At 60.0% G+C, this 115,343-nt stretch carries 89 protein-coding genes, 1 tRNA gene and 1 riboswitch (2 of these 91 cut by a window edge); of the genes, 49 read left to right on the top strand and 41 right to left on the bottom strand.

The genetic code is table 11. The features are described from left to right. Positions 1–853: the 5' portion of a M3 family metallopeptidase gene (locus tag ACOBR2_RS04620; protein ID WP_420238886.1), read on the bottom strand. Its footprint begins 1,136 nt before the window's first position; the window shows 853 of its 1,989 coding nt (coding positions 1–853); its start codon is at positions 851–853; the stop codon falls past the left edge of the window. Positions 854–927: 74 nt separating this feature from the next. On the opposite strand from ACOBR2_RS04620, the gene aroE reads away from it, so the two are divergent. Further along, positions 928–2,547 (top strand): shikimate dehydrogenase, encoded by a 1,620-nt coding sequence (gene aroE / locus ACOBR2_RS04625; RefSeq protein WP_420238887.1) that lies wholly within the window; start codon positions 928–930, stop codon positions 2,545–2,547. A 91-nt stretch (positions 2,548–2,638) separates the two neighbouring features. Here the strand turns inward: aroE and ACOBR2_RS04630 are convergent, their stop codons facing one another. Then, positions 2,639–3,403: a dolichyl-phosphate beta-glucosyltransferase gene (locus ACOBR2_RS04630; RefSeq protein ID WP_420238888.1), complete on the bottom strand. Its 765-nt coding sequence runs from the start codon at positions 3,401–3,403 to the stop codon at positions 2,639–2,641. Positions 3,404–3,637: 234 nt separating this feature from the next. On the opposite strand from ACOBR2_RS04630, the gene ACOBR2_RS04635 reads away from it, so the two are divergent. Next, positions 3,638–3,934, top strand: a complete 297-nt coding sequence (locus ACOBR2_RS04635) for an HU family DNA-binding protein (RefSeq protein WP_420238889.1) — start codon at positions 3,638–3,640, stop codon at positions 3,932–3,934. A 93-nt stretch (positions 3,935–4,027) separates the two neighbouring features. Here the strand turns inward: ACOBR2_RS04635 and pgeF are convergent, their stop codons facing one another. Further along, a complete protein-coding gene (gene pgeF / locus ACOBR2_RS04640; protein WP_420238890.1) occupies positions 4,028–4,948 on the bottom strand; it encodes a peptidoglycan editing factor PgeF in 921 nt (306 codons plus the stop codon). A 348-nt stretch (positions 4,949–5,296) separates the two neighbouring features. On the opposite strand from pgeF, the gene ACOBR2_RS04645 reads away from it, so the two are divergent. Beyond that, positions 5,297–5,914 (top strand): hypothetical protein, encoded by a 618-nt coding sequence (locus ACOBR2_RS04645; RefSeq protein WP_420238891.1) that lies wholly within the window; start codon positions 5,297–5,299, stop codon positions 5,912–5,914. A 45-nt stretch (positions 5,915–5,959) separates the two neighbouring features. Here the strand turns inward: ACOBR2_RS04645 and ACOBR2_RS04650 are convergent, their stop codons facing one another. The 5 genes from ACOBR2_RS04650 to ACOBR2_RS04670 all read right to left on the bottom strand — a co-directional run bounded on the left by ACOBR2_RS04650 (position 5,960) and on the right by ACOBR2_RS04670 (position 12,546). Next, a complete protein-coding gene (locus tag ACOBR2_RS04650; protein ID WP_420238892.1) occupies positions 5,960–6,745 on the bottom strand; it encodes an SDR family NAD(P)-dependent oxidoreductase in 786 nt (261 codons plus the stop codon). Positions 6,746–6,868: 123 nt separating this feature from the next. Continuing rightward, a complete protein-coding gene (gene hrpB / locus ACOBR2_RS04655) occupies positions 6,869–9,241 on the bottom strand; it encodes an ATP-dependent helicase HrpB (RefSeq protein WP_420238893.1) in 2,373 nt (790 codons plus the stop codon). Between the two features lie 292 nt (positions 9,242–9,533). Then, the gene (locus ACOBR2_RS04660) at positions 9,534–9,953 is read right to left on the bottom strand and encodes a transposase (protein ID WP_420239974.1); all 420 of its coding nucleotides are present in this window, start codon (positions 9,951–9,953) and stop codon (positions 9,534–9,536) included. A 221-nt stretch (positions 9,954–10,174) separates the two neighbouring features. After that, positions 10,175–11,818: an AMP-binding protein gene (locus ACOBR2_RS04665; protein WP_420238894.1), complete on the bottom strand. Its 1,644-nt coding sequence runs from the start codon at positions 11,816–11,818 to the stop codon at positions 10,175–10,177. Positions 11,819–11,949: 131 nt separating this feature from the next. Then, positions 11,950–12,546, bottom strand: a complete 597-nt coding sequence (locus ACOBR2_RS04670; RefSeq protein WP_420238895.1) for a helix-turn-helix domain-containing protein — start codon at positions 12,544–12,546, stop codon at positions 11,950–11,952. A 583-nt stretch (positions 12,547–13,129) separates the two neighbouring features. Here ACOBR2_RS04670 and ACOBR2_RS04675 point away from each other — a divergent pair. Both ACOBR2_RS04675 and ACOBR2_RS04680 read left to right on the top strand, forming a co-directional pair. Then, positions 13,130–14,800: a winged helix-turn-helix domain-containing protein gene (locus ACOBR2_RS04675; protein WP_420238896.1), complete on the top strand. Its 1,671-nt coding sequence runs from the start codon at positions 13,130–13,132 to the stop codon at positions 14,798–14,800. A 356-nt stretch (positions 14,801–15,156) separates the two neighbouring features. Beyond that, positions 15,157–16,347 (top strand): PLP-dependent aminotransferase family protein, encoded by a 1,191-nt coding sequence (locus tag ACOBR2_RS04680; RefSeq protein ID WP_420238897.1) that lies wholly within the window; start codon positions 15,157–15,159, stop codon positions 16,345–16,347. 216 nt (positions 16,348–16,563) lie between these two features. Here the strand turns inward: ACOBR2_RS04680 and trxB are convergent, their stop codons facing one another. Beyond that, the gene (gene trxB / locus ACOBR2_RS04685) at positions 16,564–17,511 is read right to left on the bottom strand and encodes a thioredoxin-disulfide reductase (protein WP_420238898.1); all 948 of its coding nucleotides are present in this window, start codon (positions 17,509–17,511) and stop codon (positions 16,564–16,566) included. 203 nt (positions 17,512–17,714) lie between these two features. Next, positions 17,715–19,244: a fumarate hydratase gene (locus tag ACOBR2_RS04690; RefSeq protein WP_420238899.1), complete on the bottom strand. Its 1,530-nt coding sequence runs from the start codon at positions 19,242–19,244 to the stop codon at positions 17,715–17,717. A gap of 222 nt (positions 19,245–19,466) precedes the next feature. On the opposite strand from ACOBR2_RS04690, the gene ric reads away from it, so the two are divergent. Further along, positions 19,467–20,189 carry an iron-sulfur cluster repair di-iron protein gene (ric, locus tag ACOBR2_RS04695; RefSeq protein ID WP_420238900.1) on the top strand — a complete coding sequence of 241 codons (723 nt, stop codon included), beginning with the start codon at positions 19,467–19,469 and terminating at the stop codon, positions 20,187–20,189. A gap of 169 nt (positions 20,190–20,358) precedes the next feature. After that, positions 20,359–20,958 carry an HD domain-containing protein gene (locus ACOBR2_RS04700; RefSeq protein ID WP_420238901.1) on the top strand — a complete coding sequence of 200 codons (600 nt, stop codon included), beginning with the start codon at positions 20,359–20,361 and terminating at the stop codon, positions 20,956–20,958. Positions 20,959–21,411: 453 nt separating this feature from the next. Here the strand turns inward: ACOBR2_RS04700 and ACOBR2_RS04705 are convergent, their stop codons facing one another. Next, positions 21,412–23,115: a M28 family peptidase gene (locus ACOBR2_RS04705; protein ID WP_420238902.1), complete on the bottom strand. Its 1,704-nt coding sequence runs from the start codon at positions 23,113–23,115 to the stop codon at positions 21,412–21,414. Between the two features lie 569 nt (positions 23,116–23,684). Here ACOBR2_RS04705 and ACOBR2_RS04710 point away from each other — a divergent pair. After that, complete coding sequence (locus ACOBR2_RS04710; RefSeq protein WP_420238903.1) at positions 23,685–24,353, top strand: RNA polymerase sigma factor; 669 nt, start codon at positions 23,685–23,687, stop codon at positions 24,351–24,353. Continuing rightward, positions 24,350–25,027 (top strand): zf-HC2 domain-containing protein, encoded by a 678-nt coding sequence (locus ACOBR2_RS04715; RefSeq protein ID WP_420238904.1) that lies wholly within the window; start codon positions 24,350–24,352, stop codon positions 25,025–25,027. The genes ACOBR2_RS04710 and ACOBR2_RS04715 overlap by 4 nt, the downstream gene beginning before the upstream one ends. Positions 25,028–25,111: 84 nt before the next feature. Here the strand turns inward: ACOBR2_RS04715 and ACOBR2_RS04720 are convergent, their stop codons facing one another. Both ACOBR2_RS04720 and ACOBR2_RS04725 read right to left on the bottom strand, forming a co-directional pair. Then, on the bottom strand, positions 25,112–26,083 hold the full coding sequence (locus ACOBR2_RS04720) for a redoxin family protein (RefSeq protein WP_420238905.1): 972 nt from the start codon (positions 26,081–26,083) through the stop codon (positions 25,112–25,114). 232 nt (positions 26,084–26,315) lie between these two features. Further along, on the bottom strand, positions 26,316–27,362 hold the full coding sequence (locus ACOBR2_RS04725) for a ketose-bisphosphate aldolase (protein ID WP_420238906.1): 1,047 nt from the start codon (positions 27,360–27,362) through the stop codon (positions 26,316–26,318). Between the two features lie 424 nt (positions 27,363–27,786). Between ACOBR2_RS04725 and ACOBR2_RS04730 the strand changes: the two genes are divergently transcribed. From ACOBR2_RS04730 to ACOBR2_RS04750, 5 genes are all read left to right on the top strand, one after another. Beyond that, complete coding sequence (locus tag ACOBR2_RS04730; RefSeq protein WP_420238907.1) at positions 27,787–28,191, top strand: BlaI/MecI/CopY family transcriptional regulator; 405 nt, start codon at positions 27,787–27,789, stop codon at positions 28,189–28,191. Next, entirely contained in the window at positions 28,188–29,711 is a 1,524-nt protein-coding gene (locus ACOBR2_RS04735; RefSeq protein ID WP_420238908.1) for a M56 family metallopeptidase, read from the top strand. Before ACOBR2_RS04730 ends, ACOBR2_RS04735 begins: the two co-directional genes overlap by 4 nt. Before the next feature lie 90 nt (positions 29,712–29,801). Next, positions 29,802–31,349 carry a Do family serine endopeptidase gene (locus tag ACOBR2_RS04740; RefSeq protein WP_420238909.1) on the top strand — a complete coding sequence of 516 codons (1,548 nt, stop codon included), beginning with the start codon at positions 29,802–29,804 and terminating at the stop codon, positions 31,347–31,349. A 217-nt stretch (positions 31,350–31,566) separates the two neighbouring features. Beyond that, a complete protein-coding gene (locus ACOBR2_RS04745; RefSeq protein WP_420238910.1) occupies positions 31,567–32,286 on the top strand; it encodes a YggS family pyridoxal phosphate-dependent enzyme in 720 nt (239 codons plus the stop codon). Then, positions 32,286–32,612: a DUF167 domain-containing protein gene (locus ACOBR2_RS04750; RefSeq protein WP_420238911.1), complete on the top strand. Its 327-nt coding sequence runs from the start codon at positions 32,286–32,288 to the stop codon at positions 32,610–32,612. The genes ACOBR2_RS04745 and ACOBR2_RS04750 overlap by 1 nt, the downstream gene beginning before the upstream one ends. A 118-nt stretch (positions 32,613–32,730) precedes the next feature. Here ACOBR2_RS04750 and tsaA read toward each other — a convergent pair whose 3' ends face one another. Further along, complete coding sequence (tsaA, locus tag ACOBR2_RS04755) at positions 32,731–33,213, bottom strand: tRNA (N6-threonylcarbamoyladenosine(37)-N6)-methyltransferase TrmO (protein ID WP_420238912.1); 483 nt, start codon at positions 33,211–33,213, stop codon at positions 32,731–32,733. A gap of 183 nt (positions 33,214–33,396) precedes the next feature. On the opposite strand from tsaA, the gene ACOBR2_RS04760 reads away from it, so the two are divergent. Further along, a complete protein-coding gene (locus tag ACOBR2_RS04760) occupies positions 33,397–33,975 on the top strand; it encodes a c-type cytochrome (RefSeq protein WP_420239975.1) in 579 nt (192 codons plus the stop codon). 194 nt (positions 33,976–34,169) lie between these two features. Beyond that, positions 34,170–36,134 (top strand): ABC transporter ATP-binding protein, encoded by a 1,965-nt coding sequence (locus ACOBR2_RS04765; protein ID WP_420238913.1) that lies wholly within the window; start codon positions 34,170–34,172, stop codon positions 36,132–36,134. Positions 36,135–36,349: 215 nt separating this feature from the next. On the opposite strand, the gene ACOBR2_RS04770 is transcribed toward ACOBR2_RS04765, so the two are convergent. Continuing rightward, the gene (locus tag ACOBR2_RS04770) at positions 36,350–36,820 is read right to left on the bottom strand and encodes a CBS domain-containing protein (RefSeq protein WP_420238914.1); all 471 of its coding nucleotides are present in this window, start codon (positions 36,818–36,820) and stop codon (positions 36,350–36,352) included. Between the two features lie 386 nt (positions 36,821–37,206). On the opposite strand from ACOBR2_RS04770, the gene metK reads away from it, so the two are divergent. From metK to ACOBR2_RS04785, 3 genes are all read left to right on the top strand, one after another. Continuing rightward, on the top strand, positions 37,207–38,352 hold the full coding sequence (metK, locus tag ACOBR2_RS04775; protein WP_420238915.1) for a methionine adenosyltransferase: 1,146 nt from the start codon (positions 37,207–37,209) through the stop codon (positions 38,350–38,352). A 357-nt stretch (positions 38,353–38,709) separates the two neighbouring features. Beyond that, a complete protein-coding gene (locus ACOBR2_RS04780) occupies positions 38,710–39,408 on the top strand; it encodes a hypothetical protein (protein ID WP_420238916.1) in 699 nt (232 codons plus the stop codon). A gap of 253 nt (positions 39,409–39,661) precedes the next feature. Further along, on the top strand, positions 39,662–40,411 hold the full coding sequence (locus ACOBR2_RS04785) for a carbonic anhydrase (RefSeq protein ID WP_420238917.1): 750 nt from the start codon (positions 39,662–39,664) through the stop codon (positions 40,409–40,411). A gap of 276 nt (positions 40,412–40,687) precedes the next feature. Here ACOBR2_RS04785 and ACOBR2_RS04790 read toward each other — a convergent pair whose 3' ends face one another. The 7 genes from ACOBR2_RS04790 to ACOBR2_RS04820 form a co-directional block, all read right to left on the bottom strand. Next, complete coding sequence (locus ACOBR2_RS04790) at positions 40,688–41,389, bottom strand: HAD-IA family hydrolase (RefSeq protein ID WP_420238918.1); 702 nt, start codon at positions 41,387–41,389, stop codon at positions 40,688–40,690. A 94-nt stretch (positions 41,390–41,483) separates the two neighbouring features. After that, positions 41,484–44,027 (bottom strand): AsmA family protein, encoded by a 2,544-nt coding sequence (locus ACOBR2_RS04795; protein WP_420238919.1) that lies wholly within the window; start codon positions 44,025–44,027, stop codon positions 41,484–41,486. A gap of 13 nt (positions 44,028–44,040) precedes the next feature. Continuing rightward, positions 44,041–44,868, bottom strand: coding sequence for a signal peptidase I (gene lepB, locus ACOBR2_RS04800; RefSeq protein WP_420238920.1), 828 nt, complete (start codon positions 44,866–44,868; stop codon positions 44,041–44,043). 63 nt (positions 44,869–44,931) lie between these two features. Next, entirely contained in the window at positions 44,932–45,702 is a 771-nt protein-coding gene (lepB, locus tag ACOBR2_RS04805; RefSeq protein ID WP_420238921.1) for a signal peptidase I, read from the bottom strand. Further along, entirely contained in the window at positions 45,699–46,526 is an 828-nt protein-coding gene (gene rnc / locus ACOBR2_RS04810; RefSeq protein ID WP_420238922.1) for a ribonuclease III, read from the bottom strand. The genes lepB (ACOBR2_RS04805) and rnc overlap by 4 nt, the downstream gene beginning before the upstream one ends. Before the next feature lie 109 nt (positions 46,527–46,635). Continuing rightward, positions 46,636–48,426 carry a hypothetical protein gene (locus ACOBR2_RS04815; protein ID WP_420238923.1) on the bottom strand — a complete coding sequence of 597 codons (1,791 nt, stop codon included), beginning with the start codon at positions 48,424–48,426 and terminating at the stop codon, positions 46,636–46,638. 178 nt (positions 48,427–48,604) lie between these two features. Beyond that, positions 48,605–49,108: a helix-turn-helix domain-containing protein gene (locus ACOBR2_RS04820; RefSeq protein WP_420238924.1), complete on the bottom strand. Its 504-nt coding sequence runs from the start codon at positions 49,106–49,108 to the stop codon at positions 48,605–48,607. A gap of 214 nt (positions 49,109–49,322) precedes the next feature. Between ACOBR2_RS04820 and ACOBR2_RS04825 the strand changes: the two genes are divergently transcribed. After that, a complete protein-coding gene (locus ACOBR2_RS04825; RefSeq protein ID WP_420238925.1) occupies positions 49,323–50,426 on the top strand; it encodes an ABC transporter permease in 1,104 nt (367 codons plus the stop codon). 248 nt (positions 50,427–50,674) lie between these two features. Further along, positions 50,675–53,686 (top strand): carboxypeptidase regulatory-like domain-containing protein, encoded by a 3,012-nt coding sequence (locus tag ACOBR2_RS04830; protein ID WP_420238926.1) that lies wholly within the window; start codon positions 50,675–50,677, stop codon positions 53,684–53,686. Between the two features lie 93 nt (positions 53,687–53,779). Here the strand turns inward: ACOBR2_RS04830 and ACOBR2_RS04835 are convergent, their stop codons facing one another. After that, positions 53,780–54,463 (bottom strand): response regulator transcription factor, encoded by a 684-nt coding sequence (locus ACOBR2_RS04835; RefSeq protein ID WP_420238927.1) that lies wholly within the window; start codon positions 54,461–54,463, stop codon positions 53,780–53,782. Between the two features lie 353 nt (positions 54,464–54,816). Between ACOBR2_RS04835 and ACOBR2_RS04840 the strand changes: the two genes are divergently transcribed. The 5 genes from ACOBR2_RS04840 to ACOBR2_RS04860 all read left to right on the top strand — a co-directional run bounded on the left by ACOBR2_RS04840 (position 54,817) and on the right by ACOBR2_RS04860 (position 60,264). Beyond that, positions 54,817–56,469: an FAD-dependent oxidoreductase gene (locus tag ACOBR2_RS04840; RefSeq protein ID WP_420238928.1), complete on the top strand. Its 1,653-nt coding sequence runs from the start codon at positions 54,817–54,819 to the stop codon at positions 56,467–56,469. An 85-nt stretch (positions 56,470–56,554) separates the two neighbouring features. Continuing rightward, positions 56,555–58,003 (top strand): sensor histidine kinase, encoded by a 1,449-nt coding sequence (locus tag ACOBR2_RS04845; protein WP_420238929.1) that lies wholly within the window; start codon positions 56,555–56,557, stop codon positions 58,001–58,003. 84 nt (positions 58,004–58,087) lie between these two features. Further along, positions 58,088–58,474 (top strand): DUF190 domain-containing protein, encoded by a 387-nt coding sequence (locus ACOBR2_RS04850; RefSeq protein ID WP_420238930.1) that lies wholly within the window; start codon positions 58,088–58,090, stop codon positions 58,472–58,474. 298 nt (positions 58,475–58,772) lie between these two features. Continuing rightward, positions 58,773–59,837 carry a hypothetical protein gene (locus ACOBR2_RS04855; RefSeq protein WP_420238931.1) on the top strand — a complete coding sequence of 355 codons (1,065 nt, stop codon included), beginning with the start codon at positions 58,773–58,775 and terminating at the stop codon, positions 59,835–59,837. Next, the gene (locus ACOBR2_RS04860) at positions 59,830–60,264 is read left to right on the top strand and encodes a DUF6526 family protein (RefSeq protein WP_420238932.1); all 435 of its coding nucleotides are present in this window, start codon (positions 59,830–59,832) and stop codon (positions 60,262–60,264) included. The genes ACOBR2_RS04855 and ACOBR2_RS04860 overlap by 8 nt, the downstream gene beginning before the upstream one ends. A 103-nt stretch (positions 60,265–60,367) precedes the next feature. Here ACOBR2_RS04860 and ACOBR2_RS04865 read toward each other — a convergent pair whose 3' ends face one another. Further along, on the bottom strand, positions 60,368–62,287 hold the full coding sequence (locus tag ACOBR2_RS04865; protein ID WP_420238933.1) for a glycosyltransferase family 4 protein: 1,920 nt from the start codon (positions 62,285–62,287) through the stop codon (positions 60,368–60,370). 145 nt (positions 62,288–62,432) lie between these two features. Then, a riboswitch (Fluoride riboswitch) is annotated at positions 62,433–62,613 on the top strand. A 76-nt stretch (positions 62,614–62,689) separates the two neighbouring features. On the opposite strand from ACOBR2_RS04865, the gene crcB reads away from it, so the two are divergent. The 7 genes from crcB (at position 62,690) to ACOBR2_RS04900 (ending at position 67,788) form a co-directional block, all read left to right on the top strand. Next, complete coding sequence (gene crcB, locus ACOBR2_RS04870) at positions 62,690–63,064, top strand: fluoride efflux transporter CrcB (protein ID WP_420238934.1); 375 nt, start codon at positions 62,690–62,692, stop codon at positions 63,062–63,064. Between the two features lie 167 nt (positions 63,065–63,231). Then, positions 63,232–64,494 (top strand): glycoside hydrolase family 28 protein, encoded by a 1,263-nt coding sequence (locus tag ACOBR2_RS04875; RefSeq protein WP_420238935.1) that lies wholly within the window; start codon positions 63,232–63,234, stop codon positions 64,492–64,494. Between the two features lie 165 nt (positions 64,495–64,659). Beyond that, positions 64,660–65,289 (top strand): hypothetical protein, encoded by a 630-nt coding sequence (locus tag ACOBR2_RS04880; protein WP_420238936.1) that lies wholly within the window; start codon positions 64,660–64,662, stop codon positions 65,287–65,289. A gap of 290 nt (positions 65,290–65,579) precedes the next feature. Beyond that, a tRNA-Pro gene (locus ACOBR2_RS04885) sits at positions 65,580–65,656 on the top strand. Positions 65,657–65,979: 323 nt separating this feature from the next. Continuing rightward, entirely contained in the window at positions 65,980–66,201 is a 222-nt protein-coding gene (locus tag ACOBR2_RS04890) for a hypothetical protein (protein WP_420238937.1), read from the top strand. 62 nt (positions 66,202–66,263) lie between these two features. Beyond that, positions 66,264–67,436: an IS4 family transposase gene (locus tag ACOBR2_RS04895; RefSeq protein ID WP_420236114.1), complete on the top strand. Its 1,173-nt coding sequence runs from the start codon at positions 66,264–66,266 to the stop codon at positions 67,434–67,436. Between the two features lie 184 nt (positions 67,437–67,620). Next, positions 67,621–67,788: a hypothetical protein gene (locus ACOBR2_RS04900; protein ID WP_420238938.1), complete on the top strand. Its 168-nt coding sequence runs from the start codon at positions 67,621–67,623 to the stop codon at positions 67,786–67,788. A gap of 84 nt (positions 67,789–67,872) precedes the next feature. Here the strand turns inward: ACOBR2_RS04900 and ACOBR2_RS04905 are convergent, their stop codons facing one another. From ACOBR2_RS04905 to uxaC, 5 genes are all read right to left on the bottom strand, one after another. Next, positions 67,873–68,649 (bottom strand): SDR family NAD(P)-dependent oxidoreductase, encoded by a 777-nt coding sequence (locus tag ACOBR2_RS04905; RefSeq protein ID WP_420238939.1) that lies wholly within the window; start codon positions 68,647–68,649, stop codon positions 67,873–67,875. A 322-nt stretch (positions 68,650–68,971) separates the two neighbouring features. Further along, complete coding sequence (locus tag ACOBR2_RS04910; RefSeq protein WP_420238940.1) at positions 68,972–70,237, bottom strand: tagaturonate epimerase family protein; 1,266 nt, start codon at positions 70,235–70,237, stop codon at positions 68,972–68,974. Between the two features lie 84 nt (positions 70,238–70,321). Next, a complete protein-coding gene (locus tag ACOBR2_RS04915; protein WP_420238941.1) occupies positions 70,322–71,590 on the bottom strand; it encodes a D-mannonate epimerase in 1,269 nt (422 codons plus the stop codon). Beyond that, entirely contained in the window at positions 71,587–72,897 is a 1,311-nt protein-coding gene (locus tag ACOBR2_RS04920) for an MFS transporter (RefSeq protein ID WP_420238942.1), read from the bottom strand. Before ACOBR2_RS04920 ends, ACOBR2_RS04915 begins: the two co-directional genes overlap by 4 nt. A gap of 25 nt (positions 72,898–72,922) precedes the next feature. Continuing rightward, entirely contained in the window at positions 72,923–74,314 is a 1,392-nt protein-coding gene (gene uxaC / locus ACOBR2_RS04925; protein ID WP_420238943.1) for a glucuronate isomerase, read from the bottom strand. 191 nt (positions 74,315–74,505) lie between these two features. Here uxaC and ACOBR2_RS04930 point away from each other — a divergent pair, with 191 nt between their 5' ends. The 6 genes from ACOBR2_RS04930 to ACOBR2_RS04955 all read left to right on the top strand — a co-directional run bounded on the left by ACOBR2_RS04930 (position 74,506) and on the right by ACOBR2_RS04955 (position 83,373). Further along, positions 74,506–75,255, top strand: coding sequence for a FadR/GntR family transcriptional regulator (locus tag ACOBR2_RS04930; protein ID WP_420238944.1), 750 nt, complete (start codon positions 74,506–74,508; stop codon positions 75,253–75,255). A 532-nt stretch (positions 75,256–75,787) separates the two neighbouring features. Next, positions 75,788–79,555, top strand: coding sequence for a carboxypeptidase regulatory-like domain-containing protein (locus ACOBR2_RS04935; protein ID WP_420238945.1), 3,768 nt, complete (start codon positions 75,788–75,790; stop codon positions 79,553–79,555). Between the two features lie 154 nt (positions 79,556–79,709). Further along, positions 79,710–80,993: a pectate lyase gene (gene pelA / locus ACOBR2_RS04940; RefSeq protein ID WP_420238946.1), complete on the top strand. Its 1,284-nt coding sequence runs from the start codon at positions 79,710–79,712 to the stop codon at positions 80,991–80,993. Then, complete coding sequence (locus ACOBR2_RS04945; RefSeq protein WP_420238947.1) at positions 80,990–82,201, top strand: glycoside hydrolase family 88/105 protein; 1,212 nt, start codon at positions 80,990–80,992, stop codon at positions 82,199–82,201. Before pelA ends, ACOBR2_RS04945 begins: the two co-directional genes overlap by 4 nt. 138 nt (positions 82,202–82,339) lie before the next feature. Beyond that, the gene (locus tag ACOBR2_RS04950) at positions 82,340–82,888 is read left to right on the top strand and encodes a winged helix-turn-helix domain-containing protein (protein WP_420236305.1); all 549 of its coding nucleotides are present in this window, start codon (positions 82,340–82,342) and stop codon (positions 82,886–82,888) included. Continuing rightward, complete coding sequence (locus tag ACOBR2_RS04955) at positions 82,801–83,373, top strand: IS630 family transposase (protein WP_420236306.1); 573 nt, start codon at positions 82,801–82,803, stop codon at positions 83,371–83,373. Before ACOBR2_RS04950 ends, ACOBR2_RS04955 begins: the two co-directional genes overlap by 88 nt. 28 nt (positions 83,374–83,401) lie before the next feature. Here ACOBR2_RS04955 and ACOBR2_RS04960 read toward each other — a convergent pair whose 3' ends face one another. From ACOBR2_RS04960 to ACOBR2_RS04970, 3 genes are all read right to left on the bottom strand, one after another. Further along, entirely contained in the window at positions 83,402–86,338 is a 2,937-nt protein-coding gene (locus ACOBR2_RS04960; protein ID WP_420238948.1) for a S53 family peptidase, read from the bottom strand. A gap of 326 nt (positions 86,339–86,664) precedes the next feature. After that, the gene (locus ACOBR2_RS04965) at positions 86,665–88,506 is read right to left on the bottom strand and encodes a M48 family metalloprotease (RefSeq protein ID WP_420238949.1); all 1,842 of its coding nucleotides are present in this window, start codon (positions 88,504–88,506) and stop codon (positions 86,665–86,667) included. 73 nt (positions 88,507–88,579) lie between these two features. Then, positions 88,580–89,623, bottom strand: coding sequence for an energy transducer TonB (locus ACOBR2_RS04970; RefSeq protein ID WP_420238950.1), 1,044 nt, complete (start codon positions 89,621–89,623; stop codon positions 88,580–88,582). Positions 89,624–90,320: 697 nt separating this feature from the next. Between ACOBR2_RS04970 and ACOBR2_RS04975 the strand changes: the two genes are divergently transcribed. The 3 genes from ACOBR2_RS04975 to ACOBR2_RS04985 are packed head-to-tail and all read left to right on the top strand — an operon-like array spanning position 90,321 to position 92,259. Then, complete coding sequence (locus ACOBR2_RS04975; protein WP_420238951.1) at positions 90,321–90,995, top strand: RNA polymerase sigma factor; 675 nt, start codon at positions 90,321–90,323, stop codon at positions 90,993–90,995. Further along, a complete protein-coding gene (locus ACOBR2_RS04980) occupies positions 90,992–91,678 on the top strand; it encodes a hypothetical protein (protein ID WP_420238952.1) in 687 nt (228 codons plus the stop codon). Before ACOBR2_RS04975 ends, ACOBR2_RS04980 begins: the two co-directional genes overlap by 4 nt. An 8-nt stretch (positions 91,679–91,686) precedes the next feature. Next, positions 91,687–92,259 (top strand): hypothetical protein, encoded by a 573-nt coding sequence (locus ACOBR2_RS04985; protein WP_420238953.1) that lies wholly within the window; start codon positions 91,687–91,689, stop codon positions 92,257–92,259. Between the two features lie 199 nt (positions 92,260–92,458). Here the strand turns inward: ACOBR2_RS04985 and ACOBR2_RS04990 are convergent, their stop codons facing one another. Then, entirely contained in the window at positions 92,459–93,562 is a 1,104-nt protein-coding gene (locus ACOBR2_RS04990; protein ID WP_420238954.1) for a hypothetical protein, read from the bottom strand. Positions 93,563–93,909: 347 nt separating this feature from the next. Here ACOBR2_RS04990 and ACOBR2_RS04995 point away from each other — a divergent pair, with 347 nt between their 5' ends. After that, positions 93,910–95,742 (top strand): beta strand repeat-containing protein, encoded by a 1,833-nt coding sequence (locus ACOBR2_RS04995; protein WP_420238955.1) that lies wholly within the window; start codon positions 93,910–93,912, stop codon positions 95,740–95,742. Positions 95,743–95,927: 185 nt separating this feature from the next. On the opposite strand, the gene ACOBR2_RS05000 is transcribed toward ACOBR2_RS04995, so the two are convergent. From ACOBR2_RS05000 to ACOBR2_RS05010, 3 genes are all read right to left on the bottom strand, one after another. Further along, the gene (locus ACOBR2_RS05000; RefSeq protein WP_420238956.1) at positions 95,928–96,935 is read right to left on the bottom strand and encodes a hypothetical protein; all 1,008 of its coding nucleotides are present in this window, start codon (positions 96,933–96,935) and stop codon (positions 95,928–95,930) included. Next, positions 96,935–97,744: a hypothetical protein gene (locus tag ACOBR2_RS05005; protein ID WP_420238957.1), complete on the bottom strand. Its 810-nt coding sequence runs from the start codon at positions 97,742–97,744 to the stop codon at positions 96,935–96,937. The genes ACOBR2_RS05000 and ACOBR2_RS05005 overlap by 1 nt, the downstream gene beginning before the upstream one ends. 115 nt (positions 97,745–97,859) lie before the next feature. Beyond that, a complete protein-coding gene (locus ACOBR2_RS05010; RefSeq protein WP_420238958.1) occupies positions 97,860–99,395 on the bottom strand; it encodes a rhamnogalacturonan acetylesterase in 1,536 nt (511 codons plus the stop codon). Positions 99,396–99,682: 287 nt separating this feature from the next. On the opposite strand from ACOBR2_RS05010, the gene ACOBR2_RS05015 reads away from it, so the two are divergent. Both ACOBR2_RS05015 and kduI read left to right on the top strand, forming a co-directional pair. Further along, positions 99,683–102,034: a pectinesterase family protein gene (locus tag ACOBR2_RS05015; protein ID WP_420238959.1), complete on the top strand. Its 2,352-nt coding sequence runs from the start codon at positions 99,683–99,685 to the stop codon at positions 102,032–102,034. Positions 102,035–102,113: 79 nt separating this feature from the next. After that, a complete protein-coding gene (gene kduI, locus ACOBR2_RS05020) occupies positions 102,114–102,941 on the top strand; it encodes a 5-dehydro-4-deoxy-D-glucuronate isomerase (protein WP_420238960.1) in 828 nt (275 codons plus the stop codon). Positions 102,942–103,179: 238 nt separating this feature from the next. Here the strand turns inward: kduI and ACOBR2_RS05025 are convergent, their stop codons facing one another. Both ACOBR2_RS05025 and ACOBR2_RS05030 read right to left on the bottom strand, forming a co-directional pair. After that, entirely contained in the window at positions 103,180–104,004 is an 825-nt protein-coding gene (locus ACOBR2_RS05025) for a Stp1/IreP family PP2C-type Ser/Thr phosphatase (protein ID WP_420238961.1), read from the bottom strand. Between the two features lie 96 nt (positions 104,005–104,100). Then, the gene (locus ACOBR2_RS05030) at positions 104,101–105,372 is read right to left on the bottom strand and encodes a hypothetical protein (protein ID WP_420238962.1); all 1,272 of its coding nucleotides are present in this window, start codon (positions 105,370–105,372) and stop codon (positions 104,101–104,103) included. Positions 105,373–105,512: 140 nt separating this feature from the next. Between ACOBR2_RS05030 and ACOBR2_RS05035 the strand changes: the two genes are divergently transcribed. Both ACOBR2_RS05035 and ACOBR2_RS05040 read left to right on the top strand, forming a co-directional pair. Continuing rightward, positions 105,513–106,457 (top strand): DMT family transporter, encoded by a 945-nt coding sequence (locus ACOBR2_RS05035; RefSeq protein ID WP_420238963.1) that lies wholly within the window; start codon positions 105,513–105,515, stop codon positions 106,455–106,457. A 612-nt stretch (positions 106,458–107,069) separates the two neighbouring features. Further along, the gene (locus tag ACOBR2_RS05040) at positions 107,070–107,477 is read left to right on the top strand and encodes a bacteriohemerythrin (RefSeq protein ID WP_420238964.1); all 408 of its coding nucleotides are present in this window, start codon (positions 107,070–107,072) and stop codon (positions 107,475–107,477) included. Between the two features lie 155 nt (positions 107,478–107,632). Here the strand turns inward: ACOBR2_RS05040 and ACOBR2_RS05045 are convergent, their stop codons facing one another. Next, positions 107,633–109,582 carry a cytochrome b/b6 domain-containing protein gene (locus ACOBR2_RS05045; protein ID WP_420238965.1) on the bottom strand — a complete coding sequence of 650 codons (1,950 nt, stop codon included), beginning with the start codon at positions 109,580–109,582 and terminating at the stop codon, positions 107,633–107,635. A gap of 346 nt (positions 109,583–109,928) precedes the next feature. On the opposite strand from ACOBR2_RS05045, the gene ACOBR2_RS05050 reads away from it, so the two are divergent. Together ACOBR2_RS05050 and ACOBR2_RS05055 are read left to right on the top strand one after the other, a co-directional pair. Further along, on the top strand, positions 109,929–112,115 hold the full coding sequence (locus tag ACOBR2_RS05050) for an acyl-CoA dehydrogenase family protein (protein ID WP_420238966.1): 2,187 nt from the start codon (positions 109,929–109,931) through the stop codon (positions 112,113–112,115). 207 nt (positions 112,116–112,322) lie between these two features. Then, entirely contained in the window at positions 112,323–114,248 is a 1,926-nt protein-coding gene (locus ACOBR2_RS05055; RefSeq protein ID WP_420238967.1) for a hypothetical protein, read from the top strand. Between the two features lie 142 nt (positions 114,249–114,390). Here the strand turns inward: ACOBR2_RS05055 and ACOBR2_RS05060 are convergent, their stop codons facing one another. Together ACOBR2_RS05060 and ACOBR2_RS05065 are read right to left on the bottom strand one after the other, a co-directional pair. After that, positions 114,391–114,885: a DUF1543 domain-containing protein gene (locus tag ACOBR2_RS05060; protein WP_420238968.1), complete on the bottom strand. Its 495-nt coding sequence runs from the start codon at positions 114,883–114,885 to the stop codon at positions 114,391–114,393. 43 nt (positions 114,886–114,928) lie between these two features. Continuing rightward, positions 114,929–115,343 carry the end of a DHA2 family efflux MFS transporter permease subunit gene (locus tag ACOBR2_RS05065; RefSeq protein ID WP_420238969.1) on the bottom strand. 1,181 nt of this gene lie beyond the right edge of the window, so 415 of the gene's 1,596 nt are visible here — the last part of the coding sequence; its start codon lies beyond the right edge, outside the window; its stop codon occupies positions 114,929–114,931.

Here is a 115,343-nt window from a genome sequence, read left to right on the forward strand (position 1 = left end):
TGGCTAAAAATGTGCGCACGTTGGCTGCTGAGCCCATCATCTGATCGGCGGTGGCCAGGTCGGCCCAACTGCGGAAGCCGAGCACTGTGGCAATCTGCTGCCGCGTCTTCAGCAGGTCCAGAAGGATCTGGCTGTTGGCGGGATAAGCCCGCGTGTTGTAGGCCAGAAACATGCGTTCCCGCAGTACGGCGGATTGGGCAAAGGTCAGCACGGGCTGCATGTCGGGCTGGTCGGTGGTGAGCAGGATCTTGCCGTCGGCAGTGGGCTGATGGCGGGCGATGTAGTCCTCGGGCAGACCGGCAAGCTCGTCGGCCGTGGCCTCAATGGTCTTCATTCCCTCCTGAATATTGCGGCCAAACTCCAGCGAGAGCATGGTGGCTTTTTCGTGCAGGGCCTGCAACTGGGCGCGGGTAGCCTCGTCCTTGTCCACACCGGCCAGCCGGTAGCCGAGCAGCGTGCGTTCCACATAATGGCGAGTGGCCGGGCTGGCTCCTTCCAGATCGATGGCGGACAAAGCATCGTACACGGCGCGGTTCAGGCTGAGCGCGCTGCCTGCCATGGAGATGTGCTGGGCCTCCTGCTGGGCCTGATCGCGCACGGCCTTGTCGGCAGCCACGGAGTTGAGCACACCGGCCTGCGCGCCCGCCAGATTCAGCTGCTCAATGGCCACATCGTAGAGGCGCAGCGTGTTTTCAAGCGTGCGAGGACCTTCCACTGCCAGCAGTGCGGCCAAGGCAGCCTCATGCGCCGCCAGCCGTGCGCTGACCCATGCAGCAAGCGCTTCGGCGGAGGCGCTTCCGCCAGCCTCCCAGGCGTGCAGTTCGGTGGTTGTGGCGGTAACAGACTCGGTCATACGTGCAAATCCTCCAGCTTTCAGAGTGCCATACGGGGCGCGGGCAGAACTGGCACAATAGAAGAAGAAAGCTGTTGCAATTCCACATTGCCAAGCGCATCCCGATTGCCACGCTGATTTCTAAGATGCCTCAGACCACCACGATGACTCAAAACGCCAAGCCGCACACCGTCTCTCTGCCGCCATTGGACAAGCTCTGCGTCGCTATTCAGGGCGCAAGCGTGGACGAACTTCTGAGCCGCGCCCGGGAAGCCGCGCGCACTGCCAGCTTTCTGGAATTCCGCCTGGATTCCGCGCCGGATCCGCGCTCGGCTCTGGCTGGCTTGCAGCAGTTTCTTGCCAGCCACAATGCCGTTGTGGGCGTGGGAACCTGCCGTCGCACCCATGGCCATGGCGCATTCACGGGCTCGCTTGCGGAAGAGCTGGAGCTGTTGCTGGCTGCGGCTCAGGCGGGTTGCAGGTTGGTGGATCTGGAGATTGAATCGGCGGAAGAGGCTGGTCTCGAACAGGTCGAAGCCTTCAAGCAAAAGATCCATGCTGCCGGAGCCGCGCTGCTGGTCAGCTTTCATGATTTTTCCGCCACAGAAGATCTGCCCCGAGCCTATGCGCGCATTCTGGTTTTTACGCCCGATGTGGTGAAGGTGGTTTCCACCGCTCGCTCGCTCAGCGACAATCTGGCCGTGCTGCGCCAATTGGAAGAGCACTCCGGCACACGCTCGGTGGTGGGCATTGCCATGGGTGAAGAGGGACTGATCAGCCGCGTGCTGGGTCCGTGCTTTGGCGCACGCTTTACCTTTGCCGCGCCTGACCAGTGCGAGGGCACGGCCCCCGGCCAGGTCACGGTGTGCACCTTGCGCGAACTTTATCGTGTGGAGAAGATCGACCGGGAAACCCGCATTCTGGGCGTGGCCGGCAATCCGATTGGCCACTCGCTTTCGCCGCTCATGCACAATGCGGCTTATGCGGCGGAGGGCGTGAACGCCGTGATGCTGCCGCTCAAGGTGGAGGCGCTTGAAGACATGCTGCGCGTGATGCGGGAGCTGCCCATGGCCGGAATGGCCGTGACCATGCCGCTGAAGCAGCAGGTGTTGCCTGCGCTGGCCGAGGCCGATCCGCTGGTGGAGCGCATTGGCGCATGCAACACGCTGCGCACCATGGCCGATGGCAGACTGCAGGGCTTTAACACCGATGTGGCAGGCGTGGTGCGTCCCCTCGAGCGCCGCCTCACACTCAACGGCGCACGCATTGCCGTGCTGGGCGCGGGCGGAGCCGCACGGGCCGCGGTCTTTGGCTTGGTGGCGCAGGGGGCTCAGGTTTTTATCGTCAATCGTACCCACGCCACGGCCGTCGCGCTGGCGCAGGCTGCCGGAGCCGAAGCGATTCCGCAAAGCGAGCTGAAGACGCAGCGCTTGGATGCACTGCTGAACACCACCCCCTGCGGCATGCACGGCATGGAAGCGAAGCTTCCCATCGAGGAAGACGAACTGAACGCCGCGCTGGTCTTTGACATGATCTACAATCCGCTGGAAACGCCGCTGCTGAAACTGGCCCGCACGCGTGGACTCGAAACCATTCGCGGGGTAGAGATGTTTGTGCAGCAGGGCGCTCGCCAGTACGAAATCTGGACCGGCAAGCCCGCACCCGAGGCTGAGATGCGCCGCGTGGTGGAGCAGGCGCTCACGGCTGCTCGGTAAACGGTGACGCGAAACCATCCACTTCTTGCGCAGTACAAAACAAAACCGACCGGAGCAGAGTGCTCACGGTCGGCGGTGGATTGCGGAAAAATTAGAGAGCAGCGGAGCGGCTGGCCTCTTCCACGGGCTTGTTGTAGCGGCCTAGGAAGGCGTTGCGGCGTACGACGGCGATTTCCCGCAGCATCTGGAAGCCGTCCTTCAGGTAGCTGATGCGGGTACGCTCGTCGTGGGCCCAGCTGACCGGCACTTCAGCGATGCTGAAGCCACGCTTGAGGGCGATGAAGAGAATCTCTGGGTCAAAGCCCCAGCCCTCGATGGTCTGCAGATGGAAGATGGTCTGGGCCGCTTCGCGGGTGAAGGCCTTGAAGCCGCACTGTGTGTCGGCAAAGGAAATCCCCATCACCAGGCGGGTGAAGCGGTTAAAGCAGCGGCCAAAGAACTGGCGGTAGAGCGGCTGACGATGGGTCTGGCGGTCACGCTCCAGCCAGCGCGACCCGATGGCGATGTCGGCCCCCTGCTCGATGGCGGCAAAGAGGCGTTCGGCCTCTTCGATGGGCGCGGACAGGTCAGCGTCGGTAAACATGACGATCTGGCCCGAGGCCTGCAACAGGCCATTGCGGACGCTGTAGCCCTTACCGCGATTGGCACCGTTCTGCAGCAGCTTCACTTCCGGATTGGCGGCGGCAAAATTGCGAACAACTTCGACGGTCTTGTCGCGAGAACCATCGTCGACGACAAGAATTTCCGCCGCCCAGCCATGGCTGCGGACCGCTTCGACCACTGAAATCAGAGTGGCAGGAATCCGCTGGCTCTCGTTATAAGCCGGGATCACGATACTGTACTTGGGAAAATCCATCTTTGCCGTCTATCCCGGGAACATGGTGGAATGTGCCGGTTGTCCCCCTGTTTTTAGCAAGAAGACTCAGCCCATCATATCGTACCCGGAGGAAAGCAGCCGGGAAGGAAGCGAAAACAGGTCAAAAATGGGGCCAACTCTATGATGAGAAAGGTAAAAGGTGAAAAAGTTACTTGCTTTTTCCTGCGTTCCCAGCCAGAATCCGTTTATGCTGAGAGCGGAGGCCCGAAAGAGATGACGAAGGCAGATCTGGTAGAAAAGGTTACCGGTTTGGGCGATCTGACCCGCCGTGACGGTGAGGTCATTGTAGAAACGATCTTCAGTTCTGTGATTGGCGCATTGCAGGGCGGAGACAAGATTGAAATTCGCGGCTTCGGTTCGTTCCGCATCCGCCAGCGCAATCCCCGCATTGGTCGCAATCCGAAGACGGGCGAGCGCGTAGAGGTTCCTGCCAAGCGGGTTCCCTACTTCAAGCCCTCCAAGGAACTGCGCGACCTGGTGAACCCGGACGAAGCCGGCAAAGACGAGTAGCTAAACTCAAGATTTCCAATTGCATCGCCCCGCTCCCTGTTCCTGTGGAAGCGGGGCGGTGTTTTTGTTTTAAAACGGGCTGCGGGTTCTTCGCTATTCTGCTTCCGTAAAGACGCCGATGACGGCCATCATGCGGCCGGTAATGCCCTTTGCGTTGCGGTAGGAGTAGAACAGCTCCGTATGGCAGCTGGTGCAGCCGCCCACGATCTGAATAGCGTCGGTCGGAAGGCCCGCGGCCAGCAACTGGCGGCGATTGGCTTCAATCAGGTCCAGATGCAGGGAAGACGCCGCAGGAGCCACACTGACACGGTGGAAGAGCTGGTCGACGTAGGAGAACTGCGACTGAAACTCCTGCCGCACCTCTTCGCCTACCGCGTAGCAGCAGGATCCGACACCGGGACCGATGGCAGCCAGCAGATCCGTGGGCTCTGAACCGAATTCCTGAACCATGCGGCCCACCCCCAGTTCCACAATGCGCTGGACGGTGCCGCGCCAGCCGGCATGGAAGGCGGCAACCACCTTTTTTCTGCGGTCGGCCACCAGCACGGGAATGCAGTCGGCTGTTTGTATACCTAGCAGAAGGCCCTGCGTATTGCTAATCTGGCCATCGGCGCGGAAGGGAGGCTCGTGCTCCGCGTCCTCCGCAGTCACAATGCGGCAGAGGTTGGAGTGGATCTGCTGGAGCGCCACCAGCGGGGTTTGGTCACTGCCACGGACGGCAGCAGCCAGCAGGTTGCGATTGGCGGCCACGTTTTCCGCACTATCCTCTTTGGTAAAACCAAGATTCAGCTCAGCCGGAGCACCGGGGGCAGCGTAAACACGGGATTTTCCGCCCTTGCGGGTGCTGAAGCCAGCCTTTAGCCAGGGATATTCTTCCCATCCGGGAACGGCCAGCCATTGCACACCATTGCTGGCCACTACGGGCTGACTGGCAGGGCGCTGCAACTCTCCGGCAGTTTTCACGGAGATTCCATGTGCGGAAACGATCTTTTGGCTGGATGTTTTGCTCGGCATTGCCTTCAATTCTATCTTCCGTTGCCTGCAGAAACGCACGGAAGCAGAAGAGCAAATGGGCCTGCCTTCCGGCAGGCCCGCTCGAGAGGCATTGAAGGAGGGAGAAAACGTGGGGAAGTGTGGAGGGGGCCCTCAAAGGACCAGCTTCGGAAAGGAAACCTTTCGTGGAAGGGGGATAGGGGAAGCCTCTGCTGATTAACAATAGGATGCGCCGCTTTTGCGAAAGTTGCATATTACGGTAAAAATATTTGCCGAATCCGTTTCCCATTTTTACTGCAGAAGCACTTCTGCGCAGAATCCGTCCTTTGGAGCTTGCAACTTACCGCTGCAATTGTGGATGATTCAGGTGTGAAACGCTGGTACATCCTCCTTTTTGCAGTCATTCTGGTGGGCTTTGGCGTCTATGCCTGGCTGCACCGGGAGGACCTCGGTCTGGTCAGCCCCGACGGCTCCTCGAACAGTGGCGCGTCGTCGGCTGAGACCGCGCGCCCGGCACGCATCCTCTGGCAGAAGCTGGACCGCACGCCGGACGGCTTCAAGGTGGAGATGCCCACGGACAGCAAGGAGATCCAGATTCCGTCCTATAACGCCGCGGGCGGCTCTGAGCAGATCAACATGCTTTATGCCTACCCGGACGCGGACACTTCGTTCTCGGTGGCCTGGGCCGACAATCCTCCGGTGGCCCGCGCGAGCGACATGGCAGGGGAAAAGACGCTGGACACAGCCCGCGAGGACGCTCTGACCCGCACGCAATCCAGCCTGGTAAGCGAATCGAAGAGCAGCGTGCAGGGCTTTGCGGCGCGGGATTTTTCCGGCCGCAACTCAGGCGGAGGGGTCTTTAACGCCCGCATGATTCTGGCCGGCCAGCGACTTTACATGCTCATTGCTTCCTTCCCGTCCACCAGCGCCCGCCGCGATCTGGACGTGAAGCGGTTCTTCGACTCGTTCTCTGTCGTGGGCAAGTAATTTTTTAGTTTTAAAAACTTCTCGCTGCTGGGATGAACGACCTGTCTACGCCTTGGGGCGCGCACCTTTTTCGACCATGCGTGTAATCAGGCTCATGGGTAGAAAGCGCACGAAAAACGCGATCATTCTGCCATCGAAGCTGGGCAGGATGGTGCGTTTGCCCGCCGCCAGCCCGTGGAGCGCCTTGCGCACCACCACTTCCGCCGTCTGCACGCCGCGCATCTTGAAGATGCCGGCCCGCGCCACGTCAAAAAACTCGCTTTCGGTTGGTCCCGGGCAGAGTGCCGTCACTTTGACGCCGTAGCGACCCACCTCTTCAGCAAGGCCCAGCGCAAAGTAGCGGTCAAAGACCTTGCTGGCCGCGTACGTTGCAAAGTAGGGCAGCGGCTGAAAGCTCGCGGTGGAAGCCAGAAAGAGAATCCAGCCCCGCCGCCGCTCGACCATGGACGGCACAAAAAGGCGCGTGAGCCGCACCGTGGCTTCGCAATTCACACGCACCTGAGCCAGCTCCTGCTCTTCCGGGCTCAGGTGAAATGCGCCGCACTGGCCGAGGCCGGCGTTGTTGATGAGAATCTCAATGGCCAGATCCTGCGTGGAGGCAAAGAGCTTGGCGGGAGCCTCGGGATCGAGCAGATCCGCAGGAACCACGCGCACTTCCGCGCCCCGCTCCCGCAATTCCGCAGCCAGTGCCTCCAGCCGCTCCACACGCCGCGCCGTCAGCACCAGGTTTGCGCCCGCCGCTGCCAGTTGCCGCGCCGCTTCTGCCCCAATGCCGGAGCTTGCGCCGGTCACCAGCGCCCATTTGCCTTTGAAGTCCGTCAGGTTTGCCATCGCGCTTTCATGCTAACGCAAAGGGCAGCTTTTAGCTGCCAGCCTCCAGCTTTTCTTGCCTGGACATAGTTCCTTGCATCAGCCAAAGTCCTGCCCGCAGCACGAACAGCTAAAAGCTGGAAGCTAGAGGCTGGTTTGCGGATTCTCCGGCCAGGCGTGGCGTGGGTAGCGGCGCATCAATTCGCGGCGCACCTGCGGATAGTGGCGCTGCCAGAAGCCGGCCAGATCGCTGGTGATCTGCACCGGGCGACGGTTGGGAGCCAGCAGGTGCACTACCACCGGCGTGCGCTGGGGACCGATGCGCGGCGTCTCCTGCATGCCGAAGAAGTCCTGCAGGCGCGATTCGATCCACGGCTGCTTGCCCTGCTCGTAGTGAACCCGCGTCTGACGGCCGCCAGCCAGCTTGAGCGAGGTGGGCGCGGCCTCGCGCAGACGGCGTGCGTCAAGATTTTGGGCAGGATTTAGTGCGGAATTTTGTTCGAGCCAGCCGAGGAAGCCGCTGCCTGCCGCACGCAGTTCTGAAAAGCTGCGCATGCCGGAGCAAAAGCCGGTGAAGCATGCAGGCAGATCGGCGGCGGAAAAACCGAGTCCGGCAAACTCCACGCGGCCCAGCCACTCCTGCAGCTGTTCGCCATCCACAAAGCGCTCAATGCCTGCGTCCAGCGCCTTCTCCGCCAGCAGTGCGGCAGCAGCCCCGACCTCGGGCGCGGCGTGGTTCGATTCTTCCAGCACAAGATCGTCGAAGAGCAGGCGGTTCAGCGCATCGACGCGCTCGGCCTGACGATTCCACACCACCACCGACTCCTCCCGCAGGCGCTCAGGAAAATGATCGAGCAGCCAGTCAGTTTCGAGGCGTGCGGCCAGACGGATCTGGGGCAGGGATTTTTCCGTGCGGTCTTCCACGTCGAGCGCGATCAGGAAAGGCCACGGCGGCAGCTCCCCGGCCAGCTCGGCCGAGACGCCGTTGGCCAGCATCACCTGATTGCCGGCGCGACGGCGACCCACACGATCGGGAAAGCCGAGCAGGATGGATTGCAGCAGCGCGTCATCATCATCACGGCGCTCATGACTGGGCTTGGCCAAACGCAGCAGGGAGCGCAGCTGATGGCGGGTGCGCTCGTCGAGCGGCTCATCGAGGGCAGTCAGCAAATCGCAGTGGGAACGGCGCGCACCGGATTCGAGCAGCGCCGCCGTCATGCAGGCTGCCATGCCCACGCCGCGTTCACTGGCCGCTTCCATCATGCGGGCCAGGCGCGGATGCACGGGCAGGCGCATGAGCCGTGTGGCATTTTTGCCCACCGCGCCCAGTCGATCGAGCAGCGCCGTGGCCTGCTCCACCGATTGCGCGGGCGGCGCATCGAGCCATTGCAATTCGAGTGGATGGCTGAAGTCCATGGCCCGCAGCAGCAGGCAGAGCTGAGCCAGATCGCCGCGCAGAATCTCGGGCGTTTCGTGCGCCGCACGCTGATTGAAGTCGGCCTGCTCGTAGAGGCGCAGCACGCGGCCCGCAGCCTGACGGCCCGCACGGCCCGCACGCTGCGTGGCGCTGGCCTGACTGACGCGGCCAATGGTGAGCGTGGGCAGCCCCGTCCACGGCGACCACGAGGCCTGCCGCGCCAAACCACTATCCACCACAGCCGTCACGCCATCAATGGTTACGGAGCTTTCAGCGACGTTGGTGGCGAGGATGATTTTTGCTTCCTTGCTGGGAGCCACGGCACGATCCTGCTCAGCCGGTGAAAGATCGCCGTAGAGCGGCAGCAGCAGGCGGTCGTAGCGGCGGGCAAGTTCGGCGCTGGCCCGCTGAGCGCGGCGGATCTCGGCGGCTCCCGGCAGAAAGCAGAGAATGTTGCCGGTTTCGCCCGCCGTCAGCAGGCGTTCGAGCGCACCGCGCACCTGTTCTTCCAACGTTGCGGGCGAGTAGGGCAGATGCTCGATGGTGAGCGGAAACTGGCGGCCCTTGCTGCGCACAACGGAGCAGTTGCCGAGGAACTCCGCGAGCGGCTCGGCGTCGAGCGTGGCCGACATGACGATGAGCTTGAGCTCCGGCCTGCGCTGTTGCAAGCGGCGCAAGAGCGTCAGCGCCAGATCGCTTTCGAGGTGACGCTCATGGAATTCGTCGAGCACCACGACGCTGACTCCGGCCAGCTCAGGGTCAGAGAGCAGGCGGCGCGTGAGCACACCTTCGGTAAGGAAGTGCAGCCGCGTTGCGGGCCCGGCCACACGCTCGTAGCGCACCTGATAGCCAACCGTCTGGCCCGGCTCCTCGCCGAGCTCAAAGGCTACGCGGCGCGCGGCCAGCCGCGCCGCCAGCCTGCGTGGCTCCAGCACCAGCACATCGCCGCGGACGGCCGTGAGCAGTAGTGCGGCGGGAACCCGCGTGGTTTTGCCCGCGCCCGGCTCAGCCACCAGCAACAGATTGTTTTCTTGGGCAAGTGTGGCAAGGATTCCGGGCAGCAGTTCGTCAATCGGCAGTGAGGGCAGAGTGGGGCGCATACAACTTCCATCCAATCGCAAGGGCGTGGTGCGGGTCAAAACAAAGCTCCTAAAAAGGCGAGGGCTTTACCGACTGCTGAAAACTCGTTTGGGAGAGTGGCGAGGGTTTTAACCCTTGCAAAAAGCCTGCAAAATCAGTGTGGGCTAAACAGGCTGCGGAAAAACGCATATTTTCTCACCCCTTGTGCTTCCCGCGGTCGAAAAGTCGTAATTTTTGCGTGATTGAGTGTTTGCTGGTGCGTTTTTTACGGCTCTTCGGGCCGCATTTGCGGCCTGCAGACACAGTTCGGCCCTAACAGGGCTGCGCATCAAACGGCAGCAGTCTCCGCATGCGCACCAGGTTATATGCCACGATGGTCAGCCGATAAAGCCAGTCCACGCGCTTGAGCCCACGCAGCTTCACCTGGCGCAACATGCGGTCCAGCTTGCTCTTCTGGTACTGGCTCACGTGCGGTGCCACCTTGCGTTGCCGCAGGGCCTTGATAAACTCCGCTTCCTGATACTGCGTGTCGGTCCCGAGCGTAATGTTGCTGTTTGCGCGCTCGGGCAGAGGAGCCACGACCAGCTCCAGCATCCTCAGTGCAGCTTCGCGCTCGGCGATGGTCGCGGCCGGTGTCGCTTCCGCGGCCACCACCAGTCCGTTGCGGTTCTCCATCAACGCGTGGCCTTGATAAGCGGGCACGGACTTATCGGCTGTGGCCTTCTTGAACAGACGCGCATTAGGCGTGGTTCACGGACTCGTTTCCCGGACTTGGTTCGTAGGGTTGTTTCGTGGCCGTGGCTTAGCCTCAGGCAGGCATTCGGTGAGCAGAGCATGAAAGCAGGCATGCGGCGGATGTCAGATCGTATTTGAAAGCCGCGAGTTGAGGTAAATGCTGTCCCAGGTCCCCAAGTACGAGGGAACTGGGACAGTATTTGTGGAGTTGGAACGCCCTACGCCATCTGCGTCCGGGCCACATCCTGCAGGCCGCGGTCTTCAATCTCAACTTCGCGCATCCGGTACTTCTGGATCTTGCCGGAGAGCGTGGCCGGGAACTCGGTGACAAAGCGCACATGCTCGGGAATCTTGTAGTAGGCGATCTGCCCCTTGCAGAATTCCTTGATCTCTTCTTCCGTGCTTGTCTCGCCCGGCTTCAGACGAACCCATGCAGCAACGATTTCGCCCAGCCGCTCGTGGGGAATGCCCACCACCTGCGCCTCGCCTACTTTGGGGTGGGTGTAGAGGAACTCCTCCACCTCGCGGGGATAGATGTTTTCGCCGCCACGGATGATTACGTCGCGGCTGCGGCCAGTAATGTGGATGCAGCCGTCGGGGCGCATTACGCCCAGGTCGCCGGTATACAGCCAGCCGTCCTCGCGGATGACCGCCTTTGTGCCTTCCGGATCGCCATCGTAGCCCTTCATCTGGGCGTAGCCGCGCACGCATACCTCGCCCTGTTCGCCGGCCGGCAGGGTTGTGCCGCTGGTGGGGGAGGCAATGCGGATCTCGGTTTGCGGCATGGCGCGGCCCACCGTGTTTACGCGCACTTCGATAGTGTCGGCGTCGTCGCTCATCGTTACCACGGGCGAGGTTTCAGTCTGCCCGTAGGCAATCACCAACTCGCCGATGTGCATTTCGCCCAGCACGCGCTTCATCAGCTCAATGGGGCAGGGAGCGCCGCTCATCATGCCGGTGCGCAGGCTGGTGAGGTCGTAACTCTTGAACTCGGGCAGGGCGAACTCGGCCACATACATGGCGGGTACGCCGTAGACGCTGGTGGCCCGCTCGTCGTGAACCGCCTGCAGCGTGGCCCGGGCGTCAAAGGTCCAGTTGGGCAGAATCAGCGCCGCGCCGGTGTTCACCGCCGTCATGGTGCCAATCACGCAGCCGTAGCAATGGAAGAGCGGCACCGGAACCACGATCTTGTCCTGCTCGGTGTAGTGGAAGCCCTGGGCCAGAAACTGGCCGTTGTTCACAATATTGTGGTGGGTGAGCAGAACTCCTTTGGGCAGGCCGGTGGTGCCGCTGGTGTACTGGATGTTGGCCACGTCGTCGATGTCAACGCGTTCGGGCAGGCGGCCCTCGGCGTCCAGCATCTGCTCCCACTCGGGCGAGTCAAAAAAGATTTTGTGTTCCAGCGCCAGCTTGTGGCCGTGGCAGGCGCGCTCCAGAACCTCTCCGTAGTCGGCGCGTTTGTCCTTATGCCACAGGAAGATGGCCTTCATCTGCGAGCGTTCGAGCGTATAGCCGAGCTCGTGCGAACGGTAGGCAGGGTTGACGTTGACCAGGGCTGCTCCGGCCCGCGCCGTGCCCATGTGCATCATCAGCCATTCGATGCAGTTGCTGGACCAGATGCCCACGCGGTCGCCACGGCGGACGCCCAGCGCCCACAGTCCGCGGGCCACGCGGTCAGCCTGCTGGCTCAGCTCGGCCCAGGTAAAGCGGCGGTTCTGGTGACGGCTGGCCACGGCCAGGCGCTCGGGAAAGCGCTCGGCGGTTCGGGTCAGCAGGTCGCCAATGGTCAACTTCAACAGCGGACGGTCAGGTCCGCAAGCGTAGCTTTGGGTAAGAAGGTCTTCTTCGACTGCCAAATTCATGTCGTCTTTCGGGTGTTTTTTCGGGGTACAACTGGGGCAGTGTACGCCGCCCAAGCAGCTGCTCTATGTGACCCGGCACACAAAAGCCCCGCGCTTTCCGCCGGGCGGAATTTCCCGCAACAGACTTTAGCTCAGGCTTCCACCGCGGGTTGTGCCGGCACTACCGCCAGAATCCGGCAGCGGTGTTTGTCGGCCGCGCTCCAGGCCAGGCTCATCTCGCTGTCAATGCAGGCGCAGTCGCCGGTTTCCAGCACCTCCTGCATGCCGCCGGCGTCCAGCAGCAGCTTGCCTTCCAGCACATACACAATGCCGGAAACCTCATGCAGACACTCGGCAATGCTGGCCGTCGATCCCGAGGGGAACTCGATCAGCCGGGCCAGCATGCCGCTTTTTTCGTCTACGGCGTTCAGCGGAACAATGTGGATCGCCTCCTGGCCGCGCCCGACGGTCTCCAGATGCGTCCGGCGGGTGATGGAGAGCTTGTGTCGGCCCGGCTCATTGAAGAAGTAGCTCATGCCCACGCCGTAGACGCGGCAGATGGTGGCCAGCGTCGGCAGGGTGGGAATCATGCGGTCCGTCTCCAGCTTGGAGAGCAGCGCCGTCGACAGGCCGGTTTCGGCCGCCAGCCGGGAGAGCGTCATCCGCTTCTGGGTGCGCAGGGAACGAAGTTTGAGGCCAATACTGTAGGGCTCCAGGGCCCACTGTGCATAGGAAACGGTTTTCGCCATCTTTCAACCCTGCTCTTTCTATGGAATCGGCACGGCTCCCCGATGCATTGCCGGGAAGACTGGCAGACTGAACCTGCTAGAAAGATTGTGGGGCAAGGCGGACTTCAGACTTTGGAAGGATTTTGGAAAGGTTTCCGGGAGGCGGTTTTGCGGTCAGACCGTCGCTTGCTTCAGGCGGTCGGGGCAAGGTTTTTCTGTCGGAAGGTTACGAGAGGAGCGTGGCAGTAATCGCCTGGAGATTACCTCGAAAGATAAATAAATAAATAAAACATGCTTTTTATGAAAATTCCATGGATAATTATATGCAAAATCACTAAGCCGTGTTCAACGATTCGCGGCGGGCCTGCATCATCGTTCCATACTAATTCTCCCCCGGATTTCGCGCTTCGTCGGCAAGTTTTTTTGTATCCGGCGGCGGCTCGAACCTGCGACTGGTGATTGTTGATCGACCAGTATAAGAGGAACTGTGTTGATACAAGAGAATACGTTATCTAAATCGCCTATATTGGGTGGCGCGTCCGCAATTTATTTTGGTAATTTCCGTCTAGAAGCCGATGGAACCTTGTTGCGGAGTGGTGTGCCTGTGCATTTACCTCCTAAAGAACTGGCAGCGTTGCGCTTGCTCCTGGATCATGCAGGCCAGATTGTAACTCCGCAGCAGTTGCGCGAGGCGCTCTGGAGCGGTGTTCATGTAACGGCCGACAGCGTGCCCAAGTGCGTTTCTTCGCTGCGGGCAAGGCTTGAATCGGAAGATTGTATTCAGACGGTTTACAAAAGAGGTTATCGGTTTTCCGCCGAACTGGTCAGCCACAGCGGAACGGGAGCCGAAGACAAGCCACGCCTGACGATTGTGCCCTTCAAAACCGAGTTTGGCGTGCCGGAGCATCTGGGCACTTTTGTGGCGGAAGAAGCCATGAATCGCCTTGCCAGAGTCTCGCCAGCCATCGTTTCGGTGCTGGCGCAGGATTCGGTGTTTACTTTGGCGCATCGTGGCCTGACCGCGCTTGAAGTTGGAACAACGCTCAAGGCCGATTTCGCGCTGGCTGGGTCGATCCGCGCCCTGCCTGCCCATTACCGGCTGCGGGTGGAACTGATCCGCATTCCCGACGGGACTCAGGTGTGGATCGAAGACATGCTCGTCGAGCGCTCCAGTATCGCCGGTCTGGAATCTGAACTGGCCCGTCAACTGGTCTTTCGTCTGGGAGGGCTGCAGAGTCCGGGCAGAGCAGAGCTTGAAGCGGACGATAAATCTCTACACAGCAAAAATTACAATCCGCCACGGCAGCGCGAGGCCTACGAACTCTATCAGCGTGCCCACCATGAGTGGCGCACCATGCAGCGTCATCGCATGCAGGATGGTCTGCAGCACCTGCTGCGCGCCACGGAAATGGATCCTACCCTGCTGGATGCTCGCACTGACCTGATCAACCTTTGTATGGCGCAGGAATTGCTGGGGTTCATGTCGCCGGCTGTGGCCGATGAGATTGTGCAGCGTACCGCCGGTCAAATCTCCAATCTGGAGCTGCATGCCGAACGCATCCTGCCTGCGCTGGGCTGGATGGAGTTTCACCTCCATCGCGATATGAGTTCGGCACTGCGTTTTTTTGCCATTACCGCCCACTTGCCCCATGACGCATGGATCACGCGCATGCGGGTCATGCTGGCGATGAGCCGTCACCGCTTTGAAGAGGCTATCGAGATTCTGCGGGCGGCCATTCGCGTCGATCCCTGTTCGCCCTGGCTCTTTGGCTGCCTGGCCTGGGCGCTGCACCTGAATGGCGAGGCTGCTGCCAGCGTTGATCAGGTGCGCTCCAACGTGAAGAACTTTGGAGAAATGGAGGGGATGGCCAACTACGGTGCTACGGTGCTGGCTTATAACGGGCTGGCCGAGCAGGCGGTTGAAATGGCTCGCGGCCTGACCCAGCGGCTGCCCTACTTTGACACTGGAACCTCTGTGCTGGGGTATGCCTTGGCCTGCGGCGGGCAGCGCGATGAGGCTCGTCAGATCCTTGAGCGCCTGCAATGGCTCAGCCGCGAGCGTTACGTGCTCAATACCTTCTCCGCCCCTGCATGGGTGGTGCTGGGGGAACCGGACATGGCTCTGGAGGTGCTTCGTGCGGCGGGTGAGGCCAACTGTCCGTGGTATTTCCAGATCCTGGCCGATCCTCGCCTCAAGCCTCTGGAGGACAAACCGGACTTCCAGCGTATGCGCCTCGACGTGGAAGAGATGGAAGCGTCTGCTGAGTACGTGTAAATACAGAGAGCAGAGAACAGGGAGCAGAGAACAGTTTTCAGTTGTCAGAGCAAGGAAAACTGAGAACGGCGTGGAGAAACTCTCCATTGCTCTCTGAAACTGGGCGCCCCAGGTCTGGATTTTCAGACCTGGGAAACAGGAATCCCACAGCCAGTATCTTCCCGGGTTTTTCTGCGCTCTGTTCTCTGCACTCTGTTCTCTGCCCTTGTCTCCAGACCCCATCATTTACACTTGTCTTTGCAGCAGTTTTCTTCCCCCACGGATTTTAGAGGAACCAGCACGCTTGGCCTGAAAACGGCATGGCGGCAGGGGAGCTCTATTCACAAATGCCGGAGACGGCAAAGGAAGTCAGCAGAATGGAATATCAGTACGCGCGCAGAATGGGCCAGGTCCGGCCCTCAACCATCCGTCAGATCCTGAAGGTGACCGAACAGCCCGACATGATCTCGTTTGCGGGCGGACTGCCCGCCCCCGAGTGTTTTCCGGTGGCAGAAGTGGCCCAGAGCGCCGCGCGGGTGCTGGCCGAAGCTGGTGCACAGGCGCTGCAGTATGCCGTTACCGAGGGTTACGGACCGCTGCGCGAGAAATTCGCTGCGGAAATGAAGACCCGCGGCGTGGTCTGCTCGACTGAAAACATTCTGATTACCACCGGATCCCAGCAGGCTCTTGACCTGATCGGCAAGGTCTTCCTCGATCCCGGCGACTGCGTGCTGACCGAGTCCCCTACCTATCTAGCTGCGATTCAGGCCTTCCAATCCTATGAAGTTCGCTTTGCCTCGGCTCCTACCGACGTCAACGGCCTCGACACCGACCAGTTGGAAGAGGTGATCGTCCGGGAACGGCCCAAGCTGATCTACACCATTCCCAACTTCCAGAATCCCACCGGCATCACGCAGTCCGCCGAGCGGCGTGTCAAACTCTACGAACTGGCCGCCCGCTACGGCGTTCTGGTGGTTGAGGACGATCCTTACGGCAAGCTGCGCTATGCGGGCCAGGATATTGCCCCCATCAAGTCGCATGACCGCGATGGCAACGTAATTTACGTCAGTACTGTCTCCAAAACCGTGACCCCCGGCCTGCGCCTGGGTTGGGTGGTGGCTGCTGAGCCGGTCTTGAACAAGCTGGTGGTGGCCAAGCAGGCTGCCGATCTGCACGCTTCCAATCTGGACCAGCGCATTGTCGAGCGCTACCTGACCGACTTTGACAATAACGCCCATGTGGAGAAGATCCGCGCCGTCTATGGCAGCCGTTTTTCCTGCATGAACGCCTGCCTGACCGAGTTCATGCCAGAAGGCTTTGAGTGGACCCACCCCGAGGGCGGCATGTTCCTGTGGGTTACCTGCCCGGAGACCGTGAATACCTGGGATCTGATGAAAGCCGCTGTCCAGCGCAATGTGCTCTTTGTTCCCGGAGCCGACTTCTTTCCCGACGGCAGCGGCCATCGCTACCTGCGCCTGAACTTCTCCAATGCTTCCGAGGCCATGATCCGCACCGGCATCGAGCGCCTGGCCGAGGTGGCTGGTCAGTTTGCCGTTGTCCCGGCATAGGTGATCCGGGCCTGAAGGCCCTTCGGGTGCAGCTTTTTTTCAGGGGCCTGAAGTCCCCTGCTCCTTCCGGAGATTCACGATTCTGGGTGCCCCAGGTTCCGCTTTTGGGACCTGGCCCCCCCCCCGCGCTTTCGCGCTTTTCAAAAATATTCTTTTTCACAAAAAAGCAGACCGGAGCACTCGCTCCGGCCTGCTTTTTGCTTGTTTGTGCGGGGATTACTGGTGCTGTTCTTCGAGGTACTTCTCTACCTCAAGCGCGGCCATGCAGCCGGTGCCTGCGGCGGTGATGGCCTGACGATAGCGGCGGTCCTGCACGTCGCCACTGGCGAAGACGCCAGGAACCTTTTCGCCCTTCAGCGTGGTGAACACATTGCCCACCGTCTTGATGTAGCCGTCCTCATCCAAGTCAATCTGGCCGCCGAACATCTTGGCGTTCGGTTCGTGGCCAATGCCCAGGAACATGCCGCTGATGGGCAGTGTGGAAACCACGCCGGTGGCCTTGTTGCGCAGGCGCAGGCCCTTCACTTCCTTCTCATCCACACCGAGCACTTCTTCCACCACGGTGTTGGTGAGCAGGTCGATCTTGGGGTGCTCCTGGGTGCGGTCAATCATGATCTTGGAGGCGCGGAAGCTCTCGCGGCGGTGGATCAAGGTGACCTTGCTGGCAAAACGGGTCAGGAAAAGAGCCTCTTCCATGGCCGAATCTCCGCCGCCAATGACGGCAATTTCCTTGTCGCGGAAGAAGAAGCCGTCGCAGGTGGCGCAGCTCGATACGCCGTGGCCCACCAGAGCCTTTTCGCTCTCCAGGCCCAGCCAGCGGGCGCTGGCACCCGAGGCGATGATCAGCGTGCGGGTCAGAATCTCGCCGGCCGAGGTCTCCAGCTTGATGGGACGGGCGGAAAGATCGACCTTGTGCAGGTGCGCCATCTTGAACTCGGCGCCAAACTTTTCGGCCTGCTTCTTCATGTTGGCGATCAGATCAGGGCCCTGTACGCCCTCCGGCCAACCAGGAAAATTCTCGACCAGGGTGGTAATGGAAAGCTGGCCACCGGGCTCATGTCCTTCCAGAACCAGCGGTTTGAAGCCTGCGCGGCCGGTGTAGATGGCTGCCGTGAGTCCGGAACAGCCCGAACCCAGAATGACGGTATCACGAATCTCGCTCATGTTTTTCCTGTCCAGAATTGTAGATGCAGGGAGGGGGTAAAAGGACGCAAGGAGAGCTTTGGGCCACAATTTGTCTTACGGCGGCACAATTGCCTTGCGCGAAAACCCCACTGTCTTACAAGGTTTTGCGACGTAATACGTGCAAATCAGGCCGAACTTACGCGATTTCGTCGCAAACTATGGGTTTGTACAACAAAAATCTCCTAGGTTAGGATAGAGATCCCCGCGATCTTCCCCTGCCACTCCGCCGGTCCGGTCTGGTGAACGCTGGTGCCTTTGCTGTCCACCGCCACGGTCACCGGCATGTCTTTCACCTCGAATTCGTAGATGGCCTCCATGCCCAGGTCCTCAAAGGCCACCACGCGCGAGGAGCGAATCGCCTTGGCCACCAGATAGGCCGCTCCGCCAACCGCCATCAAATAGACGGCCTTGTGGTCGCGGATGGCCTCAATGGCGGCTGGGCCGCGCTCGGCTTTGCCCACCATGCCCAGCAGGCCGGTTTCGGCCAGCATCTGGCGGGTGAACTTGTCCATGCGGGTGGCGGTGGTGGGTCCGGCCGGGCCAACCACCTCGTCGCGTACCGGATCGACCGGGCCCACGTAGTAGATGAAGCGTCCGTGGAAGTCCACCGGCAGTGGCTGGCCCTGGTCGAGCATTTCGGTCAGCCGCTTGTGGGCCGCATCGCGCCCGGTCAGCAGTTTTCCATTCAGCAGAACCACCTCTCCCGGCTTCCAGCTCTGCACGTCTTCCTTCGTTACTGTATTCAGATCCACGCGGCGGGCTCCGCTGGGGTCGTAGGTCAGCTTCGGCCATTCGTCCAGGCTGGGCGGATCAAGATAGGCCGGACCCGAGCCATCGAGCGTAAAGTGCGCGTGGCGGGTGGCGGCACAGTTGGGAATCAGGGCTACCGGCAGGTTGGCGGCGTGGGTGGGCGCGTCCAGCACCTTCACGTCCAGCACCGTGGTCAGCCCGCCCAGGCCCTGCGCGCCAATGCCCAGCTTATTCACCTTCTCATACAGCTCCAGGCGCAGCTGCTCAGCGCGGGTTTTGGCACCACGGGCGGCTAGTTCCTGAATGTTGATGGGGTCCATCAGGGATTGCTTGGCCAGCAGCATGGCCTTTTCCGCCGTGCCGCCAATGCCAATGCCGAGCATGCCAGGGGGGCACCAGCCCGCGCCCATCGTCGGTACCGTCTTCAGCACCCAATCCACCACTGAATCCGAGGGGTTGAGCATGATGAACTTGGACTTGGCTTCACTGCCGCCGCCCTTGGCCGCTACGATTACCTCCACCTTGTCGCCCTGCACCAGTTCCACGTTGACCACGGCTGGGGTGTTGTCGCGGGTATTCTTGCGGGCTCCGGCGGGGTCGCTCAGGACGGAGGCGCGCAGGGTATTGTCGGGGTCGCGGTAGGCGCTGCGTACGCCCTCATCCACCATCTGTTGCAGGTCCAAGGAGGCACTGCCGCCGTCGGCTGCCTCAAAGCGCACATCCAGGCCCACGCGCACAAAGGCGCTCACAATGCCGGTGTCCTGGCAGATGGGCCGACGGCCCTCGGCACACATGCGGCTGTTGATGAGCAGCTGGGCGATGGCGTCCTTGGCCGCGGGCGAGGGCTCGCGGTCATAGGCCTGCTTGAGGGCGCGGATGAAATCCACCGGGTGGTAGTAGCTGATGAACTGCAGCGCGGCGCGCACGCTCTCAATAAAATCCTGTTCCTGAATGATGGTCATCGGGCCCGCCTCCTGGGGATCGTTGTGCCTTCTTCGATCGCCTCTAAGATAACGGATGCGGGACAGGTCTGGCAGGGAAGAATTTTTCTTTGCCTAACCTCAGCTTCCAGTCTCTGGCTTCCAGCCCCTAGCACCTAGAACCTCGTCCATCCCCCGAGTGACCAAAGTCGCTGTGTCCTCTACGCTTCCGTCCTACTCTGGGTTCATCGGAGGTCAACCATCATGATTCAACCCACGTCTACCCTGCGTGAGATCGCTTTAGCCAATCCTGCCACTATCCGCGTCTTCGAGCGCCACCATCTGGACTATTGCTGCGGCGGTCGCCGTCCGCTTGCCGAAGTCTGCGCCGAGCAGAGTCTTGATCAGACGTCGCTGCTGGACGAACTGAACAATGTGGGTCGCGAAAAGCCCCGCTTCGACGCGGAGCAGGCGACGCTTACGGAGTTGATCGGCTACATTCTGACCACCCACCACGCATGGGTGCGCGCCGAGCTGCCTCGGCTGCAGCAGATGGCCGCCAAAGTGACTGCCAAGCACGGTCCTCAGCATCCGGAGCTGCTGCAGATGCTGCCCATGGTGCAGAAGCTCGCGAGCGAGATGCTCGACCACATGGCCAAGGAGGAGCAGGTGCTCTTTCCTTATGTACAGGGGCTGGAGCTGGCACAGCAGGGCCAGAGCGAGCTGCCTCATGCCTGCTTCCCCACGGTAGCCTATCCGATCCGCGCCATGGAGTTCGAGCATGAGGCTGCCGGTGCTTTGATGGAGCAGTTCCGGGCCCTGACCCGTGGCTACACGCTGCCTGCCGACGCCTGCCCCACCCTTGCCGGTCTTTACGCTGGCCTGGAGGACTATGAACACGACCTGCACCGCCACGCGCATCTGGAGAACAGCCTGCTCTTTCCCCGCGCTCTGGAGTTGGAGAGCAAAACCGCAGTCATTCAGTAACTTTGTCTAGCTCTTAGCAGGCTGTGCTGCAAGGAGCAAGCCACGGCTCTGTGAGGAAAGCCTGGGCGCGTGTGACAACATAAAGGCTGGAGTTGGGAAGCAACGGAGGGGAAGAAACCCGTCGTTGCTTTTCGATTTTGTGCAGAGCCCATCTGCCCACAGGGAGCCCATGAGCATGGAGCGCGTTGTTGCATTTCTGGTGGAGTTGGACAAGCTAAAGGAAGTGATCCGCAAAACACGGATTGCCGGGGGCGGACACTACGAGAACTCCGCCGAGCACAGCTGGCAGCTGGCGCTGATGGCGCTGGCCATGGAGCCGTATGCACCGGGGCCGGTCAACATTGGGCGCGTGGTGCGCATGCTGCTGGTGCATGATGTGGGCGAAATCGATGCGGGCGATGTGATCGTCTACGCCAAGGTGGATCCAGCCAAGCGTTCGGCCGAGGAACTGGCTGGGGTGCGGCGGGTCTTTGGGCTGCTGCCGCCGGAGCAGGCTGCGCCCTTCATCGAGTTTTGGCAGGAGTTTGAAGCCGCAGCCACAGTCGAGGCACGCTTTGCTCATGCGCTGGACCGCTCCATGCCGGTTTTTCTGAACTTGTCCAATCAGGGCCAGAGTTGGCGCGAAAACAACATTCCTTACGAAAAAGTGGTTGGGCGCATCCGGCCTGAAATCGAGGCGGGCTGCCCGGCGCTCTGGCAGTACCTGGAAGGCAGATTGGAAGAGGCGCGCAGTCAGGGATGGTTCGGGAGCGCGGATTCCGGCCGTTAGCGCGATTCTGGTTCATACGCAGACGCACACATCTTGTAATGTGGCTTTTACTTGTTGAAAGAGCCACACGATAGCATTGGCATTGTAAAGACTTGAACCAAAAATGCTCCAGGGGCTGTTGACGTTCACGGCGTTGGCCTGATCTACATTGTGTTTTTCACCCCGGGCGGGGTGAAGCGAAAATAGCCCCGTGTGAAGCGTAGCGGAACCCGGGGTTTGCTGCCTCAGAGAGACGGAGCGCCCCGGAGGGGCGCTGTGAAATCCTGCAAAAAGCAGCTTTGAGCCACTGCATCGCACTGCCCCTCCGGGGCGGATTCCCATGCCTGTAGCCTACCCAGGGTTTCCCCTTCGACTTCGCTCGGGGTTCACCCTGGGCTACTTTCGCGCTGCTCCTTACGGGGCAGACAGAATGCTGCCGGGTTGACCGCCGGAGCGATTGCTTTGCCTCTCTGCTTACTTTGCCTGGCTAGCCTTGCGTGCGGCTTCAAACTCGTCGCCGGGCAGCCACTCCGCGGTTGTGGGTTGAGCGCTGGCCAGCCAGCCGAGCACAAAGCCGAAGCGGGCCAGCTTGGCATTGCCGCGGAAGTCCCAGTCGGCCCGGTACTCGTCCGAGGACTGGTGGTAGTGGTGAGCCACGTAGTCCTCCGATTGCTGACGGCCCCACTCCGGTGTGTGGCCCGCGAAGAGTTCGCCCTGATCGACAGAAAATGCGGGAATGCCCACTCGGGCCAGCGAAAAATGGTCAGAGCGGTAGTAGTGGCCCGCGCCCGGGGTGGGATCGGGCAGAAGCTGCAGATCAAAAGCCTTGGCAACATTCTGCACGGTGGGCCAGAAGTCGATGCGCTCGGCTCCGCCCAGGTCCACCGAGCGCGGAACACCGATGGGCAGCAGCATGTCGTAGTTCAAATCGAGGGCAAAGTTGCCGGAAGCGATGGGCGGATGCATGCCCAGATATTGCGAACCCAGCAAGCCCTGCTCCTCGGCCGTTACAGACGCGAAATAGACCGCATGCGGCGGACGCACCGCAGACTGCGCATAGGTCCGCGCCAGCTCCAGCAGAATGCCGCAGCCGGTGCCATTGTCGGCGGCACCGTTATAGATGTTGTCGCCCTTGGCGTCAGGATCAATGCCGAGATGATCGTAGTGGGCAGTGTAAAGAACGGCCTGCTCTGCCGGGTTTGCGCCAGGCACGCGGGCAATCACGTTGGAGCTGACGTAACGGCGGACGCGGCTCTCGACGTGCCCATGCAACCGGACTGGAAGTTCAACGGCATGGAAGGATTTTCCGGCGGCATCGATGGCCTGATCGAGGTCGCCGAGGCCAGAGAGCGTGAACAGGCGTTGTGCCACGTCGTGCTGAATCCAGGCAGCAGCGCGCAGCGTGGCATCAGGATCGCCTTGCAGATAGCTTTTCTCGATGGCCTGCGAGTTTCGCACCACTTCCCAGCCATAACTTGCCAGGTCGGTGCGGTGAATCAGCAATACGCCTACGGCACCGCGCCGCGCCGCTTCCTCGTACTTATAAGTCCAGCGGCCGTAGTAGGTGAGAGCCTTGCCTTTGAAGAACTTCTCGTCGTTCGACGGAGGTTCATTCACAATCACCAGCGCAATCTTCCCCTTCAGGTCGACCGGCTTGCCGTGGGCGTCCACATAGTCGTCCCAGTGGTACTCGGGCGCGTGAATGCCGTAGCCCACAAAGACGATGGGCGCATCCAGATCCGCCGTCGCCTGTCCGGTCTGGTCTTTGGAGACGATCTCCGCTCCATAGGCCAGATCGATGGGCTTACCCTCTGCAGGTACAAACGAAAACGTTGTTTTGTCTTCTATGGTGTGAACGGCCATCAGCGGAACGCGCTGGAAGTAGGTGCCGTTGTCGCCCGCCGGTTGCAGTCCGGCAAGCGCATATTGGGTGGCAATGTATTCGGCAGCCAGCTCGGCTCCGCGCGTGCCGGGGCCGCGGCCTTCCAGCAGATCGAGCGAGAGAAAGCGCACATGGGCACGAATCTTTTCAGAATCAATGGATGCAGCTGCATCCCGTGCGGCCTGGGGTAGGCCGGGAATCTCAGGGACCGGATCGACTGCGGGCTGCTGGGCGCGTAGGGAGGCTACGGCCAGAAGAGCGGCAGCGCTGATGGCAAGTATTTGCTTGGAATGCATGGAATCTCCTGGGGGTGAAAGCTTCGAATGCAGGGGCTTCTTCAGGGTATATCGCTCCTTGTCCACGGGCAATCAAGTTGGGCGAGTGCGGGGCTGAACGCATTTTCGGAATGGTTGTAGTCCGAAGAAATGCCTTTCAGAGTTTTTTTCGTCCAGGGAAATCCCTTCCGAAAAGCGCTACGTATATCCAGAAAACCCCATAAACACTTCAGAATCAGTGCGAGTAGGTGCAAAGTAACTGCTGCGGCTGCTGCCGGGTGACTTGGGAGTGCGAAGTCCTCTGTTTTTGGAGGGGCAAAAGAAAACTTTAGTTTTTTCTCTTTTGTCTATCGTGACCGGGAACACTTGGTGGGGGTGTCGGTGTCTAAGAGAATAGGAGTACGAGATGTACTGGGTTTCCCGGTCCGGTTTCGTCTCCCATACCATGACGACTGCGGCAGCTTGGCCTGATTAGGCTGGGGCGTGCGGCGGGGACTCTCTTTGGTTGCTCAAAGAGGGGCAGGAGGCCGTAAAAAGCCTTTGTTTTTGGGGTTGTGTGGGAGGATACTGATTTGCAGGTGGACCTCACCATGGGCAATGTCGCCAGCGCGCTCGCGCTTCAATCCGAGGAAGCTGCTCTGATCGAGGAGCTGCGCTCCGGTTCGGAAGAAGCCTTCGCTTGGCTAATTGCGCGCTACCACCAACCAATCTTCTCCCTGCTGGCGCGTTCCGTACAGGATCGTGCCGATGCTGCTGACCTAACCCAGGAAGTTTTTGTAAAAGTCTTCCGGGGGGTACGCAGCTTTCACGGCGAGTCGTCACTGAAAACCTGGATTTACCGGATTGCGTTGCATGAAGCCTCCAACCAGCGTCGCTGGTGGTCGCGGCATCGTCAGCAGGAAGTTCCCATCGAGATGGAAGTCACGGATGGGGATTCAGGAACGCCGGTGCTCCTCAAGGAGCGCTTGGTGGACCCCGGTGAGTCGCCCTACGAGATGGCCGCACAAGCCGAAACCCGCAGGCGTGTCGAGCAAGCCCTGGAACAGCTTCCAGAGCCGTATCGTACTACGCTGATTCTGCGGGACATCGAAGGGTTTGTCTACGAGGAAGTGGCGGAAATGCAGGGTGTGAACCTGGGAACAGTGAAGTCGCGGCTAGTGCGCGGGCGGGCCATTTTGAAGGGCCTGCTGATGGCACAGAAACCGGCTCCGCTGGAGTGTCCGGAGTTCACATTATTCCTGGGAGAGGAGGCGCGATGACAAGCTGCAGATCAGTACAGGCGCGATTTGCCGAGTACCTGGATGGTCGCTTAAATGGGCGGCAGATGCAGCAAATCGCAGCCCATTTGGAGAAGTGTCGGAGTTGTGCGCAAGAGTGGCAGACTCTGAAGAAAACACAGTTGGCGCTGGCCACGTTGGGGCCGGTGCAGGAACCTGAGGATCTGCTGCTGCGGATCCGCGTGGCGGTCAGCCAGGAACGCGCCCGTGCCAATGCCAGCGTGCTGGATGGCTGGATGTTGACCTGGAAGAACTCCGTTGGACCCTTTATGCTGCAGGCTGCGGCCGGATTTTGCAGTGCGGTATTGCTATTGGGCACGGTGACGGTGCTGGTGGGCATGTTCTCGCCTGCGGCGCAGGCCAGCAAGGATGAGCCGCTTGGCTCGGCCACCCCGGCGCGTCTAATGTATCTTTCCACCGGCGTAGGCGACAACGAGATTGGCGCAAATGCCGGCCCGGTGGTGGTTGAGGTGTACATCAACAACTCCGGCCAGATGTACGACTATCGCATTGTGAGTGGGCAGAACGATACCCATACACGCGCGGCAGTTGAGAACCTGCTGCTGCTCAGCCGCTTTGAACCGGCCCGCGTTTTTGGGCAGCCGGTACGCGGTCTGGCCGTGGTCAGCTTCAGTGGTGTTTCGGTGCACGGCTAAACAAGAAGCCGCACCAGAATTTTTCAGGGCCGGTCTTCAGACCGGCCCTTTTGTTTTTAAAGCTAGAGGCCGACAGCAGCTTTTTCACCCAAACGTAAAGGAAAACGCCTCTACTCCACCGTCAAGGAAGCGGATTTCGAAGGTGTGCTCCTGCACCTGTCCGGGCTGGCGGACGAGCTGGTAGAGCCGTTCTTCCGTGACCGTGCCGTAGCCGTTTGTGTCGGTGTCGGCTCCGTGTGCGGCGTCGGGCGCATGGCCGTCGATTAGAACCTGGAAGCGGAGGGGCTTTTTCGAGTGACCCGGTCCCAGCACCAGATGCAGATCGCGGGCGTGGAAGCGGAAGAGGATCGAGCCGGGGCCAGAGTCTAGTGTGGCCGACTGACCATGGTCGGTCCAGCGCCCGGTCAGCGCCCACTGGTTCAGTCGCAGGCGGTTGGGCGCGGCGTACAGATGGGAGCCGAAGCGTTCAATTTCACCCGGAGTGGAATCGGCACTGAGCGAGGCAAAGCGTTCGGCGCGGGAGGAGCCGATGTAGGTTTCCGGCGAGCCCACCTGCCCGAAGTCGGCCGGCTGCTCAATGGCCGAGCCGCTCATGCGCACCCCGGCCCGGGCCTGCGTGGGGTGGCCATTGCGCTCGGCCAGCAGTTGTTCGATCTCGTTCTCTTCCTCGGCCTCGCCGCTTTCGCCAAAGTGCTGGTAGCGGATGCGGCCACTGGCGTCCACCAGATAATGAGCCGGCCAATACTGGTTGTGGAAGGCATTCCAGATGGAGTGGTTGGCGTCAACCGCCACCGGATACTGGAGCCCAAAGCGCTTGACGGCCCGTTCGACCTTGGCTGGCTCACCCTCGAAGGGGAACTCCGGCGTATGCACCCCAACAATCACCAGCCCCTGATCCTTGTAGCGCTCATACCAGGCGCGCATGGCGGGCAGGGTGCGCAGGCAGTTGATGCAACTGTAGGTCCAGAAGTCCACCAGCACGACCTTGCCCTTCAGGTCAGCAGGCTGGAGGGCGGGGGAGTTGATCCAGGCGGTTGCGCCGCGCAGCTCCGGCATGTGTCTGCCAGAACCGGGCTCGGCTGCGGCAAGCAGTGGGAGCAGCAGAAGAAGAGCGATCGTTCTTCCTGCGCGGGAGGGGAATCGGGGGAAGAGACGCGTCATGCTGTACAAGAGTCGGATCGGGTGCGGCGGGTCGCATTTTTTTGTGCAGAAGTCTGCGGTCCAAAGACAAACAACAAGAGCCAGCCGTGGTTGCGGCTGGCTCTTGTTGTTGGGTGGAATGCCGGAGTTACTTGGAGACGAGCGGCTTGGTGACCAGCGAGCCGTTCTTGTAGCCCTTGGCGATCTCTTCGATCGAGACGGGCTTGTAGTCGCCTGCATGGCTGGCCTGACCGAACTGGGTCATGCGCTGGGCAACGACCTTGGCCATGGCTTCGCGGGCCGGCTTCATGTAGTCGCGAGGATCGAACTTCTCCGGCGTCTCAACGAAGACCTTGCGGATGGCACCGGTGATGGCCAGACGGTTGTCGGTGTCCACGTTGATCTTGCGCACGCCGTTCTTGATGCCCAGCTGAATTTCTTCGACCGGAACGCCCCAGGTGGGGTTCAGCTTGCCGCCGTACTGGTTGATGACGTCCTGCAGTTCCTTGGGAACCGAGCTGGAACCGTGCATGACCAGGTGGGTGTTGGGCAGGTACTTGTGGATCTTGATCAGAACGTCCATCTTCAGTACGCTGCCGTCAGGCTTGCTGGTGAACTTGTAGGCGCCGTGGCTGGTGCCGATGGCAATGGCCAGAGCGTCTACGCCGGTGCGCTCGGCAAATTCAACCGCCTGATCGGGGTCAGTGATGTGGTCCAGACCCGATCCGCCCGCGCCGTGACCATCTTCCACGCCACCGAGTACGCCGATTTCGCCTTCCACCGTCACGCCGCGTTCGTGCGCGTAATCCACCACCTGCTTGGTAATTGCAACGTTTTCTTCGAAGCTGGCAGGGGTCTTGCCGTCAGCCTTGAGCGAGCCGTCCATCATCACCGAGGTGTAACCGAGGGCGATGGCGCTTTCGCAGGTCTCAAAGCTGTTGCCGTGGTCCTGGTGCATGGCGATCGGAATCTCGGGATTCAGTTCGGCAGCGGCCTGGATCAGCTTGAACAGATACAGATCCTCGGCGAACTTGCGGGCGCCGCGGCTGGCCTGCACGATGACGGGAGATTTGGTCTCCTTGGCCGCCATCATGATGGCCTGAATCTGCTCCATGTTATTTACGTTGAATGCACCGACGCCGTATCCGCCCTTGGCGGCTTCGTCGAGGAGTTGCCGCATGGAAACAAGAGGCATTGTGTTTCTCCTTCTGATTTATCCGGGGAGCGCCGCGACTGGGCAGTTTCGAGGCATTGCAGTCTTGGTACCAGCGGTCCACGGGAGCTGCGATCCCCCCTATCCTAGCAGAGGCCTGCAAGGGGCAGTGTGCCAGACGACACAAAAGCAGGGGGCAAAGCAAAGAAGGGATGAGAGCGCAAAAAAATGAGGGGAGGGCGAATGGCGAACGGTGAACAGCAAACTGCAAACCCGGAGCTGTGAACCGTGCTTCATTCTTCTGTGGGGGGAGATTCCGGGTCAAGAAAAAAATCTATAGAACTGCGGTAACTAATTTTTTAGTTGTGCGTCTACTCTAATGTTGGGCGGCTTACCCTCCGCCCGGCATCTGCCCCCGGCGTCTTCCTGGATGCGCACGGGCAGGAGCAGGAGAAAGAGGAAGAAAATGCCACCGAAAAAGTCCAACACGTTGACCGAGGCCGAGCTGAGATTGATGAAAATTCTCTGGCTGCGTGGCGAATCGGCCGTGGGCGATCTGGTGGCAGCCATGCCCGAGGGCGAGGCGCTGGCCTACAACTCGGTGCTGACGACCATCCGCATCCTGGAGCAGAAGGGTTACGTCGAGCACCGGCAGGAAGGCCGTGCCTTTATCTATCGCGCCGTGGTGGCCGAGCAGGAGGCCGGACGCAGTGAAGTCCGCCACCTGCTCAGCCGTTTCTTCTCGAACTCCCGTGAGGAGTTGCTGCTTTCCCTCCTTGGCGAAGGCGAACTCTCCGCCGCTGAGCTTGACCGGCTCAAGCAGGCCATCGCTGCCGCTGATCCCGATCCGTCGGAGGGCTTGGCGCAATGAATATTTTTCTGGGTTTGGTGCAGAGTTTTGGCGTGGGCGCGCAGCTTGCCGCTCCCGTTGCCACTGCCGTGCTGAATGCCCTGTGGCAGAGCCTGTTTCTGGTTCTGGTGCTGCATTTTGGGCTGAAGCTGCTGCCCCGTTTGCAGGCTGCTCACCGTTTCCTGCTCTGGCTGGCGGCGTTTTTGCTGGTGGTCTTGCTGCCGCTGCTTTCGCTGGCTTCGCTGAGATTGCGGAATCCGGACCCGGGCAGCGCCGCTGCTGCGCAGGCTCATGCCGCCGCTGCTCCCTGGCTCCGTCTGGATAGCCGCTGGAGCCTGCTGCTGGCTGCGGTGTGGCTTACGATTGCCCTGCTGCGCTGCGGATTTTTGCTGCTGCACGCCCATCGCGCCCAGAGTATCGGCCGTGCGGGCCAGCCGGTTGAGCTGGCCACGCTGCCTGCTGATTTGCAAGCCGAAATGAAGCTGCCCGGCCGCTTTGCCGTGGAGCTTTGCACCTCCAAAACCATCGAAAGACCCTGCGTGGTGGGCTTTTTCCGCCCCCGCATTCTGGTTCCCGACTGGTTGCTGGGCGAATTGAGCGCTTCCGAGCTGCGCCAGGTGGTGCTGCATGAGCTCGAACATCTGCGCCGGCTCGACGACTTCAGCAATCTGCTGCAGAAGATCTTTCTGGCCCTTCTGCCCCTGAATCCGGGACTGTTTTTCATCGAGCGCCAGCTTTGCCGTGAGCGCGAGATGGCCTGTGACGAGGGCGTGGTGCGCCGCACCCGGGCTCCGCGCGCCTATGCCGCCTGCCTGGCCAATCTGGCCGAGCGTGGCCTGCAGTTGCGCCGTCAGGCCGAGGCGCTGGCGCTGGGGCTCTTCCGTCGCCGTCCGGAGCTGGTGGAGCGGGTGGAAAGCCTGCTTAGTCGCCGCCGCGAATTGCCGCGTGCGTTGCGTCTGCCGCTGGTGGGTTCGCTCACCTGCGCTTTGCTGGCAGCTACGCTGGCGCTTGGCCGCCTGCCGCAGTTCATCGGTTTTGCGGCTCCGGCTGACCCGGTTGCTTTGACCGCTCAGACCGCGTTGACCAAGCCGTCGGTGCTTCTTCCCGCCCCCGCACTTGCCGGTAGAATGCCCACGCACAAAGCTGTTGCCAAAGCGGCTTCCTTTGCAACCTCTTCCTCTGAGCCGTCCGTGGAAGTGGCGGCCAGTGAGCCTGCCGCAAGCGAATTTGTTCCCGCCGAAGCCAGCGGCCTGCGCGCCGAGCCGGTTGTGGCCCATGTGATTCCACGCAGGATGGATGCAGCGGCAGGCGATGCGTATGCGCCTAAAGCTTCCGCACAGAATTTCGCCCCGGCTGGCCAGCCGGTGGTCGTCTTCGCTGTCTATGAAGAGACCATGGTCCGCCGCAATCTGACCGTCCGCGACTATGAAACGGGCGAGGATGCTCCGGTGCTTGTGGTCACGCGCTGGACGGTTGTTGTTCCCGCAACCGCCCAGACTAACCAGGCGCAGGCCCCGGACTTGATGATTTTTGACTTGTAACGTTCAGCAATTCAAACCGCAACAGCAATAACGCAGCAACAACGATTTTTGAGTGAAATACCCCCGCAAAGTCACAAAGGAGATGTTTTTATGACCGCATCAATTAATTCATTAGTTGCCAAAGTGAAGCCCACTGCCGCCGTTGCCGCGCTGATGGCTGCCGTGCTGGCCTTTCCCGCGACCTCGGCTTTTGCTGCCATCCACGGCGAGAGCAGCGCGATTGTGGCCGCGCAGCCGCTGGACGACGCCAGCGTAAGTGCGCTGGAAGCTCTGGATCATGCTGTGGAAGCGGTGGCTACCCGCGTGACGCCCGCCGTGGTCAGCATTAGCGTGACCGCTGAGCACAAGGCTGAGGTTGAACAGCAGGGGATTCCCGAAGGGGCACTGCCGCCCGGCTTCCGCCAGTTCTTTTTTGGCCAGCAAGGCCAGCAGCAGCAGAAGAAGCAGGTGGAGCACGGCGTGGGTTCGGGCATTGTGATCTCACCCGACGGCTACATTGTGACCAACGCCCACGTGGTGGATGGCGCCACCAAGATCAGCGTCACGCTGCATGATCGCCGCGTCTTTCCGGCCAAGCTCATCGGCGTGGACAAGCTGAACGATCTGGCTGTGGTGCGCATCGACGCCAAGGATCTGGCCACGGTAGCCTGGGGCGATTCCACCAAACTGCATCCGGGGCAGACGGTGCTGGCCTTTGGCAGTCCCTTCGGTTACTTTGAGTTTTCGGTGACGCGGGGCATTGTGAGCGCCGTGAACCGGCCCAATCCCTACTCGGATGACAACCGCAAGCCCGGCGCATTCATCCAGACCGATGCAGCCATCAATCCCGGCAACAGCGGCGGACCGCTGGTGGATGCGCGGGGGGAATTGATCGGTATCAACACCTTCATCATCAGCGGCAGCGGTTCATTTGCCGGAGCAGGCTTCGCCATTCCCTCGCAGATTGTGCGCGCTAGCGCCGAGGCGCTCATCAAGGACGGCGTGGTGCACCACGGCTATGTGGGCCTGAGCATGAACGATGTGACGCCGGAAAACGCTGGATTCTTCAATCTGCCCGATGCCGCAGGTGCCATTGTCTCTCAGGTTATGCCCGACTCTCCGGCGGCCAAGGCAGGAGTGAAGAGCGGCGACGTGCTGCGTGAAGTCGATGGCCAAAAGATTGCCAACAGCAGCGCCCTACAGGTGGTCGTGAGCCAGATTGCACCCGGCCGCACGGTAGAACTGGGCATTCTGCGCGACGGCAAGCCCGAGACGATCAAGGTGAAGGTGGGCGAGTATAGCGCCACGACCGAAACGGCCTCCAGCGACGGCGATGAGCAGCCCGGAACCGGCAAACTGGGTCTTTCGCTGGCGGATCTGGACGATGATGCCCGCCAGCAGCTCAACCTGCCTGAAAAAATGAAGGGCGTGGCGGTGGAGAATGTGCGTCCTGGCAGCCCGGCCGACGATGCGGGCTTGAGCTCGGGCGACGTGATTCTGGAGGTGAATCGCCACGCTGTGGAGGACGCGCAGAGCTTTGCCAGCCAGTTGCATGCGGCTCCCGCGGGCAAGAACATCCTGCTGCTCGTCTGGTCGCATGGCGGTTCCAGCTATCGCGTGCTGCACCCAGCCAGCGCGGCTGCGCCAGAGAACAAGTAGTTCCTCCCCCGGAGCAAAACGCCGGTCTGGAAGCCGCAAGCTTCCAGACCGGCGTTTTTGTTGGAGGCGGTGAAGTATCTGCGGAAAAGCGCTGTGAAAGAAGGTGTGCTGAAAGGCCGCTACCACTGGTGGAACGAAATGATGAGCAGAACAACGGTCCACATGCTCACAGTATCGGGGATGCGCCTGCGGCTACACTAAAAATAGAGAAAATAAAATGTCAACGCTTGCTGAAAATTTGCAACACCTGGAAGAACAGATCGCCTCTGCCTGCCGCGCCGCCGGTCGCCCGCGTTCGGAAGTCGCATTGATGGCCGTTTCGAAGACCTATCCGACGGAAAAGATGCTGGAAGCTCTGCAGCTTGGTCTGCATCTGTTCGGCGAAAACCGCGTGCAGGAATTTTCTTCCAAGGCCCCGGAACTGGGAGCGCAACGAGAAAAAGCCGAGTGCCATCTGATCGGCCATCTGCAGTCGAACAAGGCGGCGCGAGCGGTGGAGCTTTTCGACGGTATTGATTCGCTCGATTCGCTGCGTTTGGCCGAGCGGTTGAATGAGGCGGCCGGCAAGTTGGGCAAGTGCCTGCCTGTGCTGCTGGAAGTGAAGCTGAGCAGCGAAGAGAGCAAGGCCGGGCTCGATCCGCATTCGAACGAAGCCGCCCAACTGTTGGAGCGGTTGCCGGATCTGGCGCACCTGGAAGCGCGTGGCCTGATGACGATTGCGCCGCTTGGCGTGGACGAAGAGGCGACGCGCGCCTGTTTCCGGCAATTGCGCACCCTGCGCGAGCAGTGGGTGCAGCAACATGCGCGGCTCAACTTTGCGGAGCTTTCCATGGGCATGAGCGGCGATTTTGCGTTGGCCATTCAGGAGGGCGCAACCCGCATCCGTGTGGGTACGGCGCTGTTTGGCGCAAGGGCCTATCCGGCGAGGACGCTCTGATGCTGCGCGAGACGGCGGCGGGTGTGACGCTGGCCGTGCGCGCCCAGCCGGGAGCCCGCAAAACGGCCATCAGCGGAGTCTTTGGCGAGGGCGCGGAAGCGCAACTGAAGATTGCCGTGCAGGCCCCGCCGGTGGAAGGCAAGGCCAACACCGCGCTGGTTCAGTTTCTGGCCAGCTTTTTCTCCCTGTCCCGTTCTAAAGTCGAGCTGGTGCAGGGAGAGCTGAACCGCAGCAAGGTCTTTCTACTGCGCGGCCTCACGCTGGCCGAGGCGGAAAAGCAGCTGAAAGCAGTTGTCAGCCATCAGCTTCCAGCTTCTAGCCTCTAGCTTCCAGCTTCTGGTTCTCTGCTTTCAGCCAAATTTGTGGCGGAATCAGGTCCATGGTTTTCGCGAAGGCAGTTGTTCCAATGCCAATGCGGCGCAAGTCTGCAAGATGAGCTGGAAGCTAGAGGCTGGGAGCTAGAAGCTGCTTTACCCGCTTTTCCGCCTCGGCCAGCCAACCACGGCGTAGTTTTTCTTCCGGAATGTTAGACATGTAGGGTTTGATGTCGAGGATGGGCGTGCCGTCGAGCATGTCCAGCCCGCGCACCCGCAGTGAACCCTGATCGCGGCCAAGCAGTTCCACCACGGTGAGCGCCAGCGGATTGGGCCGGTGTGGTGAGCGCGTGGCAAAGATGCCGTGCGGGCGGTCATCGGTGGGTGGCGTGGCGTAGAGCTCGTAATGCTGCGCCGGATCACCCTCCGGCCGATCAAAGACCCACAGCACGTAAAGGTGGGAAAATCCCTCGATGTCGGTGAGTCCTGGCTCGAACTCGCGCAGGATTTCGATGCTGCCTTCCGCTTGCTGCTGTGCGCCCAGGCCGCGGGGAATGGCGGCAACGTCCTGGTAGGGGCTCTTCACAAATCCGATGGGGCGGGGTGTGAACATGGTGGACCTCCTGGCGGTGATTGTAGCCTCCGGGGAGGGGGTGGACGGCACTCTGGATGATTTTCAAGGGGCATGTCGATGCGAATTTCGTCCTGAACTGTGCCGCTTTGCTACAACGGCTTCCGTACTCGGTGCAATCTGCCGAAGAAGGCCTCATAATCATCTCCACGGAGGCTTTTGAAGATGGGGCGTGTGGCGCTGGGTGTGTTGCTGGCAGTAGCGGTTCTGCCACTGGTTTTAATCTGCTGGCTGCGCTTTGGGCATGCGCCCGTTGCGGTGGCCGATAAGCCTTTTCCCATGGAACAATGGCTGGCTTCCATGGCGCGCGATGCACGTGTCCATGCAGGCAGCCCCAAAAAGCTGCAGACGGAGGCCGACGAAAAGAATCTGGTGGCCGGAGCGCATATTTATCACGATCATTGCGCCAGTTGTCATGGCTATCATGGCCACCCGTCCGAAGCGGGCAGCCACATGTACCCCATGGCTCCGCAGCTTTGGGAAAAGCATGGAAAAGACGTGGTGGGCGTCAGCGACGACCCGGCCACCGCAACCTTCTGGAAGGTTTCGAACGGAATCCGGCTGACCGGTATGCCTGCCTACAAGGACGTGCTGACCGAAACCGAGGTCGAACAGGTCTCGCTCCTGCTGGCCAACGCCGACAAGGCGCTGCCGCCAGATGCGATTGGCATCCTGTTGCAACTGAAGCCCGACACACCAGCGCTGCCTGAGCTGCCTGCGCTTCCCCAGCCTGACGGGCACTAAAGCAAAAACAGAGTAGCTATACCCAGAGGCAATTCCATCGGGGGTCTTTTTCCTTAAGAAAAAGACCCCTTGAATATTCTCAGCAAGGGCACGTTTACTCTGATTTCGCTCTAAAGCGGCGTAAAGACGCGAACGCTTACGAAAGGGAATCCCCCGCCGCTTACAATGAAAAGAGAAGGGCGAACACCCGATCCATGGCGGAAGAAAAGCAGAAAAAAAAGAGATTCTCTCTGGGCAGGCCGAAGGCCGAGCGCAAGACCGACGAAGACCCGGTAGGCAAGGTCTATGACTCGCGTCTGGCGGCGCGGCTGGCTCGTTATGTGCGGCCCTACTGGGTGCAGGCGACCATTGCTTCCGTCAGCGTCTCGCTCAAGGCGGGCTGCGATGTAAGCGGCCCGTACCTGGTCAAGGTGGCCATCGACCGCTACCTGATGCGCTCGGGCGGCGTGGCCACGGGCTGGCTTACCCGCCGCCTGCCGGACGACCCCACCGCAGGCATTACCCAACTGGCCATCATTTATCTGATCACGCTGGTCGCTTCCTATCTTTTTTCCTTCATCCAGACCTACCTGATGCAGTGGACCGGCCAGAAGATCATGTTCGATCTGCGCCGCGAGCTCTTCCGCCACATGCAGAAGATGCACATCGGCTTCTTTGACAACAACGCCGTGGGCCGGCTTGTGACGCGCCTGACCTCGGACGTGGATGCCGTCAATGACATGTTCACCGACGGCATTCTGTCTATCGTCAACGACTTCTTCATGTTGCTGATCATGGCTGGCGTGATGATCACCATGAACTGGTGGCTGTCGCTGCTGGCCTTTCTGGTGTTGCCGATCATTCTGGTGGTCACCAGCGTCTTCCGCGAGTCGGTGCGGTCCAGCTATCGCCGCGTGCGCGCCGCCATTGCCCGCATCAACAGCTTTACCCAGGAACACATCTCGGGCATGAGCGTGGTGCAGTTGTTCAATCGCGAGGGTCGCGCCTTCCGCGACTTTTCCGCGGTCAATGAGCAGCACATGATCGCCTTCAAAGACACGATCTATGCCTACGCGCTTTACTACCCGGTGGTGGAACTGCTCAGCACCATTGCCATCGCGTTGGTGCTCTGGCGGGGCGGCTTCAGCGTCATCGGTGGGGGCACGGTCACCATCGGCATGCTGGCCATGTTCATCCAGTACTCACAGCGCTTCTGGAAGCCGATTCAGGATTTGAGCGACAAGTACAACATCCTGCAGGCCGCCATGGCCGCCTGCGAACGCATCTTCAAGCTGCTGGACGAAAAGCCGGAGATCGTTACGCCCACCGCGCCGGTCGATGGCGATGGATCGAACCGCCTGGAGTTCCGCTCGGTCTGGTTCACCTATCAGCCGCTCAATGAGGCGCAGCAGGCAGCAATTGCCGAGGCGGAAAAACTCGCCCCCGAAGAGCGCAATGCCGCACTCACCAGCATCGAAAACATTGAGTGGATTCTGAAGGACGTGAATTTTATCGTCGAGCCGGGGCATACGGTGGCCATCGTCGGCCACACCGGCGCGGGCAAAACCACCCTCACCAGCCTGATGATGCGCTTTTACGACGTGACGGCCGGCGCGATTCTGGTGGATGGCGTGGACCTGCGCCAGCTTGACCTGAAGAAGCTGCGCGAGCACTATGCAGTGGTCTTGCAGGATCCCTTCCTGTTCACCGGCACCATTGCCGAAAACATCCGTCTGGGCAATGATGTGCTCAGCGACGAAGACCTGCGCCGCGCCGCCCGCGACGTGAATGTGTTGGACTTTATCGAGAGCCTGCCGCAGGGCCTGGACGAACCGGTGCGGGAGCGCGGCAACTCGCTTTCCACCGGTCAGAAGCAGCTGGTGAACTTTGCCCGCGCACTGGCCTACAATCCGCGCATTCTCATCCTCGATGAAGCGACGTCAAGCGTCGATACCGACACGGAACTGCGCATCCGCTCCGCGCTGGACCGGATGGTGGAAGGTCGCACCAGCGTGTTGATCGCGCACCGGCTCTCCACCGTGCAGCGCGCCAACACCATCCTCGTCATGCACAAGGCTCAACTGCGCGAAAAGGGCTCGCATCAGGAGCTGCTCGGCAAGCGCGGCCTCTACTGGAAGCTCTACCAGTTGCAGTATCAGGAGCAGGAGACGAAGGCGTAACTGCCAGCGGAAAAACTCGTAGCGGAGGGAGGCGGGGTGGGCAACCCCCGCAAAAAAATCTGCACAGTGAGCGTGGGCTTCAGCCTCGGAAGTGTTTTTACGGGCAGGCATTCGAAGCTGTCCATGGAAGAAAAGCCCGCGCCTAAAGGCGATATTCCCTGCGTCCACTCTTCAGGGACCTAAAGGTCCCTGCTCCCTCCCAATTTTGATAGAGCCTACGCCGGGTAAGAGCCGACGATGTAACCTTCCAGTGTCTCGATGGCCTGTTGCTGGCCGCGAATCACCCACTTGACCAGATCGCCAATCGAGATAAGCCCCACCACCTGCTCTTTCTCTACCACCGGCAGATGGCGGAAGTGGTGCGTGGTCATCTGGGTCATGCATTCGTCTACGGCCTGACGGGGTGTGACGGTGACGACCTGCTGGGTCATGATTTCGCGCACGGTGGTTTCGCGCGAGCTGAGCCCGTGCAGAATGCCGCGCCGGGCGTAGTCGCGCTCGCTCAGAATGCCCACCAGACGGCCGTCTTCGAGCACCAGCAAAGCGCCCACGTCGTACGCCGCCATCTTTTCCAGAGCTTCGTAGACGGTTTGTTGGGGTGTGATGGAGAGAATCCGCTGCTGGGTCTTGGCCTTCAGCACCGCATCGATGGTGGCGTGGGTGTTATAGGTGTTGTGCAACTGCATGGGCAACCTCCTTGGCAGAACGGAGCCGCTCGGCACGGGGGAATGCACGGCCTCCGGGTGGCGAGCAGTATAGCGTGGAATGGAGACAACAGGGAACAGAGATCGGAAAACCGGGAACAGTTTCTTCCGCTGAGCCAGCTCAAGCCGCATTTCGGGCTGCGATCTATTCCATTCACTGTGTTTCTTTGCTCTGGCTGGGGCTGGGCGATTACCATAGTAGGACGCACACAGTGACTATTGGAGCCATGGTGTGCGTATGCGCCTGAAGCGCGCGCCAGAGGAAGCCGGTTCAGCCCGTCTTCGTTTTTCTGGTCGCGTCGGCCGGTTCGTCAAGAGCCGCCCCCGCGCAAAACATCTGAACCCCTTCAATGGGCAGGAGCTAGAAGTTGAGCGACCGTTTCTTGTTTACCTCCGAGTCTGTTACCGAAGGCCATCCGGATAAGATTGCCGATCAGGTTTCCGACGCTATCCTGGATGCCTGCCTCGAGCAGGATCCGTACAGCCGTGTGGCCGCCGAGACGCTGACTGCCACCGGGCTCGTCGTCATTGCCGGCGAGATCACCACCAAGGCCTATGTGGACTTCCAGGGCCTGGTGCGCGGCGTTGTGGCCTCCATCGGCTATGACAACGCGCTCTATGGCTTCGACTCCAACACCTGTGCGGTCATCTCGACGATCAATAAGCAGTCGGGCGACATTGCCCAGGGTGTGGATACCGGCGGCGCCGGCGATCAGGGCATGATGTTTGGCTACGCTTCGGACGAGACGCCCGAGCTGATGCCGGCCGCTATCTCCCTGGCCCACAAGCTGACCCGCAAGCTCACCGAAGTGCGCAAGAATGGCAAGCTGCCTTACCTGCGTCCCGACGGCAAGAGCCAGGTTACCGTGGAGTATGTGGACGGCAAGGTTGCCCGCATCGACGCCGTGGTCATCAGCACCCAGCATGCCGATTCCATCAGCACCGAAGCGCTGCGCGCCGACATCCTGAAGTATGTGATCCAGGCCGTTCTGCCCGCCGAGTGGCTCGATGAGAACACCAAGTACCACATCAACCCGACCGGCCGCTTTGTCATCGGCGGACCGATGGGCGACACCGGCCTGACCGGCCGCAAGATCATCGTGGACACCTACGGTGGCGCGGGCCGTCACGGCGGCGGCGCTTTCTCGGGCAAGGATCCGACGAAGGTGGACCGTTCGGCTGCTTACATGGCGCGTTACATCGCCAAGAACATCGTGGCTGCCGGTCTGGCTCACAAGGCTGAAGTCCAGCTGGCTTATGCCATCGGCGTGGTCGAGCCGGTCAGCGTCCTGGTCGATACCTTCGGTACCGGCAAGGTGGCTGACGACAAGCTGACCGAGCTGGTTCGCAAGAACTTCTCGCTGACGCCGAAGGGCATCATCGAGAGCCTGAACCTGCGTCGCCCGATCTACCAGAAGACGGCTGCCTACGGTCACTTTGGCCGCACCGAAGCCGAATTCACTTGGGAAGCGACCGACAAGGCCGCCACGCTCAAGCAGCAGGCTGGTCTGTAAGTCACAATCAGGTTCCTTTTCAAGCAGGGCGGGTGTGAAAACACCCGCCCTTTTTCTGTGGGCAGAAGATAGCGGATGCTTTCCGGGATTCGAGAGGCTGGAGATTCGCTTTTTGAAATAGATGAAACCGATAGCTCGTGAGTTATCGTCCTAGCCTTACGTATGGTAGCAAGGGTTGCAAGTTGGTTAATATTTAGTTAATATAGATAAGTCTTTGGATAACACTTGGGCTTCATATTTATAGGGCCAGTTAAGACGAAGACTAGTTATCGTAATGACTCTCTCAACGTATGTCATGTTTACTATGTGGCATCCTTCAATCATTTCTTCTCAATTCGGGAAGGGATAGGAAGATACATGCGCAAGCTTCTTTGCATCATTTCTGTTTTGTTTGTTTTCGCCAGTGTTGCATCCGCACAAAAGTCCGCAGCGCCCAAGCATAACTTCGATAAGTATGAAGTTTATGTCGGCTATGACTTCGATCGCTCCTTCGGCGATTTTAATGCGTTCCATGCCAGCACTGTGAACAATGAGAACGTATACTCTCCGTTCAGCTTGAACGGAGGACAGGTTACGGCAGCATACTTCCCGCTGAAGAACTTCGGCGTCAAGGCAGCCTTCTCTTACTCGCGCAAGCAGGGTTCGTTGTCGGGCTATCCTGCCGAGCAGGAAGTCAACATCAGCCGCAGCTATTTGGTCGGCCCGGTCGTTCGCTGGACGGTTCCCTCCGTTGTGGGTGGTCGCGTCAATGTTTTCGCGCATGAGTTGCTTGGCGCCAATCAGTACGCGGTGAATCTCGATTACAAAGGCAAGTCGTATGGCTGCAATTTCAATGGCGAGGCCTGCCGTGCGGCTGGTTTTGCCACCGTCACCGGTGGTGGCGTGAACGTGCGCATCAATCGTTACCTCTCGGTGCGCCCTGCTGAGCTGGACTACTGGAATCACCAGATCAACATGGACCACTTTGCTGGCGGCAGCAGCAACTCTCTGGCTGACAACGCCACCCTCTCGGCCAACGGCTTCCGTTACTCGGCCGGCGCATCGCTGAACTTCTAAGCTGGTTTTCAGCAGCAATGCGGATCGTTCCCTGGGAACGGTCCGCATTTTTCTTTGCAGTGAATACTTTTCTGTTTTATTGCGTCCATACCATATAGGATTTTCGGAAATTGGTGTAGACCGAAGGAAAGCACTCAAGTTCCTCTTTCATCAAGAAAAAGGGACCCTGCAAATTGCTCAAAAAGTCTATATGTATTCTGGAAATGCTCTAAAATGCTGCGGGGAGCCTGTTTTTGCTCCACAGTGGAGAGTCATGATGAAGATTCTAGCTATTGCTTCGTGTTTCGCTCTTTTGGCATCTCTGGCCGTTGCACAGTCGGGCGCTCCCTGGAGCTACGAGGGCAAGACCGGCCCCATCATCTGGAGCAAGCTTGATCCGGCCTACGCGGCCTGCAACAAGGGCCATGCGCAGTCGCCCATAGATATTCGCGGCGCGCATCTGGACAAGGCGCTTCGGCCCATCGAGTTCCACTACATTTCAGGTGGCGTGACCTTTGAGAACAACGGCCACACGCTGCTGGCCACTGTGCATCCGGGCAGCTACATTGTGGCCGATGGCGTGCGCTATGATCTGGTGCAGTTCCACTTCCACCATCCCGGCGAAGAGGTTATCAAGGGCAAATTTGCTGATATGGACGTGCACCTGGTGCACAAGTCGGCGGATGGCAAGCTGGCGGTGGTGGCCGTGCGCTTCCAGCAGGATCAGGACATCCCCAACGCCCTGCTTTCCACCTTGTGGCAGCATCTGCCCACCGCGCCGGGCAAGAGCGAAATCATTACTGAGCCGATCAACCCCGGCGGATTTCTGCCGCAGGATCGCGGCTACTGGACCTACACCGGCTCACTCACCGCGCCGCCCTGCACCGAAGGGGTACGCTGGTTCATCTTCCAGCAGGATATGACCATGAGCCGCAGCCAGTTCAAGCTGGCCAACGCGCTGCTGCACGTGAACGCCCGTCCGCTGCAGGATGCGCACGGCCGCCATATTGAAGCCAGCGAATAAGATACGGCTGTTTTGTCTGGGGAAAATGGGCTGAATCCCTGCGGAGCGGAGAAGGATCGTCCCTCAGGGGCTAAAGCCTACTCATTTTGCAAAACTTATGGCCCGACTAGAGCAAATTCAGAATGACCGTACAGTCTGAAAGAGTGTGCAGGATGCCGCTTTCTTGAGGAAAACGACACTTTGGTCCATCAACTCCCTCTACAGCAATTCTGAATTTGCTATAAAGTCGGGCCCTGTTACAAGGCCCGCCCCAAAATGAGTGTTTCCATTGCCTGTTCAGCCCAGCAGGCTGCCGGGGGCAAGGGAGAGAATCATTCCCTCTTCCGTGGCGTTCACGCTGATCCCGGTCAGGTCGGCAAGGCGGTAGTGAGCCTCTGCGAGCGCCTCCAGCGGATGCGTAAAGGTGGTGGCCACGACTGTTGCGCCCGCCGCCCGGCCGGCCTTTACGCCTGAAAGCGCATCCTCAAAGACCACGCATTTTTCAGGAGGCACGCCCAGCAGTTTGGCCCCGGCCAAATACGGGTCCGGATGCGGTTTGCCCAGCTTGACGTCGTCGCCGGTGATGATCCGCTCTGGCACGGGAATGCCGCCAGCCGCCAGCCGCACACGGGCCAGCCGTTCGGTGGCGCTGGTGACGACCGTCCAGCGGTCGCGGGGCAGCGCACGCAGCAGCTCCGGCACGCCGGGCAGCACAAGAATGTCCTCGGTGTCGGCCACTTCCAGGTCTTCAATGATCTTTAGCTCGGCGGCGATTTCGGCTTCGTCCGCAAGCTCAGGGCGTATGCGGCGCAAAGTGTCGGAAGCGCGTACGCCGTGCACAATCGCCAGCGCCCGCTCGGGAGCAATGCCGCGCATGCGGCAGTAGGCCGTCCAGCTGCGGTTCACCGAGCCGATCGACGAGATCAGAATGCCATCCATATCGAAGAGAGCGCCCGCGCAGTGGATCTCCGCTGCCTGAGCCGGGGAATGTGAGGTCATGGCTCCATTGTAGCGGGCCGGATCATGCTGTTTTGGCGCGGAAACATCGAACGGGCCTCCGCAGAGGCCCGTTCGGGTGGAATCAGCGTTTCTTTTAGTGTTTTGCTGGGGCGGTCTGGGCGAAGCTGGCCTTGGCGGGAATGCTCAGCGTCACCGAGCCATTCACCGAGCTCTTCTGGGTGCCGTTCACAGCTTCGTTGGGCTGGAGCGTGAGTTTGCCGCCGCTGATTGCTGCGTCGGCCGTCCAGTGGGCGAAGTGCGCCAGAGTCACCGGAGCGCCAGAGCCGCTGACTGCGCCGCGCTTCCAGTCCAGATGCAGCGTGCCATGGGCTGAGCTGGCCAGATCGTCGCCGGTAAAGCCGACGGTTTCCAGCTTGCCGCTGACGGCCAGATCGCCACCCGTCCAGCGCTCGCCGATCAGTTGGCCAACGGCTGCGGGGCTGAGCTTTTCGATCAGTCCGCTGACGGTGTAGGTGGGCTTGTCGCCTGGTTTGTCGCCGGCCTTGAGCGCACCTGTCAGATGAGCGTGGCCGCCCAGCAGATCGGTTTCCAGCGACTTCACCTCAACGCCGTCGCCGTTCACGGTAAGCGTGGCCGTGGCCTTTTTGAGCGCTACTGGGCCGAGGCTGAGGGAATCCACCTTGACCACTGCGTCCAGCGCGGGCCATGGGAAGGCCTGAGCCGGGTGCAGGCGCTCAATTAGTTCGTTGAGTACGTTGCCCTTGGGCGACTGTGCGCCCAGCAGCGCGGCCTGTGTGGTGATGGCGTCGAGTGCGCCAAACTGCGCGGTGAGCTGCGGCTTGCAGCTCTGGTCCGGCGCGCAGGTGGGCAGCAGCAGCGTGGCCGTGCCCTTCAGCGGTCCGTAGGCAAAGCTGACCGGATCCCAGCGCAGCCCGGCAGGCTCAATGTGCAGGGTGGCCTGAGCGATTTGCAGATGGTTCACCAGATAGCTGGCCTTCCAGTTGGCGTTGTGCAGGGCAACGGTGCCACTTACGCTGTCGGCCACGGGGGCCGGATTGGTGGCTGGGTTGGTGGTGGCAGCTGGTGCAAGCGAGCCAGTCTCAGGCGCCATCCACGGCCCCTGCGCCGCCAGATCGACAATCAGCGGATCGCCGGCCAGATTGTCCAGCAGGGCAGTATTGAAGCCTGCCGCATGGGCCAGTTCGCGGCTGCGCTGTACGGCCATGGAGCCATGCAACTGCACGGCGTAGCCCCGCAGGCCAAAGCAGAAGCCGAGCGCTACCGGCGTACTGCCGCCCAGCGGGAAGCTGGCTGTGCCGGCCAGAGAAACGCGTCCGCTCAGGCTGCTGACTTCAGGGTGCAGCTCGATTTTGGCTGCGTCCAGAGGCTGGCTGAGCCCTTCACCGCTCAGGCGGAAGTTTTCAATCGTCAGTTCGCCGGTCAGCGGCCCCGGATCCACAGCCTTGTTCTTGGCTGCGTGTTTGGTCGGGGTAAGTGGGGCAGGCTGGTCCACGGTCCGGACGTAGTCCAGACGACCAGTGATGGAACCGGAAGCCTCCAGGCCAGCGCCAAAGCCGCTGCGCACGGTACGCAGTGCGTCCAACCCGGCGGTGGCGGGAATCTTGTCCAGCTCCAGCGTCAGCTTGGCTGAGCCGTCGGCGGGCAAATCGCCTGCCAGACGCAGCTTGCCAGTGCCGAGCGGCGAGTTGCACTCCAGATTTTCGAGCGTATGCACCGAGAAGCGATAAACGAAACTGCAATTGGCGTCAAAGTCCAGCGGAGAGGCGGGAGCGAACTCCTGCCGGTGGACGCCGATAGCGCGCAGGCGGCTTTTCACCGTCAAGGCGTCGGCGGTGCCTTCCACATGGAGCTGGCCACGCAGGTCGCCGCGCCAGCCGGGATCCTTGCCCACAGCCAGACGGGTAAGCTGGCCCAGTTGGGCTTCACGCCAGTCCACGTCCAGGTTCAGCGGCATCTGGCGCATCTCGCGGGCGGCTTGCAGGCTGCCGGAGACTTCCAGCACGCCGGTATCGCCCGAGCTCATGCTCATATCAGTGCGGGCCGGGTGGCCTTTGAGCTGGATGCGCCACGTTCCGGCGTGTTCCTGCCAGAACGTTACGTCTGTATCGACCAGCGAAAAGGGCAGCTTTTCCTCACCGTCCTTGAAGTTGATGCGGGAGCTGGTGGCTTTGAGCGTGGGCATGGGCGCGCGTGCGGACTGGCCGTCGGTGCCGGGCTGCAGCACGCCTTTTTGGGCGGCGCGGCCAAAGAGCGAATCCATATTCCAGTGCCCGTCGGGGGTACGCACCAGGTTCAGGCTGGCTTCGTCCACGCTGATCGAGCTGATCTCCAGCTTGCCGCGCCAGAGCGCCCACAGGCGGATGGAGGCGGTCACACTTGAGGCGTGCATCACCGGTTCCACACCGTAGGCGGGGTCTTCCTCAACCGTCAGGTTGCTCAGTTCAAAGGCCGGGCGGGGCAGCAGACGACCGCTCACCGAGGATAGGTGCACGGGGCGGCCGAGCGAAGCCGACATCAGCTCCGTTACCTTGCCCTGATAGTGGTTCAGGCTGATCAGCGGGGGTACAAAGAGTGCCAGCAGCACAACGGCTACGGCTCCCAATCCCAACCATAAATGTTTTCGTTTTTCCTGCCGACCCTGCGCTTCGTCCGCCATCGGAATTCCTTTCTTATCGCACGATGTGCAGTGTTCGCGACCAGCGCGTATCGGTAAAGAAGTGCAGCGCCACGTGGCTCATCCACGAGAGGCTGGAGCCCAGGCCCGTCTGCTCATAAGCGTCTTCGGGGGTCTGGAAGGACCAGTAGTTGAGCAGCGGGCGGCCCACGATGTTTTCCCGCGGGACAAAACCCCAGAAGCGGGAATCCAGGCTGTTGTGGCGATGATCGCCCATCATGAAGTACTTGCCCTCGGGCACCACCAGATCGCCGTTCTCAATGTGATTGGGAAAGTCCACGGCCCAGCTCTCGGTGGCTCCGCCCGGCTGCGGGTATGGCGGCACGCTGGGGAACTCGTCCAGAAAGTCCTGATGATTGTCGGTCGTGGTTGCTTCGGCATGGGGCTGTTCTACCGGAACGCCGTTGATGTAGACCACGCCATTATGCAGATGAATATGATCGCCGGGAACGCCGATCAGGCGCTTGACCAGGAACAGATACTGCGGCTTGCCGTCGTTGTCCAGATCGGCCACCGGCTTGATGAAGACCACAATATCGTTACGCCGGGGCTCGCGGTAGTGCACCAGCGGCATCCATTTGGCCTCGGGCGCCAGCGTGACGCGATCCACCAGCAGGTGGTCGCCCACCAGCAGCGTCTTCTCCATGGAGCCGGAGGGAATCACGAAGTTCTGGGCCAGAAAGGTCAGAATGAACAGGCCGACGACCAGCACTCCACAGATGCTGGCCACTGCCTCGAAAGGCGTTTCGTCTACCCGCTCGACACTGGGCGGATTTCCGGTCTCGGGGGCGGCCTGGGCCGCAGAAATGTTTTTCTTCGTCATGTCTTCAGTGTTCAGTACGCAGTTTTCGGTTTTCAGTTCCAGGAAGGCAGCAGAAAGCTGCTTTCAACGCACCCTCTGGAAGATGCGCTTCCAGCGGGCAAAGCCCTTCAGGCGGGCCGACAGCTCCCCATCGTGTGTGAGTCTATCATCGCTGGCCTGCTGCACATCGGTCGTTGAAGGGCGGCGCAGCGAGAAGTAAATGACCAGGGGACGGGCGATGATGGACTCGCGCGGAACAAAGCCCCAAAAGCGGGAATCCTTGCTGTGGTTGCGGTTGTCGCCCAGCACAAAGTACTCGCCTGGGGGCACGGTCAGGTCGCCATTCCGCACCAGACTCTGCATCAGCCGCCACCAGTCGGGGTCCACCTGGGGGTCGGTATAGACGCTGGCTGGAAAATGGTCGCGGAAGGGATTGGGCGGGGCCGGTTCAAAGGCCACATAGGGCTCGCTCAGCGGCACACCGTTGATCGTCACCCGGCCATTGTCGATGTGCAGCCGGTCGCCCGGCAGACCCACTACGCGCTTGACCAGCAGCGGCGGGTTGGAGTGATGGAAGACGATAATATCGCCCCGCTGCACATCGCGGTAAGGCAGAAGGTGGCGGCTGAGCCAGCCTGACGGTGCAAAAACCTGCTTATTGAAAAGCAGAAAATCGCCCACCAGCAGGGTGCGCTCCATGCTTTCACTGGGAATCAGCAGCGGCTGCAGCAGAAAGGTGATGGCAAACAGAGCCACAATCAGCGTCCGCAGCAGGGAAGAAGCCGCGTCAGGCACCGTGGGTGTGGGGAGTAGGGCCGGCTCAGGATGTGCCGGGGGCAGCGCGGGTGTGCTCAAGGCTGCACCTGCCCGGAATCGTCGGCATTCTCGTCGTCTTCTTCCACGGCGGCATTTTTGGCTGCTATCCGGTCCAGCAATTGCAGGGCCCGGCGGGCGGCATCCTGCTCGGCGTTCTTTTTGGTGCTGCCAGTGCCGCGGGCCAGCATCTTGCCGGGCTCATTGTTTTCGGCCTTCAGGCGCACTTCCACCAGAAACTTCTTGCGATGGTCAGGACCGCTCTCGCTTTTTACGCGGTAGACCGGGGTTCCGGTATGCTCGGCCTGCAACCGCTCCTGCAGGGCAGACTTGTAGTTGCCCAGAGCCGCGCCGGAGCGAACCTCCTCGGCCAGCTGTTTGGCCGTTTCGCCCATCACCTGACGGCGTACAAAGGTTCGTACGGAATCCAGACCGCCATCCAGATAGAGCGCGCCCATCACGGCTTCCATGCCGTTCGAAAGCACAGTGCTTTTGCGGCGCAGTCCGCTGCGGTCCTCGCCCTTGCTGAGCAGCATGAATTTTCCCAGATCAATGGATTCAGCTACCTGGCCCAGATGATGGCGGCTGACCAGCAGGGAGCGCACGCGGGTCAGTTCGCCCTCATGCCATTCGGGATGCAGTTGAAAGAGAGCCTCGCCTACCACCAGACCCAGCACGGCGTCGCCCAGAAACTCCAGCCGCTCGTTGTCACCGGGGGTGATAGGGGGCTCGTGCCCTTCTTCTTGTTGGGCCTGGACCAGTTGTTCATGAACCCGCGAGCGGTGGGTGAGGGCGCGCACCAGCAAACCGCGGCGCGCAAAGACGTGCCCCAGGGCTGTTTCGAGTTCTTGAAAATCTTCCTGCACGCCCCGCTGCTTTCTTCTTGAAACGGTGGGCGGGCCGGGTGGACCGGCCCGCGTCTTACACTACTCCTATTAAACGCCTAGCCGGGCTGTATGCCCAGCCCCCAGTGAGCTAAATCCCTCCGGGGAATGGATTTCCAGCCTCTCCCTTAGGCGTAGCCGGTGGATTTGCCGGCTTTTCTGCCGGTTTGTCGGCGTTCTTGTCGGCGGGCTTGGGAGCGCCGTCCTGGTCCTCATCCTCGCAGCTGTGGCCCTTGACGGCGTAAGCCAGCTTGACGCCGCGTTCGGCTGCTAAGCGCGTATCCTGCCGCCCGTCGCGGTTCTCCAGCGCCAGCTTGTACTCGCTGACCGCTTCGTCGCGTTTGCAGTCCAGGTCCAGCATGCGGCCCAGATAGATGTGCGACCAGCTAAGCAGGCGCTGATCCTTGCTGTTGGCCAGCGCCTTCTGGAAGTCGCCGATGGCCGCTTCCGGCTGGCCCGTCAGCGCTTCGACGCGGGCCAGCAGAAAGTGTGCCCGGGCCGCGTCGGCCGTGGTTTCGTTGCCGTTGGCTGCTTTGAGTGCCTGTTCGGCGATGCTGGCGGCTGATTTTACGTCGCCCGTGGAGAGCCTGGCCTCGGCCAGATCCAGACCTTCCAGCTTCCTGGGCTTGCTGCGCACCAGCACGTCGGTGTCGGCTTCCTTGTCGAACTCAAGCTGGCGGGCGCGGTGCACCTGCTGGTCCACGTCCATGCTGTAGACCATTTCGCCAATGTTGTCGCGCAGGCCGGCCGGGTCGTGCTCGAACTGGACCATCTGCTCGTAGAAGTACTGGGTGAGCACAAAGCCCTGGGTCATGTCGTGGTGCATGGTGGACACACGTACCTGCTCCTGGCGGGCCTCCACCTGACGCTTTTGGATCTCATATTTGGTCAGGGCCGAACGGTCCACGTCGGTGGGCAGCTTGTAGTCGGGGATTCCGGTGTCCATGGTGCGGGCTTCAATGGCCTTGATCAGACACTCCACCGTCAGCGCCACCGTATCGGAGCGGTAGCGGAACTCGAGCGGAGCCTCGCGGATCTCCTTGAGCACGGGGCCGGTGCGGTCAATCGCGTTGGAGCGGGCAAAGAGCAGCGGTTCAATCAGATAGTGCAGGTAGGTGTGGCGGATGTCGTTCATCCGGATCTTGCCGTCGGCAGTGGGCGAAACCAACACTACGTAATCCGTACCATAGACGCGGGCATTCACCGTTCCCGGCGAGAGCTGCGGTTCCACCACCACGATGAAGCGCCGTCCATCGTAGGTGGAGGCTGGCATCTTCAAGTAAAGGTTGGTGTTTACGACCATCTTCGAGAGCGGGTCATGGAGCTTGTCCACATCTTCGTCATAGAGCCGGTGGGTAGTCAGCCAGATGCCGCGCAGATCAACGGCTTCGGCAAAGTTTTTCAGTAGCGGAGCCACCTCGGCCACCTGGGTGGCGTCGGGCGGCATTTCGGTCAGATCGGCCGTGACTTCCAGCTCCGGGGGCGGCGTCAGATAAAGCGAGAGCGAAAGATACTGAGAGTTGTCGCGCTCGGTGCCGGTCATGCGGTGCTGGGCAATATAGAGGCAAAGAGCATCGCGGCGGGCGCGCGCATCCTCGCTTTTGGTCATGACGGCGCTGATCTGTTCGCGGACGCGCTGGCGTTCGGGCAGGCTGTTGCTCAGGCCCTCGTCATAGCCGCATGTATTCAGCGCGGCGGCCATGTCAAAGACCGGCTCCGAGGCAATCAGCGAGATGGTTGGACCCGCCGGATCAACCAGCGTGGGCGTCTTTTCCCGCACATAGGCCACATTGCCCGGCGCAGACGAAGTGGAGGATTGGGCAGCCATGGGCGCGGGCGCAACTACGGCCGCCAGTCCAAGCTGACATGCAAAAACCGACACAAAAAGGTGCGAACCGCGCAATTTCATTGTTTTGACCCTGCCTCAAAGTCTATTAATCCGATGGCACAGGGTCAAACCGTAGATTTTTGCTTTGTTCGGTTGGCCCGCTCATTCTGTTGGACGGCTGCCGGGGAGGGTTGTTTGCAGGCCAAGTGCTAGGTGCTGGAAGCAGACTCACTCACCGGCTGGCCGGAACGGCTGCCTTATGGGCCAGATTGCTGAAGAATGCCTTGCATTCCTCAATGGGCAGAAGGGTTGGCCACCAGCCGGCACGTACGCCGTAGTAGCGCAGGCTGAGAAAGGCGGCGGCGGAAATAGCCAACAGCAGCAGAATTGCGCCGATCCATCGCAAACGCACCTCGAAGGCATCGTGGCGCAGAATGCGGGCCCGGCCTACATTGGCGGCAAACTCGGCCCAGTCCTCTTCGCATTCAATGGTCTGTCCGGCGGCGTTGGAGGCTTTGACGAAACGATCGGTCCAGACATTGGTGTCCAGACCAAGCGCGTCTGCATAGCCACGGACAATGCCTTTTGAGAGGATTCCACCGGGGAGCATGCGAAAACGCTCCTGCTCAAGCGCCACGAGATGGTGCTTGCTGATCTTGGTCACCGCGGTGATCTGTTCCAGCGCAATACCACGACTGAGCCGTTCCATGCGCAAGTCTTCGCCAAAGTTTCCCATCGGTTCCTGAAAAATCCTACTAACCCCTTCTGGGATTTACCCTTCACGATAAACCTGCCTAATCCCGGAGTCAAAGCGAATTTCTTTGTGAGTGAGATAATCTTTGATCAAATTTTTACATCCGCTAAAAACACGGAAAAATCCTGCCCGGCTGCCCTGTTACCCTAGAGGCAGCAGACCGGGCGTACAGCCCCTGGGAGCCAGACTCAAAATCATGAATAAGCTCGTTTTCGCCAACCTTCTGCACCGGCCCTTGCGCTCGGTGATCAGCATCTTTGCCGTGGCCATTGAAGTCGTCATGATGCTGTCGATCATCGCCATTCTGATGGGCCAGCTTACCGGACAGAAGCGGATGAACAACGGAATTGGCGCGGATCTGATGGTGCGGCCCGGCAATGCGACCTTTCTGAACGGAGTCAGCGGCGCGCCGATCTCGGTCAAGCTGACCGAGGTGCTGGCCAAGGTTCCGCACGTTACCGTGGCCTCGCCCGTCTTTACCAACCTGTCGATGACCGACCAGTTGGAGGTTCTTTGGGGCATTGATTATGCCAGCTACAGCAAACTGAGCCCCTTTGTTTATCTGGAGGGAGGTCCTCCGCAGGGGCCGTACGACCTCATTGTGGACGACGTCTATGCCCTGACCGGTGGCGGCCATCATGTGGGCGAAACGGTTTCGGTCATGAAGCACCCCTTCCGCATTTCCGGCATCTTCGAGCATGGCAAGGGCGGCCGCAAGCTGATTCCCATTACCACCATGGGGGAACTGACCGGCTCGGACGGCAAGGCCTCGGCCTTCTATCTGAAGCTGGACAATGAAGAGAACGCCGATCTTGTTACCCGTGAGATTCATGCCGTTCCCGGGCTGGAAGGCTACCAGATCATGACCATGAAGGAGTGGTACTCCTTGCTGACGCCGGATCATATTCCTGCCCTGAACACCGCCATGCATGTGGTGATCGGCATCGCCGTAGTGATTGGTTTTCTGGTGATCTTCCAGTCCATGTATACGGCAGTGCTTGAGCGGACGCGCGAGATTGGCATTCTGAAGGCGATGGGTGCCTCCAAGTTGAAGATTGTTGATGTGATTGTGCGCGAGACCGCCCTGCTGTCGCTGGTGGGCGTGGCCACGGGCATCGGATTTTCCCTGCTGCTCAAAGTGTTTCTGTCGCACCGTTTTCCGGGGCTCTATCTGGACATGAATCTGCACTGGATTCTGCAGGGCGCAGGGATCGCCTTCGTCGGCTCGGTGCTTGGTTCCTTCTATCCGGCCTTGATGGCGGCCCGTAAGGATCCGATCGACGCTTTGGCCTACGAATAGAGCGGCAGAAGAAAGTCCATATTATCGTTGGGTTTGCCCGCTGTGCGGGACGGTTATATGGTTTTGGTCATAATTAAATTCATCTTCCTTTAATAATTATTTTTCACAATGGGAAGGGGACATTCATGTCCCCTTCTTTTGTGCGTGGCAGACTAAGGCTGCAAGTGAAAGAGCATTTCCCGTGACCGGCAAGTTCCGGATTTAAGTACGTTCCCGCTTTATCAGTTACTTACATAGATTTCACTGAAATGGATCAGCAGCTGGTGCAGAACCTTCCCGTGGCTGCCCGCAACTGGTCGAGCTTTGTGCTGCTGACGCCGGGTGTGACGCAGGATGGCGGTTCGGGCCTGATCAGCTTCCACGGCATTTCTGGCCTCTACAACCAAAATTATGTAGACGGTGCCAACAACAACCAGATGCTGAATTCCGAAGCCCGTGGCCGCGCCTCAGGTGCGCCCTACGTTTACTCGGTGGATTCGATCAAGGAATTCCAGGCCGAGACCTCGAACTACTCGGTGGAATTCGGTCAGGCAGCTGGCGGCCAGGTAAACGCCATTACCAAGAGCGGTGCCAACGTCATGCACGGTGACCTGTTCTACTTCCTGCGTTACCCGGATCTGAATGCACTCGATCCGTATTCGAAGTATCAGGCTCTGTACAACAGTGGCAGCAAGTTTCTGCTCACCCAGCCGATTCACCAGCAGAACCAGTTCGGCGGTTCGGTGGGCGGCGCGCTGATCAAGGACAAGCTCTTCTACTTCCTGACCTACGACGGTTTCCGCAAGGTTGGTCGCGTGCTCTATACCGACTCGAACACGATCTCGTTGACCAGCACGGGCGTTTTTTCGTCGGCGACCAACAAGACCAACAGCCTGGGCACCAGCCTGGTGACGCCGGCACAGTGTCCGACCAAGAGCAATAACTCGTATACGGGCACCTACCTCATTACCGACGCGCAGTGTACGAACGGTATCAACTTCCTGTTGAACATTTCGAATATGTCGGCGACCTCGGTTCCGCCCTCGCGCTATGCCCGTCAGGATCTGTTCTTCCCGCGCATTGACTATCACATCAACGCCAAGAACGACGCCTTTGTTGACTTCAACTGGGCCAACTTCTCGTCGACCAACGGCTACAGCGCGAACCCGACCTACACCAACAGCTCACCTTCGTCCAATGGCCCGACCTATTATCATGAGCGCTTCCTGGTAGGCGGTCTGACGACCGTGCTCAGCGACCGCTCGGTGAACCTGATCCACGCCCAGTGGGGCCGCGATCTGGAGACGGCCGGCGCCAACGCGGCTGGCCCCAGCGTGGCCAACGGCGTGGTCACCTACGGCATGCCGAATGCACTGCCCCGCATCGCCGAGCCGGACGAGCATCGCATCCAGTTCAGTGATGTCTTCTCGCACACCATGGGCCGTCACACGCTGAAGTTCGGCGGCGACCTGAATCTGGTGCATGAACTAATGATCAACCTCTATCAGGGCGGCGGCGTTTACAACTACGGCGAAACCGACGTTACGACCAACTTCCAGTCGTGGATCTTTGACGCCTTCGCGGGCCAGGCGGGCAACACCGATCCGTATGCCGGCTACCACTACAACACCTTCGTGCAGACCGTCGATAAGGTGAACACCAAGGCCAACACGCAGGGCACCGACGACTTCTGGATGAAGATGATCGACGGCTTTGCCGAGGATAACTGGAAGGTCAACCCCAAGCTGACTGTGACAGCGGGCGTGCGTTACGACGTGCAGTTGACTCCAGCTCCGGGCATGGCCAACAATGCTTCGACGCTGGCCACGGCTTACACCTCTTCGATCAAGAACGTGATGAACCGCGTACAGCCGCGCGTGGGCTTCAGCTGGAGTCCGTATGTGGGCACGGTGGTGCGTGGTGGCTACGGCATCTTCTCCGGCCTGAACCAGGGATCGACCTACTATGCAATGCGCGTGGAAAACGGAGTGGTCCAGGTCAACTACAACTCGACGGGCTGCAAGTATTCCGGTTGCACCGCTGCCAAGGTGGCCGCAGTTCCGGTGCAGTACCCGAACGTTCCTTTCCAGGTGACCGGACCGGCGCTGAACTCGGCGCTGTATCCGACTGGCGGCTCAGCTCCTTCGGTGGCCGGCAGCTTCAGCGGCACCACGGCAGCCAGCTTCCACGGCCTGAGCAAGGACTTTGTTCCGCCCTACTCGCATGAGATGGATCTGTCGGTTGAGCAGGCCCTACCGGGCAAGCTCTCGCTGATGGTGGGCTACGTGGGCACGCGCGGCATGCGCCTGCCGGTCTTTGTGGATGCCAATCTGGTGGGCCAGAAGCCGACCGGCACCTACACCTACAACGTGCTGAACGCCTCGGGCGCTGTAACGCGCCAGATGACGGTTCCCGTGTACCTGGCTGCCAACCGCGCCTACAGCGGCATGAGCTACTCGCTCAACGCCGGCTATAGCGTGGCCAACACTTGGTACAACGCCCTGGTGGGCACGGTGCGCCGTCCGTTCAACCATGGCATGGAGTTCGTGGCCAACTACACTTGGGCGCACGCATCGGACGATGGTCAGGTGGGCGGCGCCAACGGCACCTTCTTCGGTGGCGATGTACCGCTGGACCCGAACAACCTGAAGGCAGAAAATGGTCTTTCGGATACCGACATCCGCAACCGCTTTACGCTCACCTTTATCTACAAGCCGGAATTTGCTCTGACCAACCGCAATCTGCGTTTGCTCGTCAATGGTTTCCAGTTCTCGGGCAGCGAGATTGCTTCGGGTGGCCAGCCGATCGTCATGTCGCTTTCAGGTACGGTGACGGGCGCCGGTTCAACGATGGCCGAGGGCGGTATCTACGGTGGCGCCATCAGCTCCGGTTCGGGCCTGTCTTCGTCGGGTCGCCCGCCGCAAATCGGCCGCAACAGCATCATCGGACCCGGCTTCAACGACTTTGATCTGCGCGCTTCGCGTGAGTTCAAGATCCTGAACAAGGCCACGGCCCAGTTCTCGGTGGATGCCTTCAACCTGATGAACCATCGCATTATCACTGGAGTCAACGGCAGCTATTCGACGATCACCACCACTTCGGCGAGCACCAGCTGCGCGTCTTCGACCGCGACCAACCCGGCCCCGAGCGGTGCGACCTTCAACGGCTGCATCATTCCCTACACGGGCACCGGCCAGAGCGCCTTTGGCGCGGCCAGCGGCACCAATAACAACTTGTACGGTCCTCGTCAGCTGCAGGTGGCCGCCAAGGTCAACTTCTAGAGCATTCCGAAAAATGCTTTAACTCTGTATCAAACACAAATGCGGCAGCTTCGGCTGCCGCATTTGTTCTAGCACCTAGAACCTCGTCTACTCCTACGCCACCGCGCCTGCGGCGGAGGCCTGTTCCTCGGCTTCCAGCTTGCTACCGACATCGGCAGCGGCCTGCGCCAGCACGCGATGGTGGATGGTAAACAAAGCCAGTTCCAGACGATCGCCCACACCGGTCTTGTCATAGATGGAGCGCAGATAGTTCTTGATCACCTGCTCGGTGGTTTTCAGCCGGGTGGCAATCTCGCGGTTCTTGCAGCCCTGCACAATCAGGGCCACGATGCGCATCTCCTTGGGAGTCAGGCGGTCACGCACACGGGTTCCCACCAGGTCTTCGTCCGTAGATTCGGGCTGGGCCAGTTGGGGTGGCTGATAGACTTCGCCAGCGGCTACGCGGTGAATACACTCCACCAGTGCCGGGCCAGTTACGCTGCGGTAGACAATGCCGCGGAAGCCATGTTGCAAGTAGCCTGCCAGTGGCTCATTGTTTTCGGCAATGACCACACCGCGGCTGCCCGCAGACTCCAGCAGCACGCGCAGTCGATTGTAGTCAGCGCGCATGGAGGCCGCAAAGACAACAATCGAACCGGGAAAGGTCGTAATGGCGTGATACATTCTGTCGAGATCCGAGCATTGAGCAATAATTCGCAGATCTTCGTCCATGGCCAGAACTTTTGCCGTTCCGGCCCGGAAGATTGCCTGCGAATCAGCCAGGATTACTTTGTTCATGTGTTCCGCCTCAACCGCTCAATTCGCCGTAAGAGCAGCGAGCTACCAAACAGCGAAGCGATTCGGTGGCGAACCGATGTCGATAGCTGCCCGGGAAGAAATTCTGCCCTTGCGGCCCTATCGGCAATCCAGAGAAAATCTGGAACTGTATGGATATGCTACACGTTAAGCCTTGCTGGGCCCTTTGGTAATGAACGGATTTGGGATCAGCCTATTTCGCAATTTTTTCCTGTCCATGAGAGTACAGCCGGAAAGTTTTAAAATCACGAAAAATGCATTAGCTTGTTTCATTCTTTGAGTCGGGCTGCGGAATACTGGCAGGAGACTGACTCAAGGAAAAAGGAAGACAGACGATGGCGCGACCGATTCTGCTGGCAGTGGATGATGATGTGAACGTATTGCAGGCCGTGGTGGAAGACCTGCGGCGGCACTACGCGGAACACTACCGGGTGTTGCGCGCGGTGGGAGGGCAGGCCGGGTTGGATACGCTCACCGGGCTCAGGGAGCGTGGCGAAGTCGTGGCGCTCATCCTCAGTGACCAGCGCATGCCAGGGCTTTGCGGCGTGGACTTTCTGGAGCAGTCGCGGGCAACCTACCCGGAGGCGCGGCGGGTGCTGCTGACGGCACATGCCGAAACCGAGGTGGCCATCCGCGCCATCAACGACGCCAAAATTCACTACTACCTGACCAAGCCGTGGGATCCGCCGGAGGAAAAGCTCTATCCGGTGCTGGACGACCTGCTGGGCGATTGGCAGACCGGCTACCGACCGCCGTTTGATGGGCTGCGGGTGGTGGGCCATCGCTGGTCGCAGCGCAATCACCAGCTGCGCAACTTTTTGGCACGCAATCATGTGCCCTACCGCTGGATGGATGCGGCGGAAAATGCCGAGGCGCAGCAGCTGCTTGCCAGCCGTGGACTGGGGGCGGAGGCTTTGCCGCTGGTGCTGTTTCCCGATGGCAGTGCGCTGGTGGAGGCTACCCCTGAGGCTCTGGCCGGGCGTGTGGGGCTGCATACGCAGGCCGCGGAGCAGTTCTACGATCTGGTGGTGGTGGGCGGCGGACCGGCCGGGCTGGCAGCGGCCGTCTATGGCGCCAGCGAGGGGCTGAAGACGCTGATTGTGGAGCCGCTGGCTCCGGGTGGGCAGGCTGGATCGACCTCGCGCATTGAAAATTATCTGGGCTTTCCGAGCGGCGTAACCGGAGCCGAGCTGGGGCGTCGCGCCCAGACCCAGGCCATCCGTTTTGGCGCGGAGTTCCTGACCCAGCGCGCCTTGGGCCTGCGCACCGAGGGCCAGTACAAGTTTGTGCAACTGGCCGATGGGCGGGAGGTCTCCTCCCATGCCGTGCTGCTGGCTACGGGGGTGCAGTACCGCAAGCTGGAGGTTCCGGGGGCGGACCGGCTGGCGGGACGCGGCATTTATTACGGCGCGGCGCTGGTGGAGGCGCACTCCTGCAAGGGGGAAGAGGTCTTCATTGTAGGGGGCGCTAACTCCGCCGGGCAGGCGGCCATTCACTTTGCCCGCTTTGCCTGTAAGGTGCGCATGCTGGTGCGGGGCGAGGGGCTTTCGGCCACCATGTCCAAGTACCTGATCGACGAGATCGGGCGTACGCCCAACATTGTTCTGGAGTCGCAGACCCAGGTGATGGAAGTTTACGGAGAGCAGCATCTGGAAGGCTTGAAGCTGCGTTCGCCCGCCGGAGAGCAGAGGGTTCCGGCCAGTTCGCTGTTCATCTTCATTGGCGCGGCTCCGGCCACCGGCTGGCTGCCGGAGTCGATCCGCCGCGACGAGTTCGGCTACATTGTGGCCGGGCCTGATCTGCGTGTGGAGGGCCGCTTGCCCGCCGGCTGGACCGAGCCGCGGGAGCCAGATCTGCTGGAAACCAGCCAGCCCGGCGTCTTTGTGGCGGGCGACGCCCGTTTTGGATCGATGAAGCGGGTGGCGGCAGCCGTTGGCGAGGGCTCGATTGCCGTCAGTTTTGTGCATCGCTACCTGGCCTGCTGCTAGCTTTTATTACGGAAACGGATGGGAATTGCAGAAAAGGTGTGGATAGGAAGGACCGAAATCGGATTCCGAGCATCCATTTCTTGAAGTGAGTAATAAAAAGAAAAATCCGGACTGCCAACGGCTGGATGCCGCTGCGTTGGTGGTGGAACTGGGTCGTATGCGCATCTTTGCCGGGCAGGACGCGGCGGAGCAGTCCGCCGCGCTGGCTGCACTCGGCTCCATTGAGAGAATTTATGCTGCTGCGGGGGCGGTTCTCAGCCGTCCCGGTGAACCGACCGCTTTCTACTGGCTGGTGCTTGCGGGGCAGATCCGGCTGGAGCGGCAGGAACCCGATGGTTCGCTGACGCATGTGACCACGGCTGCCGTAGGGGATGGTTTTGGTGAGACCCCGCTGTTGCTGGGCAAGCCGCAGACCCTGTTTCTGGTCACGACCGAAGAGCCTTCCACCCTGGTGCGCATTGCCAAAGAGCAATTCTGGCAGCTGCTGGCGGTCAGCCCGACGGCCCGGGCCGTGGTGCAGGCTGCAACCAGCGATCGTCTGCAGGCCTATCAGGTGGAGGCGTTGCACCGCGAGCGGCTGATCTCGCTGGGTACGCTGGCGGCGGGCCTGATGCACGAGCTGCACAATCCCGGTTCGGCAGCGGTTCGCTCGGCGGCGCTGCTGCGTTCGAGTCTGCTCCGGCTGGAGAAATTCAGCCTGCGCTTCAGCGATCAGCCCCGTACGCAGCAGCAGCTGGGGTGCATGCAGCGGCTGCTGGAGGAAGCGATGCAGCAGCGGGGGCGTGTGGCGCTCTCCAGCCTGGAACAGGCCGACGCTGAGGATGCATTGGCGTGCTGGCTGGCCAGCCGTGGGGTTGAGAACGCCTTCAGCATGGCTCCTGCGCTGGTGGACGCCGGACTGAGCCCGGCACGGCTTGGCTGCACGGCGGAGAACTTCAGTGCTGGAGGTTTTTCCGACGCGCTCAACTGGCTGGAGTCGCTGGTTTCCAGCGTGGCTCTGGTGGGTTCGGTGGAGTCGAGTATTGCCCGGGTGACTGAACTCGCCTCTTCCGTGAAGCGCTTTGCCGGCTGCGATGCGCAGGCTTCCAGCGAAGTGGACGTTCATGAGAGCCTGCAGAGCACGCTCACTCTGCTCGATCACAAGCTGCGCATCCGCCAGATTGCCGTGGAGAAGCGTTTTGAGGCCCATCCGGCGCGGATTGCGGCGCGGGGCGCGGCGCTCGGTCAGGTATGGACCAACCTGATCGACAATGCCGCCGACGCCGCGCCTTTGGGCAGCCGCATCGAACTGGCCACCTTTACTAAACCGGGCTGGCTGGCGGTGGCCATTACGGATCATGGCGCAGGCATTCCCGCCGAGGTTCGCCCGCACATCTTCGAGGCCTTTTTTACCACCAAGCCGCAGGGGGTGGGCACGGGGCTGGGACTGGAGATTGTGCACCGCATCGTCACCCAGGCCTGCGGCGGCATGATCGAGCTGGAAAGCGAGCCGGGACGGACCTGTTTTACCGTTTGGCTGCCCTGCGCCTGCTGAGGCCCTCTTTTGCTGCCAGCCTGGGAACAAAAGATTCGCGGATCGAAAGCTGCCCCTTGCGCAACCTCCCGTGCTGGTGCTTCAATGCGTCGGTGGAACGTGCGCGGCATGCTTGCAGGGCAGCGCCGGGAGGTGCAGATGCTTGCCACCGGAAAAGCGGTCAAAGTGACTCTCTACCTGAGTGATGGCGTCACCCATCACGGAGTTCCCATCTACAGCTCGATTCTGGACTATCTCTTTCACAGCGGTATTGCCGGGGCCACCGTGCTGAAGGGCGTGGCCGGCTTTGGCATGAAGCACCGCCTGCATTCGGCTCATCTGCTGGACATCAGCGACCATCTGCCGATTCTGGTCAAATTCATCGACACGGCGGAGAAGGTGGAGGCGATTTTGCCTGAATTGGAAAAGCGGGCTGCTTCGGGGTTGATCGAGGTGGAGGAGACGCGCATTCTGGTTCCGTCGCGGGAATAGCAAGTGTTTTAGTTGCTTGATTTTGCGCAAAATTGAGCGTCCCGGGGGAAGAGCGCTTTGCATCTTTTGCGCAACTCCTGCATAAAATCGGGGTCATAATACGATGAGAGGCGGCTCATTCTGCTCTAGTCCGGTCAGCAGAGTGTAGTCACGTAATTTTGGTCGCCTCTGGCCGATCCCAGGCTCTATCCGGCACATTTTGACCATTTTGCTTAGCCGCGCCTTTGTACGGGCCACGACCCAGCGGAGGAAGTCACACATCGTGTTTTGTACCTTCAATACTCAACTTCATCAGCGATTGAGGCGCAGTGTATGCGTTGCGCTGTTGCTGGCGCTGGCCCTATTGGCCGGTGACCGGGCGCAGGCGCAGGCCGCATTGCTGATGGAGGAGCCGTATGGTTTTTTTGGAACCCTGAATCCCACCGGCCACAATGCCGTCTATCTGGCCCGCGTCTGCACCGTAACGCCGGTCAAATTGCGCCGCTGCCAGCCGGGTGAAGCTGGTTCGGTGATTGCCCGCTATCAGGGCATAGAGGGTTATGACTGGATTGCCATTCCACTGGTTCCCTATCTTTATGCGGTCAAGAATGAGGAAGATGCGCCCAGTCACGTAGATTCGGAGACGGTACGCCGTCTGCGTATCCACTATCGCGAGGTTTATCTGGGAGATCTGGGCGACAACCTGCCGGAGGGCGGCTTTCTGCATGGCGGATGGAGCGAACTGGTGGGCGTTTCCTATGAGCGCCGCATCTTTGCCTTCCGCTTTAACACCACCGAAGCGCAGGATGACCGGCTGATTGCCGACCTGAATGCCAGGGCGAACACAACGCACTTCAATCTGCTTTACAACAACTGCGCGGACTTTGCCCGCCAACTGCTTAATCATTACTATCCCAGAGTCTTCAAACGCAGCATTTTCCCCGATGCTGGCATGACCACGCCCAAGCAGATTGCCTACAAACTGATGCGACTGGGGCACAAGCATCCGGAGATGCGGTTGACGGTCTACGAGATTCCGCAGATTCCCGGCTATCGCAAGCACAGTCACTCCAACAAGGACATCTCCGAGTCGCTGGTGACGACCGCTTACGCGGTGCCGCTGGCGGTTTCCAATCCCTATCTGACGGGCGGTATTTTTGTGGACTACCTGGTGCGCGGCCGCTCCCATCTGGTTCCAAAGCATCCTCTGCTGCTTGGTCCTGAGCAGCTTTCATTGTTGACAGGCCAGAGCGAGACGGCAGAGAATGCGGGCGGCAACCGGTCGCAGGCCGGGCAGGCTCCCGAATCTTCTTCGTCCAGCGCGGGCAATGAAGTTCAGGAGCTGAAAAAGCAGCTACAGGGAGGCATCATCGCGTATGAGTAACCCAGAGCAAAGCCTGAAAAACCATGCCCGCTTCGACTTCGCCTTTCATGGCCTGTTGTTCGGCGTGCTGGCCATCAACTTCGTTTATGCCTGCATCCATCTTTACCGGCAGCGCACGATTTCAGCAGAGTGGTTCTTCGTACTCAGCATTGCGGTGTTCATTGTCTTTATCAAGCTGCGCACCTATCCGCTGAAGGTGCAGGACCGGCTGATCCGCCTGGAAGAGCGGCTGCGCTTGCAGGTGTTGGCTCCTGCCGAATTTCAGCCGAAGATTCTGCTGCTCAGTGAGGATCAGTTGATCGGCCTGCGTTTTGCTTCGGACGCGGAAGTGGTGAGTCTGGCCGCGCAGGCGCTGGAAGAAAGTCTGGACCGCGGGCAGATCAAAGAACGCATCAAGAACTGGCGCGCTGACGATTTTCGCATCTGAGTACAGCTTCCAGCTTCTAGCTTTCCTAGTCGTGTCTGCGGAGTGCCCTGGGGCACACCCCACCATAGATTTCAGGCAAAATTCCAGCCCGGCCACACTCAAGCTAGAAGCAGCTAGAAGCGGGAAGCTGTCTTTCGCTGCTTCCCTCGGCAATGGCCTCGTCGTAGACCTCCATCACAGCCTGTGCGGAGAGGCGCGCATCCAGTTTTTTGCGGATGAATTCACGGCCCGCCTGACCAAGTTGGCGGCGCAGGCCGGGGCTGGAAAGCAGCTCGCTGACGCGGGCGGCCAGCACGTCGGGATTGGAGCCGGGAACCACGAAGCCGCCGACGCGGCCATTGTCTACAACCTCGTGCGTGCCGCCGGTGTTGGTGACCACCACGGGCAGCGCCATGGCCATGGCTTCTACCACGCAACTGCCCAGACCCTCGCGGTCACTGCAGAGCACCAGCAGGTCAGCGGCAGCCATCAGGCGGCGCAGATCGGGCACAAAGTCACGCCACAGCACCAGATCCTCCAGTCCCAAATCGCGTACGCGCTTCTGAATGCCCTGGGCGTAGAGTGAGCCGCCGTACACATCGCCCTTGAGCACCAGGCGGAAGTTGGGCACACGCTGGCGGATGCGCGCCGCCGCATCAAGCATCAGGTCATAGCGTTTGTTGGGAACCACGCGGGCCACCATCAGCGCCACGCGTTCCTCGTCCTTCAGGCCGAACTCGCGACGGCAGGTGGCGCGGTCGAACTGTGCCGGGTCGAGCCATTCGCTGTCCACCTCGTCATGCACCACGCGGATGCGTGCGGGTTCCACGGGAAAGCGCATGGCCTCGCGGCGTAGATAGTCGGTGATGGCGATCAGACGCTTGGCCAGCACTACGCCATCCTGCATTCCGGCCATCTCAGCGTTGCGCAAGTGCTGCACGATGGGCGTTCCGGTGGCCATGGCTGCGGACAGAAACGGCAGCGGTCCAGTGCCGTTCAGATGCAGTAGATCGGGCTGTACCTGCTGCATGAGTTTGAGGGCCCAGGCAAAGTTCTCGGCGATGGCGGGCATGACCTCAAAGTCGGGCACAATGACCTCGACTCCAGCGGCCCGCAGCCGCTCGGCAAACATGCCCTCCCACGAGGTGACGACCATAACTTCAAAGCGTTCGCGGTCAAGGAAGCGCAGCATGGAGCAGAGTGCCTGCTCGGCGCCGGAAAAGGCCGAGGGCAACGAGAGAATGAGCACCCGCTTGCGCTTGTTGGCGGATGGGACGTGGGGCGCAAGGCTCGCGGCAGGCAGGCGGAGCGCTTCCTGCATGCGCGAGGTCTGCAATTGTTTTAGTTGCCGCAGAACTTCTGTGGGGGCAGATTTTTTGCTTGTGTCGCCCCAGGCTTTTTCCAGCAGAGCAAGCTCGGCAACGCGGTTCAGGGGCGCTTCAAGCGGGAGTTTTTCTGGCGCGACGCTGTAGACGTTGGAAAACTCGAAGGGCGCAAAACGCAGCGTGATGGGAAGGCGCTGGGTGGCTGCTTCGCCAAGGGCCACCAGGCGGCGCAACGCTTCTTCGGGAGCAGAAAAATTGAAGGGCTCGGCGATGTGCAACAGGCTGCGCAGCGTATCGGCTTCCAGCACGCCCATGCCGATGGCGGCGGGCGCGCCGTCCAGCAGGGTGAAGGTGCTTTGATGGCTGCGGTGATGGCTGAGCATACGTTCTAACAGGTCAGCCGGGGCCGCCACACTCGCCAGCGTAAGCGTGACTACCGTGCCGCCATCGAACTCTGCCGCGCACTCGCCCAGGGCCTGCAGTTCGCTAAAGCAGCGGGTAAAGCGCAGCTCAGCTCCGGTGCCGGCCAGCGCCTCTTCCAGCGCCTCGCGTTCCGCTTCGTAGTGGGCCAGAACCAGAAAACGGTCGGCCGCGCCGGGGGCAAGTACGCGCTCCGCCAGATGCGCCAGCACGGGCCGTCCGGCCAGCGAAGCCAGATAGGGACGAAAGGCAATGGAGCGCGTCAGCGGCGCCAGAGAGAGAACTGCGGTTACGTTCATGGGCGATCTTCCTGCTGCTTTAGACGATACGTTTTCTGCGATCGCTTACACAACCGGCTGGGCAAGATCCCGGTATGTGCGCTGGAATGCGAATCTTGCGGTCCATTGCTGAGTTTTTTGAGGATCGGCGGATACAATGTATGCAATCGCGTGTGGGGATGGGGTTCCCCCTGCTAGCATTTTCGGAATGGGAGTAGACCGAAGGAATGCTCTTGAGTCCCTTTTTTAACAAGAAAAAGGGACCCTGCAAAGCACTCAAAAAGGCTCTATGTATTCCGAAAATGCTCGAACCGCCGACTCCGTCGGCTGATGACTCCTGGCAGGGTTGGCCTGTCGTGGAGTTGCCGCGCTTCCTCCCTGAAAATCTGATCGAATGGAAATCTTTCCGAGAGGAGACGTTCCGTGCAGAAGTACTTTTTGATAGCTCTTGGCGGCGCGCTGGGCTCTATGGCCCGTTATTGGGTGGGAGCCACCATCTCTGGCCGTTGGGGTGCAAAGTTTCCTTACGGAACTTTTGTGATCAATCTAACGGCCTGCCTGATCATCGGCTTTACCCTCACGCTGCTGGGCAAGCGTGCCGGATTGAACCCGGCCTGGCGCTATCTGATCCCCATCGGCTTTATCGGCGCTTACTCCACCTTTTCCACCTACGAGTGGGAGACGTTTTCCACCCTGCGCGCGGGAGCCGTTGCCCTTGCCGCGTTCTACGCCTTTGCCAGTCTGTTTGTGGGCCTGATTGCCACCTGGGCGGGCGCGGTACTGGCCGAGTGGATATGAATCTGCCAAACATTGAACCGTATTTCATCTCTAAGATGTGCAGTTTCAGCATGCTTCTGGGCGGAGAAAAGGTGTGATCTCTGTGGTATGACCACTGGCCGGGGACACGGTATGATAATCGGGCAAGAAAATAAGCCCAACTCGAGGCAAAAGTAGTGAATTGGAATATGGGGAACAAGTCTTTTCGTTTGGTTGCCGCGCTTGGCGTGGCCAGCCTTTGGACGGTGGCGGCACAGTCAGCAACCGTTTGCGATGTCCATACGTTTGGTGCAAAAGGCGATGGCGCAAGCAAGGATACAGTTGCCATTCAGAAGGCCATTGATAGCTGTGCGGCCCAGGGCGGTGGCACGGTGCTGCTGAGCGCAGGCACCTACGTCAGCGGTCCTATCGTGATCAAGAGCAACATCACGCTGCATCTGGACAAGGGTGCGACGCTCTTCGGTTCGCCTGACCACGACGATTACCCGGCCAAGGTTGAGTTCCACACGCCTGACCGTCAGCCGCTGGTGGGTGCTGAGAATGCCAGCAACATCGCCATTGAGGGCGAGGGCACGATCGACGGTAATGGTCAGAGCTGGTGGGATGAAGCCCGCCACACCAAGAATGCTGGCACGCTAGGCGTCAATCCACGCCCCAAGCTGATTATTCTGGACCACTCGAATCACATCCGCATTGAAGGCATCACCATCCAGAATTCGCCCATGTGGCAGCTAGTGCCGTTCTACTCGAACGACATCGTCATCCGCAACGTGCGTGTACTGGCTCCGGAGCACTCGCCGAACACCGACGCGATTGACCCCTTCTCGTCGTCGAATATCCTGATCGAGAAGGTGTTGGCCGACGTGGGCGATGATGACATCGCCATCAAGAGCGGTCCCGTTGGTTCGGCCGGCCCTGATGATCCCAGCCGTAACATCATCATCCGCGACTGCGTCTTCAAGCACGGTCACGGATTGTCGATTGGCAGCGAAATCGCCGGCGGCGTGCACAACGTGCTGGCCGAGCGCATCAGCTTTGAGGGCACTGACAACGGCATCCGCGTGAAGGCCAACCGCGACCGTGGCAATGACGTGGGCAACTTCACCTTCCGCGACATCACCATGAAGGACGTGAAGAACGACATCATCCTGAGCGAGTATTACCCCAAGGTAATGCCCGGCCCGGATGACAAGGCGCAGCCGCTGGGCCGCCTGACGCCGCTCTTCCACGACATTCTGATCGAGAACCTGACGGCCACCGGCGACACCAATGCCGGCACCATCATTGGTTTGCCGGAGTCGGCGATTCAGCGTGTCACGCTGCGCAACATCAAGATCCAGGCAGCCAAGCCGCTGTCCATCGGCTATGCCCAGGTAGCCACCGAGAACGTAAAGGTGGACGTGGGCGGAGGCGAAGGCGTGCTGAAGCTGACGGGTGCTGACGTAAAGTAAACTTCAAGACTGACAAAAGCCGGCGGGGAGAGCATCCCTCGCCGGCTTTTTTGCGTTTGCACTCCTGAATCTGTTGCGGCAAAAAATCCTGGTTGCTGGAACTGCGCCCGCCTGACGGGCGTATCAATGTGGGTGAGGGAATTTGGGGGGATGAGGGAGTTGGCCATGCGAGGTTTGAGAATCGCGGAGTTCGCAAGTCTGACGGGTGTTATGTTGCTGACGGCTGGCATTGTCGGCTGTCGCCTGCACTTGCACAAGGATGCGAAGGGCGACGACAAGCAGGTGCAGCTCGACACACCTTTCGGTGGCCTGCATGTGGATACCGATCAGAGTTCGGCCTCTGATCTTGGTCTGCCTGCCTATCCCGGTGCCGAACTGGTCAAGGGCGACGACAAGCACAAGTCGGTTGACGTACATATGGGCTTTGGCGAGTGGCAGATGCGTGTGCGCGCTGTCAGCTACGAATCCGCAGACAGTCAGGAGAAGGTGGAAGAGTTCTACAAAAAAGCTCTCGCGCGTTATGGCGGCGTAATCACCTGCCGTAACCATGAACCGGTTGGCTTGCCCAAGGTAACTTCAGAAGGATTGACTTGCAGCAACGATGGCAAGGCAAAAATCGATGTGGATGGCAACGGTGAACCAACCAGTTCTGATCGTTTGGAGTTGAAGGCCGGCTCGAAACGTCGTCAGCATGAGATTTACTTCGACAAGCCACGCAATGGGCGTTCGCAGTTTGTGCTGGTGAGTCTCGATCTGCCTGAATCGCTTGATACAGCCAAAAGTAAGGGCGATTAGAGTGAGTGTTCTGAGCTTAAAGTTCGCAGCACAATTGTTCTATCTTCTGGAGCGGAGTCTGGCCGTTTTTTTTGACCAAACGGAGTCGAAAGATCTGCGGTTGTTCTTCCCCAGAAAACGAGAAGATACCTGTAAATACAGGGTGCAAGAGGCTTTTCCACGGAAGGGTTCGTCCGCCAGGCCGGGGACTCGCATCGTGAGCGGATTTTCTGTTACACTACGTAAGGCGAACGAGACAGGGAACAAAGCGCCAGGCCGCTCCCGTGATCTTCGCTGTTACTACCCGTGTTCGGGGAGTGGCTCAGCCTGGTAGAGCACCTGCTTCGGGAGCAGGGGGTCGGAGGTTCGAATCCTCTCTCCCCGACCATCTTAGATCTAGAATGACTGAAGCCGCGCAAGCGGCTTTTTTCATTGGTGGAAGACAGCTTCCAGCCTCTAGCTTCCCGCTCTCAGCTCGTCTTGCAGGACGATGCCGCTTCGGCCGTGGAAGCCCCAATTCTTTCTTGCCTTTATTCAGCGGAATAGCGTTTTTTGCGTCGTCCCTGACGGGACTTTGTACGTTTGTGGAGCTGCTTTCCCCACGTTGAAATGTGGGGCTAACCTGCACTGCGCCTACGGCGCGGATTTTTCCGGTGGGTTGTAGCCTCTCGCTTCTAGCCCCAAGAACAAATTCTGCTCTGGAATGGGCGCATGAAAAACCGGACGAACGCGGAAGTTCTTACGGTAATTCTTTTTGGTTTTTTATATGCGTTGCTGAGCATCGGTCAGCATCTGAAATGGCAGCGATTGGGCGAGGGTGCTTATTTGCTACATGCGGCGCAGATCTATCAGAAGTTCTATAGCAGACCATTGAATGAAACCACACTGTTGTCCAAAACAGGAGTTTCAGCAGTAAGTCTGGTATGGAGGTAAGGCTGCATCGATCTGATAGGTTGGGTTTGTCTAGAACTTGACCGTCAGAGGAGGACGCAGCCTTGTCCATAGTATGCAGCATTTTCTCCCAAGTCTTGAAGTTGATCCCACGCGCCGATTTCGATTCCGCCGTTCGCAAGGATGAAGCCGAACGCAATGCCAAAGGCTTCACTTGTTGGGGCCAGTTGGTGGCGATGTTGTTTTGTCAGTTGGGTTCAGTCAACAGCTTGCGTGACATCACCAACGGCTTGGCCGCCAGCGAAGGCAAACTGCGTCACCTGGGCTTGCCTGCCGCTCCTAAGCGCTCGACCTTGGCTTATGCCAACGCCCATCGCCCCAGCGCACTGTTCGAGGATCTCTTCTATCAGATGTTGGAGGTCGCCCGCACTCAGGCCCAACAGTCAGGCGTCCGGCACAAGTTCCGCTTCAAGAACAAGCTGCTGTCGATCGATGCGACCACCATCGAACTGTGCGCCTCGGTCTTCGATTGGGCGCAGTTCCGGCGTACCAAGGGAGCAGTGAAGCTGCATCTGATGCTCGATCACGACGGCCTGCTGCCCTGCTACGGGGTCATCACCGACGGCAAGCAGCATGAAGTTACCGTGACTCGCCAGTGGGAGTTCCCGCCCGGCACCATCCTGGTCTTCGATCGCGGCTATACCGACTACAACTGGTTCGAGCGGCTGACCCTGCAGGGTGTTTACTTCGTCACCCGCCTGAAGACGAATGCGGACATCATCGAAGTTGAGGATCTGGATCTTCCCCAGCGCAAGGGACTGGTGAGCGATCAGATCATCTGCATGACGCAGCAGGCCGCGGAGAACGACAACCCACCCATGATGCGCCGTATCGAGTTCTTCGACGAAGAGCAGCAGCGTACCCTGGTCTTCCTGACCAACAATATGAAACTGGCCGCTGCCACCGTTGCTGAGATCTACAGGAATCGCTGGAAGATCGAGTTGTTTTTTAAGGCCCTGAAGCAGTCTTGCAAGGTAAAGACCTTCGTCGGCACCTCGGCCAACGCACTGAAGACGCAGATCTGGACGGCGCTGATCGCCATGCTGCTGGTCAAGATCCTGCACATGAAGTCGACCTTCGGGTGGCACTTGTCCAACTTCATGGTTCTGTTGCGCCAGCAACTGTTCGTCTATCGCGACTTATGGAAGTGGATCAACGATCCTTTCCAGGCACCGGAAACGCCACCCACTTCACAACTGGAGCTGGTCTTCGCTTGACTTGGACAGCAGAAACTCTCGACAAGGGATAAAGCAGACAACTACGGGACCATTTCGGAGTACATCTTGGACAGCTGATTGCTCTTCGCATAACTCGGAACCGACCAACCCGTTCCGTCAATGCACGGGAACGACGCACTATGCCCTGTCAGATCAACGTTCGTCTAAGACGCTTCCTGTTATCTTGGACAGCAGTGATGAAACCAGCAAGATCATTTTCTGGGTGGCGCTTGCGCTGCTGGTCTTTGGTATTTTCAAAGCGGTTGCCCAAGGGGTTTATCAGGTGCTGGCATTGATCCGCAAGGAAAACGACGGAGCAGGGATGGTGTGTCCTTTCAAGACCACGCCTTGATCCGCGCATCCCTATTGATCCCTGCAGAAAAAAACGACGGCAGCCGGGGTAGGCTGCCGTCGTTTTTCTGTTTGGACGGGATGTTTACTGATTGACGCCCGAGGCCAGGAAGCCGCCGTCCACGACGATGGTTTGGCCAGTGACGAAGCTGGCGGCATCCGATGCGAGGTAAACGGCTGCGCCGACCAGCTCTTCCGTCTTGCCAAAGCGGCGCATGGGCGTGCGCAGCAGCAGCTCCTGACCGCGAGCGGTCGAGTCGAGCAGCTTGGCGTTGATGTCGGTGCGGAAGACGCCGGGGGCGATGGCGTTGACCGTCACACCCTTGGGGGCCCATTCCACGGCCAGCGAACGGGTTAGCGAGGTGACGGCGGACTTGCTGGCGGCGTAGGCTGCCACTTCCGTCAGGGCCACGTAGCTGTTCAGCGAGGCGATGTTGATGATGCGGCCCGTGCCGTGCTCCAGCATGTGGCGGCCAAAGACCTGGCTGGCGCGCAGGGTGCCGTTCAGGTTGGTGTTGAGGATGCCTTCCCACTCTTCGTCGGTGACGTCGAGGGTGGGGGTGCGCTTGATGATGCCGGCGCAGTTGACCAGGATGTCGACGCGGCCGAAGGACTCAACTGTGGCGTTGAGCAGGTTCTGCAGCGAGGCGCGGTCGCAGACGTCGGAGGTGACGCGCAGGGTCTTGCTTCCGGCGGCTTCAATGGCGGCAGCGGTTTCCGCAAGCTGCTGCTCGCGGCGGCCACTGGCAACGACGGTGGCACCGGCTTCGGCAAGGCCGATAGCGAGGGCGCGGCCGATGCCGGAAGTACCGCCGGTGACGACGACGGTCTTTCCTTCAAGAGACATAATGTTGGCTGGCATGTTTACTCCAAGTTTCGAATTAAATCGTCGCAGGAATGGACCTGAAACGATGGAAAAAGGACCACGCAGACAGGCGTGGCAGGGAATACGGCAGAGCTGGTCCTGATTTTTGTTGTGACGAACAAAAATCGGGCTGACGGGGCAAGCAAACTCAGCATCTTTGCAGAGGTTGAAAGCCCTCAGCTCTTACCGAAGTACAAGCTGCCGTTAAAGCGGTTCTCCAATTGCTGTACACCGAAGTCCATGCAGCGGAGTGGATTTTTCCTCAAGAAAAAGCCACCCTGCACGGTCTAGAAAAGGCTACATCTATTGGAGAATCGCTCTAAAGCCCCAGAAAAACCGGAGCAATGTGGCGCTGGTAGATGTTCTCGGTTACGTTTTTGGCGATGACCGGTTCGTGGGCCACCAGCAGATCCAGATAGCGCGGGCCCATCTTGGCGGCAATCTTGAAGCCGACGTGGAGGAGCTGGCGCAGGTTCTGGTTGTAGCCGGGGTTGGAGGGCACATGGCGCAAGGCCGTGGTGTACTGCTCGCTGGTCCAGCCATTGACGGTCTCGGGCGCGGGCAGGCCGGCCGGATCGATGTCGATGACGGTGGCGTAGGGCGCGCAGAGCTCGTCGCGGTGGCTGTAAGCCTGGGCGTAGATCTCCTTGGCCAGGGCCAGGGCGTCTCCGTCGGCTTCGGCCAGGCCGATGCACTCTTCCAGCCAGGTGGTACCGGCGGTCTTCAGGTGCACACCGGCGTCAAAAGCCTGCATGGCACGGTGAATGGCCGGGTAGATGGAGAACTTGTCGGAACCCGAGTGGACGCTGAGCTTGAGTCCGGCGGGCAGGCCGAAGTTCTTGATGGCGTAGTTGATGGCGGCGATGTCGAGGAAGAACTCGCGCTCGAACTGGGCAAGGTCGCCTACGTAATCCACGCCCTTGTTGAAGCGGCCACTGAATTTGGGTGCGATGGTCTGGGCGGCAACGCCTTCGTCCGCGAGTGCGGCCAAAATCAGCAGCAGCTCGACGGGGGTCTGGGCGCGGTCGGTCTCGTCCATGGAGACTTCGGGGATGAAGTTTCCTTCGCCTTTGGCCGCGACGATCATGCGGTAGACCTTGCCTGCCTGCTGGGCAGCGCCCAGGAACTTGGTGGCAGCGGCGCGCAAGTCGTCGGCGGTGATGTGGAAGGTTTCGTTTACGCCTTCGAGCTTGATTTCGCCAATCAGGTTGGAGTGGCGCTTGACGTAGGCGTCGATGGAGGTCTGCTCGACGGGCTTGCCGATGTAATCGGCTACGTCGAGGGTATAGAAGTCGCAGGCCGTAAAGAAGCGGCCGACGGTCTGGTCGGTAATGTGGTCGGCGTCGCAGAAGTAGGGGAGTGTCCAGCCAAGTTGCTGTACGGCGGCGTCAACGGCGGTGCGGGTGCTGATGGGTTCAGAACCAATGATGGTATGTTCGCGGTTGGACTTGTTCCAGACAGGGATAATCTGCTTGCCCTGTTTCTGGGCCTGAATGACGGCCTCGAGCTGCGCTTTGGCCTGATGTGCGAACCGGTCGCCGGTTCCAACAGAGTACTTGCCGAGTGTTTTTGTTGCGCTAGCCATAAGAGTCCTCGTATGGGTTAAGTGAATTTTTTCTGCAGGGGCGGTTTGTAGCTCTGCGTCCTTACCCCCACAGTATCCGATGTTTCAGAGCCGACTGGGATGCGCCCAGAGGCCGAGTGCGGGATTGGAAATGAAGAAAATTTCTTCACCGTTGATCTGGTTGAAGCCATTCTGCAGTTTGGCCGGATCATAGACCTTCAGCATGGCATTCAGATCGCCGTAGCCGAAGCCTACTCCTTCGACCTCTTCCTTCGTCAAGTGCCCAGGGCAATACGTGATGCGGAAGCGGCCTTCGCTGGAGCCATGGATCAGGTGGGCGGCGGCGCTCAGGTTGTTGGCCAGCTCCGGATTGTTCCTGACTTTTTCGAGCGTATTGTCGGTGCCGTGGTAGCCGTACTTGCGGATCAGCTTGTCGATGCCGGCGTCTTCACCGAACTCGCGGACGCCGGGTCCGAGGATGATCAGCTCAGCGCCATCGGCCAGTGCCATACGGGTACGGTAGACGCTCTTGTTGCCAATCCAGGTGGAGTGGAACTCCTCGGGCTCAAGGTAGACGACGGCCTTCTGGATGGGACGATCAACGATTTCGAAGTTGACCTTGAGGCTGAGGTCGGCAGCCTCGGTGAAGCAGTCCAGCTTGTCGCCAATGTAGAGGCCGCGGACGGCCAGCGAACCATCTTCCTTGCGGCCGACGACAGTGTGCACGTAGACGATGGGCAGCTGGGTCAGGAAGTTGTCCTGGGCGTAGTTGAAGACGTTGCGGACCGGGTTCAGGGCACGGCCCATGATGCGTTCCATGCCGTAGACGGCACCCAGATAGTGGCTGCGATTGATGCCGTTGCCGCCGCCGGTGCCCACCACGATGTTCTTGGTGTAGTTGGCCATGCCAACCACTTCATGGGGAACTACCTGGCCGATGGACAGGATCAGGTCAAAGCCGCCATGCAACAGCAGCTTGTTCACCTGGGCGGGCCACTCGTACTCCAGCTTGCCCTCGGACTGCTGCTTGATGAACTCGGGGGGAACAATACCGACGGTTTCAATGTCATTGCGCCAGTCGTGCACGCGGAACAGGTCAGCAGGCACACCGGCAAACATGTGCGCGATCTGATCGGGGCGCATGGCGGAGTGGGTGCCGAGGGCGGGCAGAACCGCTTTGAGGTGATCGCCGTAGTACTGGTAGGCGTAACGGGTAAGTTCACCGGCGCGGGAGTGCTCACGGCTCTGATCGGGGGGGACGACGAGCACGCGCTTGCGCTCGCCAAGTTGGGCCAAAGCGGAGGAGAGCAGCTCCTTGAGCTGCTCTCCCGTTAGATCCGTATCGATACTGCCGACTGCACAGTAAAGGCTCATTTTGCAAACTCCACTTTTTTCAGGCCAGGAGCAAACCCGACCATGAGAAGCAGTGCCACCAGATAGGCGCTACCGCAAAGAGCAAAAATCAACGAATAGTTGTGCGTATGCTGCAGCCAGTAGCCCACGAAGGTGGCAAACGCCGTGGCGGCAACGCCACCGGCCATGCTGCCGATGCCGGTTACGGAAGCCACTTCGCTGCGCGGGAACATATCCGAGGCGGTGGTGAACAGATTTGCCGACCATCCCTGATGTGCTGCCGTTACCAGGCTGAACAACACAATGGCTGCCCACTCGGTGCCGACCATTGTGACCGCGCAAATGGGAAGCGCAACAAGGGCGCAGGTGAACATGGCAGACAAACGCGCCTTGCTCGCCGACATGCCCATCTTGATGAAAGGAACCGGCAGCCAGCCACCAAAGATGCTGCCCACGGCCGAGGCGTTATAAACGATGATCATCGGCAATCCCAGATGGGTAATGCTCAGATGGAATCGATCACTGAAGAAGGCCGACATCCAGAAGAGAATGAACCACCAGACCGGATCGGTGAGCGCCTTGGCGAAGGTATATCCCCAAGTCTGGCGATAGCCGAGCAGTGTCAGCCAGGGAGCAGACGGGCCTGTCGGGACGGTTGCAGCTCCGTCACAGATGTGACGCAGCTCCCTTCCAGACAGCGTGTGGTGATCGGAGGGCTTGCGGTAAAAAATGTACCACAAGAGAATCCATGAAGCGCTGAAGGCACCCGTGACCAGGAAGGCCGCGTGCCAGCCCCAGTGGATGGTAACCCACGGCACAATCAAGGCAGCCAGAACCGCGCCAATATTGGTTCCGGAGTTGAAAATGCCAGTGGCCAGCGCGCGTTCCTTCTGCGGAAACCACTCGGTTGCGGTTTTGATGGCAGCCGGGAAGCTGCCCGATTCGCCAATTCCCAGAGCGAAGCGGGCAACGCCGAACTGCAGCACGGTATTGGCCAGTCCGTGGCTCATGGCCGCCAGAGTTCTGACGGTCATGATGGCCAGGAAGCCTTTGCGTGTGCCTATTTTGTCAACCAGTCGCCCGACTACCAGCAGACCGATCGAGTAGGCCACAAAAAACGCATCCACGACGTAGCTATAGCCCTGCTCCGTCATGCCGATACTCTGTTGAAGCGTGGGCTTGAGGATCGAAATGACCGAGCGATCCATGTAATTGATTGTCAACGCCGCAAAAAGCATGGCGCAAACAGACCAACGCACATGTCCGAGGCGTTCTTCGGGCGCAGGCGTTTTTTCCGTCTCCACACTTAGCGAGAGGTTCCCATCCATTATCCGTTCTCCTTACAGCCGATGATTACAGCTTGTAGGCCTTCTTGACGAGGCCATACGTCAATTCATGGGCGACCTCGAAAGCTTCTGACTCTTCCAACCGGTGTTCGGCAACCAGACGACCCAGGAACGCGCAGTCCACGCGCCGGGCCACATCGTGCCGGGCAGGAATGGAGAGAAACGCCCGGGTGTCGTCATTAAATCCTACCGTATTGTAGAAGCCCGCGGTCTCGGTAGCCTGCTCGCGGAAGCGCATCATGCCTTCCGGGCTATCGTGGAACCACCACGACGGACCCAGGCGCAGGGCGGGATAGTGGCCGGCCAGCGGAGCCAGTTCACGGCTGTAGGAGGTTTCATCGAGCGTAAACAGAATGATAGTCAGGTCCTTGTTGTTGCCGTAACGGTTCAGCAAAGGACGCAGCGACTGCACGTATTCGGTGGGGCTGGGAATGTCGCAACCCTTGTCACGGCCGTACTTCTGGTAGATGACCGCGTTGTGATTGCGTACCGAACCGGGGTGGATCTGCATGGTCAGGCCGTCTTCAACGCTCATGCCGGCCATTTCGGTCAGCATCTGGCCGCGGAACAGTTCCTGCTCGGCCTTGGTCGAGGTTCCAGCAAAAATCTTGGCGTAGAGGGCCTCGGCTTCGCTCTTCGACAGGTCAGCGGTCAGAGCCGTCGGGTGGCCATGGTCGGTCGAGGTACAGCCCATGCTCTTGAAGAACTGACGCGACTTGCGCAGGGCATTCAGGTAACCGGACCAGGTGGCGGTGTCTTCCTTGTAGAGTTCACCGAGCTGGATCAGGTTCTCATGGAAGCCGATAAAGTCAGCATCCACCACTGGATCAGGGCGGAAGGCGGGCAGAATACGCTTGCTCCATCCCGACTTGCGGATCGCGGCCACGTCTTCGAGGGTGTCGAGCGGCGAATCTGTGGTGGAAAGAACTTCCATGTTGAAGCGCTCGAAGAGGGCGCGGGGCAGGAACTCGGGAGTCTTCAGCGCGGCGTCGATAGCGTCGTAATACTCATCGGCGTTCTTCTCGTTCAGGCGCTCTTCGCGGCCAAACAGGCTCTGGAAGGCATAATCGAGCCACAAACGGCTGGGCGTTCCGCGGAACAGATAGTAGTGCTTGGCAAAGATGCGCCACACTTCGCGGGGGTTCTCAATTTTGGCCTTGCCGATGCCCAGCGTGTCCAGGTCAACGCCCTGACTGTAGAGCATGCGGAAGACGTAGTGGTCAGGCTGCACGAAGAGCGTGGCAGGGTCAGGAAAGGGCTCGTTCTTGGCGAACCACGAGGCCTGAGTGTGGCCGTGCGGGCTGATAATGGGCAGCTTACTGACTTCGGCGTAAAGGGCCTTGGCAACTTTGCGGGCACTTGGTTCAGCAGGAAAAAGACGATCTTCGTGAAGCAACATGATAGAAACTACCTCCTGGCGGAGTGGGTAAAGATGCGGCCTCGACCGAGGTCAGACCACAGTATACACACCCTGCAATGGAATTGTACGTGACAGAGAAATGCAGGATTCCGGGTTGTAGCCTCGGAGTGGTAAGCTCATTGTGCTTTGAAAATCGGGTATTAGACAAGAATAAAAGGTGACCGAAGTTTATGGTGTACGCCCAAGAAGAGGCCCAGGAATCCCACCGCACGATGCAGGTGGTTAACCACATCCGTTCTCTGATTGAGAATGGAACCCTGCAGCCGGGGGACAAGATCCCGCCGGAGAGGGAGTTTGCGCGTACTCTGGGCATCAGCCGGGCCAGCCTGCGTACCGGTATTGGCTATCTGGCCGCCATGGGCGTGATGAAGGTCAAGCACGGCGTGGGCACTTTTGTGGCCGATGGTCCGCCGGAGTTCAGCCGCGCCTCGCTTGGCTTCATGGGGGCGCTGCATGGTTATCAGACGTGGCAGATGTTCGAGGCGCGCATCATTGTGGAAAGCAATATTGCAGCCCTGGCCGCCGAACGCGGCAAGGAAGAGCATCATGCCGCCCTGGCCGAAGAGGTGGCCGAGATGTTTGCCGCCGTTGAAAGCCCCTCAGACTACCTGATCCACGACGTAATGTTCCATCGTATTGTTTCGCAGGCCTCGGGGAACCCGATCATGGCCTCGCTGGTGGAGACGCTGACCAGCGCGCTCTACGACAAGCGGCGCAAAACCGTGGAACGGGCTATTGATATTCGTGAGTCGGCTGAGATGCATCGCGAAATCTATCGGGCGATCCGGGGGCACAAGCCACTGGAGGCTCGCAAGCTGATGGAAGAACACTTGCGCATGGCTCAGGAATCGCAGGGCATGGAAAAGCCCCAGGAGCGCAGACTGCGCGTCAAAGTGGTGAAGGCGGGAGCCAAAGAGTAGGTTCTAGTTTTTAGGTGCTAGAGAACAGGGAACAGGGGGGCTAGACGGCTCTGCCTGTTCCCTGTTCTTTTTTGTTGTGGCTGCAGAACGAAATTGTCTGCCGCATTGCAGGCTATTCCAGGCAGGCCACGTTCAGCACTCACTATATAATTGCGGCGCTGGAGAAGGAGTGTGCGGACTGACCGCAAGGAAAGAATGGCGATTGGAGTGCCGTAAAAGCAGTGCAGGGTAAGGTCTGACCATGAGGGAGGTCATTCCGTAGGGTGGATTATCTGGTGTGGTTTTTGGCGCGGTTTGAAGTGGGCAAAATGAATAAAATCAAGGGTCTTATTTTGGATGTTGACAATTGTTAAGGAGAAGGAGGAAACTTTCCCCGCTTGAAGATTGTGGTCGGACCACGACGCAGACGAAGTCGTTGAATTTCTACGAGTGTTGGAGAAAATCAACCACGGATCGTAAACATGCTTCGGGATCGGATCGATCGAAAGCGCTGGAAAGAAATACAAGAAGGGACATCGAGGAGGCTTTAGACATGCAAAATTGGCTGATGGGCCGATCGAATACAACCTGGGGAATGCAGAGCAAGGTCAGGACTGGACTGACGCTCTGTGGTCTGGCGATTCTTTTTCTGATGCTGAGCACGGTTTCGGCCGTGGCGCAGTTGTCAGGCAAGGGCCAGATCACCGGTGTTGTAACGGACAAAACAGGAGCTGTCATTCCGGGCGCAGAAGTAACGGCGACCAGTGCAGCAACGGGCATTAAAACTGCGGGCAAGACGAATGGTGCCGGCATCTACACTTTCTCGGCTTTAGACCCGGGTCTTTATACGCTGGAGATTTCGGCGCAGGGATTTGAGTCGCTCAAGCAGGAAAACATTCACGTCAACGCCATGGAGTCGGTGGGTTACAACCCGGCTCTGGATGTGGCCGGTGCAGCGCCGGTGGAAATCACGGTGACGGGCGAGCCGCCGCAGCTGGAAACCAGCAACGCAACGCTCGGCTCGACGATGGAACAGGAAAGCTACAGCGAACTGCCCGTGGAAATGGGCGCTTATGGCCAGGCCGATCAGCGCCGTGCCACTGACTTTGCCTTCCTTATGCCCGGCGTGCAGGGCAATAACACCACTGGCAATGCCACCACCAACACAGGCATTGTGAACGGCTCGGGTTCGAAGGGTGCAGCTTCGGATGTGTACATCGACGGTATTCCGTTTGTACGCGCCGGCGGCAATGGCGATCCGCGCTTTGTATGGACGGCCATTTCGGTGGACGCCATTGACCAGTTTCAGGTTCAGACCAACGGCTACTCGGCAATCTATGAGGGCCAGGGCGTCATGAACTACTCGGTCAAGGGCGGCGGCAACCAGTACCATGGTTCGGGCTACGAGTTCATCCGCAACACGGCCCTCGATACCTGGGGTTTCTGGGGCAAGGCTCCCATCACGGTCAACAATGTGCAGGTGGTGCAGAAGCCCGCAGAGCACAGCAACGAGTACGGCATCAACATCAGCGGTCCGCTGGTTCCTTACGGCAAGCTGAAGGACAAGCTGTTCTTCTTTGAGAACTACAACGGCTTCCGCTATTCGTCGACCACGCCGACGGCCATCACCATGCCGACCTACGCACAGCAGGGAGGCGACTTCTCGAATTCCAGCCTGCCTCTGGTCTACAACCCGTATTCCGTCAACACTACTACCAACCAGCGCGCGCAATTCGTCAGCACTAGCGGCACGAAAAATGTAATTCCCAGCACATATTTCTCGTCGGTTGCCAAGGCCTTGCAGGCCGATCTGCCGACGACCGGTATTGGTACTGCCCTGCAGAACAACTTTCTGGCTCCGAACGCAACGAATCTGAACAACTGGTCGACGACCAGCCGTGTGGATTATGTGCTCAGCGCCAATGACTCTTTCAGCGTGGTTGGTGCAGTGGGCCGTCAGGCCTCTGGTGCCACGGTTGTTCAGACAACCTCGGGTCGTGGCGTTGGCCCGGTTCCTTACAACTACGGTCAGGGCTATGCGCCCAAGACTGCAGTCTGGACCCTGGAAGAAACGCACACCTTCAACTCCAACCTGCTGAACCAGATCAAGTGGGGCTATGCCCGTTACAACGGTCCCACCTTCAATCCTGACTACAGCAAGACCTACGCGGCTTCGACCATGGGTATTACTTTTGGCAATGCCCCGGCCGGTCAGGCTGCAAACGCCTTCCCAATCGTGACCTTCTCGGGCACGGATGCTCCCACCCAGTGGAATGGCACCACGGCCGGCGTTACTATCGCCCAGAACTACACGGTGCTGGATAACCTGCAGTGGAACCACGGCAAGCACTCGATCACCTTCGGTGGACAGATTGCATGGTTGCTCTACAACACGACGACCGCCACGGGTGGATCGACGCCTGTAACACTGGCCACGACCAACACGGAGACGGCTCAGTTTGCCAGCAGCTCCGGCACTTCGGTCACCAGCTCGACCGGTTACTCGTATGCCAGCTTCCTGCTGGGTCAGTTCGACAAGGCCAGCTTTACCGACTACAACTATCACCCCGGCTACGGTGCCCGCTTCCGCGCGATGTCGCCTTATGTGCAGGATGACTGGAAGGTTAGCTCGAAGTTGACCGTCAATGCCGGTCTGCGTTATGACTTCTACCCGTCGGTGCGTGAAGTCAACGACGACGCCAGCTTCTTTAACCCGAAACTGGCCAACTCGGTGACCGGCTTGAACGGTGCTTTGCAGTTTGCCGGTTACGGCTCCAACGCCTGCAACTGCCATTCGCCGGTGAACAACTACTACAAGAACTTCGGACCTCGCGTGGGCGCTGCCTATCAGCTGGATTCGAAGACGGTGGTTCGCGGCAGCTTCGGCATCATGTTCTCGCACGGCGACGCGGTGGGTGGTAATGCCTCTTCGCTGGGTACGCTGGGCTTCTCGGCCGGTCCCTCGTGGTCGTCTGCGAGTGCTGTGACGAACAGCTCGCTAGGTTTTACCTACAACACCAAGAACACTGTTTCCATTCCGACGTATACGACTGCTTCGGGTGCGGCTTCGGGCGCTACCTACGGAACAGGTTATACAAATACCAGCGGTTACACCGGTACGCCTTCGAGCATGGGCTACATCGATCCGTACCTGGGCAGCCGCGCTCCCGAGTACGTCAACTGGAGCTTTGGTGTGCAGCGTCAGCTGACCAACACCATTGCCCTGAATGTGACCTACGTCGGTTCGGAAGGTCACTTCCTGCAGATGGATGGTTCGAACGCTCGTGGTACCTGGGCCGATCAGCTTGATCCGAAGTACCTGTTCCTGGGTGCGCGCCTTGCGGATACGGGCACTTCGACAACGACGGTTACCGCGGACTGCAGCAACTCCACCTACACATCAGAAGGACTTTCGTGCAACTCGACGGCTCTGGGCAACTTTAGTACGAGTCAGGCTCTGAGCACTCTATTGAAGCCTTTCCCGTTCCAGACGGTTGGCGACTCCTTCGATTACGTGGGCAACGCCAGCTACAACGCGCTGCAGGCGGTTGCCAGCCTGCGTAACTGGAAGGGTCTGACGGGGAACGTGAGCTATACCTTGGCGCGTTCGATCGATGACGCTGGTTACTTCCGTGCCGGTTATGCGATTCCGACCACCTACATCTACAACGCCACGGGTGGTTCGTACGTAGACAACAAGAAGATTGAGCGTACGGTTTCGAGCTCCAACCAGCCGCAGCATCTAGTGGTGACTGCGGTCTACAAGGAGCCGCTCGGCAAGACCTACCTGGCCAGCAACCGCTACGAGCGCATGTTGTTGGGTGGCTACACCGTGTCGGGCATCTTCCAGGCCTACTCGGGTTCGCCGCTGGCGGTTACGATGTCTACCTGCAACACCAACCCGGCGGAGTCCAGTTCGTTCTGCCCGGCTTCGTACAACCCGAACTACTCCGGCAATCCGCGCATCAACGGTAAGTGGGGCAAGGGCGTGACAGCGACTAGCTATAGCAAGTCGTTCATCGATTCCAACGCCTTTGTGAGCACGCCAGCTTATGAGTATGGCAACCTGCCGCGTATGGCTCCCTACAACCTGCGTGGCCCGGGCAACTATCAGCTTGACCTTTCGGCTTCGCGCAGCTTCCCGCTGCACATTCTGGCGGGTAGCAAGCTCGACATCAAGGCCCAGTGGTACAACGTGACCAACCACACCCAGTTTGCCGTAGCCAGCACTGCATTTGGCTCGACCAGCTTCGGTCAGGTGACCACCAACACCAGTGCCAACCGTAAGGCCGGGCAGTTCACGGCCCGCATCTCGTTCTAATCGGCGAGAGGTTGGAAACAAAAGAGGCTGCCGGCTTTTGCCGGCAGCCTCTTTTTTAGAGAACAGGGAACAGTTAGCTGTCATTTCTGCTGCGGCCTGCGGGTGGGCCGGTACGTCCATAAAAGAAAAAAGAAAATTTGGACGGAGAGGAAGCATGAGGAACAAAAAAACTTTGGTTGCTCTGGTTCTGTTGTTGGGCGCGGGGTTGTTGGGCGCTGCCACCATCGGCAAAAACACGCCTGCTTACTCGCTGACGCGGGAGCGGATTGCGCAGCTTCCGGCGGCGGAGCAGAGACCGTGGCTGGAGTATCTGCAGCGCAGCGAAAGGCAGCGCGCGGCCGACAAGGCAGTTTTTGCCGCTGAAGTGAAGGCTGCGGGTGTGACTACGCCGGGTGAGCCCGAACATAGTTTTTCTGCCCGGAGTTTGCCGATGAAGCGTGCAGCGGCTTGGTATGCGACGGCCGAGGCGCGGCGGATTGCCAACAACGTGGTTTCCTTCCAGACGTCGGCAGGTGGATGGGGCAAGAACTTCGATCTGAGCCGGGAGCCGCGTACGCCGGGCGAACGCTACGCGCCGAATAACGTCTCGCACTTTCTTGATCCGGGTGATTTTGATGCGCCCGCCGAGCCCGACTGGAACTACATTGGCACCATCGACAACGACGCCACGACGACCGAGCTGAATTACCTGCAGAAGGTGATTGCGGTGGCTCCGGCGGTGGTTGGAGCTTCGTGGCAGGCGGCGTATGTGCGCGGCATTGAGTATCTGCTCAACGCGCAATATCCCAATGGCGGTTGGCCACAGGTGTGGCCGCTCGAAGGCGGCTATCATGATGCGATCACCTTCAACGATGACGCCATGACCCAGACGGTTGCGGTGTTGCGTTCGGCTACGAAGTTGGATTTTGTGCCGGACGCGCTTAGAAAACAGGTCGGGCAGGCGGTGGCGCGGGGAATCCGCTGCACGCTGGCTTCGCAGATCAAGGAAAACGGCCGGCGGACGGGTTGGGCGCAGCAGGAAGACATGTTGACGCTGGAGCCGGTATCGGCGCGCAACTTTGAGATGCCAGCCATCAGCGCGGGCGAGAGCGCCAGCATCGCCCTGTTGCTGATGGATCTGGAAGAGCCCACGCCTGAGGTGCGGCAGGCCATCCAAGCTGTGGCGGAATGGTTTGAGAAGACGAAAATCTATGGCTACAGCTACCGGCGCACTGAAGATGGGCGCAGGTTGGTGGCGCAGCCCGGAGCCGGGCCGATCTGGCCGCGCTATGCACGCATCGGCGACGACAAGCCGATCTTTGGCGACCGCGACAAGTCGATTCACGATGATGTGAATGAGTTGTCTCTGGAGCGGCGCAATGGTTATGGTTGGTACGGGGAAGAACCCCGCGCAGCACTGCAACGCTACGCGGAGTGGAAGAAGGGACAGGCAAAATGAGCTTTGCGGGAGCGAAGAAGACGATGGCGGCGGCGCTGGTTTGCTGTGCCGCAGGGGTGTGGGCACAGACGGCGCAGCAACAACCGCAAGTCCGCGCAGCGTGGTCAGAGCGTGCGGCGCAGGCGGCCATGGTGCGGTGGCCGGGTGGGCACTTCGATGGCGGCAGACTGACCTTCAAGTACGAGCTGGGCACCTATCTGGAGGGCATAGACGCCGTTTATCAGAAGACCGGCGACAAGCGCTACTACGACTACATGAAGAGCGCGGTGGACGAGTTGGTGACGCCCGAGGGCAGCATTCCCACCTACAAGCCGGCGGAGTTCCAGCTGGACAGCATTCTGATGGGGCGGCAGCTGCTGCGGCTGTATGCAACCACCGGCGACAAGCATTACCTGAAGGCTGCCGGGCTGCTCTATGACCAGTTGCAGAAACAGCCGCGCACGCCCACCGGCGGTTTTTGGCACAAGCAGCGTTACCAGAATCAGATGTGGCTGGACGGGCTCTACATGGCCGAGCCGTTCTATGCCGAATATGCGCGGGTAACGCATCATGAGGACAAGTTTGCCGACGTGGCCCTGCAGTTCCAGTTGGTGGATGAGCACTTGCGCGACGCCAAGTCGGGGCTGCTCTTCCACGGTTGGGATGCAGCGAAGCAGGAGCGCTGGGCCGATCCGCAGACCGGTCGTTCGCCCGAGATTTGGGCTCGCGCCGAAGGCTGGACGGTGATGGCGCTGGTGGATACGCTTGACTCCCTGCCGGAGAATAGCCGCAAGCCGCTGCTGGAGATGCTCAACCGGCAGGCGGCGGCGCTGGTCAAGGTGCAGGACGCGCAGTCGGGCCTCTGGTTCCAGGTGCTGGACAAGGGCGGCGCAAAGGGCAATTATCTGGAGTCGTCGGCCTCGTGCATGTTTGTGTACGCGCTGGCCAAGGGAGTGCGCAAAGGCTATCTGCCCGCGTCGTACAGTGTGGCGGCGGAGAAGGGCTATCAGGGCATTCTGCGGCAGTTTATTGTGGCCACGGGTGACGATGTTTCGGTGACCGGAACGGTGCGGGTGGGCGGACTGGGCGGCACACCTTACCGCGATGGCAGCTATGCCTATTACCTGAGCGAGCCGGTGGTCACGAACGATCCGAAGGGCGTGGGACCGTTCCTGATGGCGGCAGCCGAGATGGAGTTGGCGGCTGGGCCGAAGAAGAACGTGAAGTAAACAGAAAGTAAGCAGCAAGCAAAAGCGCGTCCGCTTCGTGAAGAAGTGGACGCGCTTTTGCTTGCTGATCGAGGGGGTCTTACTGAACCTCGCATAATATAGTGACAATGTCGGTCGTGTAGCAGTAAGCTATCAGGCATGACACGATCCAATGCGCCACGACGTGACTTCGCAGCCCTGCAAGAACGCCGCCGCCGCGCCGCGCGTCTGTTTGCCGCCGGCAAGCGTTCACAGGCAGAGATCGCCCGTGAACTCCTCATCAGCCGTCAAAGCGTGAGCCGATGGTTCGAGGCTTGGCGTCAGGATAAGCCGGGTTGGATTCGCGGGGCGGGGCGGGCAGGTCGTCGGCCGAAACTGGATGGGGCGCAACTCAAGCAGGTGGACAAGGCGTTGCGTCAAGGCGCGCAGGCCCATGGTTTCGGAACCGATCTGTGGACATTGCCCCGTGTGGCGGCAGTAATCGAACGGACCACGGGCGTTCACTATCATCCCGGCCATGTATGGAAGATTCTTGCCGCTCTTGAGTGGAGCCTGCAACGGCCGGCCAAGCGAGCGCGGGAACGCAATGACGAAGGTCGGCGGCTGTGGATGGCGAAGCGGTGGCCGGCAATAAAAAAAACGCCCGGCGGCGAAGAGCCTGGATTCTCTTCCAGGACGAAAGCGGAGTCTCGGAGCGGCCGCCGGTAAGACGGACTTGGGCGCCGAAGGGAGAGACTCCGGTGTTGGTTTATGCCTTCAACTGGAAGAAGCTGTCGATCAGCGCGGCACTGGGCTATCGCTGGGACGGCAAGCGATGCCGGTTGTGGTTTCAGACCCGGCCAGGCAGCTACAACGACGAACGGCTGACCGTCTTTTTGCGTGATCTGAAGAAACACTTGCGCGGGCAGAAGGTGATTCTGATCTGGGATGGACTGCCTGCACACAAAAGCAGGAAGATGAAGCAGTATCTGGAGAGCCAGCGTAGTTGGCTGCAGGTAGAGACGCTGCCAGGTTATTCTCCTGATCTGAATCCGGTAGAGGACTTATGGAGCAACATCAAAGGTCAGGAATTGGCCAACCGATGTGTTGCCGGACTTGGCGAGGCTGAAGACGGTGTGCGCAGCGGCATGGAGAGAGTGCGCCAATCCATACTGCCGTTTTCTTTCCTGCACCACGCGGGACTCTTTTTTTGATCTATCGTGTCACCATATTACGCGAGACTCAGTAGTCGACGACCACGGTCAGGGTGGCCGTTGAGTTGATGCTGGAGCTGGAGCTGTCGTAGCCTTCCAGGGAGATGGTGTAGGTGCCGGTGGGAACGTTCGTGCTGGTCGTGGTTGACGACGAGCTGGACGAACTGCTCGTCGAAGCAGCTTTGCTGCCGCAGGCGGTGAGCGCCAGTCCCACAAATGCCAAAGCCATCAGGCCGAAGAAGCCACGCAGAGCACGGCGACGGCGTCCGGCAAAGCCAGCCAGAAGCATTCCCATTGCGCTCAGAGAGGCCATGCTGACAGACAGCAGGCTGTTGTGCGCAGGAGGATGATTGCGGGCCTGCTGCAGCGTGCTGGAGGTCTTGAAGTATTTCAGGTTGCTCTTGACCGCACCGGCTGCCGAGCAGGCGGATTCACCCATATAAAGTGTCAGAGTTTTACTGACCGCGCTGGTGCTGGTCACCGAGGCGTCACTGATGGCGTAGCAGGCGTAGTCCTCAATGGAGGTGCTGGAGGTGGAAAGTTTCCAGTCGACCGTGCCGGTGTAGCCGTTCGCAGGCGTTACGGTGACGGTGTCGGTGCCCGAGCTGCCGCTCTTGATGGTGACCGAGCTGGAAGCGAGCGTGACGGTGAAGCTGCCGGTGGTCGTGGTTGAGGAAGCAATTGTTACGATCACCGAACCAGTCGAGGGAAAGTAGGTGGAGTCGCCCGGGTAGACGGCCACGATGGTGTGTGTGCCGCTGGTGGTCGACGAGAAGCTGTAGGTGGCCGTGGAGGTAGTTGTTCCGGCGGTCAGAGCAAGCGTACTGGTCTCAAGCGTTCCATCCACATAAACAGTTAGTGTTCCGGTGGGAGCGGTGGTCGAGGAGCTTGATCCGGAGGCAACTGTGATGGTGATTGCGTCGGTAGCGCCGGAGGTGGGCGTGGTGGTGTTGGCCGAAAGCGTGGTCGTCGATCCATAGGTCGCTGCGGCAGCGTCGGAGTTGGCGGGCCAGAGCGCGATCAGGTTGTTGAGATTGACTGAACCAAGGCCCGAGGCCTCGTCGTATCCGGTGGTGGTGGCGTAGTCGCTTTCAGCTCCATTTGTGGTGGAGCAGTAGCTGGAACCGGCGTTGCAATAGTTGCCACCGCTGGTGATGTCGTTGAAGGGAGCACTGGTGTTTGAGGTGATCGTTGCAGGGTAGTAGGACGAGTTCGCCGCCAGGGTGTACAGCTCGGTGTTGATCAGGCCCTGATAGTCGTAGTTTTTGGCCTGATTCAGGATGGCTAGCATACCGGCGAAGATGGGTGCGGCAAAGCTGGTTCCACCGGCAGCTTCGGCTTCCAGGGAGCTTTCGTTATCGCTGCTCGAACTGTAGAAGCCGCTTGAACAGGAAGAGCTGCTGACTACGCTGGAGCAGAAGAGGTACGGCGCGTTGTAGTTCGAAGCATCCAGCGCGATGTCGGGCACCATGCGGTAGCCGGTTGAGTAGCTGGTGGCGGTGCTGATGCCGGTTACGCTGGTAGATTGCCAGCTGGGCAGTGGGGTGTACCCGCTGACGCCGCCACCGCCGGAGCTGATGGCGTACGCCGCTCCGTATTCCGATCCATAAGTGGCGCTGTCGTCGTTCCAGACCTGCTCGGGAATGTAGCTTTTGGCTGAGCCGCCGTTGGTGTTGGTGGTGCTCCAGTAGGTGCTGGTCAGGTATGCGGAGGGGAACTCGGTGCCGCCTACGGCCGTTACATAAGCGCTGGAGGCCGGGAATTCAACAGCCAAGGCCTTTTCCGCCGTGGTGACCGAACCGCTCGCGTAGTCCTGATAGCAGCCGGTCGAGCCCGAGTCGCCGGATGAAACGATGATGCTCTGGCCCTGGGTAGCGCCTTGTTCCAAGTAGGCGTTCAGAGAATTGTATTCCGTTAGGGATCCAAGATCCGGTTCGCAGGTGCCGTAGCTGATGGAGAGGATCGGGGCGATACGGTTATCGACTGCATATTCGATAGCGTCGTAGACGCCACTGCTGCTGGTTGAACCGGTGTAGACGAAGTAGATGGTTGCGCCCTTGGCAATAGTGCTGGTGTACTCCAGATCAAGGTCGGATTCTTCTTCGTCGTCGGAGGAGTACGCCGCTGTGCCAGTGTCGGGTACGAGCACGAGGGTGGGCGCTTGAGTGCTGCTCAAGCCGGCAGCAGTCTGAAATTTGGTGATGTCACTGGTGACTACGGCAGACTGGCCCAGGACTGCAATCGACTGACCCGCGCCGGTATAGCCGGCGCTGTAGGCGGCGGTGATGTCGTAGATGGTGGCCACGTCGGCAGGCGTCATGTAGTAGTCGCCGCTGGAGGCCACGGTATAGTTGCTACGCACTTTGTAGTGCGGGTGGGGTCGGAAGTTATCCAGATTGCGCACGCTCTGTACCACCCCGCTGAGCTCGGCGGGGAGGGAAAGATTGGTGGAGTTGGCAAAGTGCGAAACGCCGCTCACCGTGTAGTTGTGCATCTGGGTGTTGAAGGTCTGCTCTACCTGGCGGACGGTGCCGGAGAAACGCAGGCTGGTGCGGGCGTTGGCCACGCTGTCCACACTGAAGCCCTGCTGCTCCAGCCAGCTTTCCACCTGGGCAAGATCGTTGTCGCTCATGCCAAAACGGCTGGCGAACTGCGCCGGGGTCAGCCATTTGTGATAGTTGGTCGAACCGGGTGTCTGCTGCTCTTCCACAAGTTGGTCGAGTGCTGCCTGCTGCGCGGAGGTGAGGGAAAACTGCAGGGTGATGCCCTGAAGGCGGGTGCTTGGGTCCATGCGTCCGGCATCATTGGCCGCCTGGGCACGTGGATGGGTCGACCCGGCAATGGCCACAGTCGAAAGCGAACTGATGTTTTCCTGAATACGATTGGCTACCGCCTGAGCAGAGAGCAAAGAAACCCCTGCCAGAAGGAAGTAAGCGGCTGCCACAAGATACCGCCTGGCTCCCATAGAAGACCTCCTGCTGCTTAAATAGACGCTCATTTTGAATAGACGCTCATTTTGCACTTTCTCATTCACCCGGTCGCCGAGATGGGCCAGGAAAAGTAAAATTTGTAGCGGAACGCGCCACAACATGAAGTGTGCGCAAGGAATTGCATAGATAGAAACCCGGCCAAGCGCCAAAAGTTCTGGCTGCAGTATACGTCAGCTTTCAGTTGTTAGTTGATCTTGCTTATTCAGGCCTTCCTTGGAAAACAGCTGACGGCTGAAAGCTGGTTTCCAAGAAAAGGCCTCGCCCGAAGGCGAGGCCAGAAGGAGCTTTCTATAGTTTTTACTTACTGTCCCGGAGTCGGAGTTGCCGCCGGTTGTTGTTGCTCGGGCTGCGTCGCAGGCTGGGCTTCCGGCTGTGTTGCCGGTTGGGCCGCAGGCTGCTCTGCCGGAGTTGCTGCCGGGGCATTGGCCACTTCGTAGCGTTGCAGCTTGTAGAAGATCGGCGTCACCTCGAAGGGCATCTTGTCGCGGGCGTTCATCGGAGCGTAGCGCTTGGCGGTCAGCATGTGCACCTTGTCGTCCCAGGGGTCGGTCTTCAGCCAGCTCCCCAAGGGCAGCGCGGCGGTCTGGGTCAGGTCGTCCCAGTCCAGCTTGGGAGACATGCGCCACAGTTCGGCCATCCAGGGCGTGCCGTCCTGCTTCAGCAGGGAGTCGCCCAGTTTGGGCGAGTTCAACTGCTTCAGCACCTTGGCGCGGTCCACCAACTGCGCGTAATAAAGCGCGGCGCTCGGCAGCTTGTCCTTGTACATCGAGGCGTTCAGGTACTCCAGCGCCTTTTTGGCGGCCTCGGTGTTGTCGTGGTCGCTGTGGTACATGTCGATGCGCTGGAAGCTGGACTCGTCCGGGAAGAGCAGGCGGTCGTTGAAGGCGTAACGGGTGTCGATGTGGTGGCCGAGGGCGATGTGGGCCAGTTCCATGGCCAGCACCGAGGCAATCGCCTCCTCGCTCGGCAGGGAGTCGATCAGGCCCTTGCTGAGCAGGATGGTGTTGCCGACCGTGGTCACTTCCACCGTGTCGGTGAGCAGAACCCGGGTGCGGATCTGGTCGGTGAAGGCCAGATTATTGGGCACGATCAGGTTGACGACGATCTGGTCCAGCACCTTGGTCTCGTAGCCGGTCTGGTTCAAGGGAGCCACCAGGCCCGCCTCGACCAGACGATCGATGACGTTGTTTTCCGCCTGCGTCACCCACATGCGGGAGGCTTGCAGCGGGCCTACGTCGGCCGAGTCGTCGCTTTTATCCTCGGCGTCGTCCACCTTGACGCTGACGTTTTCGCTGTCGTGGGTGGGCAACTTGAGGCTATAGCCCCAGAAGTGGGTCTGGGCCTTCAGGCCAACCGACTTCCTGCCCTCGGTACGCTGGGTCTCCTCCACATAAACGGCCACCGGCAGCCAGACGCCGGGCTGCACGTTCATGCGCCAGCTGTCGAAGTGGAAGTAATACTTGGAGCTGTCGGCGGTGGTGGGGCCGGTGTAGGTGCCGTTGAAGCGGACCACGTTGCCGTCCTGATCTTCCACCCAGATGCGGCCATAGAAGCGGCCCATGCCCTTGGTCTCCGGCTTGGGATGCACGTCGTAGACCCAGGTGCGCACCGAGCCGAGGAACTCCCGGCGGACGAAGCTGAAGACGTAATGCTGCTGGTCGAAGCTGGTCGGGTCCAGAAACATCATCTGCATGAAGCCGGTGGGCGAGTAGGTGAACTTTTCCAGGCCAAGCAGCTTGGTCAGCCCGGTAATGGAGTTGAGTGAGCCCTTGAACCAGCCCTGCTTTTCGCCACGGGCCGCTGCCGAACGGGGTTCGTAGGTCTTGTCGAAGAAGGTTTTGGAAAAGTCGACGCGGCTGAGGGTGTAGCTGTCGGAAACCGGCACCTGATAGAGGTGGACGTCGGGCCGGGTGTCCTGAATATAGGTTTCCACCAGCGGGGTGCGCTGTTGGATGTTCTTGATGAGCACCTTTTCACGGGTGGCGGCGCGCTGGATCAGTGCCGCCTGCTCGGCGGTCAGCTGGTGGGCCTGCCCATACTTGCCGTATTTGCCGTACTTCGGCTGCTTCTTGGCTTCAGCGTGTGGTACCCCCAGTGCCAGGATAAGCAAAAATAGAATCAGGGGTATCTTCCGAAACTTCATGGAAAGCTCCTCAGTGGGTTCGTTCTGCAGCTTCAGCGACCACCCGGTTCGCCGGTCTGTTCCTGGCTCGATGTTACGCCAACTGGAAGGTGATCGTGATGTTAGTCGTCATGTCCACCGGTTGTCCGTTACGCGTGGCGGGACGAAAATGCATCTGCTGTGCCACTCTGCGCGCTTCTTCGTCCAAACCATGACCGAGGCCCCGGACGACGCTCTGGACGAGCACCTGTCCGCTGGCGGTAAAGGTAACGCGCAGAACCACATCGCCCTGCACATGCAATTGACGGGCCTCACTGGTGTATTGCACCGAAGGCTTGGACAAAATCTGCAAGCTGGTGGCGGAAACCTGGGCGACGCTGGGCTGCACGGCCACCGCCTGGGTGGCGCGCGGAATGCCGGCCGAGGCCACATGGCCCTGCACCATGCTGTTGCCGGCCGTGGCTCCGGGAATGCCCGCAGATGCAACCCGGCCCACCATGCCGGCGTTCGAGCCGGACTTTAAACCGTTGCCAATGCCAGTGGAACCGACTACGCCGTGGGGCGCAACCGCCGGACCCTGATGGCCGCCGTAAGGGTTGCCGATGGCTGCTACCGTGGCGGCGCGCGTGGCGTTGGGGTTGGGTGTTACGCCAAAGGTCTGGCCCAGATGTACCGGCGCGGTGGAGGCCTTGACGCTGGCGTTCTGCGCGGGCATGGCGGCCGAGAGCGCGGCCTTGGGCTGGGGCGCAAGCACGATGTTGGGCTTGGCCTGCTTGATTGCGGGCGCCTCCAGCTTGGCCTCCATCTGAATGGGTTTGGGCTCGGGCTTGGGCGGCACCGGAGCCACGATCTTGGGCGCTTCGTACTCAACGTGCGGCACCACGGGCGGCGCGGGCATGGGCGGCGGAGGCGGCAGCTTGACCTTGGGCTTGGGCGGCTCGCTGACCGGCACAATCAGCTGCGTCTGCTCAAAGCGATGCACCTGGATCATGTGATGCGCCATGGTGCCCACATAAAGAACGATCAAAAGGATCGCCCCGTTGATGGCCGCGCTGGTCACCATCGACCCCGCGTTCCGCTCCGGCTCTGGCAACAGGCCAAAGCGCGCTGCGCTTGTCTGCTTGTTCGGTATAGACATCTTCCCTCGTAACTCCGGCAATGGGGCAGAGCCGGGACTCTGCCGGATTCTGGTTCAGCGGGCCGGGAAGGCTAAGAGGACATCCACGGCGGACAGGCCGTTCTAGAGCATTTTCGGAACACATGTAGACTTTTTAAGGGGCTTGCAAGGTGCCTTTTTCTTGAGGAAAAAGGCACCTTGCATCCTGTTTTCGGTCTACAGCAATTCCGAAAATGCTATAAGACGATTGACTCAATTCTCTTACCTAGAACGATACGTCGCCCAGTATCCATCCGGGTCCGCCAGCAGAAACATCTTCCGCACGACCAATGTGTAAGTAGCGTTGGCAGGGAAGGACGATTACAATTTTGTCCATTTTAAGCTGATTGCACGTTCATTTTAGAGTCGTTCAATCAATTTTAAAAAGAAAGAGAAGAAAGAGAAGAAAGAGAAGAAAGGGAGGGAGGGAGAGCATTTCGGCGCAAAAGAGGAAAAATTTGTTTTTGCGAAGGAAAGGTGTAATCGTTCCGTGCGTCGGGCTACGACAGATGGGCAGAGAAAGATGAGGAAGGATCCTGCGAAGAGGTTCCTTGCAGGGGTGCAGACCTTCTGCACTTGAGCAGCATCAAAGACGCCCATGCGCAAATCCCGAGCCAACGCCGGGAGGAAAGTGCGTGGGCGACAACTGAGTGAGGACAACCGGGGGAGTGGCGTTGCCATGGCCACCCGATCAAGCTTCCAGCGCAATCAGGACGTACAGGGCTGGGGAAAGGGCACTTGCATGGGCGCATACGCGGGCACAACGGCAATGGACACGCTTCCTTGTGGCAGCATAGAATCGCCAGTAATGGAGCCCACGCGGCCGATTACCGAACTGGATGACATTGATGGTCTTGTGCGGAACTACCGGGCGAGGATCCTGCGTTTTGTGACGTATTCGACAGGGGATCCGGACTTGGCCGAGACCATTACCCAGGACACCCTTCTGCGGGCCTACCGCGGGCGCGAGAGCTTCCGTGGCGATTGCAGTGTGAGCACCTGGCTGACGGGAATCGCCATCAATGTGACGCGCGATCACATGCGGTCGGCCAAGTTCAAATTCTGGAAGAAGGCACACAGCACAGCTCTGGACGTGCAGGAACTGGCCTCGTTTATTCCGTCAGAGGCGACCAGCCCGGAGCGGCAGATTCTGGCCAAGGAAAAGGTGGCGCGGCTGACCGAGGTGCTTCAGGAGCTTTCGCCCAACCAGAAGACGGTTTTTCTGATGAAGTTTTTTGAGGAGATTTCGGTCAACGAGATCAGCGAAATTTTGCAAATGCCCGTCAATACAGTCCGGACGCATTTGCATCGGGCACTGCATACGGTACGCGCACGCCTGGGGGCAAGCGTATGAAGGTCAGGAGCGAAGGAACCCATCTGACGGAAGAGATGCTCAGTGATCTGTTGATTGGTCTGGGCACGGCGGAGGCTGAGCGGCATGTGGCCGATTGCGCCGCGTGTCGGCAGCAGGTGGAGGGCTTTGGCGCGGATGTGGCACTGCTCGGTCAGACGGCGCTGGCCTGGAGCGAGAATCGTGTGGCGGCAGGGCAGGCAAAGCATCTAACGGAAGAAGCACTCGATGATGTGCTGATCGGCATGGCGACGGTGGCGTCGGAGGCGCATCTGGCTGGCTGTAAGGCTTGCCGGGCGCGGGTGGAAGGCTTTCATGCAGATATGACGCTGTTGCAGCAGACGGCGACGGGCTGGAGTCGGCAGCGGGCGGCGGAAATGGACCAGCATCCACTTTGGGACGTGGCGCGCAAACTGCGCTGGGCGTCGCTCGGCTGGGGGCTGGCAGCATTGTTGATTGCCGCCGTGGTGGCTCCGCTGATGTGGCATTATGACAACGGGAAGATGGTAGCTGGGAACGTAAGGCCGCAATCGCCGCAGGCAGCAGAAACCGAGGCGCAGATTGCTGCCGACAACGATCTGATGCGCGCCGTCAATGTCGCCATCAATCCAGGGAACGAGATGCCGCTGGGCGAATTTCATCACAGGAACAGGTCACATCCGCGTCAGAAAGCAAGACCGGAATGAGGACAGCAATGAAGAACCGAGTACTACAGAAAATCTGTTGCGGTGCCGGGTTTGCCTTGGTGTTGAGCTTGCCAGTGCTGGCCCAGCAGCGGGGGCCGGGCGGGCCGCAGGGCGGAGGCGGCCATATGCCGTCGATGCCGTCCCCGATGGGTGGTGGTGCGACGGCGAACACGTCGACTTCAGCGACGTCTTCCGATACGCATCGCGGCGCGCAGGCGAGCAATGCAGCATCGCAGAACGCTGGCGCAGGTGTGCAGTTCGGTCCGGTGGGCCGTTGGTGGGATGATAGGTCCGTGGTGTCGGCCGTGGGGCTCTCGTCAGACCAGAAGCGGCACATGGATGCGATTTTTGCGCAGAACCGGTCGGCGATAGTCTCCAGCTATCAGAATCTTTTGAAGGAGCAGGCCAAGCTGTCGGCGCTGAACAAGAATCCGCTGGCTGACCAGACCTCGACCTTTGCGGCGATTGATGCGGTCAATCAGGCGCGGGCCTCGCTGCAGAAGACGGTGGCGCAAGTGTATATGCAGATCAAGCAGCAGATGAGCAGCGACCAGATAGAAAAGCTGACGAAGCTGCAGTAAGAGCGGAGTTGGCGCTGTTAGCGTTGTTAGCCGGGGCAGGTTCGTGCTATCCCACCCTAGGCGCAAAAACAAAGATGCAGCGTGGGTGGGGCACCTGGAACTGAGTCTGATCTACATTTGAGTGCGGAAGAACACAACCTCATGGGCTGAACGCTGAAGGCGTGGCCGGTGGGGTTTTTCTTTGCCGCGTAGGAAAGAATTACTGGTCGGGATCGGCAGACAGGCCGGCGGCTTCGCGCAGGGCGCGGTCCACCAGAGAGAGTTTTTTCTTCATGGGCAGGCCACGCAGTACAAAAGTCATGCTGAAGCTGACCGTGTCCTGATGTTGGCGCAGGCTGCGATTGTAGTAGCCGCTGAAGAGGAGGTGCGGGGTGAGCGGCATGCCAAAGCTGGTGGTGATGCCGTTGTCTTCGCTGAGGCCGCCCTGCACGGTTTGGATAACGGAGTGGCTGCCTTCCGGGCTGCCGTCCTGTTGCTGATAGAAGACGGTGTAGACCTTCTGGCTGCCGATGGGCAACTGCTCGTAGGGCGAGACGTCGATATAGCTATAGTTTTTGCCCCACAGGACGGCTCCGGCCTGGAAGTGGGTGAGCGTGCCGAGCGAGTTGTAATCGCGCATGACCAGGTTGCTGGCCAAGGTGGAGGAGTCGCCCATGCCCAGGTCCAGATGCAGACCGGAGTGGCCAAAGAACTTTTCCGTGTGATTGTCGAAGTCGAAGGTGACGCGCCCGGTGCCGAGTCCGTCGGAGCTGTTGCCGGTGGGGGCCGATAGGCTGACTGTGGCCATCTCTCCGAGTCCGTGGGGGTGAAAGCTGCCGTGCAGGCCAATCAAAGTGTCGCCAGTATCGGCTGCATCCAGCGCTAGCCGCTGACTGCTGTAGGTGGCTGGATTTTCATTTTCTACCAGGTGATGCAGGTAGAGGGTGGTGCTGACGTCGGCTGAGTAGTGGGGGTTGAGGGCGTAGCTGAGGGCCGGAACCACGGCTTCGTACCAGCCGATCTGGGAGTTGTGTACACCGGAAAAAGTGATGCCGGCATTGAGACCACGCAACAGCGATCCCATGCCGGGCACACGGGGTACATTCTCAAGATCACCCTGCTTTTTCTGTGCCTCTACGGCAGTGGAGGAGATGGTCTGGACGTTATTCGGCAGGGGTGCGCTGATCAAGCTACTAGAGATCAAGTCACTCGATGCATGGCCCGTTGCCGCGGGCTGGATGTTCTGCGCCCCGGCAGCCGCGAGAGCACTGAGCAACAGACCAGCTTCGAGCAGAGTCCTGAGAGTCAAGCGCAAGCGTTCCATCTCCGTAGATCGATTCTAGACGATCGTATCTGACTTCCGTGTGGATTGCCGGTGGGCAGAATCTGACCTTCTGCTTGGACGCTCTTCCGAGCATTCGGGCACGAAGCTTTTGCTCCAGGAATACATAAGCATTAACCCGGAGAGAAAACTTAAAGTTGCTGTAACCGGAGGGAAAAGTTTTTGCGACCCAAACCGTGTCGCTGTCAGAGTGGCGACACGGCGCACAAGCCGGAGCAACAGCACGGATCTGGCCGGTCAGAGCAGCGGGTTCCGCAAGGCGCGCATTTCTGGGCGAGCACATCTCTTTGCAGACAAGAAATCCGGCGACGCCAGAAAAGGAAAGCAAGATGAAGCGTCGATTTCTGTCTGTCCTTTTTGCTCTTGTAGTTTCCCTCATCACAGCTTGCAGCAGCACGACACAGAGCACGAATTCGGGTACCAGCTCCAGCAGCAGTACCACATCCTCAACCACCACCAGCACTACCACCAGCCTGAGCTTTTCGCTCAGTTCGCCCACTACCAGTGAAGCAGAGACGTTGACGGCTGCAGTTTCGCCCACGGCGGCCACCGGCACAGTCACCTTCTATAACGGAACGACGTCGCTGGGCACGGCAACGCTCAACTCGGGCGCGGCTTCGTTGAGCTACACGTTTTCGACGGCCGCTACCTACTCGCTGACCGCTACCTATAACGGCTCATCGACCTACGCCAGCAGCACTTCGAGCGCGGAGAGTTTGACGGTGAGTTCCACCACCACAACGTCGTCGTCCTGCGGGCTGCAAGATTCCACCGACAGCGCGTACTCGACGGCGGCCGATGCGTACAGCAGCGGCACAAACACGCTCACGAGTCCGTCCATCAGTGTGACCAACGAGAATGAGAGCGCGATCTGCGCGACCAATTCGGGTACTACGGTAACGGTGACAACGCCCACGATCACCTCCTCGGCCACCGGTACGGATTCGAACGACGCCAGCTTCTACGGCATGGATGCGGCAGTGCTGGCTTATGGCACCAGCGCCAGCACCGGCACGGGAGCCACCATCACCATCACTAATGGCACCATTACTACCACCGGATCGGAAGGCAATGGCGTTTTTGCTTCGATGGGCGGCACCGTCACCATCACCGGCACTACCATCAACGCCAGCAACGGCGGCGCGCATGGGTTGGATGCGGCTTATGAGGGAACGTTGAACATTACCAACGTTACGGCGACTACCGCAGGGCAAAGCAGCTCGGTGGTGGCGACGGACCGCGGCGGTGGAACTGTGACGGTGAAGGGCGGCACCTACACTGCCAGTGGACAGCGCTCGGCGGGAATTTATTCCACCGGTGTAATCACCGTGACAGGCGGCACCTTCACGGCCAAGGACGCGGAAGCTGTGGTGGTGGAAGGCGCGAATTCCGTGGTGATTAATGCCACCGATTCCACTTACGGCTCGACTACATTGAGCGGTGCGGCGGGCGATGATCGCGGTATCTTCCTCTACCAGAGCACCTCGGGCGATGCTTCGTCGGACGGCGATTCCAGCTTCACGATGACCGATGGCTCGATCAGCTACACCTGCGATGCAACCACGACGACGAGCTGCTCGGAGGGTACGACATCGAGTGGGCAGAACAACCCGGCTACGCTGTTTTCTATTGCCAACACCACGGCTGTCATCACGCTGACCGATGTGACGGTGACCAATGACACGCCCACCAGCTCCAACAGCTACGGCACGCTGCTGACCGCAGAGGCGCTGAATAGTGGCACATGGGGCACTGCCGGATCGAATGGCGGGAATGTGACCTTTACCGCCAAAGGCGTGACGCTGGTGGGCAACGTGATTGTGGATGCGTACAGCACGGCGGCGCTGGTGATTGAGGAAGACAGCTCGGGCACGGGCAGCACGCTGAAGGGCGCAATCAACAGTGCGGACAGCGGCGCAACCACTGTGTCGCTGACGCTGGACTCGCTCTCAAGCTGGACGGCGACGGGCACCTCGTACCTGACGACGCTCACCGGTCTGACGATCAGCGGTACGAATGTGACCAACATCATCGGCGCAGGCCACTGCGTGTATTACTCCGGAAAGATCAATGGCTCGTCGAGTACGTCGGTGTATACGCTGAGCGGTTCGAGCGGCGGCTATCTGCTGCCGGTGGGCAACACCAGCGAGACGTGCGATTAGGTTCTTGTTGTCTGGGGTTCGTGCTTCCCAGGTCCCAAAAGCGGGACCTGGGGCACCCGGGGTCGATTTTGGGGGGCTAGAAGCTGGAGGCTGGGAGCTGGAAGCTCCGACTCAGGACAATAGAACGCAAAAAGAACGCCGGACGCGCGATGCGTCCGGCGTTCTTTTTGCTTGTTTTGGTCGAGTTACTTGCTGAGTAACTCGTTGACCTTGGTCATTACCTGGAAGGCGTCGGCGATGTAGACGACGTCAGCCTTGCCGCGGCTCCAGCCGCAGTTGGCGTCCAGTGAGATGGCGCGGCGGTCGCTGATGAAGCGCCAGCCCACCACATGCGGCTCTTCGCCGTGGCAGCAGGTAGACAGGCCCTTGGGATGGCGCGGGGTTGCGCCGGTCTGGCCAATCTGGTTCATGTGCGTCAGGAAGGGCAGCACTGAGTTTCCTTCGCCGCCCTGATCGACGAGCGACTTGGAGCTGCCGAGCGAAGCCTTCGCTGCGGTGAGGAAGCCGAGGATGATCTTGCCCGCTTCGTCGGTGTGGAGCTGGCCATCGGGCTGCTTCTTGGTCCAACCGGCACCGGCCACAAAGAGCAACTTGGCATCGGGGCGGATGGTCTGCTGATCCTGCTGCGGAGCGCGAATGCCAGAGACGGTGGTACGCACGGCAGGAGCTTCCACGGCAACCTGTTCGACCGCGGCGGCGGCGGATGCGCCACTGAAGGGGATGTTAGTGCCGCCATCCAGCAGCAGCAGCCAGGGGCGCTGGGCACGGCTGAGCATGGCTTCCACGCGCTGGCGATAGAACCAGCGACCGGCTTCCACGGTAGCTTCACCGGAGAGCGCGGTAATGTGCGTGTCCACCACTCCACCCAGGCGATGCGCCACACCGGCAGCCACGCGGGCTACGCGCGAGGAGTGCGGAGCAAGGACGATGGTGGCCTTGGCGGCCTGCGCCAGAGCGGTGAAGGCGCAGGCATCGGTGGCGTAACGCGGCTGATTGAACTCTGCGCCTGAGACGGCGAAGAATTTGGCTCCCGTGGCAGCCACGGCGTTGAGCGCACCCGCTGCGCCCACCACGCCAATGGCCAGCGGAGCGCCCAGGCGCGCGGCCAACTGCTGACCGGCGGTGACGGCTTCCAGTGAGGCCTTGGTCAGGCCGGATTCATCGGTGTGCGTCAGTACAAGAATCGATTCCATTATTCCGCTCCCATCCAGGCCACCAGCTCAGCGGCAATTTCATCGGGGCTCAGGTTCTTTTCCACGCGCGTCTCGCGCACCTGCTTGGGCAGGCTGACGGAAACGTAGTTCAGACCACCCTCGATCTTGACGGCCTTGGCCTTCATCAGGGCAGGCATTACGGTGCGCATGTTGGCCATGCCGATCTGCGGGTTGTTGCGCGGCTCAGCCAAGTTGCCGGTGGCCCAGCCCAGCACGGCGGGTGCTGCGGCACAGGTTGACGCCTGATGTTTGCCGCTTTCCACGCGCTCCAGCACTTCAAAGCTGCCGTCGTCGGCCAGTGTGATCTGGTCCACACCCTGGAACTGCTCGGTGATGCCGAGCTGCTCGCCGATGAGCTGCAGAGTGACGCCCGCGCCACGTGAGGCCGACTCCCAACCGCCAAAGATCAGCAGCTTGCTCTTGTCGAGGCCGGGCAGGGCGGCGATGGATTCGGCCAGAACCGTCGCGGTCTGGTGTGCGTCGGGGAATCCGCCCACGGGGCCATCGACGGGCACCAGCTCAAAGGCCACCTTCTGCGCGATGGTCATCATGACCTGCTGCAGCTTGGCCTTGGGGCCGAGCGAGACCAGCCAGAGCTTGCTGCCCGGATTCTTCTGTGCCAGAGCGGCAGCCTCATAGAGGGCGCTGGCTGCCCAGGGATCGAGCACGGCGGGAAGGACCATCTCGTTCTTCAGGCCAGGACCAGTAGGCGTCGTGGTGGGTTCAAGCGTCTGCAATGGGTCGGGAACAATCCCGGCGCAGACAACAATCTGAAGTTGTGTCGGCATGTACGTCCCTTGGTTATGTTGTGAGTTCTTGTCTTTAGTGTAAATGAGAGGGCAGCTGTCAGCCTCCAGCCTCTAGCTTCCAGCCTGGAGGTGCCGGAGGCTAGAAGCTGGAAGTTTATGGGCGAGAAGCTGGGAGCGAGAAGCTGGGAGCTGGTGCCGCAGCGCCGGAATCCGGTCTTTCTGTCGGGGCGTTGGGGTCGGACGGCGGCGCTACTACCACTGGAACCACGCTGGCCGCTGCGGGCTCGGGCGGAGTGGGCTTGAAGCTGGGCAGAAGCTCCGGAACAAACCGTACCAGATCGTTGATTACCATGGAGGCGAAGAGCGTGGAGCCTTCCGGGTTGATGTGGGTGCGATCCGGCCCCTTGCCGGTGGCATCGGGATGCGTGTTGGCGTCGTAGCGGTCGGCCTGTGCCTGCGTCAGAGCGCGCAGGAAGCGGGTGCTGCCCGCATTCAGATCGATGCAGGGCACGTTTTCTTCTTCAGCCACGCGTTTGGCGGCTTTGGCGTAGGCGGTCAGGTCCTCGACGAGCTTGCCGTCCCTGTAGTTGCGGCGCGAGAGCGAGGTGACCACGATGGGGTGAGCACCGGCCGCGCGGGCTTCGGTAATGTAGCGGCGCATGTTGGCGGCGTAGGTGGTTTCAGGATCGGTTTCGCGCTTGGCTCCCTTGCCGGGCTGGTCATTGTGACCAAACTGGAGGAAGACGTAGTCGCCATGCAGGGCCAGAGCTTCGGTCCAGACGCCTTCATCCAGATAGCTTTTGGAACTGCGGCCGTTGCGGGCCATGTTCACGCAGTCAACGTTGGATTCGGCGAGCAAGCAGAAGCCGGGACCCCAGCCGCCGCCCACATTTACCGTGGAGTCGCCCACCAGCACAATGCGTACCCGCGCGCCGTTCAGAATGGCGACGCTGTGGATTGCCTCGGGCGGCAGCAGAGCGGCGGCGGGCTTTACATGCGCATTCAGCGCGGGCACGGCCTTGCCCAGATCGACAGCCACGAGGCGGCCAAAGACGTAAGCGCCCTGCTGGTTGAAGTGGGTGCGGTCGCCGGTGAGCTTGCCGTCAGCGTCGCGCTTCTTGTTGGCCAGCAGTTCGCTCTCGGCTTCGCTGATGGAGTTCAGATAGGTGAGCGAGTCGGCATGCAGATCGACGAGCGGGGTCTTCAGCTCTGCGGCCAGCTTGCGCATGGCGGCGGCGTGGGCTTCCAGATCGTCGTGTACCTTGCCGTCTTCCTTGTAATAGCGGCGGGCAATGGGCGTAACCAGGATCGGCTTGATGCCCTGGGCGCGGGCTTCGGCCACGTACTGGCGCAGGTTGGCCGGGTACTCGGTGGCCAGATCGGTTTCGCGATCCTGATGGCTGGCCGACTGCACGTCATTGTGGCCGAACTGGATCAGCATGTAGTCGGGCTTGGCGGCCAGAGCCTTGCTCCAGAAGCCGTCGCGGCGATAGGTTTTGGTGCTGGCGCCGCCATGGGCGTAGTTCAGGCACTCTGCGTTCACCAGATTGGCGCAGAAGCCCAGGCCGTAGCCAGCCTGCGTCGTCTGGGTGGAGTCGCCCACCAGCATGATCTTCGGCTTGGCGGATTGCGCCAGTCCGAGCGAGGCCACAGCGGCCAGTGACAAGGCAACAGAAAGGAATCGTTTCATTGGAAAGCAGTCTCCGTAACGGGGGGTGAAGAAATAGGTTTGCGGGCTGATTGTAGCGCCGCAGAGGTAGGACCAGCAATTTCCCCGTGGATTGTGCAGGATACAGACAGTTTATGTGGAAACATGCGTCCTGGAGGAAGAGAAAAACGTCAGATAAAGCGATTGAGGGAGTAACTTGACGATTGTAGGTGTGATTCCTGTAGATTGATCGTGCCAGAGGTCAGTCCACTTGAAGCATGATTCAGTGCCGGTTGTGTGGGGCTGACCAACCATAGAGGAGTAATAAGATGCTTGCAAAATTTCGTGCCGCGCTGGTGGCGCTGCCCTTTGTCCTTGGTTTGTGCCTGCATGCGCAGGACACACGCAATGTGACTGAACCGAAGATTCCCGCAGCCTGCACTACGCTGACCGCGCAGATTGCCGCGCCCGCCGGTGTGGTGGCCGAGGCGGACGAAAAGAAGCTCGATACCGAGCGCATTCAGCAGGCCATGGACGGTTGCGCCAAGGGACAGGCTGTTGTGTTGCAGGCCAAGGGCAAGAATTACGTCTTTATCTCCGGCCCGCTGACGATGCGCCCAGGCGTAACGCTGGTGGTGAGCGCCCACACGGTGCTGGCCACGGCGCGCGATCCCCGGCTCTATGATGTTGCGCCGGGCACCTGCGGCATTGTGGCCGCACAGCGCGGACGCGGCTGCAAATCCTTCATCAGCGGCGATCACGTGGAAGGCGCGGGCCTGATGGGCGAGGGCTCGATTGATGGTCGTGGTGGCGCCAAGCTGCTGGGCCAGAACGTGACCTGGTGGGATCTTTCGCACGAGGCCAAGATCAAGGATCTGGAGCAGAGTGTACCCAAGCTGATTACGTTGACCCACGCCGACGGATTCATTATGTACAAGATCACGTTGCGCAACTCGCCCAACTTTCATGTGGCTATCAACCAGACCGACGGCCTGACGGTGTGGGGGGTGAAGATTCGCACGCCCAAAACGGCGCGCAATACCGACGCCATCGATCCCGGCTCCTCGCGCAACATCACCATCGCCTACGTCAGCATCAACACTGGCGACGACGATGTGTGCCTGAAGCCTGCTCCGGGCCGTGGCGTTGAAAATATGTCGGTGCTGCACAGCCACTTTTACGCCGGCCACGGTATGTCGATTGGCTCCGGCACCGATGGCGGTGTGAACCATCTGCTGGTGGACGACTTGACGATTGACGGAGCCGACAACGGTCTGCGCATCAAGAGTGACCCCAGCCGTGGTGGCTTGGTGCAGAACGTGACCTACCGCAATGTGTGCATTCGCAATGTGATGAACCCGCTGATCTTCACGCCCCACTACACTACGGCTAAGGGCACGCGCCTGCCTGTCTATCGCGACATTGCGCTTGAAAACGTGCATGTGACTACGCCCGGTGCGTTCACATTTCTTGGACTCGACGCCGACCACAAGCTGGGCATTCGCCTGAGCAATGTGACGGCCGACGACCAGAAGAATTCGCTCTTTTATGTGAAGGACGCGGAGATTGGCATTGGTCCCAAGCAGGGCAATCTGGAGCTGAAGGGCGACGACACGACCGTGACACCTACCGCTGATGCTGCCGCTGCCGAGCCGTATTCTTGCGATGCGCGCTTTGTGCCCATGGAGACGATTCCCACCGCGCCGGAGCTGAAGGGCAAGGTTCCCGAGGAGGATCCGAACCTGTACGTAGCTGCCGACGGCACGGGTGACTTTTACTCCATTCAGCGCGCCCTCGATGTGGCCAAGCCGGGCCAGACGCTGATGGTGGCTCCTGGCGAATACCGCGAGGTGATTACGGTGACCACGCCGCACATTACCATCCGTAGTAACAATCCGGATCCCAGCAAGACGGTGGTGGTGAACGATCGCAACGCGGGCGAGAATGGCGGCACCTTCCACTCGGCCACGGTCAACGTGACGGCGGACGACTTCACGGCCGAGAACATCACCTTCGAGAATGACTTCAACCGCACCCACCCGCAGTTACCCAAGGGTTCGCAGGCTCTGGCGCTGCTGATCAATGGCGACCGTGGCATCTTCCGCAACGTGCGTCTGCTTGGCAATCAGGATACGGTGTACGCGGGCACCAGCCATTGCGGCGCCGACAAGCCCAACTGCCCGGCAACGCGCCAGTACTTTACCCATTGCTACATCGCCGGCAACGTGGACTTCATCTTTGGCGACAGCAAGGCGGTCTTTGAGGATTGCGAGATTCACTCGACCGCGCACAACGGTGGCTACCTTACCGCGCAGTCCAAGCACTACGCCGATCAGGATTCCGGCTACGTGATCAATCGCTGCAAGCTGACGGCCGATCCAGATGCCATTGCGCCAATCTATCTTGGTCGTCCGTGGCGTCCCTATGCCAAGGTCGTGTATCTGAACACCGAGATGGGCGCGCACATTGCTCCGGCGGGCTGGAGCGAGTGGCATCCGGGCGAGACGCACGCTTTGGAGACGGTTTATTACGCGGAATATGGTTCGACCGGTCCGGGTGCGCATCCAACAGAACGAGACTCACACGCCCACCAGCTGACGGCGGAAGAAGCCAAACAGTATGAGACGAAGACCTACTTGCGCGGTCCCGACAACTGGGATCCGGCGGGAACCGAACGGTAAACTGTTTGTGGACAGGTTTTCCGGCGGCGCGAGGACTGAAAGTTTGCCCGCCGGCAAATCATTGAGGAGACAGAAAATTATGAAGACTGTGACGTTGGCCGATCCGGTTCGCTACCCCCGCATGAACACCAGCGAACTGCGCGAAACCTTTCTGCTGAGCCTGTACGAGGCTGGCAAGGTGAACCTGAACTACGTTGAACTGGACCGCGCCGTAGTGGGCTTTGCCGCTCCGCTGGCCGCTCCCATCGAGCTGCCCAACGATCCCGATCTGCGTGCCGAGTACTTTTTGGAGCGCCGCGAGATTGGCGTGTTGAACATTGGTGGCACAGGCTCGGTGGTGGTGGATGGCAAGAGCTACGAGCTGAACAATCTGGATGTGGTCTACGTTGGCCGTGGCGCGAAGAAGGTCAGCTTTACCTCGAAGGATGCGGCGGCTCCGGCGGTCTACTATCTGCTGAGCTATCCGGCCCATGCCGTCTATCCGACGACCGTGGTGCGCAAGGAAGAGTCCACGCCGATGGAAGTGGGCAGCCTGGAAACCTGCAACAAGCGCACCATCTGCAAGTACATTCACCTGCAGGGCGCGCGCAGCAGCCAGCTGGTGATGGGCGTAACGCATCTGGCCCCGGGTAGCAACTGGAACACCATGCCTGCCCACACCCATGTGCGCCGCAGCGAGATCTACATGTACTTCAACCTGCCGGAAACCGCCCGCGTCTTCCACCTGATGGGCGCGCCCAGCGAGATTCGCCCACTGGTGATGGCGGACAAGGAAATCGCTGTTTCGCCCCTGTGGTCGATCCACTCCGGCGTCGGCACCGTGGCCTACAGCTTCTGCTGGGGCATGGGTGGCGAAAACCAGGACTATGGCGACATGGATCCGGCCCCGATCGATACGTTGAAGTAGAGCAGCTTCCAGCTTTTAGCTTCCAGCTCATTTTGCTGCTTTCTGCTGGGAACTATGAACAGAGAACAGAAAAACGCCTCGGCTTTGCGCCGGGGCGTTTTTTTGTCTCAATTAAATTTTATAAGAGGCTCATTTGCCTGTTTTGCTGGGAAAACCGGGGGGTAGCCGGGGCCTTCAGGCCCCGGAAAGATGATCCAACAACAATTCCGTGACCTTCAGGCCCGGAACCTCCTGCCGTTTATTCCTCGCCCTGGGCGCGGACCAGAATGCAGGTGATGTTGTCGTGCCCGCCGGCCTTGTTGGCGGCGGTAATCAGCAGGTCCGTCAGTTCTTCCAGAGGTTTTTCCTGCCCGAGAAGCTGGGCCAGGTGCGCGTCTTCGACCTCGCGGGTCAGACCGTCGGAGCAGAGCAGGAAGAGGTCGCCGGGTTCGGCTTCCATTTCAAAAACGTCAGGGGTGACGGTGGCCTGGGTGCCGAGGGCGCGGGTGATGATGTTGCGCAGGGGTGAACGCAAAGCTTCTTCCTGGGTCATGCGGCCCATGCGCACCTGCTCGTCCACCAGAGAGTGGTCCAGCGTGACCTGCTCCAGATGGCCAGAGCGCAGGCGATAACATCGGCTGTCGCCTACGTTCAGGACGAAGACACGATCTTCTTCGGTGAGGAGGGCTACCAGTGTGGTGCCCATGCCGCTAAGCCGCGCACTGCGGCGGGAACGAGAGTAGATGGAAGAGTTTGCGGCGGCGACAGCCTGTTCGGCGGTCTCCCGGCCACGGCCCTGGGTACCTTCGCCCAACTGGCGCATCATCTCATCGACCGCCAGCGAACTGGCAATCTCACCGGCGGCAGCGCCGCCCATTCCGTCACAGACCACAAAAAGGCCATGCTCGGCCGAAAAGCCGAAGGAATCCTCGTTGGAGGCGCGCTTGCGACCACGATCCGTCGCCGCCGCGGCCTGATAATGAATCACCGCCGTAGCCAACATGCTATCTCCCATCGCACAGTGTACACAGGTGCGGGTGCTGTTGGGTGTGTCGGCAGCCACGTTTTTAATCTTTAGGGGCATTTTTGGGAAGGGAGCGGAGAGCCAAAGGGCAGGCCCCCCCCCCGAAACGAGCAAGCAACCGCTGGAAGCTAAGAGCCAAGAGCTGAAAGCTGCCTTTTACTTTTTTGCCCCCGCCGCAGGCAGGTCGTAAACCTCAAGCGCGCCATTGCGCAACACGGCCAGACGGCTGCCGCTGGGCGAAAGTGCCACGTTTCCAGCTACATCGAGGGCGGGTGAAGCGGAGATTGTGAAGATCGACTCGCCGCTGGCGGCATCGAGCACGCGCACCATCTGGCCCTTCACATCTTCTGGGTCAAAGGGCGAACTGGCGCTGAGCGGGGCATGGGTGATGAGGCTGATCTGGGCCAGACGTGAGCCGTCGGCCGAGTGGATGAGCTGTGGCCAGATAGAGGCGGGGGCCAGTTCGTCCACACAGAGCATTTTGCCGCTGGTGGTCAGGCCGGCCAGGCGCTGCTCGCCCGCAAGGCCGCAGATGCTGCTGACCATCCGCGTGCGGGTCAGGAACTCGGGGCCCGGTGTGCAGGTGGATTGGATCTGGGCGGCAGTGCGGACCGTGCCGTCGAACTGGTTGAGGTTGAGCAGCCAGTTGAGGCCGCGGTCGCGCAGTACCTCCAGGTAGCCGTCCTCGTTGACCGGCAGTCGGAAGCTGGAGCGGACGCGGCTCACCAGCAGAACTTTGCCGGATTCGCGCTGCAAAATGCGGACGGCAATGTCTTTGTGGCTGCTGGAGGCGGAATCGTCGTCGTCGCTGCTGGCCGGGGAGGATTTGGCCAGGGGCTCGAAGCTGTCGCAGGCCAGATACTGCTGGCTGGGGTCAAGATCGATCCAGAGCAGCTGTCCGGGAAAGCGCAGCAGTGGCTTGGTTTCCAGCTGGCGGTCACCTTCGCTGACGCCGTTGCCATCGCGCAGAAGAAAGTGGCCGTCGTTGAGCATCCACAGATAGCGCACATGGTCGTGCAGCGTCCAGAGGGTTTCCGTGTCCACCGCGCCGCTGGGCAGGGCCAGCACCAGGGCGCGCACTTGATGGAGTTCGTCGGAGCTGGAATTGCCGCGGTCGTCGCGATGCAGCAGAGCGGGAACGCGGAAGCTGAACAGCAGATGGTTTTCGTCCACAAAGTCCAGCGAGGCCATCTGATGGCGTTCACCCAAATAGGCGCTGTTGGGCGCGGTAAAGCCCAGCGGAGCTACAGGGATGGATACGGCGGGCGTCAGGACTGGTTTTTCCACCAGTTCGGCAGCCAGCAGACGGGGCCGTGGCGCGGTCGATTGGGCCCGGAGCGCGGGCAGAAAAATGAGCGTACCCAGGCACAGGGTGGCCAGGGCCCGGCGGAGCGGGCGGGAAGTGCTGTTGCCTGAGTGTAAGAACATCTTTGATTATTTTGACTGATTCTGAGGTTTTTGGGCAGGGGCACAGGCCGGGTTGTATGTGCGAGAGTAGAAATAGAATGTCTGAATCAAGCACAACGGATGTGGGGTCCTGTCAGGGCCAGGAGAAATCCTTTCAATTTTTGGGATATGGCGCCTGCGCACTGGCAGGCTGTTTGTGGGGTACGGGGTTTTACTTCGGCCGTCTCGCGCTCAACGAGATGAATGTGGAGCACATGGTGCTCTATCGATTTCTCTTTGCCTGCCTGGGCATGGTACTGATTCTTCTGCTGAACCGGCGGGGTAAACCGCAGGCTGAGGGCAGGCGGATGAACCGTGGCGAAATCGGCCTGATGTTGCTGACCGCGTTGCTGGGCATTCCGCTGCAGTTTCTGATTCAGTTTCATGGCTTGGCGCTGACCACGGTCAGCCACGCCTCACTGATGGTGGGCAGCATGCCGGTAATGCTGGCAGTGGCCTTTGGCTTGTTGGGCAGTGAGCGACTGGATGGTTTCTGCTGGATGGCGCTGGCGGCTTCCACCGGTGGTGCGGCACTGGTGGCGCTGGGCGGAGGCGGTGCGGCAGGGCAGGGCAAGGCCCCGCTGACCGGTGACCTGATGGTCTGCTTTTCGCTGTTTATCGCCCTGTTCTGGATTCTGTGGAGCAAAAAGCTGATGGAGAACCATCGGCCAATCATGGTGACGGCAGGCACCATCTTTTCCGGCACGGCAATGCTGGCTGGTGTGGTGGTCTTTGAGCAGGTGCGGGCGCGGCTGATCGGGCAGCCTTTCGAAGCCTTTCCGTTTGCTCACGTGAGCTTGCGGGCGTGGATTGCGCTGGCCCTGAGCGGCCTGCTTTGCACGGCAACCACTACTTCGCTGTGGAACTGGGGCATTCATCATGTGCCAGCCGCAAGGGCGGGTGTGTTTTTGAATCTGGAACCAGTGGTTGGCTCGGTGCTGGGTGTTTGCCTGCTGGGCGAGCGTTTGGGGCCGTTTGGCGTGCTGGGCGGCGGAATGATTCTGGCTGCGGCGGTGGCCATCTCGCTGCGTGGCCATGTGTCGGATCCGGAAATGCTGTTGGAGTAGTGGGGGAGGATTTTTGGGGTGGGTGGGCCGGATGGAAGTCGGGCCCGTCCTTCCTTTGGATCCTCCGCCAGAAAGTCTTCCGCAAAGATTTTTTACAAATAGATTGCAGTATTTTTTGCGATTCTGTTCCGGCGCGGTTTTCTTCCCCGCGGAGCGCGCTGCAGAGAGACGTGGCCTGTTCTTGCCGTCCTTCCGTATCTTCCTTCCATTGTTGATCTTCCATTCCTTAGCCTAGGTCCGTTCCCGGGTCTTTTCAGCTTTTGGCGTTCGCTGCGTTTGGGCTGCAGTTTTTCTGAATTGGCAAGGAATGCGCGTTCATTCCGGGAAGATGAAACCTTCGTCATCGGAAAGCACCTCAAGTGCGTCAGAGTTGCCGTGAGGTCTCCGATAGGTAGGACAGAGCAGATCGTGTGCCGTCGAACTTCCCATAGCCGGGAAGGAAAGACGGAAACAGTCCAGGAGCGGTTTTTAGAGCATTTTCGGAATGCACATAGACTTTTTAATGGACGTGCAAGGTACCTTTTTCTTGAGGAAAAAGGTACTTAGCATCCAGCTTTTGGTTTACACCAATTCCGAAAATACTATGCCTGTTCTGGCGTGAAGGAGGTTTGGGTGACGCTTCTTACCTGGAATCATGATCGTACCGTGGGCGTACGTGCCATGGACGATCAGCATGGAATTCTGATGGACGCCATCAACGAACTGCGGCTGGCTCAGAGCCACGGCGGCGGCCGGGAGCAGATTGCCGAGATCTTCGATCGCCTGATCGAGTTCTCGCGGATGCACTTCTGGAGCGAAGAGCAGTTGATGGAAAAGGCCAGCTACGAGGGCTTGAACGAGCATCGCGCACTGCATCACAAAATGCTGGCGGAGATGCTGCAGATTGCCCATCAGCTGCAGTATGGCGACGGGAGCAATCTGGAAGGGAAGCTTGGTGCCATGCGGGGACACTTTCTCAGGCACGTTGAAGAAGTGGATGCGCTGTATGGACCATCTCTGAACCGGATTGAAATTTTCTAGGTTTGTACGTTCCCCCCCGGGCTTTGGCCCACTGCGTTGTTTCTGCAAATATGCCGCCATGCCACAGGAGAACGCGCCTGGGTTCAGGTGGTAAGACCCAAAGAAAAAACCTCCGGAAACTCTCCGGAGGTTTTTCTTGGTTTTGATTCAGGTTATTACTCGTCCTTGGTTTCCGTTTTAGGGAGCGATTCGGTGTCGAGTGGGTGCTCGTGTTTGTACTGCTCGACCGGCATCTGGCCGTCGAGCCAGGCCCAATTCATTGGGTAAACTTCGGGATCGAAGATGATCTGGTAGAAGTGCCAGACGAGGATGGCGAGAGTGGCCAGAATTGCCTCGTAGAAGTGGACGGTGGTGGCGATGTCAACCCACCAGCGGGCCAGCGTGTTGCCTACCCAGACCTTGGCCCAGAGCATGACGCCGGTCAGGCCCATCAGCGCCGTGCCCCAGACCAGCGCCCAGTACTCGGCTTTTTCAGCGTAGTTGAAGCGGCCGAAGGCAGGCTTTTTCTTGCTGAGGCCGAGGGCGTAGGCCATGTTGGCGAACAGGTCGAAGAGGTCACGGGGGCGTGGGGCAATGTCGCGCAACATGCGTCGGCCCTCGCGCAGCATGGCCAGATAGAAGAGGTGGTAGATGCCGTCGGCCATCAGCACTATGCCGGCGATGCGGTGAATGATGCCGCGCCAGTGCTCGCCCATGCCGAAGACCTGGGCATACCAGGTTTCAGGGAACTTGAGCGCGAAGCCGGTAATGACCAGAATGAAGAAGCTGACCAGCAGAATCAGATGCTGCCAGCGCTGATTCACCGTCATGCGGGTCATCTTGGGGTTCATGTGAATCACCCGGGGCTCCTGCATGGTGCGGATCCTGTGGGCCTTGTGCCGCCAGAGGATGGCGTTGTGCAGGAACATGGCGCCGATGACGACCACAATCAGCACAATGTAAAGGATGCGCACGATCTGCACGATCACCGAACCAATGTCCTTGGAGCGGATGCTGCCGTCCTGGTGGACCTTGGTTTGGATGAATTTTTGGCTGACGCCCTGATGGCACTTGCCGCAGGTGGCCTCCAGATTGTTCTTGTTGATGGTGGAGTGCGGATCGCTGGAGGGCAGAATGTTGTGCGCACCGTGGCAACTGGAGCAGTTGGCGGCCACCACCGAGCCGGCCTGATTGGCCAGACCGTGGTAGGTATCCATGTAGCTTTTCACGCTATTGGCGGGCAGGCCGAACTCCTGCGAGAGCCGCACGCCGTCATGGCAGCGAGCGCAGGTGTCATGGGAAAGATTGCCGGCCGCGACGGGCGAATTCGGGTCCTTGTGCGACTGAATGGTGTGAATGCCGTGGCAGTCGGTGCAGGAGGCCGACATCTGGTTGCCGCTGGCCAGCGCCTTGCCGTGAATGGACTGCGTGTAGACGCTGGCCACATCCGCGTGGCACTTGCCGCAGGTGGTGGGCGTGTTGAATTTGCTGATGGGTGAGCGGGAATCATTGGCGGCCAGAATCTGGTGCGTGCCGTGGCAGTCGGTGCAGACGGCGGCTTTGCCGTTGCCTTTGGTGGTGGCTTTGCCGTGCACGCTTTGCTGATAGCTGAGGAACGGCTGATTGCTCATGCCGTTCGACTCCATCAGAAATTTTTGCCCGTGGCAGCGGCCGCAGGTGTTGGGAATGTTGTTGTGTGCTACGGTGGACCGCGGATCGCTGGAGGGCAGAATCTCATGCACGCCGCCGTGGCAGTCTTCGCAGTTGGCGTTGGGTTTATCGCCCGGGTGGGCCACATGGGAGTGTGCGCTTTGCAGATAAGCATCGTGCGCATCGCTGTGGCACTGCGTGCAGCTTACCTTTTTGGGCGGAGTCTCGTGGGCCAGGCTCTTCACGTCGCTGTGGCAGTCAACGCAGCTGAACATGGAGCTGTGAATGGAGGCGTGAAACTTCTTTTCGTCCACGGCAATGCTGACTTGTTTGCCAGCAACGTCCTTGGTCAATGAGGCATCGCCATGGCAGGCCAGGCAGTCCTCGTTCTGAAGCTTCTGCGCGCCGCGGGCTACGGAGACGAAGCCCGCCATCAGGAGTGCGAGGAGTGGAAGAAAAAATCGCCGGGATTTCACGCCTACGAGCAGACGCCAATTCCTACGGGCAGGCGGTGACTCGGATCACAGAGGATCTTTATTTCATCTTGGCAAATATTCTATTTCCGAGTATTTAGATCTGCCTGGTCCTATAAGTGGCAATGCACGGAAGATGCATGCCCGCACGGGGCTTTGCAGAAGCAGAGCCTGTGTACAAAGGGATTATGCCAAGCTCTGGCAAGGGAGCGCGGTGCGAGAAGGTCTACCACAAGGTGATGCGAGTCACTTGCCCGTGTGAGACGATTCCAAGAGAATAAAATCGCATATTCCCGTTTGAGAGGACCAAATTTGTATGGCCACACTTGCGCCTGTTGAAACTTCCCTGATGACCACCTTACCCGGCGACGCAGTCCGCCAGATTCTGTGGCGGTTTGCCGACCGTTATGACCTGCAGATGCTGGTGCAGTCGTCGCGCGGCGTGGCTCGTGGCACGGTGGCTCGCCTGGTGGCTCAGGGCGAACGCAACACGCATGAGTGGACCCCCGGCAAGGCGGGAATGATGGAGGAGTTTGATCGCGCGGGCGTGACGGCGGCCTTCATGGAGCCCGAAGAGGGCGGATTTATTGTTGGACCCAAGAATCTGGCGCTGTCGCTGGCGGCCTTTGAGCTGGCCTGGGTGGATGGCGGCGCTGCCACGGCCTCGCTGGCCGGCTTTCTGGCCCTTGCGCCCATCCACGAGCGCGGCACGCAGGAACAGGTGACGCGCTATAAGACGCTGAGCGCCCCGGCCCAGCCGGGCGAAGACCGCAAGCCCTGGCGTGGAGCCTTTGCGCTGACCGAGCCGATTCCCTATGCGGGCGTGGACGCCAGCATGCTGAGCGGCAAGATGCGCGTGGTGGACTGGAAGGAAGGCGAAGAGCCTACGCTTGAGATCGACAAGCGTGGCCGCTTTATTACCGGTATTGCCTTTGCTGACTTTGTGACCGCTGCCGTGATCAGCGCCGATGAGCGCATCAAGGGCAGCTGCGTCATCATTCTTGAAAAGGACGATAAGGGCATTTACGACCGCGGCACGCCCACCAAGAAGCTGGTGCATCAGCTTTCGTCGACCGGCGATCCGATCTTCAACCTGAAGGTTCCGGCCAGCCGCATTGTGGGCGGTTATACGGTGAAGGACGGCGTGATTGTGCCGAACTTCAACCACAGCGAAGTGATCGAGGCGGTTTTCCGCCGCACCCGCGTTCCGGTTGGCGTCATGACGGCGGCCAAGCTACTGTCGGTCATTGAGCCGGTAATTCGCTACCAGCGCGAGCGCTATCGCGGCGCTGACGGCGTCAAGCCGGGCTCGTCGCGCTATGAGCAGGGCATTCAGCAGCGGGAAGACGCGCAGCAACGCCTGGTGGACGTGTGGGCGACGGGCGAGGCCGCGGCTTCGCTTGGCTTTGCCACCTCGCGTTTATTTGACGTGCTGGAGCCGGTGGAAAAGCAGAAGGCTGCCATCCTGAAGGAGCGTGGCATTGCCGGCGGTCGCGCCGAAATGAAGGCACTGCGTGAGGTGGAGAAAAAGGCCATCGAGCTGATCGGCATGAAGGCCGACGATCCGCGCAGTGCGGAGCTGGAAGCCGATCCTCTGGTGCAGTACGTGGTGCTGGACGCGGAAGCCAATGTGCTTTGTCCGGCCACCAAGCTCTGGAACACCGGCCATGGCGCCAACCTGTTGCGCGAGGCCGTCAGCCTGATGGGCGGCTACGGCATCACCGAGGATTGTCCCGGCTACGTGGCCAATAAATGGATGGATGCGCAGTTGGAAGCCACCTACGAAGGCCCCGAAGCCGTGCAGCGCCGCCAGTTGACCATCACCATGACCAGCGAGGTCTTTCTGGCGCTCTTCCAGAAGTGGACCAATGAAATGCGCGCCATTGCCGCCACGCATCCTGAGATTGGAGCCTGTACGCTGGCTTCGGCCATGAAGATGTGGCATTGGACGCTGAAGTATCTGGAGAGCCACACCGATGCGTATGGCAGCAAGCTTTACCACGGACAGCGTCAGGGCGTGACCTTTGCGCTGGCCGATGCGCTTAGCTGGTTGATGGCCTCACGCTGCCAGATTATGGATGTGTTGGCGCTGGAAGAGCAGGGCAAGCTGGACGCGGTGGCTGCTGAAGGTCTGGAGGGTTCGGTGCAGTTCCTCAGCGACCTGTGCCACGTGCAGGCCGCAGCGGCTTCGGGCGAGGTTTCGCGCATCTGCGCCGAGCTGGTCTTCGGCTATCAGAAGCATCCGGATTGGAACGATCCGACCGAGCGTAGCTGCTTCTTCTCGGGTGAACTGGACGATTTGGAAGCGACCATGCCGGGCATCAGCGCCACGGCGCTGGACGTGATCGGCAACGATGGCAGCCATCCTGAAAAGGCTGGCCCTTGCGCTGCCTGCGAGGGCACGGGCGCATTCCTGCGTATGCAGAATCGCATTGCCATGTGCCTGACTGGCTCGCGGTTGGCCAAGGATCGCGCGGCCGAGAACGTGGGCAAGGTGATGATTCCCGAGGCGCTGGATTATCCGCAGGCGGGCTAGCGGAAGACAGCTTCCAGCCTCTAGCTTTTAGCTACTGAAAGCCAGAGGCTGGTTGGCTTAGGTTGAAGATTTAGGCTGTTGCCAGGATGTAGCAGAACGCTGGCAGCAGCAATTTGAAAATCCAACAGGATTTTGGTAAGACAGCTTCTAGCTCCTAGCAGCTAGAGGCTGGAGGCTAGAAGCTAGCAGCTGTTTTAAGGAACAAACATGAGTTTGGAAACACAGGAAAATCAGGCTGCCGAAGTCGAGCGCCAGTCGATGGATGTGGATATTGCCTGCGTAGGCTTTGGACCGGCCACGGGCGGATTTTTGACCGAGTTGGTGCGGACCTGGAATGAGAATCCCGCCGACGAGGCGTTCCAGAGCCAAGCTGCGCCCGGTATGCCGCTGCAGGTGCTCTGCTACGAGCGCGCCGACGACCTGGCCGCCGGAGTCAGCGGCGTGGTTACACGCGCCAAGGCTATTCGCCGGAGCTTTCCAACGCTCGACGTTTCCGAGATTCCCATGGGCATTGAGGTCCGGCAGGAGAAGATCTTCTATCTGCTTGATCCGCAGGGTGCCAGCCGTCGCTCCTGGGTGCTGCGTGTGGGCGACCGGTTCCTGAAGATCTTCGGCTCGATTCTGGGCGTGCGGGATTCTGCCATGGAACTGCCCTGGACGCCGTCCTTCCTGCATAAAAAGGGTGGAATTGTGCTCTCGATCGGCCAGTTCAATCAGTGGGTTGGTTCGCAGTTGATGGCCAGTGGTCTGGTGCAGATCTGGCCGTCGATGCCGGTGGCAGAGCCGCTGCTTGAGGGCGACGCCGTGAAGGGCGTGCGTCTGGCCGATCAGGGCGTGGACAAGCACGGCAAGCCTGCCGATGGTTTTATGGCTGGCATGGACGTGCGCGCTGCTCTGACCGTGGTGGGCGATGGTCCGGTGGGCCAGATCGGGCAGGCTCTCGATCGCAAATTTGAAACCGACGGCAACAAGCGCGAGTGGGCTCTGGGCATGAAGTTCGTGATTGAGCTTCCGCCCGACGAAGAGAATCCGCATGGCGTCGACACGGAGAAACTGAACGAGGCGGGAGTGCTTGATGGGCAGATCAGCTCCCAACTTACGCCCGGCACGGTATGGCACACCTTCGGCTATCCTGAGCCGGAGATCTTTGGCTTCCTCTATGTGCATCCGGAGCGTCTGGTCTCGGTGGGCATCTTTGTGCCGTCGTGGATGGGCGATTCAAGCCGCACGGCCTATCGCTATTTGCAGCACTTCATCCAGCATCCGCTGCTGTGGCCGCACCTGAAGGACGGCACGCTGCGCTCCTGGGGCGCAAAGTCGCTGGAAGAGAGCGGCAAACATGGTGAGCCGGTGCTCTCGGGCGAGGGGTTTGCGCGTATTGGCGAGGGCTCGGGTTCCACCAACATGCTTACCAACTCTGGCGTGGATGAGGCCTGGGCTACGGGTACGCAACTGGCGGATGCCGTGGTGGAATTGCTGCGGAAGAAGCTGCCCTTTACCAAGGAAAATCTGAACAAGACGTACGAGAAGAAGCGGCGTGCGAGCTGGGTGGAGAAGGGCGCAAACGAAGCAGAGTGGGCGCGGCATGGCTTCCACAAAGGATTTGTGCGCGGCCTGATCGGCACGGCGCTGGCAGGTCTTACCAAGGGACAGCTTGGCTACAGTGGCGATGTGCCTACACCGAGTGAGCAGATCCATCGCCTGGAGGATAATTCGATTGCCGCTCTTGAAGTGAAGAAGGCGGCTGAGGATGCTCAGGCCAGCGGACGTCCGCTGCACGATGCGTTGATGAGCGTGCGGGGTTGGCCGGAGATTCCCTTCGACGGCAGGCTTCTGATTACGCAGCAGGACGCTCTGCTGATGGGTGGCAAGGTACAGGCTTCACCGGGCTACGCTGACCATGTGGTCTTCCAGGACAAGAACCTCTGTATCGGATGTGCCGAAAAAACCTGCATCTCGATGTGTAGCGGTCAGGCCATTACGCTGGGCGGTGGCGGCATTCCCGTCTTCGAGCGTGAAAAATGCGTGCACTGCGGCGCATGTATGTGGAACTGTGCCAATCCGCCCGAGGGCAAAACCTCAAATGTCAGCTTTAAAGCAGGGTCGGGCGGCTTCCATTCGGCGGAGAACTAAAAGCAGAGAGCAGAGAACAAAAAAGCGGTCCTGCGTGTTGAGCGCCGGGCCGCTTTTCTTGGTTCTGAAATTTTGCGTTTGGTCGGAAGGCTCATGCTTTTGCAAGGCATATGCTGGCGGCTAACTCCGCTGATACCGCTAACTACTCCATCACCACATACTCGCTGTGCACAACGTTTTCCTTGTACTCGCCGGGAACAAGGCGCAGATGCAGGCCGTGAGCAACCTCCGAGGGAATGCAGCCGGCAACCTCGAAGAGTGCATCGGTGTGTGGGCTCTGCCATGGTTTGCTGAGCTTGGCCTTGGCTTTTTGTTTGGCCTCGGTGGCGTTGAGCGCGGCCACCAGCAGATGCTCGTGGGCTTCGCCGAAGAATCCGCTTTCGTAACCGCCCAGATGAACAAAGTAAAGCCGTGGTTCATCGGTCGGAGCGGTCTCACTGCGCCACTCAATGCGATAGCCGTCTACGCCTTCCACTTCCATCCAGCCGTCAATGTGCACGTGGCGAGGTGAAGCGAACCATGCGGCCCGCAGCTGATCATAGGTCTCGACTAGGCTGTCACCGAGGGCAAAGGCAATGTCGTGCAACTCGATGTTGGCTTTGGGATGGGCGCCGCCCAGGAGTACAACAAAGAGCATGGCAATCTCCTGTTGAGAGCATCGCAGATGAGGGCCGCAAATTCTAGTGCATTTCGGCCGACGGCTTTTCTTGGTGACGTGGGCGCTTAGGCAGAAGCACCAGCGGCAGGCAGGCTAGCGCCAGGTAGCCGAGCATGCGGAAGTTGTCAGCATAGGCCATCAGCGAGGCCTGCTGCTGCAGATTGCGATAGAGCATGCCTACAGCCTTCAACTGGCTGGTTACGGGGTCGGATCCGCCCATCAGAAACTTTGTGCCGAGGCCTTTGGCAAAGGTCTGTGCCTGCAGGTTAGCGGGCGAAAGGTTGGCGGCCAGATAGTTCTGATGGCGCTGCGCGCCACGCACCAGCATGGTGGTGACGGTGGCAATTCCGACAGATCCGCCCACGTTGCGCAGCAGGTTGTAGACGCCCGATGCGTTGCCGATCTCCTGCCTGGGCAGCATGCCCATGGCCAGCGTG

The organism is Telmatobacter bradus, from assembly GCF_048629425.1.
Taxonomy (GTDB): domain Bacteria; phylum Acidobacteriota; class Terriglobia; order Terriglobales; family Acidobacteriaceae; genus Telmatobacter; species Telmatobacter bradus.

Coding starts and splice junctions, on each gene's coding strand:
- ACOBR2_RS04630 (WP_420238888.1), bottom strand. CDS start 3,403: ATGGATTTTCCCAAGTACAGTATCGTGATCCCGGCTTATAACGAGAGC.
- ACOBR2_RS04635 (WP_420238889.1), top strand. CDS start 3,638: ATGACGAAGGCAGATCTGGTAGAAAAGGTTACCGGTTTGGGCGATCTG.
- pgeF (WP_420238890.1), bottom strand. CDS start 4,948: ATGCCGAGCAAAACATCCAGCCAAAAGATCGTTTCCGCACATGGAATC.
- ACOBR2_RS04650 (WP_420238892.1), bottom strand. CDS start 6,745: ATGGCAAACCTGACGGACTTCAAAGGCAAATGGGCGCTGGTGACCGGC.
- hrpB (WP_420238893.1), bottom strand. CDS start 9,241: ATGCGCCCCACTCTGCCCTCACTGCCGATTGACGAACTGCTGCCCGGA.
- ACOBR2_RS04665 (WP_420238894.1), bottom strand. CDS start 11,818: ATGAATTTGGCAGTCGAAGAAGACCTTCTTACCCAAAGCTACGCTTGC.
- ACOBR2_RS04670 (WP_420238895.1), bottom strand. CDS start 12,546: ATGGCGAAAACCGTTTCCTATGCACAGTGGGCCCTGGAGCCCTACAGT.
- ACOBR2_RS04680 (WP_420238897.1), top strand. CDS start 15,157: ATGGAATATCAGTACGCGCGCAGAATGGGCCAGGTCCGGCCCTCAACC.
- trxB (WP_420238898.1), bottom strand. CDS start 17,511: ATGAGCGAGATTCGTGATACCGTCATTCTGGGTTCGGGCTGTTCCGGA.
- ACOBR2_RS04690 (WP_420238899.1), bottom strand. CDS start 19,244: ATGACCATCATTCAGGAACAGGATTTTATTGAGAGCGTGCGCGCCGCG.
- ric (WP_420238900.1), top strand. CDS start 19,467: ATGATTCAACCCACGTCTACCCTGCGTGAGATCGCTTTAGCCAATCCT.
- ACOBR2_RS04700 (WP_420238901.1), top strand. CDS start 20,359: ATGAGCATGGAGCGCGTTGTTGCATTTCTGGTGGAGTTGGACAAGCTA.
- ACOBR2_RS04705 (WP_420238902.1), bottom strand. CDS start 23,115: ATGCATTCCAAGCAAATACTTGCCATCAGCGCTGCCGCTCTTCTGGCC.
- ACOBR2_RS04710 (WP_420238903.1), top strand. CDS start 23,685: ATGGGCAATGTCGCCAGCGCGCTCGCGCTTCAATCCGAGGAAGCTGCT.
- ACOBR2_RS04715 (WP_420238904.1), top strand. CDS start 24,350: ATGACAAGCTGCAGATCAGTACAGGCGCGATTTGCCGAGTACCTGGAT.
- ACOBR2_RS04720 (WP_420238905.1), bottom strand. CDS start 26,083: ATGCCGGAGCTGCGCGGCGCAACCGCCTGGATCAACTCCCCCGCCCTC.
- ACOBR2_RS04725 (WP_420238906.1), bottom strand. CDS start 27,362: ATGCCTCTTGTTTCCATGCGGCAACTCCTCGACGAAGCCGCCAAGGGC.
- ACOBR2_RS04730 (WP_420238907.1), top strand. CDS start 27,787: ATGCCACCGAAAAAGTCCAACACGTTGACCGAGGCCGAGCTGAGATTG.
- ACOBR2_RS04735 (WP_420238908.1), top strand. CDS start 28,188: ATGAATATTTTTCTGGGTTTGGTGCAGAGTTTTGGCGTGGGCGCGCAG.
- ACOBR2_RS04740 (WP_420238909.1), top strand. CDS start 29,802: ATGACCGCATCAATTAATTCATTAGTTGCCAAAGTGAAGCCCACTGCC.
- ACOBR2_RS04745 (WP_420238910.1), top strand. CDS start 31,567: ATGTCAACGCTTGCTGAAAATTTGCAACACCTGGAAGAACAGATCGCC.
- ACOBR2_RS04750 (WP_420238911.1), top strand. CDS start 32,286: ATGCTGCGCGAGACGGCGGCGGGTGTGACGCTGGCCGTGCGCGCCCAG.
- tsaA (WP_420238912.1), bottom strand. CDS start 33,213: ATGTTCACACCCCGCCCCATCGGATTTGTGAAGAGCCCCTACCAGGAC.
- ACOBR2_RS04760 (WP_420239975.1), top strand. CDS start 33,397: ATGGGGCGTGTGGCGCTGGGTGTGTTGCTGGCAGTAGCGGTTCTGCCA.
- ACOBR2_RS04765 (WP_420238913.1), top strand. CDS start 34,170: ATGGCGGAAGAAAAGCAGAAAAAAAAGAGATTCTCTCTGGGCAGGCCG.
- ACOBR2_RS04770 (WP_420238914.1), bottom strand. CDS start 36,820: ATGCAGTTGCACAACACCTATAACACCCACGCCACCATCGATGCGGTG.
- ACOBR2_RS04780 (WP_420238916.1), top strand. CDS start 38,710: ATGCGCAAGCTTCTTTGCATCATTTCTGTTTTGTTTGTTTTCGCCAGT.
- ACOBR2_RS04785 (WP_420238917.1), top strand. CDS start 39,662: ATGATGAAGATTCTAGCTATTGCTTCGTGTTTCGCTCTTTTGGCATCT.
- ACOBR2_RS04790 (WP_420238918.1), bottom strand. CDS start 41,389: ATGACCTCACATTCCCCGGCTCAGGCAGCGGAGATCCACTGCGCGGGC.
- ACOBR2_RS04795 (WP_420238919.1), bottom strand. CDS start 44,027: ATGGCGGACGAAGCGCAGGGTCGGCAGGAAAAACGAAAACATTTATGG.
- lepB (WP_420238920.1), bottom strand. CDS start 44,868: ATGACGAAGAAAAACATTTCTGCGGCCCAGGCCGCCCCCGAGACCGGA.
- ACOBR2_RS04820 (WP_420238924.1), bottom strand. CDS start 49,108: ATGGGAAACTTTGGCGAAGACTTGCGCATGGAACGGCTCAGTCGTGGT.
- ACOBR2_RS04825 (WP_420238925.1), top strand. CDS start 49,323: ATGAATAAGCTCGTTTTCGCCAACCTTCTGCACCGGCCCTTGCGCTCG.
- ACOBR2_RS04830 (WP_420238926.1), top strand. CDS start 50,675: ATGGATCAGCAGCTGGTGCAGAACCTTCCCGTGGCTGCCCGCAACTGG.
- ACOBR2_RS04835 (WP_420238927.1), bottom strand. CDS start 54,463: ATGAACAAAGTAATCCTGGCTGATTCGCAGGCAATCTTCCGGGCCGGA.
- ACOBR2_RS04840 (WP_420238928.1), top strand. CDS start 54,817: ATGGCGCGACCGATTCTGCTGGCAGTGGATGATGATGTGAACGTATTG.
- ACOBR2_RS04850 (WP_420238930.1), top strand. CDS start 58,088: ATGCGTCGGTGGAACGTGCGCGGCATGCTTGCAGGGCAGCGCCGGGAG.
- ACOBR2_RS04860 (WP_420238932.1), top strand. CDS start 59,830: ATGAGTAACCCAGAGCAAAGCCTGAAAAACCATGCCCGCTTCGACTTC.
- ACOBR2_RS04865 (WP_420238933.1), bottom strand. CDS start 62,287: ATGAACGTAACCGCAGTTCTCTCTCTGGCGCCGCTGACGCGCTCCATT.
- ACOBR2_RS04875 (WP_420238935.1), top strand. CDS start 63,232: ATGGGGAACAAGTCTTTTCGTTTGGTTGCCGCGCTTGGCGTGGCCAGC.
- ACOBR2_RS04880 (WP_420238936.1), top strand. CDS start 64,660: ATGCGAGGTTTGAGAATCGCGGAGTTCGCAAGTCTGACGGGTGTTATG.
- ACOBR2_RS04890 (WP_420238937.1), top strand. CDS start 65,980: ATGAAAAACCGGACGAACGCGGAAGTTCTTACGGTAATTCTTTTTGGT.
- ACOBR2_RS04905 (WP_420238939.1), bottom strand. CDS start 68,649: ATGCCAGCCAACATTATGTCTCTTGAAGGAAAGACCGTCGTCGTCACC.
- ACOBR2_RS04910 (WP_420238940.1), bottom strand. CDS start 70,237: ATGGCTAGCGCAACAAAAACACTCGGCAAGTACTCTGTTGGAACCGGC.
- ACOBR2_RS04915 (WP_420238941.1), bottom strand. CDS start 71,590: ATGAGCCTTTACTGTGCAGTCGGCAGTATCGATACGGATCTAACGGGA.
- ACOBR2_RS04920 (WP_420238942.1), bottom strand. CDS start 72,897: ATGGATGGGAACCTCTCGCTAAGTGTGGAGACGGAAAAAACGCCTGCG.
- uxaC (WP_420238943.1), bottom strand. CDS start 74,314: ATGTTGCTTCACGAAGATCGTCTTTTTCCTGCTGAACCAAGTGCCCGC.
- ACOBR2_RS04930 (WP_420238944.1), top strand. CDS start 74,506: ATGGTGTACGCCCAAGAAGAGGCCCAGGAATCCCACCGCACGATGCAG.
- ACOBR2_RS04935 (WP_420238945.1), top strand. CDS start 75,788: ATGCAAAATTGGCTGATGGGCCGATCGAATACAACCTGGGGAATGCAG.
- pelA (WP_420238946.1), top strand. CDS start 79,710: ATGAGGAACAAAAAAACTTTGGTTGCTCTGGTTCTGTTGTTGGGCGCG.
- ACOBR2_RS04945 (WP_420238947.1), top strand. CDS start 80,990: ATGAGCTTTGCGGGAGCGAAGAAGACGATGGCGGCGGCGCTGGTTTGC.
- ACOBR2_RS04950 (WP_420236305.1), top strand. CDS start 82,340: ATGACACGATCCAATGCGCCACGACGTGACTTCGCAGCCCTGCAAGAA.
- ACOBR2_RS04960 (WP_420238948.1), bottom strand. CDS start 86,338: ATGGGAGCCAGGCGGTATCTTGTGGCAGCCGCTTACTTCCTTCTGGCA.
- ACOBR2_RS04965 (WP_420238949.1), bottom strand. CDS start 88,506: ATGAAGTTTCGGAAGATACCCCTGATTCTATTTTTGCTTATCCTGGCA.
- ACOBR2_RS04970 (WP_420238950.1), bottom strand. CDS start 89,623: ATGTCTATACCGAACAAGCAGACAAGCGCAGCGCGCTTTGGCCTGTTG.
- ACOBR2_RS04975 (WP_420238951.1), top strand. CDS start 90,321: ATGGCCACCCGATCAAGCTTCCAGCGCAATCAGGACGTACAGGGCTGG.
- ACOBR2_RS04980 (WP_420238952.1), top strand. CDS start 90,992: ATGAAGGTCAGGAGCGAAGGAACCCATCTGACGGAAGAGATGCTCAGT.
- ACOBR2_RS04985 (WP_420238953.1), top strand. CDS start 91,687: ATGAAGAACCGAGTACTACAGAAAATCTGTTGCGGTGCCGGGTTTGCC.
- ACOBR2_RS04990 (WP_420238954.1), bottom strand. CDS start 93,562: ATGGAACGCTTGCGCTTGACTCTCAGGACTCTGCTCGAAGCTGGTCTG.
- ACOBR2_RS04995 (WP_420238955.1), top strand. CDS start 93,910: ATGAAGCGTCGATTTCTGTCTGTCCTTTTTGCTCTTGTAGTTTCCCTC.
- ACOBR2_RS05000 (WP_420238956.1), bottom strand. CDS start 96,935: ATGGAATCGATTCTTGTACTGACGCACACCGATGAATCCGGCCTGACC.
- ACOBR2_RS05005 (WP_420238957.1), bottom strand. CDS start 97,744: ATGCCGACACAACTTCAGATTGTTGTCTGCGCCGGGATTGTTCCCGAC.
- ACOBR2_RS05010 (WP_420238958.1), bottom strand. CDS start 99,395: ATGAAACGATTCCTTTCTGTTGCCTTGTCACTGGCCGCTGTGGCCTCG.
- ACOBR2_RS05015 (WP_420238959.1), top strand. CDS start 99,683: ATGCTTGCAAAATTTCGTGCCGCGCTGGTGGCGCTGCCCTTTGTCCTT.
- kduI (WP_420238960.1), top strand. CDS start 102,114: ATGAAGACTGTGACGTTGGCCGATCCGGTTCGCTACCCCCGCATGAAC.
- ACOBR2_RS05025 (WP_420238961.1), bottom strand. CDS start 104,004: ATGCCCCTAAAGATTAAAAACGTGGCTGCCGACACACCCAACAGCACC.
- ACOBR2_RS05030 (WP_420238962.1), bottom strand. CDS start 105,372: ATGTTCTTACACTCAGGCAACAGCACTTCCCGCCCGCTCCGCCGGGCC.
- ACOBR2_RS05050 (WP_420238966.1), top strand. CDS start 109,929: ATGACCACCTTACCCGGCGACGCAGTCCGCCAGATTCTGTGGCGGTTT.
- ACOBR2_RS05055 (WP_420238967.1), top strand. CDS start 112,323: ATGAGTTTGGAAACACAGGAAAATCAGGCTGCCGAAGTCGAGCGCCAG.
- ACOBR2_RS05060 (WP_420238968.1), bottom strand. CDS start 114,885: ATGCTCTTTGTTGTACTCCTGGGCGGCGCCCATCCCAAAGCCAACATC.